The sequence below is a fragment of the Magnetococcus sp. PR-3 genome (assembly GCF_036689865.1).
Lineage (GTDB): Bacteria > Pseudomonadota > Magnetococcia > Magnetococcales > Magnetococcaceae > Magnetococcus.
The window spans coordinates 1-112,763 of record NZ_JBAHUQ010000019.1 but is presented as its reverse complement, the minus strand read 5'-3'; the positions used below and the strand labels follow the sequence as shown (position 1 = coordinate 112,763).

86 protein-coding genes, 5 tRNA genes and 1 other RNA gene are annotated in these 112,763 nt (G+C 50.5%); 47 read left to right on the top strand and 45 right to left on the bottom strand.

From position 1 onward, the window contains the following. Nucleotides 1-2,214: 2,214 nt before the first annotated feature. The 3 genes from V5T57_RS12315 to V5T57_RS12305 are packed head-to-tail and all read right to left on the bottom strand — an operon-like array spanning nucleotide 2,215 to nucleotide 8,277. A complete protein-coding gene (locus V5T57_RS12315) occupies nucleotides 2,215-3,582 on the bottom strand; it encodes an HlyD family type I secretion periplasmic adaptor subunit (protein ID WP_332891518.1) in 1,368 nt (455 codons plus the stop codon). A gap of 1 nt (nucleotide 3,583) precedes the next feature. Beyond that, nucleotides 3,584-5,728 (bottom strand): peptidase domain-containing ABC transporter, encoded by a 2,145-nt coding sequence (locus tag V5T57_RS12310; RefSeq protein WP_332891517.1) that lies wholly within the window; start codon nucleotides 5,726-5,728, stop codon nucleotides 3,584-3,586. After that, on the bottom strand, nucleotides 5,725-8,277 hold the full coding sequence (locus tag V5T57_RS12305; RefSeq protein ID WP_332891516.1) for a peptidase domain-containing ABC transporter: 2,553 nt from the start codon (nucleotides 8,275-8,277) through the stop codon (nucleotides 5,725-5,727). Before V5T57_RS12305 ends, V5T57_RS12310 begins: the two co-directional genes overlap by 4 nt. Nucleotides 8,278-8,734: 457 nt before the next feature. On the opposite strand from V5T57_RS12305, the gene V5T57_RS12300 reads away from it, so the two are divergent. After that, nucleotides 8,735-11,119: a DEAD/DEAH box helicase gene (locus tag V5T57_RS12300; RefSeq protein ID WP_442918206.1), complete on the top strand. Its 2,385-nt coding sequence runs from the start codon at nucleotides 8,735-8,737 to the stop codon at nucleotides 11,117-11,119. 203 nt (nucleotides 11,120-11,322) lie between these two features. Continuing rightward, entirely contained in the window at nucleotides 11,323-11,646 is a 324-nt protein-coding gene (locus tag V5T57_RS12295) for a hypothetical protein (protein WP_332891514.1), read from the top strand. A 776-nt stretch (nucleotides 11,647-12,422) separates the two neighbouring features. Here the strand turns inward: V5T57_RS12295 and V5T57_RS12290 are convergent. Continuing rightward, nucleotides 12,423-14,099: a TolC family protein gene (locus V5T57_RS12290; RefSeq protein WP_332891513.1), complete on the bottom strand. Its 1,677-nt coding sequence runs from the start codon at nucleotides 14,097-14,099 to the stop codon at nucleotides 12,423-12,425. Nucleotides 14,100-14,629: 530 nt separating this feature from the next. On the opposite strand from V5T57_RS12290, the gene V5T57_RS12285 reads away from it, so the two are divergent. The 3 genes from V5T57_RS12285 to V5T57_RS12275 all read left to right on the top strand — a co-directional run bounded on the left by V5T57_RS12285 (nucleotide 14,630) and on the right by V5T57_RS12275 (nucleotide 18,848). Beyond that, entirely contained in the window at nucleotides 14,630-15,169 is a 540-nt protein-coding gene (locus V5T57_RS12285) for a DUF924 family protein (protein WP_332891512.1), read from the top strand. A gap of 104 nt (nucleotides 15,170-15,273) precedes the next feature. Beyond that, on the top strand, nucleotides 15,274-16,131 hold the full coding sequence (gene phnD / locus V5T57_RS12280; protein WP_332891511.1) for a phosphate/phosphite/phosphonate ABC transporter substrate-binding protein: 858 nt from the start codon (nucleotides 15,274-15,276) through the stop codon (nucleotides 16,129-16,131). Then, nucleotides 16,131-18,848, top strand: coding sequence for a diguanylate cyclase (locus V5T57_RS12275; RefSeq protein WP_332891510.1), 2,718 nt, complete (start codon nucleotides 16,131-16,133; stop codon nucleotides 18,846-18,848). The genes phnD and V5T57_RS12275 overlap by 1 nt, the downstream gene beginning before the upstream one ends. 15 nt (nucleotides 18,849-18,863) lie before the next feature. On the opposite strand, the gene V5T57_RS12270 is transcribed toward V5T57_RS12275, so the two are convergent. Continuing rightward, the gene (locus V5T57_RS12270; protein WP_332891509.1) at nucleotides 18,864-20,423 is read right to left on the bottom strand and encodes a PAS domain S-box protein; all 1,560 of its coding nucleotides are present in this window, start codon (nucleotides 20,421-20,423) and stop codon (nucleotides 18,864-18,866) included. A gap of 225 nt (nucleotides 20,424-20,648) precedes the next feature. On the opposite strand from V5T57_RS12270, the gene V5T57_RS12265 reads away from it, so the two are divergent. Next, nucleotides 20,649-21,299: a bacteriohemerythrin gene (locus tag V5T57_RS12265; RefSeq protein WP_332891508.1), complete on the top strand. Its 651-nt coding sequence runs from the start codon at nucleotides 20,649-20,651 to the stop codon at nucleotides 21,297-21,299. Here V5T57_RS12265 and V5T57_RS12260 read toward each other — a convergent pair. Together V5T57_RS12260 and hemC are read right to left on the bottom strand one after the other, a co-directional pair. Further along, the gene (locus V5T57_RS12260) at nucleotides 21,296-22,075 is read right to left on the bottom strand and encodes a uroporphyrinogen-III synthase (RefSeq protein ID WP_332891507.1); all 780 of its coding nucleotides are present in this window, start codon (nucleotides 22,073-22,075) and stop codon (nucleotides 21,296-21,298) included. The genes V5T57_RS12265 and V5T57_RS12260 overlap by 4 nt on opposite strands. Nucleotides 22,076-22,137: 62 nt before the next feature. After that, entirely contained in the window at nucleotides 22,138-23,082 is a 945-nt protein-coding gene (gene hemC, locus V5T57_RS12255; protein ID WP_332891506.1) for a hydroxymethylbilane synthase, read from the bottom strand. Between the two features lie 265 nt (nucleotides 23,083-23,347). Here hemC and V5T57_RS12250 point away from each other — a divergent pair, with 265 nt between their 5' ends. From V5T57_RS12250 to V5T57_RS12235, 4 genes are all read left to right on the top strand, one after another. Continuing rightward, nucleotides 23,348-24,373, top strand: coding sequence for an NAD(P)H-dependent glycerol-3-phosphate dehydrogenase (locus V5T57_RS12250; protein WP_332891505.1), 1,026 nt, complete (start codon nucleotides 23,348-23,350; stop codon nucleotides 24,371-24,373). Between the two features lie 360 nt (nucleotides 24,374-24,733). Further along, entirely contained in the window at nucleotides 24,734-25,762 is a 1,029-nt protein-coding gene (locus tag V5T57_RS12245) for a Fe(3+) ABC transporter substrate-binding protein (RefSeq protein WP_332891504.1), read from the top strand. 151 nt (nucleotides 25,763-25,913) lie between these two features. After that, nucleotides 25,914-27,581, top strand: a complete 1,668-nt coding sequence (locus V5T57_RS12240; RefSeq protein WP_332891503.1) for an ABC transporter permease — start codon at nucleotides 25,914-25,916, stop codon at nucleotides 27,579-27,581. A 9-nt stretch (nucleotides 27,582-27,590) separates the two neighbouring features. Beyond that, a complete protein-coding gene (locus tag V5T57_RS12235; RefSeq protein ID WP_332891502.1) occupies nucleotides 27,591-28,634 on the top strand; it encodes an ABC transporter ATP-binding protein in 1,044 nt (347 codons plus the stop codon). Here V5T57_RS12235 and V5T57_RS12230 read toward each other — a convergent pair. The 21 genes from V5T57_RS12230 to rnpB form a co-directional block, all read right to left on the bottom strand. Beyond that, the gene (locus tag V5T57_RS12230; protein WP_332891501.1) at nucleotides 28,631-28,867 is read right to left on the bottom strand and encodes a hypothetical protein; all 237 of its coding nucleotides are present in this window, start codon (nucleotides 28,865-28,867) and stop codon (nucleotides 28,631-28,633) included. The two genes, V5T57_RS12235 and V5T57_RS12230, sit on opposite strands and share 4 nt — an antisense overlap. 140 nt (nucleotides 28,868-29,007) lie before the next feature. Next, nucleotides 29,008-30,405 carry a sigma-54-dependent transcriptional regulator gene (locus V5T57_RS12225; RefSeq protein ID WP_332891500.1) on the bottom strand — a complete coding sequence of 466 codons (1,398 nt, stop codon included), beginning with the start codon at nucleotides 30,403-30,405 and terminating at the stop codon, nucleotides 29,008-29,010. Further along, nucleotides 30,402-32,672 carry a sensor histidine kinase gene (locus V5T57_RS12220; protein ID WP_332891499.1) on the bottom strand — a complete coding sequence of 757 codons (2,271 nt, stop codon included), beginning with the start codon at nucleotides 32,670-32,672 and terminating at the stop codon, nucleotides 30,402-30,404. Before V5T57_RS12220 ends, V5T57_RS12225 begins: the two co-directional genes overlap by 4 nt. Next, nucleotides 32,669-33,322: a DUF4390 domain-containing protein gene (locus V5T57_RS12215; protein ID WP_332891498.1), complete on the bottom strand. Its 654-nt coding sequence runs from the start codon at nucleotides 33,320-33,322 to the stop codon at nucleotides 32,669-32,671. The genes V5T57_RS12220 and V5T57_RS12215 overlap by 4 nt, the downstream gene beginning before the upstream one ends. Before the next feature lie 16 nt (nucleotides 33,323-33,338). After that, complete coding sequence (gene lpxC, locus V5T57_RS12210) at nucleotides 33,339-34,274, bottom strand: UDP-3-O-acyl-N-acetylglucosamine deacetylase (RefSeq protein WP_332891497.1); 936 nt, start codon at nucleotides 34,272-34,274, stop codon at nucleotides 33,339-33,341. A 471-nt stretch (nucleotides 34,275-34,745) separates the two neighbouring features. Continuing rightward, on the bottom strand, nucleotides 34,746-36,017 hold the full coding sequence (gene ftsZ, locus V5T57_RS12205) for a cell division protein FtsZ (protein ID WP_332891496.1): 1,272 nt from the start codon (nucleotides 36,015-36,017) through the stop codon (nucleotides 34,746-34,748). Nucleotides 36,018-36,091: 74 nt separating this feature from the next. Further along, nucleotides 36,092-37,330, bottom strand: a complete 1,239-nt coding sequence (ftsA, locus tag V5T57_RS12200; protein WP_332891495.1) for a cell division protein FtsA — start codon at nucleotides 37,328-37,330, stop codon at nucleotides 36,092-36,094. Nucleotides 37,331-37,432: 102 nt separating this feature from the next. Beyond that, entirely contained in the window at nucleotides 37,433-38,131 is a 699-nt protein-coding gene (locus V5T57_RS12195; protein WP_332891494.1) for a cell division protein FtsQ/DivIB, read from the bottom strand. A 64-nt stretch (nucleotides 38,132-38,195) separates the two neighbouring features. Further along, nucleotides 38,196-39,128, bottom strand: coding sequence for a D-alanine--D-alanine ligase family protein (locus V5T57_RS12190; protein ID WP_332891493.1), 933 nt, complete (start codon nucleotides 39,126-39,128; stop codon nucleotides 38,196-38,198). A 163-nt stretch (nucleotides 39,129-39,291) separates the two neighbouring features. Continuing rightward, nucleotides 39,292-40,224, bottom strand: a complete 933-nt coding sequence (murB, locus tag V5T57_RS12185; protein ID WP_332891521.1) for a UDP-N-acetylmuramate dehydrogenase — start codon at nucleotides 40,222-40,224, stop codon at nucleotides 39,292-39,294. A gap of 164 nt (nucleotides 40,225-40,388) precedes the next feature. Continuing rightward, nucleotides 40,389-41,816, bottom strand: coding sequence for a UDP-N-acetylmuramate--L-alanine ligase (murC, locus tag V5T57_RS12180; RefSeq protein WP_332891492.1), 1,428 nt, complete (start codon nucleotides 41,814-41,816; stop codon nucleotides 40,389-40,391). A 79-nt stretch (nucleotides 41,817-41,895) separates the two neighbouring features. Then, on the bottom strand, nucleotides 41,896-42,996 hold the full coding sequence (gene murG, locus V5T57_RS12175) for an undecaprenyldiphospho-muramoylpentapeptide beta-N-acetylglucosaminyltransferase (protein ID WP_332891491.1): 1,101 nt from the start codon (nucleotides 42,994-42,996) through the stop codon (nucleotides 41,896-41,898). 1 nt (nucleotide 42,997) lies between these two features. Then, nucleotides 42,998-44,125 carry a putative lipid II flippase FtsW gene (ftsW, locus tag V5T57_RS12170; RefSeq protein ID WP_332891490.1) on the bottom strand — a complete coding sequence of 376 codons (1,128 nt, stop codon included), beginning with the start codon at nucleotides 44,123-44,125 and terminating at the stop codon, nucleotides 42,998-43,000. Nucleotides 44,126-44,192: 67 nt separating this feature from the next. Continuing rightward, on the bottom strand, nucleotides 44,193-45,557 hold the full coding sequence (murD, locus tag V5T57_RS12165; protein ID WP_332891489.1) for a UDP-N-acetylmuramoyl-L-alanine--D-glutamate ligase: 1,365 nt from the start codon (nucleotides 45,555-45,557) through the stop codon (nucleotides 44,193-44,195). Continuing rightward, complete coding sequence (gene mraY, locus V5T57_RS12160) at nucleotides 45,558-46,646, bottom strand: phospho-N-acetylmuramoyl-pentapeptide-transferase (RefSeq protein ID WP_332891488.1); 1,089 nt, start codon at nucleotides 46,644-46,646, stop codon at nucleotides 45,558-45,560. 34 nt (nucleotides 46,647-46,680) lie between these two features. Then, complete coding sequence (locus V5T57_RS12155) at nucleotides 46,681-48,075, bottom strand: UDP-N-acetylmuramoyl-tripeptide--D-alanyl-D-alanine ligase (RefSeq protein WP_332891487.1); 1,395 nt, start codon at nucleotides 48,073-48,075, stop codon at nucleotides 46,681-46,683. Continuing rightward, on the bottom strand, nucleotides 48,072-49,559 hold the full coding sequence (locus V5T57_RS12150) for a UDP-N-acetylmuramoyl-L-alanyl-D-glutamate--2,6-diaminopimelate ligase (protein ID WP_332891486.1): 1,488 nt from the start codon (nucleotides 49,557-49,559) through the stop codon (nucleotides 48,072-48,074). Before V5T57_RS12150 ends, V5T57_RS12155 begins: the two co-directional genes overlap by 4 nt. A gap of 4 nt (nucleotides 49,560-49,563) precedes the next feature. Then, nucleotides 49,564-51,612 carry a peptidoglycan D,D-transpeptidase FtsI family protein gene (locus V5T57_RS12145; RefSeq protein WP_332891485.1) on the bottom strand — a complete coding sequence of 683 codons (2,049 nt, stop codon included), beginning with the start codon at nucleotides 51,610-51,612 and terminating at the stop codon, nucleotides 49,564-49,566. Continuing rightward, nucleotides 51,609-51,881, bottom strand: a complete 273-nt coding sequence (gene ftsL / locus V5T57_RS12140; protein ID WP_332891484.1) for a cell division protein FtsL — start codon at nucleotides 51,879-51,881, stop codon at nucleotides 51,609-51,611. Before ftsL ends, V5T57_RS12145 begins: the two co-directional genes overlap by 4 nt. A gap of 30 nt (nucleotides 51,882-51,911) precedes the next feature. Beyond that, on the bottom strand, nucleotides 51,912-52,853 hold the full coding sequence (gene rsmH, locus V5T57_RS12135) for a 16S rRNA (cytosine(1402)-N(4))-methyltransferase RsmH (RefSeq protein ID WP_332891483.1): 942 nt from the start codon (nucleotides 52,851-52,853) through the stop codon (nucleotides 51,912-51,914). An 85-nt stretch (nucleotides 52,854-52,938) separates the two neighbouring features. Then, an RNA gene (gene rnpB, locus V5T57_RS12130) (RNase P RNA component class A) lies at nucleotides 52,939-53,303 on the bottom strand. Between the two features lie 464 nt (nucleotides 53,304-53,767). Here rnpB and V5T57_RS12125 point away from each other — a divergent pair. After that, on the top strand, nucleotides 53,768-53,956 hold the full coding sequence (locus V5T57_RS12125; protein WP_332891482.1) for a zinc ribbon domain-containing protein: 189 nt from the start codon (nucleotides 53,768-53,770) through the stop codon (nucleotides 53,954-53,956). A gap of 142 nt (nucleotides 53,957-54,098) precedes the next feature. Here the strand turns inward: V5T57_RS12125 and V5T57_RS12120 are convergent, their stop codons facing one another. From V5T57_RS12120 to V5T57_RS12110, 3 genes are all read right to left on the bottom strand, one after another. Next, complete coding sequence (locus tag V5T57_RS12120) at nucleotides 54,099-56,078, bottom strand: 7TM diverse intracellular signaling domain-containing protein (protein WP_332891481.1); 1,980 nt, start codon at nucleotides 56,076-56,078, stop codon at nucleotides 54,099-54,101. A 1-nt stretch (nucleotide 56,079) separates the two neighbouring features. Continuing rightward, nucleotides 56,080-58,125: a 7TM diverse intracellular signaling domain-containing protein gene (locus tag V5T57_RS12115; RefSeq protein ID WP_332891480.1), complete on the bottom strand. Its 2,046-nt coding sequence runs from the start codon at nucleotides 58,123-58,125 to the stop codon at nucleotides 56,080-56,082. Between the two features lie 245 nt (nucleotides 58,126-58,370). After that, on the bottom strand, nucleotides 58,371-58,586 hold the full coding sequence (locus V5T57_RS12110) for a hypothetical protein (RefSeq protein WP_332891479.1): 216 nt from the start codon (nucleotides 58,584-58,586) through the stop codon (nucleotides 58,371-58,373). A 214-nt stretch (nucleotides 58,587-58,800) separates the two neighbouring features. On the opposite strand from V5T57_RS12110, the gene V5T57_RS12105 reads away from it, so the two are divergent. Then, on the top strand, nucleotides 58,801-60,231 hold the full coding sequence (locus V5T57_RS12105) for an aminotransferase-like domain-containing protein (RefSeq protein ID WP_332891478.1): 1,431 nt from the start codon (nucleotides 58,801-58,803) through the stop codon (nucleotides 60,229-60,231). A gap of 162 nt (nucleotides 60,232-60,393) precedes the next feature. Here the strand turns inward: V5T57_RS12105 and V5T57_RS12100 are convergent, their stop codons facing one another. After that, nucleotides 60,394-61,302 carry a LysR family transcriptional regulator gene (locus tag V5T57_RS12100; protein WP_332891477.1) on the bottom strand — a complete coding sequence of 303 codons (909 nt, stop codon included), beginning with the start codon at nucleotides 61,300-61,302 and terminating at the stop codon, nucleotides 60,394-60,396. 195 nt (nucleotides 61,303-61,497) lie between these two features. Here V5T57_RS12100 and V5T57_RS12095 point away from each other — a divergent pair, with 195 nt between their 5' ends. The 5 genes from V5T57_RS12095 (at nucleotide 61,498) to galE (ending at nucleotide 67,020) form a co-directional block, all read left to right on the top strand. After that, nucleotides 61,498-62,058: a cytochrome b gene (locus V5T57_RS12095; protein WP_332891476.1), complete on the top strand. Its 561-nt coding sequence runs from the start codon at nucleotides 61,498-61,500 to the stop codon at nucleotides 62,056-62,058. Between the two features lie 37 nt (nucleotides 62,059-62,095). Then, nucleotides 62,096-62,671, top strand: coding sequence for a YceI family protein (locus V5T57_RS12090; RefSeq protein WP_332891475.1), 576 nt, complete (start codon nucleotides 62,096-62,098; stop codon nucleotides 62,669-62,671). 1,107 nt (nucleotides 62,672-63,778) lie between these two features. Continuing rightward, nucleotides 63,779-64,831: an HD-GYP domain-containing protein gene (locus V5T57_RS12085; protein WP_332891474.1), complete on the top strand. Its 1,053-nt coding sequence runs from the start codon at nucleotides 63,779-63,781 to the stop codon at nucleotides 64,829-64,831. A 119-nt stretch (nucleotides 64,832-64,950) separates the two neighbouring features. Then, a complete protein-coding gene (locus tag V5T57_RS12080) occupies nucleotides 64,951-65,250 on the top strand; it encodes an STAS domain-containing protein (protein ID WP_332891473.1) in 300 nt (99 codons plus the stop codon). Between the two features lie 756 nt (nucleotides 65,251-66,006). Continuing rightward, entirely contained in the window at nucleotides 66,007-67,020 is a 1,014-nt protein-coding gene (galE, locus tag V5T57_RS12075) for a UDP-glucose 4-epimerase GalE (RefSeq protein ID WP_332891472.1), read from the top strand. A 542-nt stretch (nucleotides 67,021-67,562) separates the two neighbouring features. On the opposite strand, the gene V5T57_RS12070 is transcribed toward galE, so the two are convergent. The 4 genes from V5T57_RS12070 to V5T57_RS12055 form a co-directional block, all read right to left on the bottom strand. Next, entirely contained in the window at nucleotides 67,563-68,093 is a 531-nt protein-coding gene (locus V5T57_RS12070; protein ID WP_332891471.1) for a putative iron-sulfur cluster-binding metallochaperone, read from the bottom strand. Nucleotides 68,094-68,156: 63 nt separating this feature from the next. Continuing rightward, entirely contained in the window at nucleotides 68,157-68,480 is a 324-nt protein-coding gene (locus V5T57_RS12065; protein WP_332891470.1) for an ArsR/SmtB family transcription factor, read from the bottom strand. A 440-nt stretch (nucleotides 68,481-68,920) separates the two neighbouring features. Beyond that, nucleotides 68,921-70,525, bottom strand: coding sequence for an ArnT family glycosyltransferase (locus tag V5T57_RS12060; protein WP_332891469.1), 1,605 nt, complete (start codon nucleotides 70,523-70,525; stop codon nucleotides 68,921-68,923). A 222-nt stretch (nucleotides 70,526-70,747) separates the two neighbouring features. Continuing rightward, nucleotides 70,748-71,452, bottom strand: a complete 705-nt coding sequence (locus V5T57_RS12055) for a class I SAM-dependent methyltransferase (RefSeq protein WP_332891468.1) — start codon at nucleotides 71,450-71,452, stop codon at nucleotides 70,748-70,750. Between the two features lie 1,135 nt (nucleotides 71,453-72,587). Between V5T57_RS12055 and V5T57_RS12050 the strand changes: the two genes are divergently transcribed. Next, nucleotides 72,588-73,388, top strand: coding sequence for a class I SAM-dependent methyltransferase (locus V5T57_RS12050; protein ID WP_332891467.1), 801 nt, complete (start codon nucleotides 72,588-72,590; stop codon nucleotides 73,386-73,388). A 169-nt stretch (nucleotides 73,389-73,557) separates the two neighbouring features. On the opposite strand, the gene V5T57_RS12045 is transcribed toward V5T57_RS12050, so the two are convergent. Further along, nucleotides 73,558-74,721, bottom strand: a complete 1,164-nt coding sequence (locus V5T57_RS12045; protein ID WP_332891466.1) for a hypothetical protein — start codon at nucleotides 74,719-74,721, stop codon at nucleotides 73,558-73,560. 1,257 nt (nucleotides 74,722-75,978) lie between these two features. On the opposite strand from V5T57_RS12045, the gene V5T57_RS12040 reads away from it, so the two are divergent. From V5T57_RS12040 to V5T57_RS12030, 3 genes are all read left to right on the top strand, one after another. Further along, nucleotides 75,979-77,061, top strand: coding sequence for an N-acetyltransferase DgcN family protein (locus V5T57_RS12040; RefSeq protein ID WP_332891520.1), 1,083 nt, complete (start codon nucleotides 75,979-75,981; stop codon nucleotides 77,059-77,061). Then, nucleotides 77,058-78,116 (top strand): alanine/ornithine racemase family PLP-dependent enzyme, encoded by a 1,059-nt coding sequence (locus tag V5T57_RS12035; protein WP_332891465.1) that lies wholly within the window; start codon nucleotides 77,058-77,060, stop codon nucleotides 78,114-78,116. Before V5T57_RS12040 ends, V5T57_RS12035 begins: the two co-directional genes overlap by 4 nt. A gap of 151 nt (nucleotides 78,117-78,267) precedes the next feature. Then, the gene (locus V5T57_RS12030) at nucleotides 78,268-79,344 is read left to right on the top strand and encodes a PAS domain-containing sensor histidine kinase (RefSeq protein WP_332891464.1); all 1,077 of its coding nucleotides are present in this window, start codon (nucleotides 78,268-78,270) and stop codon (nucleotides 79,342-79,344) included. Between the two features lie 79 nt (nucleotides 79,345-79,423). On the opposite strand, the gene V5T57_RS12025 is transcribed toward V5T57_RS12030, so the two are convergent. The 5 genes from V5T57_RS12025 to V5T57_RS12005 form a co-directional block, all read right to left on the bottom strand. Continuing rightward, entirely contained in the window at nucleotides 79,424-79,726 is a 303-nt protein-coding gene (locus V5T57_RS12025) for a Fic family protein (protein ID WP_332891463.1), read from the bottom strand. A 328-nt stretch (nucleotides 79,727-80,054) separates the two neighbouring features. Beyond that, a tRNA-Ile gene (locus V5T57_RS12020) sits at nucleotides 80,055-80,130 on the bottom strand. Nucleotides 80,131-80,478: 348 nt separating this feature from the next. Beyond that, on the bottom strand, nucleotides 80,479-82,542 hold the full coding sequence (gene rpoD / locus V5T57_RS12015; protein WP_332891462.1) for an RNA polymerase sigma factor RpoD: 2,064 nt from the start codon (nucleotides 82,540-82,542) through the stop codon (nucleotides 80,479-80,481). 57 nt (nucleotides 82,543-82,599) lie between these two features. Continuing rightward, nucleotides 82,600-84,540, bottom strand: a complete 1,941-nt coding sequence (dnaG, locus tag V5T57_RS12010) for a DNA primase (protein WP_332891461.1) — start codon at nucleotides 84,538-84,540, stop codon at nucleotides 82,600-82,602. Between the two features lie 8 nt (nucleotides 84,541-84,548). Next, entirely contained in the window at nucleotides 84,549-84,992 is a 444-nt protein-coding gene (locus tag V5T57_RS12005; RefSeq protein WP_332891460.1) for a GatB/YqeY domain-containing protein, read from the bottom strand. Between the two features lie 525 nt (nucleotides 84,993-85,517). Here V5T57_RS12005 and V5T57_RS12000 point away from each other — a divergent pair. The 4 genes from V5T57_RS12000 to V5T57_RS11985 all read left to right on the top strand — a co-directional run bounded on the left by V5T57_RS12000 (nucleotide 85,518) and on the right by V5T57_RS11985 (nucleotide 91,044). Then, the gene (locus V5T57_RS12000) at nucleotides 85,518-86,153 is read left to right on the top strand and encodes a Rieske 2Fe-2S domain-containing protein (RefSeq protein ID WP_332891459.1); all 636 of its coding nucleotides are present in this window, start codon (nucleotides 85,518-85,520) and stop codon (nucleotides 86,151-86,153) included. Between the two features lie 318 nt (nucleotides 86,154-86,471). Next, nucleotides 86,472-87,656, top strand: a complete 1,185-nt coding sequence (locus V5T57_RS11995) for an outer membrane beta-barrel protein (RefSeq protein ID WP_332891458.1) — start codon at nucleotides 86,472-86,474, stop codon at nucleotides 87,654-87,656. A gap of 196 nt (nucleotides 87,657-87,852) precedes the next feature. After that, nucleotides 87,853-88,392: a polysaccharide biosynthesis/export family protein gene (locus V5T57_RS11990; protein WP_332891457.1), complete on the top strand. Its 540-nt coding sequence runs from the start codon at nucleotides 87,853-87,855 to the stop codon at nucleotides 88,390-88,392. 273 nt (nucleotides 88,393-88,665) lie between these two features. Beyond that, nucleotides 88,666-91,044 (top strand): FecR domain-containing protein, encoded by a 2,379-nt coding sequence (locus V5T57_RS11985; protein WP_332891456.1) that lies wholly within the window; start codon nucleotides 88,666-88,668, stop codon nucleotides 91,042-91,044. 396 nt (nucleotides 91,045-91,440) lie between these two features. Here V5T57_RS11985 and V5T57_RS11980 read toward each other — a convergent pair whose 3' ends face one another. Beyond that, nucleotides 91,441-91,914: a transposase gene (locus V5T57_RS11980; protein WP_332891455.1), complete on the bottom strand. Its 474-nt coding sequence runs from the start codon at nucleotides 91,912-91,914 to the stop codon at nucleotides 91,441-91,443. A gap of 375 nt (nucleotides 91,915-92,289) precedes the next feature. Between V5T57_RS11980 and V5T57_RS11975 the strand changes: the two genes are divergently transcribed. After that, a complete protein-coding gene (locus V5T57_RS11975; RefSeq protein WP_332891454.1) occupies nucleotides 92,290-93,273 on the top strand; it encodes a malate dehydrogenase in 984 nt (327 codons plus the stop codon). A 156-nt stretch (nucleotides 93,274-93,429) separates the two neighbouring features. After that, nucleotides 93,430-94,620: a cofactor-independent phosphoglycerate mutase gene (locus tag V5T57_RS11970; protein ID WP_332891453.1), complete on the top strand. Its 1,191-nt coding sequence runs from the start codon at nucleotides 93,430-93,432 to the stop codon at nucleotides 94,618-94,620. A 150-nt stretch (nucleotides 94,621-94,770) separates the two neighbouring features. Here the strand turns inward: V5T57_RS11970 and rpmB are convergent, their stop codons facing one another. Then, on the bottom strand, nucleotides 94,771-95,058 hold the full coding sequence (rpmB, locus tag V5T57_RS11965) for a 50S ribosomal protein L28 (protein ID WP_332891452.1): 288 nt from the start codon (nucleotides 95,056-95,058) through the stop codon (nucleotides 94,771-94,773). Nucleotides 95,059-95,256: 198 nt separating this feature from the next. On the opposite strand from rpmB, the gene V5T57_RS11960 reads away from it, so the two are divergent. The 9 genes from V5T57_RS11960 to ychF all read left to right on the top strand — a co-directional run bounded on the left by V5T57_RS11960 (nucleotide 95,257) and on the right by ychF (nucleotide 103,380). Beyond that, nucleotides 95,257-95,475, top strand: coding sequence for a hypothetical protein (locus tag V5T57_RS11960; protein WP_332891451.1), 219 nt, complete (start codon nucleotides 95,257-95,259; stop codon nucleotides 95,473-95,475). Nucleotides 95,476-95,764: 289 nt separating this feature from the next. Next, nucleotides 95,765-97,459, top strand: coding sequence for a tetratricopeptide repeat protein (locus V5T57_RS11955; protein ID WP_332891450.1), 1,695 nt, complete (start codon nucleotides 95,765-95,767; stop codon nucleotides 97,457-97,459). A gap of 88 nt (nucleotides 97,460-97,547) precedes the next feature. Beyond that, complete coding sequence (locus V5T57_RS11950; RefSeq protein ID WP_332891449.1) at nucleotides 97,548-98,306, top strand: hypothetical protein; 759 nt, start codon at nucleotides 97,548-97,550, stop codon at nucleotides 98,304-98,306. Nucleotides 98,307-98,309: 3 nt separating this feature from the next. Beyond that, a complete protein-coding gene (locus V5T57_RS11945) occupies nucleotides 98,310-99,194 on the top strand; it encodes a 4-(cytidine 5'-diphospho)-2-C-methyl-D-erythritol kinase (RefSeq protein ID WP_332891448.1) in 885 nt (294 codons plus the stop codon). A gap of 101 nt (nucleotides 99,195-99,295) precedes the next feature. Then, nucleotides 99,296-99,370 (top strand) — tRNA-Gln (locus V5T57_RS11940). 112 nt (nucleotides 99,371-99,482) lie between these two features. Continuing rightward, entirely contained in the window at nucleotides 99,483-100,430 is a 948-nt protein-coding gene (locus tag V5T57_RS11935) for a ribose-phosphate pyrophosphokinase (protein ID WP_332891446.1), read from the top strand. 115 nt (nucleotides 100,431-100,545) lie between these two features. Beyond that, nucleotides 100,546-101,157, top strand: a complete 612-nt coding sequence (locus V5T57_RS11930; RefSeq protein WP_332891445.1) for a 50S ribosomal protein L25/general stress protein Ctc — start codon at nucleotides 100,546-100,548, stop codon at nucleotides 101,155-101,157. A gap of 87 nt (nucleotides 101,158-101,244) precedes the next feature. Beyond that, nucleotides 101,245-101,958, top strand: a complete 714-nt coding sequence (pth, locus tag V5T57_RS11925) for an aminoacyl-tRNA hydrolase (RefSeq protein ID WP_332891444.1) — start codon at nucleotides 101,245-101,247, stop codon at nucleotides 101,956-101,958. Nucleotides 101,959-102,270: 312 nt separating this feature from the next. Further along, on the top strand, nucleotides 102,271-103,380 hold the full coding sequence (gene ychF, locus V5T57_RS11920; RefSeq protein ID WP_332891519.1) for a redox-regulated ATPase YchF: 1,110 nt from the start codon (nucleotides 102,271-102,273) through the stop codon (nucleotides 103,378-103,380). A 66-nt stretch (nucleotides 103,381-103,446) separates the two neighbouring features. On the opposite strand, the gene V5T57_RS11915 is transcribed toward ychF, so the two are convergent. After that, nucleotides 103,447-104,412, bottom strand: coding sequence for a homoserine kinase (locus V5T57_RS11915; RefSeq protein ID WP_332891443.1), 966 nt, complete (start codon nucleotides 104,410-104,412; stop codon nucleotides 103,447-103,449). A gap of 264 nt (nucleotides 104,413-104,676) precedes the next feature. Between V5T57_RS11915 and V5T57_RS11910 the strand changes: the two genes are divergently transcribed. From V5T57_RS11910 to V5T57_RS11860, 11 genes are all read left to right on the top strand, one after another. Beyond that, nucleotides 104,677-105,306, top strand: coding sequence for a UbiX family flavin prenyltransferase (locus tag V5T57_RS11910; protein WP_332891442.1), 630 nt, complete (start codon nucleotides 104,677-104,679; stop codon nucleotides 105,304-105,306). A gap of 135 nt (nucleotides 105,307-105,441) precedes the next feature. Continuing rightward, entirely contained in the window at nucleotides 105,442-106,446 is a 1,005-nt protein-coding gene (gene ubiU, locus V5T57_RS11905; RefSeq protein WP_332891441.1) for a ubiquinone anaerobic biosynthesis protein UbiU, read from the top strand. After that, complete coding sequence (locus V5T57_RS11900) at nucleotides 106,446-107,375, top strand: U32 family peptidase (protein ID WP_332891440.1); 930 nt, start codon at nucleotides 106,446-106,448, stop codon at nucleotides 107,373-107,375. Before ubiU ends, V5T57_RS11900 begins: the two co-directional genes overlap by 1 nt. A 20-nt stretch (nucleotides 107,376-107,395) precedes the next feature. Beyond that, nucleotides 107,396-107,662, top strand: coding sequence for an accessory factor UbiK family protein (locus V5T57_RS11895; RefSeq protein ID WP_332891439.1), 267 nt, complete (start codon nucleotides 107,396-107,398; stop codon nucleotides 107,660-107,662). A gap of 178 nt (nucleotides 107,663-107,840) precedes the next feature. Next, the gene (locus V5T57_RS11890; RefSeq protein ID WP_332891438.1) at nucleotides 107,841-109,271 is read left to right on the top strand and encodes an aldehyde dehydrogenase family protein; all 1,431 of its coding nucleotides are present in this window, start codon (nucleotides 107,841-107,843) and stop codon (nucleotides 109,269-109,271) included. Between the two features lie 329 nt (nucleotides 109,272-109,600). Continuing rightward, nucleotides 109,601-111,136 (top strand): YifB family Mg chelatase-like AAA ATPase, encoded by a 1,536-nt coding sequence (locus tag V5T57_RS11885; protein ID WP_332891437.1) that lies wholly within the window; start codon nucleotides 109,601-109,603, stop codon nucleotides 111,134-111,136. 129 nt (nucleotides 111,137-111,265) lie between these two features. Further along, on the top strand, nucleotides 111,266-111,817 hold the full coding sequence (locus V5T57_RS11880) for a helix-turn-helix domain-containing protein (protein ID WP_332891436.1): 552 nt from the start codon (nucleotides 111,266-111,268) through the stop codon (nucleotides 111,815-111,817). A gap of 222 nt (nucleotides 111,818-112,039) precedes the next feature. Next, nucleotides 112,040-112,124, top strand: a tRNA-Tyr gene (locus V5T57_RS11875). A gap of 16 nt (nucleotides 112,125-112,140) precedes the next feature. Continuing rightward, nucleotides 112,141-112,214: transfer RNA gene (locus V5T57_RS11870), tRNA-Gly, on the top strand. 88 nt (nucleotides 112,215-112,302) lie between these two features. Next, nucleotides 112,303-112,377 (top strand) — tRNA-Thr (locus V5T57_RS11865). A 62-nt stretch (nucleotides 112,378-112,439) separates the two neighbouring features. After that, nucleotides 112,440-112,763 (top strand): GTP-binding protein (locus V5T57_RS11860; protein ID WP_332891435.1); only part of this gene is annotated, 324 nt, incomplete at its 3' end.

Genomic DNA, 112,763 nt, shown 5'->3' with positions numbered 1-112,763 from the left:
TCAATGGTGGCGCTGCCATCAGAGACCTCAATGGCAGTAAAGACAGGTTCGCCGTTCTCTACACCGGTTTGCATCTGCAGGGTGGTGCCTTCTGGCAGATCTGTCAGTACCACGCTGGTGACATTCTCTGAACCATCCAGATCGGTCAGGTTGAATGCAGATTGAACATCAATCCAGCTATCTTCCGCACCAGAGGCTGAACCTTCGGTAAAGACCACCTCATCGGCCACACCGTGTACATCGACATTCACTTCAGCGGTGATGGTATTGCTCAACCCAGAGGCGGTCTCGGTGGTGGTGGCGGTGATGTCTAGGGTGAAGTCATCATTAGAGTCATCAGGGGGGGTGAGGATGACATCGTTGGCAAAATCACCATTGATGGTCCAGGTGCCGTCCTCATTATCAATAATGGGATGGGGCTCATCAGGATTTTCCTGCTTAAAGGTGTCGGCTGAATCCGATTGAAGGCTCGCGCCATCGGGTACATTACCAATGGTCACGGTCAGTTGCTCGCCGCTATCACTTTGGGTGATATCCAGGTTTAGAGCAATGCCGGAGTCTTCATCACCGGAAACATCTTCAGCACCGATGGAGATACCGTCGGCCAGAGGTGTGTCATCAACGGGCGTCTCTTCATCCTCCTCTTCTTCCTCTTCCTCGGTCTCCTCTTCTTCCTCTTCNGAGGCTGAACCTTCGGTAAAGACCACCTCATCGGCCACACCGTGTACATCGACATTCACTTCAGCGGTGATGGTATTGCTCAACCCAGAGGCGGTCTCGGTGGTGGTGGCGGTGATGTCTAGGGTGAAGTCATCATTAGAGTCATCAGGGGGGGTGAGGATGACATCGTTGGCAAAATCACCATTGATGGTCCAGGTGCCGTCCTCATTATCAATAATGGGATGGGGCTCATCAGGATTTTCCTGCTTAAAGGTGTCGGCTGAATCCGATTGAAGGCTCGCGCCATCGGGTACATTACCAATGGTCACGGTCAGTTGCTCGCCGCTATCACTTTGGGTGATATCCAGGTTTAGAGCAATGCCGGAGTCTTCATCACCGGAAACATCTTCAGCACCGATGGAGATACCGTCGGCCAGAGGTGTGTCATCAACGGGCGTCTCTTCATCCTCCTCTTCTTCCTCTTCCTCGGTCTCCTCTTCTTCCTCTTCCTCGGTCTCTTCTACAACGGCGGCTGTTTCCGCTGTAGCTGGGCCAGGATCTGCCGTGGTGGGGGTCGGCAGATCGGTATCAGGGGCAGCGGCTTCAGCGGGGTCGGCTTCGCTATCGACGGTCTCGGTCTCGGGCAGGTTGAACTGCAACCCGGCCTGGGATTCAACACCAGCAACAGGGGGTTCAATGGAGAAATCATCTCCATTACTGTCCTCTTCACCGGCCTCTTCAGACTCACCTTGGGTCGGAGCTTCGTTGTCGGAGGACTCTACCTCAGACCCGCCTGTCTCTACCGCGCCTATTTCGGAATCTTCTGTGATGGCTTCGTCGGGCATAATCCGGCTGCCCATTTGGATGGCCGACATGCCTTGAAGATCTTCCGCTTGGTTGCGGTTACCATCCTGGCCTTGTTGCTGTTCGGCAGAAAGGTCAACATTGTCATCATTCTGGAGGACGGTCATGTCATCCAGATTCTGTCGCGCCTCTTCGCCGTCATCAGCAGCTTCTTGTACCTTGGGAGTTTCGTTGCCAGTATCTTCAGCCATGATTCCATCTCCTGCCGTATGAAGAAAAACGCCCACCAGCGTTTTAATCTTATGAGTTTGCCAGTTTCCGTAAACGTTGGACCGTCTGTCAGAGCCCTTCGTTCGCGCACGGAAATGGCTTCGGATAAACTCCGACACCATCATCATACCAAGGTATTAGTCTTCTGGCAGTAAAAATGGGCAGGATTAGTGAAGGGTGAAGATGAGTAAAAACAAAGCCATACGATTATTAAACTGCATTTTCATAGAAAATATATTAATGGATTATAAGTGAAATTTATGACTAGTACTTTTTTGAACGTGCTGATGGGACTTTATGTGATATTTCTGCAAGAAGTCTCTAGAGTAATGAATAATAACGAGATTATTCGAGAATATGTGGATCTTTTAGGAAGAAAATGATCGTAAAAAAAAGGGGTGTATCTTAAAAGAAAAAATATGATCGTAAAAAAAAGAGGACCGTACGGTCCTCTTTTTTGCGTGTATTGATCATGCGCTATTAACGTTCGCGGAAGGAGTCGTTAACCGACGCATAGATGGGCTTGAGTAGATACTCCATCAAGGTCTTGGATCCGGTGTGGATACTGGCTTCTACCGTCATGCCGGGTAAAAGAAGGTTCTGCGTGGCATCACCACCCACATAGTTTTGTTGAAGTTGAATGGTGCCACGGTAATAGGGGTCGCCACCATCTTCATCCGTAAAGGTTGCGGGAGAAATGGCCACCAATTCGCCATCAATACCACCATAACGGGCGTAGTCATAGGTGCTGACCTTAACCGTGACCTGTTGCCCAACCTCAACATGGCCAATATCGACGGTGGTGATTTTAACCTCAACCTTTTTGGTGTCTTCAATGGGGACGATTTCTGCGATATCACCACCAGGACCTAAAACACCACCAATACCATTCACCTTCATCTCTTTAACCACACCATCCACCGGTGAGCGCACGGTTAAGCGGGCGAGACGATCTTTAAGGCGGGGCAGGGAAGCTCTGATCTGTACCAGTTCTGAATAGGCGCCATCCAGTTCACGCATGGCATCTTGAAAAAAGCTGTCTTCTGTCTCTCTAAGGTTCTGATGTTTCTCTTCCAGTTCAAGCTTGGTAACCTCAACATCCCCTTCGGTTTCTACCAAGTCAGCCCTAGTGTTCTCTCGTGATTGTAGAGCTTTAACCGTATCTAGACGCTTCATCAACTTACGTTCAGTTAAGGGGATGCGAACCGCAATCTCCTCATCATAGTATTTGACTTGGTTTCTGTAAGCCGCCGCTTGATTAATCAACTTTTTAAGCTTCATCTCTTTTTGCTTAACCTGGGTGATGATGACTTCACGTTGGCTGGCTAAAGAGGTGCGTTGGGTATCTAAAAAGTCGATGGCTTCAGCAATGAGAGGGTTAAACAGTGGGCGTTCAATCCCCGCAAGGTCCATAGGTTCACTGTTGAGTAGAGCCCGCTTTTGTGAAACTTGCAGTGCCAGCACAGCTTCACGGGTATGCATTTGATTATACTCTGCAACAACGTCTTCAGACTCCATGCGGGCAAGGGCTTGACCTTTTTTTACCCGCTCACCTTCAATCGCTAGGACCTCCCCAACGATACCACCTTCCAGGTGCTGAGCAAATTGAATGGAGTCTGATGGCGCCACTTCACCCGTGGTATGGGCAACCTCATCCATGTTGGCGAAGTTGGCCCAGATAAAGAACACCAAAATGGCGCCGGTAATGGCCAGTGAGGCATACTTGAGTAAGCGGGATAGGCCAGCCTCTTCCAACACCACCGATTGCGCCAAAAGGCGCTCCTGGCGTTTGCCGGTTGGAATTTTTTTGACCTCTTCTTCTTGGGTCTCTTTATTCTCGGCGTTCATCTTAAATCAACCCTTTAGGCAGGCGGGCTTCCACCTCTTCGGCGGGGCCAGCGAGCTGCAGATAGCCGCGTTCCAAATAGAGAAGTTGGTCAGCGAGCCTGCGGTGTCTGGGACTGTGGGTAACGATGAAAATGGTCGATTTTCCCTTGAGTTCCTTAACAACATTTTGGAAAGCATCATCGGCATCCCAGTCCAAAGCGTTGGCAGGTTCATCAAACAAGATGACAGGGGCTTGTTTCAAGTAGGCACGAGCCAGTGAAATCTTTTGAATAAAACCTGAAGAAAGTTGGGCTGAGCGGGAGTCACCAATCCGAGTCCACCACCCTTTGGGCATGGCTTCAATCTCTTCTAACACGGTTGCTTTGCTACAGGCCTCTTCCAACTCTTCTTGAGATGCTGTCGGATGAGCCAGGCGCAAGTTCTGTGCAATAGTACCGTGGAAAAGGTTAACGGTTTGGGGAACGTAGGCAATGGCCTGACGTAGCTCAATGGCGTCTAGCTGACGGGTATCACGTCCATCAATAAAAATACCACCAGCTTGGGGGCTGTAGATGCCTGCAATCAGTTTAACCAGTGTAGATTTACCCGACCCATTACCACCGACCACCACAATGCACTCACCCGCTTTGGCCTCAAAGGTCACACCAACCAATGCTGGGTCTGCCTCCTGACTGTAGCGGATGGAGACCCGTGAGAAGGTAACATCACCTTTGAACTGGGCAATTTTTTTGATGGGGGCGTGGGGCTCTCGCTCAGGTTTAACATTCATCAGGTTGTTAACCTGGGCGACAGAAGAGCGGATGGCCTCCAGTCGTGTCATAGCTGTAAATAGTGCTTGCATGGGGGTTAAAACCCGCCATACCAGAACCATACAGGCAACCAGGGCACCCACCGTCATGTCGCCACTTAAGACCCGCAATACGCCCCATGCAATGGTACCCAGGCCAGAACCCACAATAAAAGCCTGACCCAGTGACTGCACCACCGCATTGATAAACGCGGTCTTGAAGTTCGATTGGGCCGTTTTAGCGGAGAGTTCCCGGAAGCGGTCCAGCCAAATATCTTCAGCTCGGCAGTATTTAATGGCCCGCATAGAGTTGAGGGCTTCTACAATAAAAGACTGCTTTTGTGAGCTCCAACGACGGGCGGTTGCCCCCGAGTTATTGACCAGCGGGGTCATGGTTATCCACAGCAATACAAACAGCACCATGGTGACCATGGGCACAAACGCTAAGGGGCCTGCTAGCGAGGCAATGACCAATAAGAAAACAGCGGTAAATGGAAGCTCTAAAAAGACGATAACCAAGGCGCCGGTGAAGAATTCACGGATCGATTCAAAGTCGCGAATGCGGGCAACCTGGGAGCCAATGGTGGCGCGCTCTGTATAAGCTGGCAGCAGGTATAGAATGCGTTGGAAAACGGCATTACCAATAATGTTATCCAAACGTGCGCCGACATAGCCCAGCATCGTGGCGCGCATGTTTCTGAAAAACCAATCAAAAAAGAGTGCTGCTAATGCCCCAGCCAGCAAAAAGGCCAAGGTGGTCATAGACTCTGACCCCACCACCCTGTCATAAACTTGCATCACATAAAGTGGTGTCACCACTTGGAGCAGGGTGATCACAAAGGTGATGGCCAAAATATAGTAGGAGAACGTTCTAAAACGTTCCATGACCATGCGGAACCAGCCCAATCGGGCCTGAGTCTGCTGAACCTCCTCCACATCCATAGGCTGAAAGAAGAAGGCTCGGCCTTTAACGTCGGTTTTTGTCCAATCCTCAAAACGTTGGTCTACTTCACCGTCATAGACATCGAAAGTCCCATCCTCATTGCGGCCCATGACAACAAAGGCACCCCGTTTATCCGGGACGTAGAGAAAAGGATAGAGACGTTCATCCACCTCATCCATCGGCATGCGAATATCTTCACTGCGATAGTTAAGGTGGGCCATCATATTTCGGAAACCGGTCAGGTCCAGTGTTTCCACAAAGTGCGGCAGAGATTCCGCTACGTGGCGCATGTCACCACGCCAGTTCAATGCCGATAGAAGTGGGATCATGCAGGCACCAAAGTCCGATGCCTGCGCAAATTCTGCCAGAATACCGGTAACTTTGGGGATTTCTAGGGCTTTGATCTCAACACTCATGCATCACCCCCACTCCCGTCCTGGCTCGCTTTTTTTCGGCGGGCATTGGGCTTGCGGACACCTTGCTGCTGTGTGCTTCCAGCCTTTTGTCCTCGCTTTGGACGGCGAAGGGTGGCGGGCTGATCTGGTAGTGTATCCGTCAACTGAGCTTGAGTTGAACCGGGTTTACCATGAGTGCTTCCCGCTTTTCCTTGACCATCTTTACGACGGCGACGATTGGGTCTGCGGCGTCCACCACCGCCACCTGGACGATCGGGTCCCCCGTCATCATCCGGACGGGTAGGGCGATGTCCATGCGGGTGCTTGGTCTTAGCGAGAGTGGTGGTTTCGCCTTCCGACTCCTGCTGTGCATTTTCCTGGCGTGCACGGCGCATAGCAGCTTGGCGCATGGCGGCCTGTTTCATGGCATCCAAGCGTTTGAGCTCAGCTTCTGCTTCCCGTTTTTCCTTATTCTCAGCTTCAGCTTTACGACGTTTTAATAACTCCGCACGAGCTCTTTCTTTGGCTTCTTTTTCGGCACGTGCCCGAGCTCTGGCCTCGGCACGGCGTTTCATATCCGCTTGTGCTGCTTTGGCAACGGCATCGACGGCAGGAGAGCCCGAGGGTGGGGTTGGTGCTTTGGGCGCCGCTGGTGCCGCAGGTTTAGGCGCTGCCGGTGCCGCAGGTTTAGGCGCTGCCGGTGCCGCAGGTTTAGGCACTGCCGGTGCCGCAGGTTTAGGCGCTGCCGGTGCCGCAGGTTTAGGTGCTGCCGGTGCCGCAGGTTTAGGTGCTGCCGGTGCTGCCGGTGCTGCCGGTGCTGCCGGTGCTGCCGGTGCTGTACCTGAGGGTGCGGGGGCCGGTGCACCACCACCTGGCGCGCCACCACGAGGGGGCGGTGGAGGGGCGAGGGTTAAGGTGCCCTCTTTCAGGTCATACACACGATCAGCAATTTTGTATAGTGAGGGGCGCACGGTCACCAAAATCATGGTGGCATCGCCGCGCATGCCCTCAAGGGTGGATTTCAGCTGTTCATCACCAGCACCATCAATGGCAGCATTTGCCTCATCAAAGAGAATGAGTTTAGGCTTTTCCAGTAGTGCGCGGGCAATGCAGATCCGTTGACGAATTCCTTTAGGAAGAGATTCCTTGGATCCATCATCAATCTGCGTTTCAATCCCTTTGGGCATGCTGGAGATGACCTCTTCCAGCTGCATTAACTCCACCACTTCCAGAGCAGCATCATAAAGCTCTTCTCGGAACATGGTGATATTTTCCAGCAAAGTGCCTTGGAACAGAACACCGGACTGGGGCAGGTAGGATACTTTGTCCCGCATGGATTTAGGGTCATAAATGCGGATCGGGACATCGTCCAGATAGACTTCACCTTCCGAGGCCCGCAGGGCACCCATCATGAGCCATAGCAGGGAGGTTTTTCCACTACCGTTATCCCCACGTACGGCAATGATCTCACCCGGTTCCACCACCAAATTAAGGTCATGTAAAATTGGTGGATGGTCGGGATCAAACTGGTAGCTAACATTTTTTAGCTCCAGCTTGCCTTGGATCTCTGGGCACTCCTCCATGTTGTCATGGATTTCAGGCTCTAACTGAAAAATTTCCTGCATGCGCTCTTTGGCAAGGCGGATGGTTTGCCAGCGTGCCCAAATGCCTACGGCCTGTTGTAGGGGGCCCATGGCACGGCCTGAGAGCATGGTACAGGCGGCCAAGCCACCAATGGTGAGTTGATGGTCAATAACCAAAGTAGAGCCAACCGCGGCAATCATAATGGTGTTGAGCTGGGCGTAGAAGCTACCAAGACCCTGGGCGCTGTTACTCTCCAAAACCACCTGTTTGGCATTGTTGGCGCAGCCCTCTTGCAAACGCTCGTAGCGGCGCAACATCTGGGCTTCCATGGCCATGCCTTTAACAGAGTGCATGCCGGTGAGCACTTCAATGATAAAGTTTAGGCGACGTTCATCAGCGACCGAGCGCTGTTTAACCGCTTTTTTCAGTTTGTCACCGACCCAACCTGCAGCCACAACAAACATAATGAAGGTAATGATGGTGACAAACACCATCCAGCTACCGATGTGCCAGATAAAAAAGAGAAAGATCGGAACAAACAGCAGATCCAAATAGACCTGCATAGCTTGACCGGCATAGAAGTCCTTGATGGTACCAAGTCCCTCCATACGTTCCAGGTGTTCACCTGATCCTGCTTTTTCAAAGCTGGCCAAATTGGTGTAGAGCATACGCTCCAGGGCTAAATAGTTAGAGCGGTGCTCAAAGCGGGCTCCAACCCAGCCACCAATATAGGTACGGATGGTTTTCAGTGTGCTTTCAATAACAACAGCACCAATAACCAGCAGAATAAGCATCTGCAAGGTGCTGTGCGCTTCATTCGGCAAAATGCGGTCATACACCTGCAAAAGCGTCAAAGGAAGGGCAAGCCCTAACAGATTGATGACGACACTAAGCAGCAGAATATAACGAACGACCCCCTTCATGATGGTGAAGGGCGTGAGCGTATCGGGCCAATCTTCTTTGTGAAAGAAGGTCTGAACGTTCATCGTATTTCGTTAAACCACTATTTAAACGTGCCTGTGAAACATCTGTTTACCCCTTGAATCCAGATGAAGGGGTGACCCTGAATTATGGTGGAAACCACCTTGAATGCCCACCAAAAAGTATTAGTTAAATGGTCCCTTCTTACAAAAAATAGGAAACCACATGGAATAATAGCAAATTATATGCCTGGATTTGTGTGTAAAAAAGACTTATGCGCAATGAACCGCATATCAGGGTGTGAAATGTTGCATTTTGTCTCTTTATTGCTGAAATCAAAGTATGTATTAAATTTGGTGTGATTGTGCGTATCCTGCAAAAGTATACCGTGGTTCATGGGATGCTGCGGCTATACAAAAGCAGAAAGATCCCCCTAAACTATGGGGGTAGGACCTCCTCCTTTCTATTTAAGTCTTATGGAGTATGCCCGCTGTGAAATCCAACCCTCGCCCCCATCCTGGTATGGCGCCAACCATCCCCTCGGCTGACCGGGGTGGCGTGCATGAGCTGATTGCGCGCCTTAGAAAAGGTTATGGACAGCGGATTACTGGAGAAGTGCAAGTTCCAGCTAAGGAGGCTGTGTATGCCCCTTTTCCTGAGGCTTTGGATGGGGAGATCGTGCGTGCTCTGCAGGGACGAGGGGTTGAGCAACTTTACAGTCATCAGCGGGCAAGTTGGGATGCGGTGGCCGCAGGAGAGCATGTGGTGGTGGTAACACCAACCGCATCGGGCAAAACACTCTGTTATAATTTGCCGGTTTTGCAAGCAGCTCGGCAAAAAAAGTCCAAAGCACTCTACCTATTCCCCACCAAGGCGTTGGCCCAAGATCAGTTGGCTGAGCTGCATGAGCTGAACCGTCAGCAGGCGTTAGGGGTTAAGGTCTTTACTTTTGATGGTGATACGCCTGCCGATGCCCGTAAAGCGGTGCGGACCAAAGGGGATATTGTGATCTCCAACCCCGATATGCTGCATCAAGGGGTGTTGCCTCACCATACAAAATGGGCGCAGTTTTTTGAAAATTTAGCCTACATTGTTATTGATGAGACCCATACCTACCGGGGGGTGTTTGGCTCTCATATGGCCAATGTCTTACGCAGGCTTAAGCGGATCTGTGCCTTTTATCGGGTAAAGCCTCAATTTATTCTGTGCAGTGCCACCATCGCCAACCCTAAGGCGTTGGCGGAACGGTTGTTAGAAGAGCCGGTTACGGCCATTACGGAGAGTGGGGCACCTGCCGGGGAAAAAACCATCATGTTGTGGAACCCCCCGGTGGTGAATGAAGATTTGGGTATTCGTGCGTCAGCCCGTTCTCAGAGCACCCAGCTGGCCCATATGGCGGTAGATCATGGCGTGAAATCCATTGTATTTACCCGTACCCGTCTCATGGTTGAGGTGATCACTAAATATTTAAAAGATATTTTTGATAAAGATCCTCGCCGACCCGAGCGTATCGCCGCCTACCGGGGGGGGTACCTGCCCACGGAACGCCGTAGCGTAGAGCGTAAGCTGCGGGAGGGGGATGTGAACTGTGTCGTGGCGACTTCGGCCCTGGAGTTGGGTGTGGATATTGGAGATTTAGACTGCTGCGTGTTGAATGGATACCCAGGGTCTATTGCCGCAACCTGGCAGCGTTTAGGGCGTGCTGGGCGGCGTAACCAAGCTGCTTTGGGGGTGCTTGTGGGGGCCAGTGATGCCTTGGATCAATTTATTGTCCGTCATCCCGATTTTTTTGCAGAGGCCTCGCCTGAACAAGCCCGTATAGCACCAGATCAGTTGTTGATTTTATTGGATCATGTGCGGTGTGCTGCATTTGAACTACCTTTTAAAGATGGCGAGGTGTTTGGTGGCGAGGCTCTGGTAGAGCTGCTCGGTTATCTGCAAGAGGAAGGGGTGCTCCACCATGAAGGCAACCAGTGGCATTGGAATGATGATAGCTATCCAGCCAATGCGGTGAGTTTACGCTCGGTTTCCGATGGTAACTTTGTGGTTATAGATATAACCGATGGTGGACAGAGGGTGGTGGCGGAGGTGGATTACAGTGCGGCCCCGATGACCCTGTATGAAAATGCCATATATATGATCCAGGCAACGCCCTACCAAGTTGAACGTCTGGATTGGGATGGACGTAAAGCCTTTGTTAAAAAGACCAAGGCCGATTATTACACCGATGCCATCGATTATACCAAACTGAAAATTCTTGATCAGTTTGAGGGGGAACAGGGGCAGGCGGCAGAAAAGGGGCATGGTGAAGTTCATTTGGTCCGGCGGGTGGCTGGATTTAAAAAGATTCGTTATTACACCCATGAAAATGTGGGGTTTGGACATATCCATTTACCGGATTCTGAGATGCATACCACCTCGTTATGGTGGCGCATACAGGCGAATGCCTTGGAGCAGGCCTTTCAAGATCGCTGGCAAGCGCTGAGTGGTTTTTTGGGTGCTTCATACGCACTGCATACGGTCGCAGCCGTACGTATTATGGCGGAGCGGGGTGATTTGGGGCGTGCGGTGGGGGATGGCCAGGCTGGCTGGTCAGCAACCCAGGACCCCAACCGTCGTGGTGCTTTGCGAGATGCCGATGGGCAGCCCCTTAAACCAGAAAATTTAACGGGCAACTTTGAACCAACCCTGTTTTTGTATGATAGCTATCCAGGTGGTATTGGTTTTACGGAGCCCCTTTATGGTTTGGCTGAACAGATTGTGCAGGATGCCTTGGCACTGGTGCAGCGCTGTGACTGTAAACAGGGCTGCCCAAGCTGTGTGGGGGCGGTGTTGGCTGCGGAAGAGGAGGGGGGTGCCAGTCCCCGCTCTGCCGCTTTAACGGTTCTGCGCTTACTCTCAGCGTAACGACACGTGGGTTGGTCTAAAGGGGATTTTCCTTGATCTCAACCATAAAATGCGTATATTTACACCCATTACTACGTATTAATACGTAGTAATGGGTGTGGGGTGTGCGGTGCCTGGGCGGGTACGGTTGGCCCTGTTAGAGGTAAACGTACGCTGTGCATAGAGGACAGAGCGGCCGTTGTCAGACGATCATGGAGGTCGTCATGTCTAAAATCTGCATGAAAGAAGCATCCATTATTCGTTTGATGCGCCACGCTTTGTATGAACTCTCTTTGGAGGCCGCAGGTCGTTCTTCCTGTTTAGATATCCTGCATACATTAAACGCACAATTGCCTGATACCAGTTGTACTCAAAATCTGGTGGAGCAGAAGTGTGAAGTATGCACCTTTCCAGACTGTGTCGTGACGCAGGAGCTCATGGCTGTACAAAGGGCACTTTCAGAGGCCTGTAGTGCCAAGGATGCGGAACGGGTCTTTTATATCAACCGTCTCTATGGTTATCAGCGATATACCCAAAGAACAGCTTAAGCGTGTAAACAGAGCCGCAGCGCTAGCCACAGCGACCCCACATCAGATTACCCAAACAGATGACAGTCCTCTATGCGGGCACCTCTTCAAGGTTAAACTGAGGCGGCGCTTGCCTTGGAAGAACGCATCACATGTTGATTCAGCATGCTGGGTAAAGAGAGGGGTGTCTTGTCTTTAACAGATCATGATGCGGGTATAAACATGGGTAGGGGTGGGATCATCCAGGCTGGGCATGCCTTTTTCAAAAAGCGGGTAGGGTGGCTGTTGGAAGATGCTGCGGTGTTATGAGCTGGGTTGGTCTGCCCAGGCAACATGTTCTGTCTATTCTATACAGATTGCGCCAGCTATAAAACATGATGCGGTAGCCTGAGCGTACCGGTCTGTACAGGGTGTAAGCGGTGCGCGCCTGTTGACTGTTTCTTCTACAAACATTGGTTTCCACCGTTTTAGCCTACGTTACAGCGTTACCATGCGGCACTTCTGGTGTGGCTTAGCCGTGAGGTGGTGGCCATGTTTGTCGTTCACTTTGAGCGATGGGATCTTCTGTTCGTGAATTCTGGTGTACACCGTGCCACTCCCCCCCCCTCAGTTAAAGCTGGTGATCCCCCTGCATAAGGGTTGAGTCGGGAGCTGTGTTCAGCGACTTGACCACACCATGGTTGGGCTATGCCCCGTAAGGTCTTTACCTGCTCTCTTTTAGCCGACATCTTCTCGGAACAGGGGTGAGCCTGTTCCAAGATGTGTCATGGCTGAAAAGGTGTGTATGAAAGGTCCTCTCAGGGGATGGCTGTGCCATCAAAAACGCTTGATGTAGACGGCCCGTGTAAAAAGGCGTTTGGATCAATCACAACAGCTTGCCCAGCTGTTGTTCGTGCTGCTTTGGGGATAGGGGAGCGGCGGATGGGTACCTTGATTTGTGCGGGTGGCCGGGCGGCAACCATACGTTGTTGGCTGGCTAAACGGTGCAGGTTATAGCGTCCAGCTCGGTGCCCCTGATCAATGAAGGCCGCTAAGCGGTTTTCATGAGTGATGGCCTGTTCCCAGTTTTTCGGCAGTAAATCTACCCCCAGTGAGCGGTAAATGCGTCCCATGCTTGCTTGAGACTGGGTAAAGGTTCGTCCCAATCGGTGGGCAGATGTGACGGTCTGTGCGCGGGAAATCAGCTCTTCATAGCTACTGAGTTTATAGCTTTTACGCTGTACCGTTAAATGGTTGGCCATGCGTTGCATAACCTGATGGATCTGTTGGGTGACATCATAATCTGCTGTGGCAGCTAAAAAGCCGTCTAGCGACATATGAAGTTGCGCCAATATGGTTACCGCGCGTGTGAGATGTTGGGCATCAGCCAGTTCACGCTCCATTTGAGCGATGGTGATCGGGTGGCCATCATGCCCCCAGGTCAGCATGTTCCAGGATAAGTTCAAGCCAGCATCTAACCAGGAATTATTGATCAAATAGCGGTTGCTATCGTGGTGGCCTCCTGCCGTCAACTGAATGCCCGGCAGCATCTTAACCATGGCTTTACGCACTTCCAGGTTATTGATGCGTTGGCGGTAATCATCTTCCCGTAGCTCTGGGCGGTTGGCCAGGGCAAAGGCCTCTAACACCTCAGCGGGTAAGCGGACAACAGAACCATCTAAAAACTCACCATTGTGAATGCGGGTTTGATAAGGCGTGCCGGGTGCCAAGTGCATAAGGTTGGCCAGTGCCAGTTTGGCTCGAGCCAGCTCATTATGGCTGGCATTTAACTGTTCTAAATGGTCCAACAGTGCCCGTTGTTTTTTTAATAGCTGTACTGGCGGGGCTTCACCTTGGCGTTCGGCCTGTTGCAACAAAAGTAGCTGTTGATTAAGGGCTTGAATGGTGCTGGTGACATGGGGCAACAGACGGTCGGCCAGCACGGCATTCCAGTAGGCTTCACGAACCTCTTCTAAAAGGTTCTGTACCGCTTTACGACGTTGTTGACGTTTAATGAATAGCGTATTGGCCTGCTGTTTGGTCTCTAAATAGCTCAGGCCAAAGTCCAAAGCATTCCATGCCAGGGTAATATCCCCCTGGAAGGTGGATTTTTCACGAGATATGGATGCCGCAGAGGCCCCTTCATTGTAGCTTGAAGGATCATTATCTCGGCTGTTATAGCCTGCATCAAGCAATAGCTGAGGTAGCATGGCCTGCCGGGTTAGCGCTTTTTGCTGTAGAGCCAAAGATGTCTCGTAGGCTTGAATACGCAGCGCTTGGTTGGCTTGTACAGCCTTGGCCATCGCCCCATAGAGCGTGACGGAGGTGGGGCGGTGATCTCTTTGTGCTTGGACAAACTTATGGTCTGAACGTGCCCTTTGAGCGATCTCCTGAGGATTGAGATCTTTGGTCTGGCTGCTGCAACCAACCATTAAAAGCAGCAGCCCGATTAGGACCAGTAGGGGGCGGTTCCATGTTTTTTGTCGGCGCATCATCGGCCTTTACCTCTTAAAAAGGGGGCAATCGAGGACCTTTATACTGCCCTTAGGTAACAGGCAGGCTGGGCCCAAAGATAAAAGCGCAAACTCCACGCCAACTGTCCTTCTTGTGGTAAGGTGTTGAAGGTTAATGGGTAAACGTGTTGTTTGGCGGTAGATTGTCTGTAAGGTAAGGGAGGTTTTTTCCGATAAACCAGGCAAGATGCTTGTGTTCGCACCCTTTTTTCCCAGCAAATAGGGTCGTGTCGCTACAGAAGCTATGAACATGAAGATTTTAAGTCAGTAGCTCAATTAAGGGTTCCGCGCTTAATCCGGTAAGAAGGGGCCTGCAGCAGCAACGATACCGCACCCCGATGCAACGAAGTAGCTCGGTGCATCGGGATATCATTCTCTCTTTTTTGCTTAGGGTGCCCCGTTTCAGTCAAAACAGGGGGGAATAAGTGGGGGATTGCAAAGGGGCGGTGCAACCCTGGCGGCTGTTAGGGCTCTAAAACTCATTACAGACCAGATAGCAGATGGAGAGGGTTATGCGAGCTGAGGATATACTTACCTTTTGGTTTGAAACGCTAAAGCCTGTAGATTGGTTCCGAAAATCAGAGCCGTTGGATCAACAGATTGTGACAGACTTTATGCCCGCTCATGAGCAACTGGTAGCAGGGGAGCTCGTGGCTTGGCGGGATCAACCTGCAGGGTGGTTGGCACAAATTATTCTACTGGATCAGTTTTCTCGAAATATGTTTCGAGGTTCGCCGCAATCCTTTGCTTACGATGCCCTTGCGCTTTTTTTGGCTCAGCAAGCCATTCATGAGGGGATTGCGGATAGCTTCCCCCATGCGCAGCGTACATTTATCTATATGCCTTATATGCATAGTGAGTCTTTACTTATACAAAAACAGGGCCTTATTCTATTTGCTACGGTTGAAAATCCTCGTACTTTCTCATTTGCCCAGCAGCATCATGATATCATTGCACGCTTTGGTCGTTTCCCTCACCGTAATGCGCTTTTAGGGCGGGCAAGTAGTGCTGAAGAACAGGCATTTCTTCAGCAGCCGGGATCATCATTTTAATAATATCGATCTATGGACCTTTGGAAGATAAAAAAAGAGTGCTGAAACAACAGGATATTTGGTGTAGAGTGTCATAATTCGCATGTTTATGTAATGAGGCTATCATGACCAAGTTCTGGAAACCTGCTGTTTATGCTGTGCTGCTAATGTTCCTGGTTTCACCCGTGCATGCGCAGGATCCAAAAACTCTGACATTAGGCTTTATGCCTTATCTCAGCGCCAAAAATCTTTTAGAAAAGTATACCCCCCTGGCACGCTATCTTGGTGAGCAGTTGGGCCAGCCTGTCCGACTGGAGATTGCTCGTAACTACCAAGAGCATATTGAACGTACAGGTAGGGATGAACTGGATATTGCTTTTTTAGGGGGTAGCCCCTATGTCACCATTGGCGATACCTATGGCAAAAAGCCATTGTTAGCCCGTTACGCCTTTGAGGGCAGTCCCTATTTTAGAGCGGTAATCTTTACAGCCAATAACAGTGATATCTCCAGTTTAAAGCAGCTTAAGGGTAAGAAGGTGGCCTTCGGTAATATTAACTCCACCCTAAGTACCCAGGTGCCTTTGTATATGATGATGCAACGTGGGGTTGGGTTAGCACAGCTTGGTTTGCATAAACATTTGCGTAATCATGAAAATGTTCTCCACGGTGTGCAGTTTGGGGTGTTTGATGCTGGTGCGGTGGCTGAGGAGGTGTTCCGTGAACATATGCACCTAGATATCCGTCTACTGGCACACTCCCCCATGCTCTCCACCCATGTTTTTGTCGCCCGTTCAACCATGTCTAAGGGGTTGCAACAGCGTATACGGGATGCTCTGCAAACCTTGCATACCACTGAAAAAGGTGGAGAGGTGCTAAAAAGCATCAACCGTAAACTGTCGGCTTTTGTTCCTGTTAAGGATACGGATTATGATTTGCACCGTAAAATTCTTGATCAGGTTCTTCCTGCCCTTAAAGAACCCTGATGCGCGCCTCCTTTAATACCAAACAGCGCTCATTATTCAGCACCATTATTTTGGTGTTGTCCCTGGTTGTGGGGTCGTTTTCCTATTTTATTTATCAAGAGCAAAAAGACCATCTGAGTGAAAATGAGCTTCAGCGGGTTCAATCTGAGTTGGAGTTGATTGGAGATTTTCTGACCGATGCCATGCTGCGCCATGATTATGTGGAAGCCACCCAGCTTCTGGACCGTTGGCACCAAAAACACCCGGATATCTCATTGCTAAAGGCCCATTTTCTCAATGGCCGTCAACTCTATAAACAACAGCATAGTACCCATGATGCCAATGCCCTTATGGGTGAGAAAAAAGTTCTGTTTGATGAAAATGGGTTGATCTTGCAGCTGGCCTACCACCGCCAAAGTATGTTGGGGGCTCTGGCAGCGCTGCAACAACGGTTGATGGTGTTCTCTATTTTAATGGTGCTGTTGACGGGTTCAATCCTGTGGTATGTGCTGTTCCGTTGGACGTTAAAGCCCATGGAAAAAGAGATTTCACGGCGTACCCAGGATCTTCAAAACTCTATCTCCTTTACCGACAGTATCCTTAACGCCAGTGATACCCAAATGGTGATCCTGGATGAAGAAGGCTGTATTGTGAAGGCCAATAAGGCGTGGAAGCAGAACCAATTTCAAAATGATCACGCCCCGCCTGACACCTACCTGGACAAAAGCTATTTCCAATATTGTCAAAGTACCCTGGCTGGTGAACAGTGTGAAGAAAAGGCCGAGACCGGTATTCGGCAAGTTCTTTTAGGAGAGCGCGAGAGTTTTGTCTTTGATTATGAGTGCGCCAACCTAAAAGCGCGTCGCTGGTACAACATGCGGGTGCACCGTGTGCAGTGGCCTGGAGCGATTCGGGTTGTGATTAGCCATGAGAACATTACCAATATCAAGTTGGTACAAGAGGCTCTTGAGGCGAACCGTGTACAGATGGAGATTTTAAATCGCCACTATCGGGTGCTTAGTCAGTGCCAAATGGTGATCTCCCAATCAACCGAAGAGCAAGCTCTGTTGGATCAGGTGTGTAAGATCATTACCGAGCAGGGGGGCTATGCTTTGGCCTGGGTCGGTATGGCAGACCGAGGCATTGAAAAAAAAGTACGACCCGTTGCCTATCAAGGGTTCCAAAAGGCTTATATGGATCGCCTGGAAGTCTATTGGGATGACTCCGCATTGGGGCGTGGCCCCGTGGGTAGTGCCATCCGTGAGAACCGCCCGGTCATTATTGAAGATACCTCGACAGATCCCCGCTTTAAACCCTGGCAAGATCAAGCCAAAACACAGCAGTTTGTGACCTGTGCTGCATTTCCTCTATGTGGAAAAGAGGGATGTTTTGGTGCCCTGACTGTCTATTCGCAGGATATGGGGGCCTTTGCGGCCGAAGAGGCTTCTCTGCTCTCTGAGCTTGCGGCGAACCTATCACTGGGCATAAAAAATCTGCGGGGACAAACCTACTGGGATCGAACCCGGCATGCGTTGGAAGAGAGCGAGCAGCGCTTGAGCAAAGTGGTGGAGTCATCCCCCGTTCCCATGCTCATGCGGGATGTGAACGGTATTAGTATCAATGCGGCTTTTAGTGAAGTGTTTGGTTATACCAGTGAAGATTTGCAAAGTGAGGCGCACTGGTGGAACTTGGCCGCACCTGAGCCAGAGATGTTGGAGGGGTTGTTAAAAGTTTGGAACAGTGATGGTTCAGATCCTTCTATTTATGAGAAGGTGCATGAGAGCCGAATCCGCTGCCGGGGTGGGCGTTTACGGGATGTTCAGTTTGGGCTACGCCATGTTGGGGATATCACCTTGATGACCCTGTCGGATATTACCCCCATTCGGCACCATGAACGGGAGCTCTCCAGGTTGTTGGACACCTTGGATGAGAATGTGCTGATCACGCGTACAGATTTAGAGGGTAACATCGTCTATGTCTCTTCTGCGTTCAGCCGTATCTGCGGCTATACCAAACATGAGCTGCTTGGGCAGAACCACAGTATTTTACGCCATACTTCAATGAGCGCCTCAGCCTATGACACGTTGTGGGATACCATCCAGTCTGGACAACAGTGGCAGGGTGAACTGCTAAACCGGCGTAAAAATGGGGAGTCCTTCTGGGTGAAGGTGCGGATTTTCCCTTGGTATGATGATGAGGGGGCTATGCTGGGCTATGCCTCGATCCGAGAGGATATCACCGACCGTAAAAATGTTGAGCGTCTCTCGATCACCGATAAACTGACGCAGTTGTACAACCGTCTTAAATTGGATGAAGTGCTGAAGGAGGAGGTCGCCCGTTGTTTCCGCTATAAAGGGCAGCTTTCCATTATTCTTATGGATCTGGATCACTTTAAATCGGTTAACGATACCCATGGCCATCAGGTTGGGGATGCCGTGTTGGTGGATATTGGTGGGATCTTACGAGATCAGGTGCGCCGCAACGATGTGGTGGGGCGTTGGGGGGGCGAGGAGTTTATGGTGATCTCCCCGGAAACAGGTGATGCTGGGGTGCTGGCCTTGGCAGAAAAACTGCGCAGTGCGATTGAAGCGTATGAGTTTCCTGTTGTGGGGCATAAAACCGCCAGCTTTGGCGTGGCGGTGTACGACCTGGGTGAAAAAGAGAAAAGTCTTGTTGCGCGCGCTGATGCCGCACTCTACACCGCCAAAACCCAAGGGCGCAACTTGGTGGTTATGTAGGTCTGTCGGGTACCGTTAGGCTGTTTGTGGTGTGTTGGCTTCGCGGCTGTAGTGGTTGATAATATGGATAAGCTGTACCTTGGTAATGGGTTTGGTAAAGTGGGCATCGCACCCTGAGCTCAGGCTGTTTTGGGCATCCTCTTCCAAGGCGTTGGCGGTGAGTGCAACAATGGGGGTGGCAGGGTGTTTTTGCTCCTCTTCCCACTGTCTAATCTGCCGGGTGGCTTCATATCCATCCATGATAGGCATTTGAATATCCATCAAGATCAGGTCAAAGCGTTTCTGTTTAACCATTTCCAAGGCCTGTTTGCCATGGTAAGTGACGGTTAGGTCATGGCCCAAGGGGGTCAGATAAGCTTTGACCAGACGTATATTCTCCTCAGCATCTTCGGCTAATAAAATGGTGCGGGTCGGTAGCTCTTCAAGGGGTATCGTGGTGGTCGGTTGTTTTTCTTCCGAGGGAAGGGGGGACAGGGGGAGTGTTAAGGTAAATCGACTGCCTTGACCAGGTTGGCTCTCCACCAAAATATGGCCCTGCATCTGTTGCACCAACCGCTGTACAATCGCCAAACCCATACCCGCGCCACCTTGCTGACGAGTAAAAGAACCATCCACTTGATGAAAAGGGTGGAAAATCGCTTGCTGTTCCGCACTGTCAATACCAATACCGCTATCTTGAATAATCAACTCCACACCTTGATAAGGTGCCGGAGCCAGAAAGACCTCAACCTTCCCCTGGTGGGTGAACTTGACGGCATTATCCAGTAAAGCGTGTACCATACGACCAACCTTGGAGGCATCGGCCAAGACACGGTGTGGGGTAGTGGGGGCAACGTTCAGTGTAAAACAGAGCCCTTTTTCTTTCATGGCTGGTTTATGGCGATCGGTTATTTCATGGATAAGCTCGTGTAAATGACAGGGCTGTTCAAGGTCTTGATAGCCCGTCATGCCGGCGAGGGTCAGCATATCATCCACAATCGCCAATAAACCTTTACTGGCTTGGCGTGCGCTATGGAGATAATCCTGGCTTAAGGGGTCTAGGGGTTCTTCAAGCATCAGCTCATGCATGCCCATAATGGCATTAATGGGGGTACGAATTTCATGGCTCATCATGGCGAGGAACTCACGCTTGGCCCGCACGGCTACTTCAGCTTGTTGCTTGGCAATTAACAGTTGATCCTCGCGCTGTTTGCGCTGGGTAATGTCACGGATTAGGGCTGTGAAGGTGGTGTGCCCATCCTGCTCAAAAACACTTAAACTGATCTCAATGGGAAAACGACTGCCGTCCTTATGCATGGCCGTGACTTCTCGACCTGTATTGGACATGCGTTGATCTTTATGATTTAGAAAACGGCTGATGAATTGCTGATGATGGAGGCTGTCGGGCATGGGCATGAGAATATTAACATTCTGTCCCATAATGGCCTCACGAGGCCAACCAAACATCTGCTCGGCTGCAAGGTTGAGATAGGTGATTTCTCCCTCGGCATTGGCACTGATAATGGCATCTTTGGCGTGCTCAAGAATTTTGGTTAGATGTTGTGGGCTTAATGTGCTTTGTTGGTCCATAGCCATGCGTTTCTCATTTTTATAGAGGTATTTAAGCCTTAGCCCCGTTTGGGGTGACTTTTGCCGGAATGGTGGGTTAATTCCCATCATGGAGGGTGAACCCATAGAAATGCTGGGCTAATTCCACTATGAATACATGAACATTAACAAGTAAGTTCTTGCTAAGGCAAGATTTTTCGGTGTAGTTTTATAGGTCATCTTTGGCAGGTTTTTCATAGGTTGCAGGGGGGGATGGTGGAGAACGACGACTGGTTTGAGCCCTATCGTATCGGTGTGCCCATGATTGATGCCGATCACTATAGTCTGTTTCTTGAAGTACGAAAATTTGGGAAGGAGATGCGTGTTGGGCTAAGTCACCAACAGTTGGAAGAGGCGCTCTCTTTTCTTTATACCTATGTAGGCACCCACTTTGTCCGTGAAGAGCAGTTAATGCGGGAGAAAAACTATCCGCATTTTCTCGAACATAAGACACTGCATCATGAACTGAAAAAGGTGGTGTTTGCCGTTCAGAAAGTTTTTCAGACCAACCCGGATCTGGTGGATTGTGACAAGCTGCATACATTCCTTAATGAGTGGCTGCAAGAGCATATTCTTAAGGTGGATGTGGCCCTGGCAAGTTATATGAGTGGGGATGTGACCGGGTTACAGCAGGGGGCTGAGGCCCAAATGCATGTCACGCTGTCATCCGATCAACCCTTGGTGGAAGTTACGGTAAAGGTACCCAAGGATAAACTGCAGGTGATCGAACGTTGCGCCTATGTATTGCAACATGCCACACCGGAAGCACAAGATTTAGAAGAGTTGGCCACTTCAGCCACTGGGATGAGTATGGAAGAGGCTATGCAGCTGGCGGCCGATGTATTAAACAACAAGGATGATTAGAAGGTTGGACGGTCCCAGTAGTCCGCCAGTGCCGTAAGCAGATGTTCGGCTGTCGCTTGTTGAGGAATCACTTGGGCGGCAAAACCCAAAGCCGCCATTTTCTCACCTGTAACAGGGCTTAATGCCCCCAATACCATGTTATCTGGCATAATCGCCTGTTGCATCATCAGCTCAAAGAAGGTGGTGGCGGTGCGGCTGCTAAAAAAGAGTGCGGCATCCACACGCTCTTCCCTTAATAATTTCAAAGCTTGGTCACTTAACCGTTGAGCGGGTACAGCCTCATAGGCTGCAACCGTGGTAATGTGGTGCCCCTCTTCTGCCAGTCCATCGATGAGGGTCTCACGACCAATGGCAGCACGGGGAAATAGAAAGCGGCGTTGAGCGCCCTGCCACTCATTAATCGCTTGTGCCAATGCTTCGCCATCAAAACGGCTGTTGGGTTGGGTAACCTGAAGGCCCCCTTCACGCAGGAGGGTGGCGGTTTTAGGACCAACGGAATAACAGGGGGGGGTGTGGGAAACCACCTGTTCTTGGATGGCCAGCTCTTCAAGGTAGGCACGGGCACCATTGGCGCTGGTAATGAGCACACCGTCAAACTGATCTAAGCTTTGAATGGCATTTTGAAAAGGGCGGGGATCTTCAGCAGGCTGTATGCTCAACATCGGGCTAATTAGTGGTGTGCCACCTGCACGGCGAATGAGTGACGCTGTGGTGTCCGCTTCAGGCTGCGGGCGGGTGACCAGAATAATGCGATCTTTTAGAGCAGTAGGATGCATTGTTCTTCTCTGGCTAGAGATAGAAAAAAGGCGCTGAATGGATATTCAGCGCCTTGATTACATCAGATAACAGCATCGCGGTTATAGACCGCTTGTAAAATTTCCCGGCCACCTTGGCTGAGTAGCTTCTCTGCCAGTGCCACCCCCATGGTTTGCGCCTCTGCGGTGGGGCCTGAGATCTCTTCTTGCAGAACTTTGGTGCCTTCCACTTCGGCCACCAACCCCCGTAGGGTTAAGGTGTCGCCATCCAGTGTGGCAAAACCTGCAATGGGAACTTGGCACCCCCCCTCCAGTTTGGTCAGGAAGGCTCGTTCAGCGGTCACGCGGGCCTGGGTCTCCGGGTGATCCAGCGGCGCAAGCAGATCGATGATACGCGTATCCCCAATCCGATGCTCAATGCCAACGGCACCTTGGCCAACGGCGGGTAGCATCTGCTCAGGCTCCAGATATTGAACCACATGCTCGGTCACTTTCAGGCGTTTGACCCCCGCAGCCGCTAGAATAATGGCATCAAAATTACCATCCACCAGCTTCTGAATACGGGTACCGACATTGCCCCGCAGCCAGTCTAATTTTAAATCGGGACGGTCGGCCTTGATCTGACTTTGACGGCGTAGTGATGAGGAGCCAACCAGCGCACCCTGGGGTAGGTCGGCAATGCTCTTATAGTTCAGGGAGAGAACAGCGTCGCGGGGGTCTTCTCGCTCCAGAATGGGGCCAAGCATCAGACCTTCAGGGAACTCAGCCGGTACATCCTTCATGGAGTGCACCGCCAAATCTACTCGGCCATCAAGCATGGCTTCTTCAAGCTCTTTAACAAACAAACCCTTACCGCCCACTTTGGCCAGTGGTACGTCTAGGATCTTGTCCCCTTTGGTCTTAATACGAACCAGCTCCACGATAATGCCGGGGTGGTGACTTTCCAGTTGGGACTTTACCCACTCCGCCTGCCATACCGCCAAGGCGCTGGCACGGGTACCGATACGAACCAATTGTGCGTCACTCAAGGTGCTTACTCCTCAGAAATCTATATGTGTACAAAGTGAGCATTGTGCCGTTAAAGCGCGGTGATGTCCATAACCGGTTTGTGGTTTATGGGGAAACCTTAGCCGGTAAGGGGGGCGTATATGGAGCTATGGGTTGGACGGGCTGAGTTTTTGTCGATGAAGTTCCAGGTGACTCTTCGGTTTCTTCATCTCAGGGCATGGGCTATGATGGGGCGCGTTTTCCCACACGTCGTGACAGTCAACTGTAAGAATAGGAGAAAAGCCGATGTCTGAGCAGATGCAAAAACAGCCCGCTGTGGCGGTGATTGGTGCAGGCTCATGGGGTACGGCTTTGGCCAGTTTGTTGGCGGGGAAGCTGGATCAGGTCACCCTGTGGGCGCGAGAGCCTGAAATTGTTGCTGGCATTAATCAGACGCACCATAACCCGATTTATGTTTCAGATCTCACGCTTCCCAACAATTTGGTGGCACAGGGTAATCTGGCCCATGTGGCAGCCAACCATGATGTCTTGGTTATGGTGGTACCCACACAATTTTGCCGTGGGGTGTTGGCCCAGCTAAAACCACATGTCAAGCCTGACGTGACCTTTGTTTCAGCCACCAAAGGGGTAGAAACAGCGAACTTGGCACTTATTTCTGAAATTTTTGAACAGATTTTTGATGCGGCTATTGCCAAGCGTACCTGTTATCTCTCGGGTCCTTCCTTTGCACGGGAGGTCATTGCGGGTCAGCCAGTGGCTGTCTCTATGGCAGGTATGGACCAGACCGCTTTGGAAGCGATGCAGGGGCTGTTTTTTTTCCCCCATTTTCGAACCTACAGTACAGATGATGTGGTGGGGGTCGAGCTGGGTGGTGCGTTAAAAAATATTATCGCCATTGCCGCAGGTATTAGTGATGGATTGGGGTATGGGGCAGGGGCCCGTGCAGCATTGATTACCCGTGGTTTGGCTGAGATCGCCCGTTTGGGGCGGGTGTATGGCGCCAAACAGGAGACCTTTGCAGGGCTGTCCGGCATGGGGGATCTGTTAATGACCGCTTCTTCCACCCTCTCACGTAACTACACCACGGGCCATCGCCTGGGCCAAGGGGAGAGTCTGGATGTTATTCGAGATAGCTCCAAAGAGGTCGCTGAAGGTGTAAAAACCACCGAGAGCACCTGGCAGTTGGCCCAGCAACATGGGGTGGAAATGCCCATTACTCAAGCGGTACATGCGATCTTGTTTGAAGATATTCCCCCCCATGTGGTGGTGACCAAACTTTTGAATCGGGATATGAAAACAGAGTCTGCTTAAGCCGTTGCCTTTACAGGGCAAGACTATGATGTGTTTAACATGGGGGCGGCTGAACCATGTATCTGGCGAAGCCTCGAAGGGGTAAAAGGGGCGTGTCATACACGCAAAGAGTGGCCTGAAGATACAGGTACGAAACCCATAATACCTAGGAGGGGGGGGAGGGGTGAGTCCTTGGTGCTTTTTGATGTCCTTACCCAAGCACCAGAAGGTGAGCCGTTAAAGGAAGAGTGACCATGAACTCTAGGGACGTATGCAGACGATGGATTTTAAATATGAATCGTTCTCATTTTTATGTTGCAAATGCGAACACTTCATATTAACTTCCTTGCTCAGATTTTGTCTGCTACCAGGAGTGCATCCATGTTACCCGTGAAACGTTTGGCCTTAACCGCTGTTGCGGCTTTTTCTCTAATCCAGCCCATGGCGGCTCAGGCTTCCGGTGAAGTAAACCTTTACTCTGCCCGTAAAGAAAAACTGATCAAGCCTCTGCTGGATCGTTTTACCCATGAGACGGGTATTACCGTCAATTTGGTTACGGGTAAGGCTGATGCACTGCTCAAGCGTTTAAAAAGTGAAGGTCGCAACTCTCCTGCGGATGTGCTGATCACTACCGATGCTGGGCGTCTGCACCGAGCAAAAGCGGCAGGGGTAACCCAGGCTTTTGATTCAGCCAAGTTAAAAAAGGTGGTACCTGAGGCCTACCGTGACCAAGGTGATCATTGGTACGGCTTAAGCTTGCGTGCGCGCCCCATTATGTATGTAAAAGGTCGGGTTAACCCTGCGGAGCTTTCCTCTTATGAAGGCTTGGCCGATGCTAAATGGAAGGGACGTATCTGCATTCGTTCTTCCAGCAACATCTATAATCAATCCCTCATCGCCTCTATGGTGGCGGCGGATGGTATTGAAAAGGTAGAGGCTTGGGCCAAAGCATTGGTAGGTAACTTTGCACGTCCCCCCAAAGGTGGTGATCGTGACCAGATCAAGGGTGCTGTGGCAGGCCAGTGTGATGTGGCGGTTGCCAACACCTACTACTTGGCGGGTATGTTGACCGGTAAGGATGCCAAGCAGAAAGCTATTGCAGAGAAAATGGTCGTCTTCTGGCCCAACCAAGATGGCCGGGGTGCCCACGTGAATGTATCTGGCGCCGCATTGACCAGCGCCTCTAAAAATAAAGCCAATGGGATCAAGTTGATCGAATTTTTGGCTTCTAAAAAATCTCAGCACTGGTATGCCGAGAAAAATGGTGAATTCCCTGTACGTCATGATGTCGCAGAGAGTGCCACCCTGCACGGCTGGGGTAAGTTTAAGGCCGATACCCTTAACTTAAGCAAGTTGGGTGAGTTAAACCCCGATGCGGTAAAGTTGATGGATCGTGCTGGCTGGAAATAAGCAATAACGCTAGGGGTAGCGTTTGGGGCCGGGTACCCTGCAGAGGGTATCCGGCTTACCTGTTTTAAGTGATGGGCTCTTCTGTAATATTAACGGGCTGCTCGGGAAGATAAATCGGGATCTGTATCTTATTTGTTAAAGGGATTTCTCCATGCCCCCAAGTGCTAAGCTTGCAACGGTTACCTCAGGTTTAAATGGCTGGTCCATTAGTACATCCAGTATTGCGGTGCTGCTGGCACTCCCTGTTCTTGTGGTAACGGGCTATCTGTTTATTCCGGCGGGTGAAGTTTGGACACATCTGGTTGATACTGTTTTAAAAGACTATGTTGAGAACTCCCTGCTGCTTATGTTGGGTGTTGCCATTGGGACCTTAATTCTGGGGGTGGGCACAGCCTGGTTGGCCTCTATGTGTCAATTCCCCGGCCGTAATATCTTTGAGTGGGCTCTGTTGTTACCGCTGGCCATGCCCGCCTATATCATTGCCTATACCTATACAGGTGTGTTGGATTTTAGTGGCCCCATTCAAACCTTCATCCGGGAGTTGACCGGCCTGGGCTACCGGGAGTACTGGTTTCCTGAGGTCCGCTCCTTAGAAGGTGCGGCCATTATGCTGACACTGGTGCTCTACCCCTATGTCTATCTACTGACCCGCGCGACTTTTCTTAACCAATCTCTCTGTGTCATGGATGTCAGCCGTACACTGGGCAACGGTCCGTGGCGTACTTTCTTTACCGTGGCGCTGCCGTTGGCTCGACCGGCCATTGTTGCGGGTCTCTCCCTCGCGCTTATGGAAACCTTAGCGGACTATGGGACCGTTCAATATTTTGGGGTCAACACCTTTACCACTGGTATTTTTAGAACCTGGTATGGTCTGGACAGCGCACCAGCGGCGGCCCAGCTTTCAGCTGTATTGCTGCTTTTTGTCTTCACTTTGATCCTTTTGGAAAGACACAGCCGTAAACGTAACCGTTATCACCAAACCAGCCAGCGTCATCAAGATCTCCGGCGAATAAACCTGCAGGGGTGGGCCAAGTGGGGGGCTTTGCTCTTTTGTGGTGGGGCGGTACTTTTAGGCTTTTTGTTGCCGGCGGGTCAGTTGGCTGTTTGGGCCTTTACGGTCGCTGAAGATCCTTTTGAAGGGCCTTTTCTTGAGTTAATTGTGAATACGCTCATGTTGGGTGGGGTGGCCTCTCTTTTAGCGCTGCTTTTGGCACTGTTTTTAGGCTATGGGCAGCGTTTAAACCGGAAAAGTCGTTTGATCGGTTTTATGGTGCGGTTGGCAGGAATGGGGTATGCCGTGCCAGGTACGGTGATCGCGGTGGGGGTGATTATTCCCTTTGCCTGGTTGGATAATACTGTAGATAGCTGGATGCGTGATCAGTTTGACCTTTCAACGGGGCTATTGCTTAGCGGTACGTTGGTCGCTTTGGTTTTTGCCTACATGGTTCGGTTTCTTGCGGTTTCCTTACAAACGGTTGAGACCGGTCTGGGGAGAATAAAACCCAGTTTGGATGAAGCTGCCCGCTCCTTGGGCTATGGGTCTGGTGCTATTTTGGGGCAGGTACATTTGCCGATCCTTAAAGGATCTCTGCTTACCGCGCTATTGTTGGTCTTTGTGGATGTGCTTAAAGAGCTACCAGCAACTTTGATTTTGCGTCCGTTCAACTTTAATACCCTGGCGGTAAGGGCCTATGAGTTGGCATCTGATGAGCGGTTGGCCGATGCGGCTCCAGCCTCCTTGGCCATTGTGGCAGTGGGGATTATTCCCGTTGTTCTGCTTAGTCTCTCCATTACAAAATCCCGACATAGCAAGTCGTAGAGGTCTCCCATGGAAGAACAGTTACAGGTTATCAATGCGGCGGTAAGTTATGGTGAAGATCCGGTGGTGCATGGGGTGAATTTCACCTTAAAACCGGGTCATATCGGCTGTCTGCTTGGGCCTAGTGGTTGCGGGAAAACCTCCTTGCTACGGGCCATTGCTGGCTTTGAGCCGCTCTCTCAAGGGGAGATTCGTCTACGGGGGGGGGTAGTCTCTCAGCCTGGTCAAACAACCCCGCCTGAAAAACGCCGGGTAGGGATGGTCTTTCAGGATTTTGCGCTCTTCCCACACTTAAATGTAGAACAGAATATTGGCTTTGGGCTAAGGCACCTAAGCCGCAAGGAAAAAAATGAAAGGGTCAGGACGCTCTTAGCGTTGGTGGAGTTGACCGAGCATGGTAAACATCACCCCCATCAACTCTCAGGTGGGCAGCAACAGCGTGTGGCTTTAGCCCGTGCCATTGCGCCCAAGCCTGAAATTTTATTGTTGGATGAACCCTTCTCCAGTATGGATACCGAGTTGCGCGAGCAGCTGGCCAGGGATATTCGCCGGGTGCTTAAGGAGGATGGTGTAACCGCTATTTTGGTTACCCATGATCAGCATGAGGCCTTCACCATGGCGGATGAAATTGGTGTGCTGGGGGAGGGGACCCTACGGCAGTGGGATAGCGCCTACGGGCTATACCACCGCCCACATGATCCTATGGTGGCAGACTTTATTGGCCAAGGTGTGATGTTACCGGGGGTGGTGCAGGGGCGTGAAGGAATTAAAACCTCTTTGGGTTTGATCACCGGTCCCGTTCAGGAGCATTTTACCGACGGATCAGCGGTGCAGATACTTATTCGGCCAGATGATCTGATTCATGATGATCATAGTAGCATGCAGTTGCCGGTCGTGGAGCGTGCCTTCCGTGGCTCTAACTATCTCTACACCTTAAAAACCCCTGCAGATGAGCGGGTTCTATGTATGGTGCAGAGCAGCCATGATCATGCCATTGGGGATGCCATCGGCGTTTACCTGGATGTGGCGCATCTGGCGCTGTTTGAAGGCTAAATGGCTGACTTCTCTGGGGGGGCCACACTCAGTGGTTCTGCTGCCGTGGCTTCATGCATGACCAGGCGTAACAGTCCTTGCGCCGCTTTACCGTGCAGGGCATGGGTAAAGTTTTTGCTTTCCAGCGCTTCCAACTCGGCCAATGACATGCGGGCCAAGCTTGGACTATGCGGCGGCTCAATCATGCCGTGCCAATCGAGTATGGCTAAGGTATCCGTCAATAAATCAGACATGGTGCTTCTCCCATAAAAGGGGGTTCCCTCATGGGTTCTATCTCAAAGGCCATGCCAAGCTAATAAAATCCTGCGTTTAAAATGTAAAAAAGGCACCTGTAAGGTGCCTTTTTTTGTCGATATAGACACTGGGTTGGTGGTTAGGTTGTAATGCCCAATGTCTTGAGTTTGCGGTGGAAAGCTGTTCTCTGCATGCCTACAGCTTCTGCTGTTCGAGAAATATTACCTTCATGCGCTTTAAGCTTGGCTTCCAGATAGAGGATCTCAAACTGCTCTCGGGCTTCCCTTAGGTTCTCACTGGCCATAAGCTCGGCAATGGGGCCGGTCTCTGGGCAGTTTTTACCGGTTTCCCGTTGGGGGGCTACAAAGCGTGGCAGATCATCTGCCCCAATTTCAGGTTGGGGGGCCATAATGGCAAGGCGCTCGACTAGGTTACGCAATTCCCGTACATTACCCGGCCAACGATACGCTGTAAGTAGGTCGATAGCCTCTTTCGTAAAGGTGCGGTCGTGGGAACCCATCCCTGCTTGGCTGTGTAGAAAGTGCCGGACCAGATCTGGAATATCTTCGGTACGATCACGTAGAGGGGGGACATCCAGGGGTACAACATTTAGACGATAAAACAGGTCTTCCCTAAAGCGACCTTCCGCCATCTCTTTACTCAGATCCCGGTTGGTTGCGGCAATAACCCGTACATCAACCTGAATCATTGGACCACCGCCCACCCGCTCAAAACGCTGTTCCTGGAGCAGGCGTAGAATACGCGCTTGAGCTGGCAGCGACATATCACCAATCTCATCCAAAAACAGTGTGCCTTGGTGACCCTCCTCCAACAAACCTCGTCGGTCACCATCACTGCTGCTACCCCCTTGGCCAAAAAGGGCGGTCTCAATACGCTCATCAGGTATGGTGGCCGAGTTTACGCCAATAAAAGGACCATTTGCACGTCTGGATAAGGCGTGAATACGGCGGGCAACAACCTCCTTGCCTGATCCAATTTCACCGTTTATTAATACCCAGCCCTCAGTGGGGGCCACACGCTGGATCTGTCCTTCCAGCCGTTGCATGGCTTTGGAGCTGCCTACCAGTTCATCTACATGGTCCATGCGTGCCTGTAAAGCACGGTTTTGCCGGCGTAGACCCAGCTCCCGAATGGCCCGATCTAGAAGTAACAAGACCCGGTCCAACGAGAGTGGTTTTTCTAGAAAGTCGTAAGCACCCAGGCGGGTTGCTTGCACCGCGGTATCAATGGTGCCATGGCCTGACATCATAATAACCGGTGCTTCACGGTTGTGACTGGGAAGATCAACCGATTTGGCGCCCTCCATATCTTTGATACAGCGCAGGGCCTCAATCCCATCCATGCCTTCCATCCAAATATCAAGCATGATGGCCGAAACCGGTGTTTCAGCCAGCGTGGTTAAGGCTTCTTCAGCGCTGGATGCCTCAAAGACGGTATAGGATTCATCTTCAAGAATCCCCCGCAAAGAGGTGCGGATAGAGGGTTCATCATCAACAATTAGTACGGTATGACTCATGATGGTATCGCGTTTATGTTCTCTTCTTGGCCACCATGTTCAGGCACCAGGAGTTGTTTAGGGCCCGATAGGGGCAGCATGAATTCTACTAAGGCACCGCCATTTGGGGCATCTTTTACCCACAGGCGACCGCCATGGTCTTCAATAATCTTTTTGACGATGGCCAGCCCAAGACCAGTTCCCTTTTTCTTGGTGGTAAAATAGGGTTCAAAAATTCGGTCTTGGCTCTCTGGCGGAATACCTGGGCCATTATCTTCCACCTGAATGTAGACCCCTCGTCCATTTTCTGCGACAAAAGCTCGGATAACAAGAAGATCTGATAGCGACAGGCTGCTTTCTAGTGCGCGGTCATCCTCCATAGCGGCAACGGCATTGGAGACCAAGTTGGTAACCACCTGCTTGACCTGTGCTCGGTCAAACGGAAAAGCCGGTATGGTGTCATCCACATCAATGTCAACCACCAGATCCTTAAACTCGGCATCATGCAGGGTCATGACCTCACGCAAGGTGTCGGGTAGGGAGTCTTTTTTCATATCCGGGCGGGGTAAACGGGCAAAGGTGGAGAACTCATCCACCAATACTTTAAGCTCTTCTACCTGCTGAATGATCGATTCGGTCCCCTCATCCAGAACCTTCCAATCGGCCAAGTCATTCAGTTCAGGTTTTAAATAGCGTCGACGCATACGTTGAGCCCAGAGTTGGATAGGCGTCAGCGGGTTTTTGATCTCATGGGCAATACGTCGGGCAACATCGCTCCAGGCCCTGGAGCGTTGCGCATGCACCACTGAGGTTAGGTCATCAAAGGTGGCAATAAAACCTGGTCCGGCCCGATCAGGTAGGGTTAAACGGGCCAACAGTGTACGGGGGCGATCATTCACATTCATCATGATCTGTACCGATAGCTCACTCATCCCCCCTTCACCACTGTTCTCTTCCAAAGTCATGGCGGTCTCCAGCAAGCTGGAAATAGGGTTAAGCACGGGCTCTGGCATGACCTGTTCAAAATGTTCCCCAACACTTTTGGTTGGTTCCACCCCTAATAGAGACCCTGCCGCAGGGTTCATCAGTGAAATCGCGCCATCCCGGTCAACACTGATCACGCCTGAGCTGATGTTGCCCACCACGGCGGCCATAAACCGACGTCGATCTTCCAGAAGATTATTACTGGCTTGTAGAGCCTGTTGGTTCTCAGCCAGACGTTGGGTCATGGCATTAAATGAGGCCATAAGAGTCGCCAACTCATCATCCCCAGTTACGGGTAGGTTGACCGACAGGTCCCCATCGGCCACTTGGCGTGTGCCCACCACCAGTTCAGTAATGGGTTCAGTAATGGTCTCTGAGATACGAAAACCAGACCAAACAGCCGCTAAAACCAGAAGCAGCGTGATCAAAATTAAGGTGATGGTATGGCTACCGCGTAGCAGACCGTGAGATGCCCCTAATTTATTATAATCCACATAGGTGGATTCAATGGTCTCCATATGGTTAAGCACCTGACCATCGATATAGCGTCCTGTGACCAAGAATAGATCAGGACCAATGCGTATATAGGCCCGAACAATGTTACCGGTATCATTGGTGTGCATGAGGGCACGGGTTGAGTTTTCTGCAATCACCGTTAAATCGGGCGTAGGGTCTTGGGGAAGTTCTCCCGCACGGGAGACATGGGTGCCATCGCCCCGGATTAATGCAATCTCATCCAGTTGCCTAGCCTGACGTTCAACTTCCAACGCTGCAGAACTTGCTTCAGCACCCTGTAAAGAGAAGGTTGAGCTGATAATACGGTTACGAATCATATCCTCAGCATCGTGCCCAACAGAGCGTTGATTCTCACGATAAAGTGCCCGTGAGACCGCCAATGATTTTTCCAGCGCTTGTGAGACCTGATCTGAAAACCAGCTATCGACCCCTTTATTCAACAGCTCAACCGACAATAAGGTAATCACCAGTGTTGGGAACAGCGACAGCGCAACAAACAGCGTAACCATACGGGTTCTTAGCTGTGACCCCGCCATACGCCGTCTACGATCCAGCCACAGCTTGGAGAGGTTACGAATAACCAAAAAACCCAACGTTAAAACCAGGAACAGGTTAACGTAGAGCAAAATCAGAAAGACCGCGCTGTAATCACCACCGCCATCAACGGTGGCACTGCCGTAGAGCCCCCGCCCGACGACCACCGAGGTGACCACAACCCCCAGTAGTAGAATTGTTAACATCCAGCGACTGAAAGGCGAAGCTGAGTTTTTTCCCCGACGCTCGTTCATTGCAGCTGGTACTCCGCCGTTTTGTCATAGGTTAAAGGTTCCCAGAAGGTCAGCATGCGGAAGAGCACCCGAAACATGCGTGAAACCCCCTGGCGATGACGTTCAAACTGACTATGCAAAATAAAATCGGCAAACTGATCAGGTTTGGCCACCACCAAAAGACCATCCAATGTTTTGGATTGAGCCAAAGGTACATAACGGGGTTGGCTTAAAAAATTCAACGCTTCAGAGGGTTCCTGGGTATAGCTTATGGCCTCTTCCGTTAGATCTTCCATCTCATAGCGTTCTGTAATGAGATGAAGTTTAACGCGCCGTTGAATTTGAGCTGCCGCAAACTCATAGTTAGGAAGCCAGCGATTATGCTTAATGAGTGTAAAACGGTAGCTTACCAGAACTGGTTGGCCCGTATTTAGGCGTTCTTTAAGGGTGTTTTTATAGGCTTTGCTCAGTTTGGCCCGGGCGTAGAGCGTATCCCCACGCACCACAGCTTCAACCGACTCTAGCACCGGTATCTGCTCTTCAATGGGCCGGTCTGCACACGCGGTAAGCCAAAAGAGAGGTAGAAACAGCAGTAGTAGTAGGCTGCCCCGAAAGAAAAGAGGACGATACAGTTGTATCGTCCTCTTCCAAATGCGTAGTTGCCAAGCCATGGCAAATCGATCCATCTTAGCTGGTTGCCGTAGCAGGTCGGGCCAGCATGCTGTGGGCAGGCTCCGCCGCTACCACACGGGCCGTTGCTGAGCTGGGGTCACCTTCTACCAGTTCCCAAGCATGGGTCTGGGCCAGCAGAGCCTTTAACAGCAGATTATTCAGTGCATGACCAGAGCGTTCCCCAACAAACTTACCAATAATAGGGGTCCCCAGTAAGTAGAGGTCACCAAGGGCATCCATTAACTTATGGCGGGCAAACTCATCTTCATACCGTAGCCCATCTTCGTTAATAATTTGATAATCACCAATGGCAATGGCGTTATCTAAGGATGCTCCTTTGGCCAATCCATTAGCCTGAAGATATTCTACTTCTTTAACAAAACCAAAGGTGCGGGCCCGGCTGACTTCTTTAACGAAGGCCGTTTCATTGAGGCTAATTCCAACCTTTTGACGCTTGAGTACAGGGTGGTCATAGTCCAGAAGAAAGCTTAAATGAAAGCCCTCACCCGGTTCAAAGCGGGCAATTTTATCGCCATCTTTGACCGTAATGGTCTCTTTGATGCGGATACGCCGTTTGGGTGCTTGTTGGTCAACAATCCCTGCACACTCCAGCAAAAAGACAAAGGGTGCAGCGCTGCCATCCATAATGGGGACTTCTGGTCCATCAATATCGACATAGGCGTTGTCCACACCCATACCGGCAAAGGCAGCCAAAAGATGTTCAATGGTTGAGATACTCACACCATCTTTATTCGCGATGGTGGTGCACAGGCGGGTATCCTTGACGTTCTCGACATGGGCAGGCACCAAAGCACCTTCCAGATCGGTACGACGAAACACGATGCCCGTGCTCTCAGGGGCGGGGCTTAGCGACAGGTAAGCCTTCTGCCCACTATGCATGCCAATACCTGTGCAGCGAACCGTGTTCTTCAATGTTCGTTGATAATGCATGGATAACTCCTCATGGAATAAGCCCTGCCGAAACATGCTTACCCCGTTTGCTCTCATCCGCTTTTTTATTCGCCATAGCGCTCAAAAAAGTCGCATCGGCATAGAATACTACGGACGGCTGCTTATAAGAAAGCAAAAGAGCAAGAATTATGCACAAAAACAGTAGTGAGAAGAAAATAAACGCGGATTTGGGTCTGTTGGCGGGTGTTCAAGGGGGGGCGGCGCCTTCCTTGGCGACCCCGCGAAGGTTTCCCTTCGCTTTAATTGGCAATCCTGCCAACTTCCTTGGATCCAAAACAGCTTCCCTGGGGAAGGTCTTGGATCGATCCCATGAGATTAGGGGCCATCCCTGGCCAAGGCTCAACCAAAGTTGAACCGTCCTTAACTGAAATAACGATATGTGACCCAGCTCACTACCATTCGACTTGGTTAGGCCATGACCCATGCAGGCCATGGCCTAACCACAGATCCTCAGTCCATTTGACGACGCAGGAAGGTTGGGACATCAAAGTCCTCATGCCCACCATGCATAGCGTCCATATTACGACGTTGACGGGACTGGCGCTCTTGGCGCATTTGACGAATGTAGTTTAGGTCTTGAACGTTGGTGTTTGGTACCGCTTCAGCAACAGGCTGTTGCATGGGTTGCTGAACAGGTTGCTCTTGCATCGGTTGCTGCATCATAGGGGCTGCAGGCTGCTGTTGCATGGGTTGTTGTTGAATCGGCTGGCTAGCAATGGCCTCTGTGCTGGCCATCTCTTGTGTTGGGAACGCCATTTGTTCAGCTTGCCCAATACCTGTTGCCACAACCGTTACACGGACACTATCTTCCAACTGCTCATTCAACGTGGTGCCAAATACAATGTTGGCATCTTCATGAGCCATGTCACGTACAACCATAACAGCCTCATCCACTTCTTGCAGCGTGAGGTTGTAACCACCAGTGATGTTAACCAAGACGCCACGGGCACCGTGAATGGATGCATCGTCCAGCAAGGGGCTGGAAATGGCATTGTTAATGGCTTCCATCGCACGACCTTCACCGGTAGCTTCAGCAGCACCCATCATGGCTTGGCCCATCTCTTCCATAACCGTGCAGACATCAGCAAAGTCAACATTGATATGGCCAGGGTGGGTGATCAGATCGGTGATACCACGTACAGCTTGGTGCAGTACATCATCAGCTTTACGGAAGGCGTCTAAAATGGTGGTGTTCTTTCCAACCGCAGCCATCAGCTTTTGGTTGGGAATGGTAATCACAGTGTCTACTTGATCACGTAGCTCTTCCAGACCCTCTTCAGCTTGGCGCATACGGCGCTTGCCTTCAAAGTGGAAAGGCTTGGTGACCACGGCGACGGTCAGAATGCCCAGCTCTTTAGAAATGCGGGCAATAATAGGGGCTGCGCCTGTGCCGGTGCCGCCGCCCATGCCGGCCGTAATAAACACCATATCAGCCCCTTCAATGGACTGACGCAGGCGTTCTTCGGTCTCCATAGCGGCATGCTTGCCTACTTCAGGCTTAGCGCCAGCTCCGAGACCACGGGTGATGTCTTCTCCGATTTGGATGCGTGTTGGAGCCAGGCTTTTGGTCAAGGCTTGGGAGTCTGTGTTGGCTACAATAAATTCAACCCCTTCAAGATGGGACTGAATCATATTATTGACTGCATTACCACCACCACCACCAACACCTACAACTTTGATGCGGGCTTCCAGTTCATCCGTGTGTGCAAACTCGATTGTCATTATTACCCCCTTGGTATTGCGCGTTTATCCGCGTCTATTTTGGGTTTGTTATGGTTATTATTTTGGTTGGTGCATCAAAAGATATCACCAAACCAGGAACGCATGCGTGAAACCACAGATCGGCTGCCACCGACATCATCCTGTGCGAACCGCATGGTAGACTCTTGCCCAAATCGATTGGCATACAGGACCAAACCTGTTGCCGTTGCAAAGCTGGGGTTAGCGATCACATCCGTCAAGCCACCAACCCCTTGGGGTAGTCCTCTACGAACAGGCTTGTTAAAGATCTCCTCAGCCAGCTCCACCATTCCTTCGGTGTTGGAAGCGCCGCCTGTCAACACAATACCTGCGGCAATCTGTTCTTCAAATCCGGAGCGCGCAATTTCACGCTGCACCAGGGTAAACAGCTCCTCGACACGGGGTTCGATAATCTCTGCCAAGATATGTCGACCCAATGAGCGGGGGGGGCGTTCACCAATGCTTGGAACTTCAATGGTCTCGTCAGGGCCCACCAAAGAGGATAGGGCACAACCAAACTTACGCTTAAGCTGTTCGGCCTCACGCGTCGGTGTACGCAGACCAACCGCAATATCGTTGGTCATGTGGTCACCACCAATCGCCAGTACGGCTGTGTGCTTGATATGACCATCGGCATAGATCGCAATATCTGCCGTACCACCACCAATATCCAACAAGCAGCAACCCAGCTCTTTTTCATCATCGGTCAAGCAGGCTTCTGCAGAAGCGAGCTGTTCCAAAATGATATCACCAACATCCAAGCCACAACGGTTGGCACATTTTACAATATTTTGAGCCGATGCCACTGCACCGGTGACCAAATGCACCCGAGCCTCTAAACGCACACCCGCCATGCCAAGTGGGTCTTTAATGCCCTCTTGGGCATCCAACACAAACTCTTGTGGAATGACATGAAGAATTTCACGATCCATAGGAATGGATTGGGCCCGCGCAGCATCCAGTACACGCTGGATATCTGTAGCATGGACTTCATTATCTTTTGTCGCAACAACCCCTTCCGAGTTATTGCTGGCGATATGTGCACCGGCGATACCCGCATAGACCATGCGGATCTCAACACCGGCCATCATCTCAGCTTCTTCCACCGCCATGCGGATGCTCTCCACGGTGGAATCGATATCGATCACCACACCTTTGCGAAGACCCCGCGAAGGGTGGGTGCCAAGGCCGATAATATCCAGACGGCCATCGGGTTGCACATCTGCGACAATGCAGCAGATTTTTGTGGTACCGATATCCAGTCCGATAATCAGGTTTTGGTCATGCTTGGCCATAATACCTTAGCCCGGTTTTGCCGTCGTTAACTGCGTTCTGTTGATGTCTGAAGTGTCTGTTAAGACCAAACAACAACCCTGTTTACTGCCTCATTTGACCAGTTAGGTCTGAGGTTTAACTACTGCCCGCCCGGTGACCCGAAGGTCAATCTGACGAATGCTGCGTTTTAAAATACTGTAGCGGTCCTGCAGTACTTTGAGCTTTGCGAGCTCTTCATCCATACGGGCCGAGTGCAACAACTTTACGCCCTTACGGGTGTAAAGTACCCAACGCCCACCCGGCAAACCCACCGCTTCAGAGAGTCGCTGATAGATCCACTGATTACGCTGTAAACGTTCCACCAGCCAGCGAATCAAAATCGGCTTTTCCGACTCTGGTGCATAATCCACGGTCACAACAGGCAGTGGCATAGGATCACCAATGGTCAACGGTTTGATGCGTTCACCCCGTTGATCCACCAGATAGAGTTGCTCCCCTTTTTTGGTCATGCATAAAGGAGTTTTCTCTTCCAGCTCAATAACCACCATGCCAGGGAAAATACGCTCAACACGCGCATTTCGTACCCATGGATAGGCCAGCAGCTGCTTACGCAGTTGTTTGGGGTGAACCGTCAGCAGATTAACAGGCTGATCCAACCCTAAATCTTTTATGAGTTGAGCGACATCGGTGTGCTTGTTGCCAAGAACACGGACATCCTCCAGGGGAAAGCGTCCAGGTGCATGCAGGGTCTGCCAACCCCAACCGAACCCGACAAGGAGAAGTACTGCCAGTAACGCTCCCTTGATTTTTTTTGGGTTCATACAGTGTGACCCAATCTTTTTTAACCGTACGTAAGGTCATTACGCAACGGATGTTGCCAGATTTTTATTTTAAATGCGCACCGTGGAGCATGCGCTCTGCTAGTTGAGGAACCTCAAGACCCGCTGCCCGGGCTGCTTTGGGTGCCAAACTGTTCTCTGTCATGCCAGGGATGGTGTTTAACTCTAACAACCACGGTGTTCCCTCAGCATCCAGGATGAAATCCGCCCGTACGAGCCCGCGACAGCCGGTGATATAGTAGGCAGCTAAGCCCATTTTCACAACCGTCTCTGTGGTCTCTTCATCCAGATTAGGGGCAGGGACCAAATAATCGGTCATACCTGCGGTATACTTACTTTTAAAGTCGTAAAAGCCCTGTTTAGGCACAATCTCAATGATGGGAAAAGCTTCACCATCTAAGATCGTCAAGGTTAACTCACGTCCCTCAATGGCGCGTTCAACCATGCACCGGCGAGAGACGGTGAGTGCTTTCGCGACACCGCGAATGAGATCATCTTTACTTTCAGTCCGGCTAATGCCAACGCTGGAGCCTGAATCAAGCGGCTTAACAAAAGCCGTGCCGGGGAAATCGCCCAGGAAATTGTCGACCAGTTCGTCGGCTTCTTCATGGTCACCGGCCAGCTCAACCCAGGCGGGTGTTGGTAAACCTTCGCTATGAAACAGGCGCTTTGTCAGCCCTTTATCCATGCAGATGGCCGAAGCTGTCACGTTTGGACCGGTATAGGGAATGCCCATGAGTTCCAGCAAACCTTGAACGGTGCCATCTTCCCCCATCGGACCGTGCAGGGCCAATACGGCCACTTCAATACCTTCGGTCTCAAGGACGCGGGCCAGGTCACGACCGACATCAATGGCAACAACATCATATTCGAGGGAGGCCAAGGCATCATAAAGGGTCTGGCCGCTCTTTAGGCTTACTTCGCGCTCATCGGAAAGGCCACCGTAGAGCACACCAATTTTTTTAAGTTTCCAATCCATGGTGTCTCTCAGCGCTTTCCAAAATGGGGTGTGCCAACGTCAAATGCCCGCTTGATGGCAGCCTGTTGGCCGCAGCGGGTATCGCACGTGCTTAATGTAGATGTGGAGTGCGTGCTCAACAATTCTACTCTTGCCAAAGGTGGACAAACCCAAAAAAACAGACTCATCCCTCGGTCTCTTTGTAGAAACCATCTGGTCTGAGAATGCCGATTTCCAGTGTCATTTTGACACCAGATTGCTGCGCCACCCGGGTTCTGGCCAGCTCAATTAGTTCCTCCATGTGCGTGGAGGAGGCTGCGCCCAGGTTGACGAAAAAGTTGCTGTGCTTTTCGGAAATTTGCGCATCACCAATACGGTGGCCGCGCAGTCCCGCTGCATTAATCAGCTTCCAGGCCGCTTCCCCAGGAGGGTTGCGGAAAATGCTGCCAGCTGAGGGATACCTCAACGGCTGTGCCTGGGTCCGTTTTTGGTTGTTGGCCCGCATCTGCGCCTTAATGGTCTCTTCATTGCCCTGGGTTAACTGAAACCGGGCAGAGATGAAAACCCATCCTGTGGGTAGGTCGCAATGGCGGTATGCCAAACCAAGTTCTTGACTATTTCGTGTGTGCAGATTGCCATCCGCATCCATCAGTTGTGCATCAAGCAGAACGCTTTTGATGTCTCCACCATAGGCTCCTGCATTCATGCGTAGCGCACCGCCGATAGAGCCAGGTATACCCGCCATAAAGGCGAGACCTGATAACCCGTTCTTTCGCGCCACATGGGCGGTTTTACGGGTAGGGGCTCCAGCACCGACACGCAAGATACCGCCATGGGTATCCTGATGTTCAACTTCGATGGCATTGAGGGTATGGGTCAAATCGACCACCACGCCATGAAACCCGCAATCATCCACCAGGAGGTTGCTTCCCCCTCCAAGAATGAACCGAGGAAGGTCCCTCGGCCAGGTGCGGTAGAGCCGGCTTAGTTCACCTGGACCACTCGGTCGCACGAGCCATCGTGCGTTGCCTCCGATTTTTAGTGTGGTCATAGGTGCCAGCGGCACTTCTTCCAGCGTGGCTATGTTAAGGTCGGAAAAGGGCCCGTGACTTCCCATCATCCGTTTGCCACCTCGCTTGATACTTTAAACCAAAACAACCCCTGCTCGAAGGGGGATTAGTGCTCTAGACTGTTTTTTTTTGTAACAAGCGGAAAAGATAGCCATTAAAATAACATTCACATCAGTGAATATGCGTTATGAATGGTCGCTATTTCTGAGACTTACTCACTTGCTTGTTTTTTCCAACCATCCGCAAAGGCGTGTGCACGTCGGCTGATATCGCCAGCTCCTAAAAAGACGACGACATCATTCGGTTGGAGTTTTCCTTCTAAATCCAACCCCCAACGCTCATCATCCGCCAGTAGGGCGACATCCCCTTCTGTGTGTCGACGTATGCCCACAACAAGCACCATGGCCCCCTGTTCACCGAGGGGTCCTTCAGGGGGCTGCTCTCCCGCACGAAAAATTTCATCCACCAAGATCAGATCGGCATTTTTGAAACAGCGGAAAAATTCATGCATATGATCCAAAACACGGCTGTAACGGTGGGGTTGAAAGACGGCAACAACCCGCTTGTCTGGATACCCTTTACGCACCGCCTCCATGGTTGCTTCAATCTCTACCGGATGGTGGGCGTAGTCGTCAATAATGGTGATGGTGGATTCTTGATGGAGCAAGTCAAAGCGACGTTGCACACCGCCAAAGCGTGAGAGAGCTTGAGCGCATCGATCCCAGGGGACTTCCAGCTCCATGGCGACCGCCAGTGCCGCCAGTGTATTGGAGACATTATGACAGCCCGGCATGTTGAGGGTGATGATGCCTAAACTGTGACTCTGAACGCCGTCTGGATGGTGGCGGTCATGGCGAATGACTTCAAAGTGGGTGGCAATGCCCTCTTGCCGGATATTAACAGCTTGCAGATCTACTTGGTCGGTCAGACCATAGCTGATAATGCGTTTGTCCAACATCTCTTCCGCCAGTAGGTTGACCTCAGGGTGGTCACCGCACAAGACGGCCAACCCATAAAAGGGAATTTTGGCGACAAATTCGCGGAACGCATCCCTTACGGCATCAAAGGTGCCGTAGTGGCTCATATGCTCCGGGTCCATATTGGTCACAACCGCAATGGTCGGTGAGAGTTTCAAAAAAGAGCCATCACTCTCATCAGCTTCAGTCACCAAAAAAGCGCCCTGACCTAAGCGGGCATTGCTCCCTAGCGATTTTACAATACCACCGTTCACTACGGTGGGGTCCATATCTGCACTATCCAAGAGGGTGGCGACAAGAGAGGTGGTGGTGGTTTTGCCATGGGTGCCCGCGATGGCGATGCCATATTTTAAACGCATCAGCTCAGCCAGCATCTCCGCACGGGGAACAATGGGAATGCGTTGTGCCCGCGCGGCCACTACCTCGGGGTTGTCAGCTTTAACGGCGGATGAGGTCACAACGGCATCCGCGCCCTCAATGGCATCTGCCGTATGACCCTGTTGGATCACCGCACCTTGGTTGCGCAAACGCACAACATTGGCGTTCTCGGACAGGTCAGAGCCGCTGACTCGGTAGCCCAGGTTCAGCAAAACTTCGGCAATCCCGCTCATGCCGATGCCACCAATGCCCACAAAGTGGATATGTTGAATCTTGGGATACACCGATCTTCCCCCCCCAGCAAAAGGGTGCCCTGGTAGGGAACCCGCTGCAGACTGTATACACAGTCCGTTATACATATAATCAGATCATGGTCTCTAACAGATCAGCAATGGTGCGATCTGCTTCAGTCCTGGCCTGGCGTCGGGCATTGTTGCCCGTCGTTTTCAGTTGTGAAGGTTCCATGATCAAGGATGTGATAAACGCCTGTAGCCATGGGACATCCAGTTTTTCTTGACGACGTAACCACCCCGCTTGGTGATTGCTCAGTGCAGCGGCATTGGCGGCTTGATGATCATCCGCCGCATGTGGGTAGGGCACCATAATCGCTGGGCGACCCGTTGCCGCAAGTTCAGCCACCGAGGTTGCGCCACTGCGGCAGATAACTAAATCAGCCTGAGCATAGGCCGATGCCATATCTTCAATAAAAGGCGAGGCAACGGCTTGAATGCCCATCGTAGCGTAACGGCTTTGCAAGGCTTGGGGGTCTTCCCCTCGCACCTGCTGGGTGACCTCAATGGGCGCACCATTTTCTGCCAACGGCGAGAGCGCTTCAGGAACCATTTCCGAAAAAATGGAAGCACCTTGGCTCCCCCCAAACACCAAAATACGAAAAGGGCGTTCTGTACTAAACGTTTTGGGGATGACCAGGTCAGGCACCTGGGTTAAGCTCTGGCGCACAGGGTTACCTGTAAAGGCGCAGGATTTTCCCTCAAACTGTTCGCAGACACCTTCAAAGCTCACCATTACCTTGCCGGCCAGGCGGCTCAATAGGCGGTTGGTCAACCCTGCGCGGGCATTTTGTTCATGCAGAGCCATGGGAATACCCAACAGCTTGGCTGCCATCATCGCGGGCGCAGAGGCGTAACCCCCAACCCCGAGCACGACGTGAGGATTGTAGCGTTTAAGAATGGTTCTGGCTTGCCATATGGCGGGGAGTAAACCCAAAACCGTCAGCAGTTTGTGGCTTAGACCTTTGCCCTTAAGTTGGCCAACCGTCAGGCTGTCTAGCGTATAACCTGCCTCGGGAACCAGGCGATTTTCCAAGCCTTTTGTGCCCCCAATAAAATGGACTGACCCAGGCCCATGTCTCTCCTGCCATTGTGCAGCCACCGCCAGTGCAGGGAACAGATGCCCCCCTGTGCCACCACCCGTAATCAGCAGACGTTTTGCCGTATCAGTCATGCTATACCGCCGCAGGTGAACGGTTGGGGTCTTTAGGTAGGGTGCGCGAGAAAGCGAGCAGCAGTCCAATGGCGCCTAGAGTAATAATCATGGAAGAACCTCCATAACTGACCATGGGGAGCGTCAAACCTTTAGGGGGTAGCAACCCCATAACCACTCCCATATTGGCCAAACTTTGAGAGCCAATCAACATGCCCAGGCCCGCGGCCGATAGCGAGACAAAACGAACCTCACTGTTACGGGCGATCCGAAAGGCCCGCCAGACCAGTAGAGCAAAGAGTGCAATGATCAGTAGTACCGCAGCCAAGCCGAGCTCTTCGCCAATAACCGCAAAAATAAAGTCAGTGTGAGACTCTGGCAAGTAAAACTGTTTTTGCTGGCCTTCGCCCAAGCCGGTACCACCCAGGCCTCCGTTACCAAAGGCGAGTAGCGATTGCACCAACTGAAAATCGGTTCCCAGAGGATCGTCCCACGGGTCTAAAAATGACATAACCCGTTTTAGGCGATAAGGGGCCATCATGACACCAATCGCTGCAGCAGGCAGTGTGGTGGCCAGCATGGTCAAAATCCAACCAATGCGAATACCGGCCACAAAGATCATGCCCAGCATAACCGCACCCACGGTCAGGGTGGCGCCAAAGTCGGGCTCCGCCATCAGCAAAGTCGCAGCGATGGAGAAGAGTGCAATGAGTGGCAGCAGGCCGCCCTTGATGCGGTTGACCCGTTCAGGGTCTGCCGTAAGGAGGTGGGCAACGTAGAGAACCATGGCTACTTTAAAAGGCTCGGATGGCTGCACATTGATAAAGCCCAGGTCCAGCCAGCGCTGTGCGCCACCACCTGCACGACCAATACCGGGTATAAGGACCAAAACCAAGAGTAGCAGGCAGATCCAAAAGCCAATACGGCCCAGGGTACGGATGGTCTCTAGCGGCATACGGGCTAACGTCACCATAAGGACTAAGCCGATACCCGCATAGATCATATTGCGGATGGCAAAGTGTGTGGGATCGCCATAGAGGCGTAGCGACATGGGGGATGAGGCGGAAAAAACCATCACCAGCCCGGTCGTCACTAAAATCATTGCAATAACGGCAATGAGAAGATCATAGGGTTGATTGCGTAAATCCATGATGCAAACCCGTTAACAACGTGCTTCCGTGCACTTTTTTTGGAGGGATGAGGCGTCGCGTCTTCGGCTATGTTAAGGACGTCAATGCCTCAACCGCTTGGCAAAATCGTCTACCACGATCCTCGAAATTGCGGAACATGTCAAAGGATGCACATGCCGGAGAGAGTAAAACTGTCTCTCCACGATGGGCCAACCTCTGTGCTGTCGTCACCGCATCTTCCATGGAACCGGCCCGATGAATAGGGGTATCCCCTTCAAAAAGTGCGGCCATTTCTTCCGTCGCATCCCCAATTAAGATCAGATGACGGGCATGTTTTTTAAGCAGTGGTTTTAGCGGTGCAAAATTGGTCTGTTTGGCTTTACCACCCGCAATAAGCACCACGCCACCTGGAAAAGAGGCTAAAGCCTCCATCACAGCGCCAACATTTGTGCCTTTGGAATCATTAATATAGGCAATGCCGTCTAGTTCGCGTACCCATGCCATGCGGTGCTCTAAACCAGGAAACTGGGTAAGTACGTGACGGATATCCTCATGGCACGCACCAGCCTCCAGCGCAATGGCTGCTGCCGCAGCGGCATTGGCATGGTTGCAGCGGCCATAAATACGCATCTCTTCTAAGGCAATAATGGGCTGGGGGGCCTCAGTCATCTGTCGGTGATCCCATAACTGCCCATCGTGCACATACACACCGCCAGCGACGGCTTTTTTTACCGAGAAGGGAATAACCCTGGGTGCCGAAGGGTGGCCTAAAATATCCCGGATAGGGTCCAGCGCTGGATCATCCGCATTGATAACGGCTCGATCTCGCTGGGTTTGGCGTTGAAAAATACGTGCTTTGGCCCGTAGGTAGCCTTGCAGCCCATCGTAACGGTCTAAATGATCGTCAGAAAGATTCAATAAAGCCGCGACGCGGGGCTGGAACCCTTCAATGCTCTCCAGTTGAAAAGAGGAGAGTTCCAGGACGTAACGCTCAACCGAAGGGGCCCAAAGAGAGAGCGCGGCCTGCCCCAAATTACCACCGGTACGTGTGAGCCCAGCTAGACGATCCAGCATTAAGCCCACCAGGGTGGTGACGGTAGATTTACCGTTTGTACCGGTAATGCCGACAAACTCAGCATGTTCGCTTTGTCGAAACAGCAGCTCAATATCATTAATGACAGGAACACCGGCCTGAATGGCCTCCTGTATCGCTGGATGAGCGCGGGGAACACCTGGAGAGAGGTAGATCTCTTTACACTGGGCCAGGGTAGGGCCATGCAAGGGTTCAAAACGGCTGGTGACCTGTGGCTGTTCAGCCAAGATCGCGTCGCGCCCCGCAGCGGCTCCTTCATCCCAGGCCAAAATGGCAAGGTTCTGACGGGCCAAAAACGCAACCGTCGCCATGCCGCTGCCACCCAAACCGATGACGCAGCGTGAAGGTAAGGCGCTCATTTAACGTACCTTCAGGGTGGCCAAACCAATAAGGGCCAGAATAATAGAGATAATCCAAAAGCGCACAATGATCTTAGGCTCTGCCCACCCTTTTAGCTCAAAGTGGTGATGCAGCGGGGCCATGCGAAAAACCCGCTTGCCGATAAGCTTAAAAGAGGCCACCTGAATAATGACCGATAAGGTTTCAATTACAAAAACCCCACCAATAATGGCCAGTACAATTTCATGTTGTGTCATGAGGGCCACGCTACCTAAAGCGGCGCCCAGTGCCAGTGCACCGACATCCCCCATAAAGACTTGGGCGGGATAGGTGTTGAACCAGAGAAAGCCCAATGCTGCACCCACCATGGCTCCACAGAAAATAGCCAGTTCGCTGGCCCCAGGAATAAAAGGAATCCCCAGGTAGTTGGCAAAGTTGTAGTGGCCTGCGGCATGGGAAATAAGTGCAAAAGCGGCGGCTGTAAACATGGCGGGGCCAATGGCCAGGCCATCCAGGCCATCGGTTAAATTGACAGCATTACCACACCCCACCACCACAATCACGGCAAAGGGAACGAACCACATGCCCAGGTCAATGACCAGATCTTTAAAGAGAGGGAAGGCGAGTTTGCCAAAAACTTCTGGATTTACATGAAGTTTTAGTGCTAAGGCAATGCCAACAACAATCAATGTTTGAAGGATAAAACGGGTGCGCCCTGGCACCCCTTTGGGATTTCTATGGATCAGTTTAACCGCATCATCCCAAAAGCCAATGGCACCAAAACCAAAGGTGGCCAGTAGCGTAAGCCACACATAGGGGTTGGTTAACTTGGCCCATAACAGGGTAGCAACCAAAACAGCAATTAAGATAAGCGTGCCACCCATGGTGGGGGTGCCTGCTTTTTCAATAATATGCCGTTCGGGGCCATCTTGTCGGATGGGCTGACCCGTGCTTTGTAAGGATTGCAGCTTACGAATAAGCCATGGTCCTAGCATAAAAGAGATCAGCAAGGCGGTAAGAATCGCCATGATGGTGCGAAAGGTGACGTACTGAAACAGGTTGAAGACGGTCCATGTCTCATGCAGAGGGTAGAGCAGATGATAAAACATGCTTTAGCCAACCTGTTCTATTCAAAGGTATCTATTAAGATTTTAGGGTGTCAACTACGCGCTCCATGCGCATACCGCGGGAACCTTTGATCAGCACCGCATCCCCTTCGCCCACACATTGTGCCAGATCATCGGCCAATGCCACAGGGTCGGTGTTGTGAAAAACGCGTATCCCTGGTGCTTTTTCCAACTCTTGCTTTAGAGCGTGCATCTGGGGGCCAGCCAAAAAAACCCGCTGAACATCATGGGCCACCAAATCTTCAGCCAAACCCGCATGGAGTTGTTCGGTGCTCTGTCCCAGCTCTAGCATATCGCCCAGTACCGCAAGGCGATGATCTTTTGGTGCCATTTGGGCCAGAGCTTCAATGGCTGCTTTAACGGCCCCAGCATTGGCGTTGTAGGTGTCGTTAAGAATACGACAGCCATGCCTGCCTTTAAGCACATTACCGCGGCCTGATTGCAGTTTAAAACCGTTAAGGCCTGCAGCCATATCGGCCATTTCAACGCCAGAGGCATAGGCTGCAGCGCAGGCTGCTACGGCATTTTGCCAAAGGTAGGCGCCAAAGCCGGGCAGGGTAACCTCAAACTGTTGCCGGTTGGGCAGTGTGATCAGGCTCTGCATGCCAGTATCACGCAGTGTCGGGGGCGTAAAGGTGATATCGGCACCGCTGTTGTCGATGCCAAAGGTCAAGATCGTGCAGGAAGCTTTGGAGCGTAGCGTGGAAAAATGCTCATCCCCGATGGGGAGAATGGCCGTGCCATGATTTGGCAGCGCTTCGATCAGCTCCCCTTTGGCGTGGGCAATGGCAACCAGTGCGCTCTGTAGTGTTCCATCTCCAAACCCTTCCACATGCGCAGGCATAATGTTGGTGACGATACCAACCTGCGGCTGAGCGATTTGGGCTAAGTGGGTGATCTCATCGGCGGCACTCATTCCCATCTCAATCACAAGGTGGGTGCGATCCTGGGCGGTGTTGAGCAGGGTTAACGGCACGCCAATGTGGTTGTTTAAGTTGCCGCGGGTGATGCCGGTCCGATAACGGTGGCTAAGAATGAGCCCCAGCATCTCTTTGACGGTGGTTTTCCCCGATGAGCCGGTTATGCCTACTGTATGGGCGTTCAGTTGTTGCCGCCAAGCTTTGGCCAGCTGTGTCATGGCCGTCAGGGTATCTGGGACTTCCCAGGCTGGGATCGGTAGAGGGTGTTCTGGTAGTTGACTGCAGATAATCCCCGAAGCTCCCGCAGAAACAGCCTGATTTAAAAAGAGGTTTGCATTAAAATTAGGCCCTGAGAGCGCCACAAATAGAGCGCCAGATTGGAGGGTTCGGGTATCACTAGACAGGCTGTGAAATCCCACCGGAAGGGCGCCATCGGTGGCATCCAGACGTCTGGCTTGTAACGTACCTTCCAGCAGAGCCGTTGTGATCAATGGCTATGCTCCTGACGCATAGCGGCGCGACCTTTAAGCGCCTGACGGGCCATCTGTGAATCATTAAAGGGGCTTGCACCATTGGGGCCTACTTGGGTCTGTTCATGCCCTTTTCCTGCAATGACAACGGTATCGCCATCTTGAGCGTTGACGATGGCGTATGTGATGGCATCGCCGCGATCTTCCATCTCTTGTACATTGCGGTTTCGGCAGCCCCGCATAATTTGACGACGGATCTCGGCAGGATCTTCACTGCGTGGGTTGTCGTCCGTCACAATGGGAAAGTGTGAAAGGCGCCCTGCGCACTCCCCCATATGTGGGCGTTTTCCCTGATCCTTATCACCACCGCAACCAAACACAACCCATAGTTTGCCACGGGTCAGGGGGCGAAGGCTGGAAAGTAAACGGTCCAGCGCGTCGGGTGTATGGGCAAAGTCGACAAGAACCGAAAAGGCCTGCCCTTCTTGAATATGCTCTACCCGGCCTGTTACAGACTGGAAGCGGTTTAATCCTTCAGCAACAGTTTCCAGGTTTAAACCGATGCCCAGACAGGCCGCAGCGGCGGCCAATGCGTTGTCGAGATTAAAGCGGCCAGGGATTTTTAGGTCGACTGGTGCAGCGTTGTTTTTCTGCTGAATAATAAACTTGGTGCCATTAATGGCCGCTTGAATCTGTTTGGCATACACACCTTGGCGGGCAACCCGACCATAATTTTGTACCGCGACCCCTTGCTCCCGACAGATGGCATTGAGTGCCTGCGCGTGTGCGTCAGAAGCGGGTAGTAGAGCCAGTTTGGGGTGGTGTTCACGGAACAGCTTGGCCTTGGCCTGAAAATAGGCGCCCATATCACCATGGTAGTCCAGGTGGTCTCGACTGAGGTTGGTAAAGAGCGCAACCTCAGGCTCAATGCCAGCCAGACGATGTTGATCAAGGGCGTGAGATGAAGCCTCCATGACCAGCCATTCACACCCCTGTGAGACCATTTCAGCCAAAAGGCTGTAGAGCGTAATGGCATCTGGTGTGGTGTGGGTGGTTGGTTGCATCTGGCCATTAATATCAATACCAATGGTGTTCACCAGCCCTACTTTAGCGCCACTGTGACGTAAAATGGTGGTACACATGGCTGCGACCGTGCTTTTGCCATTGGTGCCGGTTATGGCAATGGCTTTAAGCTTTTTTTGGGGGTACCCATAAAAGGCCGATGCTAGATAGGCCAAAATGCGTCTGGGGTCTGGATGGATCAGTTGAGGGATGTCAGGAGAGAGGTTGGTGGTGCCATCATGTAAAATGGCTGAAGCACCTAACTCCAGGGCTTGATCAATATAGTTCCGTCCATCCGCCTGACTGCCTGTTATAGCGGCAAACAGGGTGCCGGGTTCGCAGGTACGGGAGTCATTGCTCAACTGAACAATGGAGGTTTGTGCCTCCCCTGTCATGTTGAGTTGCTCAATTTCCGAGGTGAGGCTTGCCAAAGTATGGGTCATATATTTATTGCAGCTTGAGGCGAATTTGCCCCTGCTCCACCTCTTCCACCAGTTGAACCTTGCCGGATCCTGAGACCAGTGGAATGGTCTCCTTACGTGTAAAGACCTGCAGCGCATTGGCTAAGCTGGTGTTCTTCACGTCACTGGGATCTTTGGTGTCACGACCGGGTTTGAAAACATACCCATCAATGGGCGGTAGTTTCATCTTTTTGCGTTCTTTGTCGGCTTCGGGCAGTACGGCTAACAAGGGTAGAACCTCTTCTGCAATCTCTTGAAAGACGGGAGCTGCAACCTGGCCACCGTAGTAGCGCTTGCCCTGAGGCTCATCAATACTCACATAGATAACCAACTGGGGGGTTTGAGCAGGAACAAAGCCCACAAATGAGGAGAAGTAGCGGCGGTCATACCCTTGGTTTTTAGGGCCTGCCTTACGGGCGGTGCCTGTTTTACCTGCCACTGTGTAGCCCTCAACCGCTGCTTTGGGGGCGGTGCCGTTGGGGTCGACAACCCCTTTGAGGATGGTACGCATCATTTTGGAGGTCGACGCGTTGATCACCCGCTCTGGCTTGGAGGGTTCGGCCAGTAGTGGATGCCCTTTAACCACCTGACGTGCCACCAAACGAGGGGGGTAGAGCAAGCCACCATTGACCACAGAAGCGGCTGCCGTTGCCAGCTGTAGGGGGGTGGCCGTAATGCCATACCCGTATGAACGGCTGGCAAGACCCACCTTGCGATACTGACTGACGTCGGGAATGCGCCCTCGTGCTTCATAGGGGAGTTCCACGCCGGTCCCTGAGCCAAAGCCAAACCGTTGTAGATAGGCTTCTTGAGCTTCCAGTCCTGTCATTAGACCAATTTTAGCCGCACCAATGTTTGAGCTTTTTTGTAGGACTTGAGCCACGGTTAAAATTTTATGGCGCTTAAAGTCCCGTACGGTACGGTCGGCCACCCGAAAACGACCATTCTCGGCATTAATCAAACGGTCTGGGGTGATGATGTTTTTATCCAGCGCCGCAGCAACCGTAAAGATTTTAAACGTTGAACCCGGTTCATACGTATCCATAATCGCCCGGTTACGGCGTTGGTGATCTTGGCTGTGGCGTAAATTGTTGGGGTTATAGCTGGGCTGGTTGACCAGAGCCAGAATTTCCCCATTGTTGGGGTTCATCACCACCACTGTGCCGGCTTTGGCGTTGGTGCTGCGTACCGATTTTAACAGTGCGCGGTAGGCGATATACTGAATGTTGGCATCAATGGTCAGCACCAAATCTGTCCCGGGCTTGGCTCTCTCTAGTGAGGTGCCTCCAGGCATAACACGGCCTAGACGATCACGGACAATCAGGCGGGTGCCAGCCTTGCCTTTAAGGTGATCGTCAAAGGCTCCCTCCATGCCCTCTTTGCCTTTTCCCTCAAAATTGGTGTAACCCACGACGTGTGCCGTGACCTCACCCATGGGGTAAACCCGTTTGGATTCCGGCAGGAAAAAGACCTCATCCAAATCCATTTTGCTGATTTTGAGGGCCTCTTTAGGGGGGATCTGTCGTTTGATGACAGGGAAGGTGCCAGGTTTGGCTTTGCGTAATTTTTTGGTCAACTTCTCTTTAGACATGCCCAGGTGCTGGTGCAGCATGTTGGCCAGGTGGTCAACATCCTGTATACGGCTGGCATCCACAGATAGGGTCTTCATGGGCAGGCTGATGCCCAATGTTCGCCCATGGCGGTCTAAAATTAACCCACGGTTGGCGGGTACCGGAATACGCCTTTCGTGCTGCTGTTCGGCCATGGCACGCAGCTCTGGACCTTGCAGGATGAACAGGTCTACCGCACGAACAGCCAAGATGACAAAGGCCAGTAAAAAAAGGCCAATGATTAGATCTAGGCGATTTTTAGGCAAGCTGAGTAGCAATTCACTGCCGCGTCCCTGGCCTTTCCAAGACATCCCTGTGCGGGCGCTGTTCTCTCCCTCAGCCTGTTTATTATTGGCAGAGAGAAATCCCAAGAGACCTTTTTGGCCCGTGCGGCGGCGATTGGTGTTTTTAGGGCTTCGGTTCATGGCTTGATCACTCGCCATTGATCGGGGCGGGGGGGGCGCATGTTCAGCTTCTCACGGGCGTCCCGTTCCACATCGTTCAGGTTATTGCGGTATACCCACTCCATCTGCAGGGCATTCTCTTCATCAAGCAGATGCAGATAGTTTTTTTCCGCTGTTCGTAGCTCCCGGTGCACCGACTGCATGCCGTTGCGGGAGGAGACGATCGCGACGCCGGAGATGATTAAAACCATCGCCAAAACCGTATTGAGAATCCAACCAGTGATTTTCATCAATCGCAGCTCCGTAAGCGATTGTCGGGGTTAAGCGCGTTTTTGTGCCACACGCAACTTGGCACTGCGGGCACGAGCGTTCTGTTCAATTTCCGCGTCAGACGGCAGCATCGGTTTATTATTAATCAGTTTCAGTGTTGCCTTAGGGCGATGTGCCTCAGCAATGGGTAAACCACGTAAAACAGGATCTTCTGGCGGTTTGGCGCCATCCTTAAAGAGCCGCTTAACAATGCGGTCCTCTAAAGAATGAAAACTGATCACAGCCAAACGTCCACCAGGTTTGACCCGTGTAATTAAATCCTTTAGGGCCTGTTCCAGCTGTTTGAGCTCTTCATTCACAGCAATACGCAGGCCCTGAAAAACGCGGGTTGCCGGATGAATGCGGCTGTAACCGGGTGTCATGCGGGCTATGCGTTCTGCCAGATCCAAGGTGGTTTTAAAGGGCTGCTCCTGGCGAACTTTGACCACCATACGGGCAATACGGCGTGAATGACGCTCTTCCCCATAATGGTAGAAGATATCCGCTAATGCTTCAGCATCCAAGGTATTGAGAAGATCAGCAGCGGTTGGCCCGTCTGAATCACCATCCATACGCATGTCCAGGGGACCTGCTTTGGCAAATGAAAAACCGCGTTCGGCTTGGTCCAGTTGGTGGGATGAAACGCCCAAATCCAACATAGCACCGTCCAGTTGTTCAACCTCAAGCTGGTCTAGAACCTCATGAACCTGGGCAAAAGGAGATTTAACCAGTGTAAGACGGCCTGCCATCTCATCTACCAAGGTTTGACCATTGTTGATGGCATCAGGGTCTCGATCAAGGGCAATAACCCGGCCTGTTGGTTGGCTCTGTTGCAATAGAAGGCGGGTGTGGCCACCGCCACCAAAGGTGCCATCCAAATAGCAGCCACCATCAACAGGCGCCAGGGCCTCGACGGTTTCATGCAGTAGCACTGTGGTGTGTTGAAAAGACATGCAGCCATCCATGGCAAACGGTGTGCCTGGGTTAAAGCAGGCAAGTGTTTAGTAAATAGAGTATACGGTGTGAAATCAATTAAAGGGCCGAAGCGGGTCTGTAAGCCGGGTTTTGTCCCACACCCTGTTCCCAATAGGGGTGACGGTAATCATTCATCTAGGGCCTCTGTTGCCAAAGGTCTCAAGCAGCCTACCCGGGATGTCAAGCATCCCCTATTTGGCCTTGCTCCAGGTGGGGTTTACCATGCCATGGTTGTTACCAACACACGCGGTGCGCTCTTACCGCACCCTTTCACCCTTACCGGCAGATACAATCCTGGCCGGCGGTCTACTCTCTGTGGCACTGTCCCTGGGGTTGCCCCCGCCGGGTGTTACCCGGCACCTTTTTACGGAGCCCGGACTTTCCTCCCGTGTTTCCGAAGAAACACCGGCGATTACCCAACCCGCATTCGGAGGCAACGCTCACACGTTACCTTCTACTATTATGGCACAGCAGTAGGTGGTATGCCATGTATGGTGATTTGCGCATGTACCCTGCTGGTAACCCCGTTACACCGATGGCGTGGTTAAGGTGCAAAAGAGAGGCGGAGGCTTTGTAAACGATGGATTGTTTTATAAACCCAAATTCTTGTGTGCAATCTCCTTGCCTTTGGGGGCTGAATGCTTAAAATGGGTGGCATTATTAGGAATGTTGAGACCTGAACCTGTTTTGAGGAGTGCTGCGCATGAATCTTTCTCCTGGATCGATTATTGTACTGGCCAGTGTGGCTGGGGTCGTTCTGGTCACCATCGGCCTGTTTGTTTACATCTTCACCCGTTCAGATAAGTAAGGTTCAGGGTGTAGTGAGTAAAAAGGGCGTGCCTATGCACGCCCTTTTTTCATGTCTAAAATCAGTTGGTAAGGCGGTTGAATCATGTCATGGATGACGGTCCAGTGTCCCACCTGTTGGGAAGAGATTGAAGTGCCTGTTGATGTGGAGATCGAAGGGCAGGTTACCCTTGTCGAGGATTGTCATGTCTGCTGTCGGCCAATGGTTTTGACGGTGACGGTGGATGAAGAGCAGTGCCCCATGATCTTGGAAGTCAGCCCTGAAGCGGATTAGCTGGTACGTGCTTAGGTTGGATAAGGTAAAGGCACAGCCCACGTTCAAAGTGCTACGTTTGGCAGGAGCCTATTGGAGCAACGGGATACACAAACTACCCGTTAAATAGGTTGAACATGCTCAGTGGGTTTGACGGTGGGGTTTATGGTGAGGGGGCGGGAAAGTGGAGAATAAACTGGCTGCCTTGGCCTAAGCGACTCTTGACTGAAATGGAGCCGTTATGACGCTCCATAATACGTTTGCAGTAGGCAAGACCAATGCCGGATCCCTCCTGTTGATCAACATCCTTACTGCGTTGGAACATCCCAAAAATATGCTCAAGTTGGTCAGGCGCAATACCGAGTCCATTATCGATGATGGTTATGGTGATCTCTGCTTCGGTCTGTTCCGTTTGGACCTCTACGCGGGGGGTGATATCTGGCCGCTGATATTTGATGGCGTTGGAAAGTAGATTTTGTAGAACCTGAACCATCAAGGCTTCATCCCCTTTAACCTGGGGTAAATGCCCATATAGAATGGTTGCGCCACGCAACTCAATTAATCCATGAATGTTCGCTTGAGCTTGCTGTAACACCCCATGCATATCCACCTTTTCAAACTTCAGCGTCTGCTGATCAAGCTTGGCCAATGTGAAGACATGGCTCACCATATCTGTCATACGGTTTACACCACTGTTTATACGTTCCAGGTAGCTACGCTCTGTGGCATTAAACGTGGTGGAGGTTTGATGTTGTAAGGCCTTTGTGGTTTGTGCAATACGCTGCAAGGGTTCGGTTAAATCCTGTGAGATGATATGGGCAAACTGACGAAGGTCTTGATTAGCTTGTGTTAATGCAAGTTCTTGTTTTTCTAGGCATCGAGTGCGCTGAGATACCTTTTCTTCCAGTTCAATCTGATTATTCAGTAAAAGTGTTTGGTAGTTGTCGTACGCCACCTTTTTTTGTTTGAAGGTAATGGAAATACGGTCCGCTAGGGCAAAAGCCAGCAGGACCATCTCCGTCAGGTGGGCGAAGCGAACCATATGCAAGGTGATGAGGTTGGTGGGAAGCCAGCCCATAAAACGGCCGATTAAGATGCCCACCCCAAGCGACCAGACAAACCAGCCAAGAATATAAAATCGGGCCTCTGAGTAGCCTTTTTTCCAGATCCAAAGACCGATAAAGGGATAGCTCAACGACATGAACGAAGAGTAGAGAACAGCGCGGGTCCCAATCATGCGGTAACCCATTAAGGTCGCTATAAAACAAGCAAAATCAAAAATAATTAAAAGCAATAACCAGCGGTCAATCCAAGGGGCCACTTTTCGGGTATTCAAAAAAGAGCGGCTAAACTGTGAAGCAAGAAGTAAAGAGATCAGACCCGCAAGTAGAGGGGCGTCGTTGTGTAATTGGGGGGCGAAGGAGCGTAAATCCAGTAGGGGGAGCCCCGCATGAAAAATAAAGGTGATGCATATGGCTAATACATAAGCCGTGTACCAGCCGTAAGCGTGTTCCCGGCTGGCAATATAGAGGACCAAGTTGTAAAAAACCATAATCAGCATCCCCCCTAGCATAAAACCGAGCAGGGGCCAGATTTTGTTCTGAAAAATCTGAAAATGGTTTTCGTCCCACAGCAGGGTCGTAATATCTAAAATGCCGCCTTTGTCATGACTGACCCGTATGAGCAGATCTTGTTGCTGAAAAGGTTGGGTATTAAGTGTTAGCGCAAGGTCGCTACTTAATAGGGGGCGATCATAAGGGGCTATTAAATCACCGGTATCGTGTTGACCAACCAGCTTGCCCTGTTCGAACTGATAGAGCATAACCCGGTCTGTTAAAGGGTGTAGCAGGTGAATCACCCACTGAATGGCCCGTTTATGAGGGTTGCGGACGGGCAAGTGCAGCCATAATGCCCCCTTGCTTGGACCTACTTTGAGTGCACCAGGGGTAACGGTTCGTTGAAAGCGTTTTTGTTGAAGATATTGGTAGGCCTGCTGAGGAGAGAGCGCCTTGTTTACATCGTGGTACACGCTGGTAGCTTGAAGAGGTAACACCCCATCCATCTGCTCGTTTAGTGAAAAAGGGGTCGCTGCGGCCAAAGAGGGCAACAGTATACAGATCAGGCATAAAAGTACTCTGTACATGTTATGCCCCCTGATCCTGGTTGGTGGTATTTTGAAGGGGTGCTTGAGCAAGGGTTATATGGATCAGTGTGCCTGTATCTGGATCGCTGTCAATACGCAGGCTGCCATGGTGTTTCTCTACAATACGGTGGCATTGCAGTAACTCCATATAGGTGCGTTGTTGGGGCTCTTCAGGGGGCGTGTTGGTCAGTGATGACAATGAGCCGGTCAGTTCTGGGGGAAAACCGGCCCCATTATCTGCAAGTGTCAGGAGAAGTTGCTCACCCTTGGTATAGGCATGGATACGAATGCTCAGGGGGTGATGAGGAATGGCTCGGCGCAGCGTGGTTGCGAGCAAAAGTTGAATGAGCTGGCGCAGCAGATCGACATCTCCCCTCACAGCGGGAAGATTACTCCAAATAAAGGATGCCTTGGTCTTATTAAGGGCGTGCTCTAACAGGGCCGCGCTCTCTACACATACCTGCTCCAAATCGACCTTCTTAAGGCGTATGGGCTCAGCATCCATACGTGACATGGCTAAAATTTGCGTAATGAGTGTCGAGATCTGTTTCACCACATGCAGAATACTCTGCATATGGGTGGTCTCACGTTTATGGGTGTGTGGTTTGCTGCTCTCCATCAGCAACTCTGAAAAACCTGCGATGGTATTGAGTGGCGCTTTTAAATCATGAGAAACCACATGAGCAAAGTTGCGCAAGTCCTCATTAGATTGGGTCAGTTCTCGGCTCTGTTGCTCTAAGGATAGAGTGCGCTGTTTGACCAACTGCTCAAGTCGTTTGTTGCTATGGCTTAATAGTGCTTGGCTTTGGGCATCATGAGCCTCTTTCTGTTTACGTGTTTGATGCATACGATCCATTAACGCAAACGCCAGTAGAATCATCTCCAAAACTTGAGCAATGCCCGGTGCGGACAGGGTGAAAGAGCTATAGGGGATCAGCCCTAGTAGACGAGCAAATAGGATAAAAACACCGATACTCCAGATGATCCATGCCAATGCATAAAAACGGACCTCTTTATGACCTTGCAGCCAAATACGTATGGCGATAATGGCAAAAAATGCAGAGATGCCCGAACATACACTCACCAGTAACAGGCCTGTGGAACGATCCCCCATGATAAGTGCCAAAATGGGCGCTGTGCATAAAAGCATATAGGCTTTTAAGCCCCAATCAATGTTGGGTGCTTTGTGCTTGGTGTCTAGAAAACTCCGGTTAAATTGAGCTGCGCATATAAGGGTCAGTGCACCCATGATTAAGGGGACGGCATCCGCCCAAGCAGGATGCTCCCCCCAAAAAAGCAGATAGCCTAAGTTGGATCGGTTCAAATAGCCGATAATCGCAAAACCTAGATAGCCGCTGTACCACAAATAGGCGTGCTCTGAAGAGGCAATGGCTAAGACCAAGTTATAAAAAAACATAATGGTCAACATGCCAATGAGGGTGCCATGAAAAAGATAGCGCTCTTCCAGCCAAATCTGGTAATAGGGCGCTGTCCAGGCTTTTACATTGCCAATAAGGGTGCCGCCTTGCGTAAAAGCCAGTCTTAAAAGGATGATCTCCTGACTGTTGGCTGGGGTGGTCAGTGGAAATAAATTTTCATGACTTGGAATGCTTCGTAGGAGAGGAGATGTGCGATCTCCCAAGCGCTGGTGGGTGAGAATCTCCTCATCCCGCACTTGGTAGAGGTCAATTATATCGGTGTGGCTATGGCTTGGGTTAACCACCCACTGAATGGCGTGAGGGGTTGGGTTATGTACAGGCAGAGCAAGCCAAAGCGCCGCACGGGAGATCCCAAAATTTAGGTGGAGTGGGCTTGTGGCGTGTTGAAATTTGCCTTTTTGCAGCTGTGAAAAAGCGGTTTGGGCATCCAGCAGACGGTCTTGATCTAGAAAAGTTTGTGTAAAAGAGGTGAGTGTCAGGCCATCCATCTTGGTCTTTAAAAGTAAACTATCCGCCCAGGTGTTGCTCGGCATATAGGGCAAGATTAGGGCGATAAGCCCTATAAACCAAAAGGAAAATTCTCTTGCAGAGTGGTGGTTTTGACCCATACTGCATGTGCTCCAAAAGGCCCTGTTTTCCAGCGTAAAGTACAAGCAGAATTATAGCCTGCTTATGGAATATCAGACGGAAATGCCAGTGCAGATGGTAGCGGAAATTGGGTCAGAAATAAAATTAATCTATCATGGTGAATCATGTCATGGGTAAGAGGAATGCCGTGCTCGGCACAATTTTTATGCGACTGTTATCATTATAACGGTCACTTATGCATGAGAAGGCCAGCTTTCTACACAGATCAGCCCAGCTGGTTTAATAGGGTGCTAAACCCCGCCGCCAAGCCTAACAGCCATATCAGTTTTAGGCTGGCTAACGTCATATTTAACCATGACCTTGCCAATGGAGGGTGCCGACCATCGACTTCAAAGGGAAGGCTGGACTCTGGGCGTAACAGTTCACCCCCAATGGTGAATAGGCGGGTGATCAATTTGGATGGTATGGATGTATCAGCCATGATCGCACTCCTGTTGCATGGTGTGCCTTTATCATGATGGATTTTCTATATCCATAACAGATACACAAAATGATAAAATAATGCAGTACAGAGCGGCCTGTTTAATGGGTCTATCCCTTTGGCTTGTACTTGGTTTGCCTATCATGGCTTTATAACACAAGCTTTTATCTGTTATAGAGTACAGATGGGCTTTTTTTTATAGGGTACAGATATCATGGGTATCAGAGTCGCCCGTTATCAGCAGTTGGCCGATCAATTACAGATGGGTATTGAGCAGGGTACCTATGCCCCTGGGGATCGCCTGCCCTCTGTGCGTACGTTGCAACGGCGTTTAAACCTCAGTGTAACGACCATCTCCAGTGCCTATGCTGAGCTGGAAAAAAGAGGGCTGGCTGAAGCAAAGCCCCGTTCCGGATATTTTGCCCGTAGTCCCTTGCAACAACCTGAGCCACACCCCAACGCTGTAGATATGGAGCCTGTTAAGGTCTCCCAAGGTCCCATGGCGCGTGCGGTGGAATCCGCTGCGATGAGTGATGCCTTGGTCCCATTGGCGGGGGCTATTTTGGATGATGGTTTATTGCCTTTGGAGGATATTCGGCGGGCTGTGCGTACGGTCATGCGTGAAGATGCCACCTCTGCCATGGCCTATGGGCCTGTAGCAGGGAGTATGAAACTGAGGCGTGCACTGGCACAACAGCCATGGGGTTTTCCGCAACCACCAGGGGTGGGTGAGATTTTACTGACCCAAGGAGGGATGGAAGCCATCAGTCTGACCCTACGGGCCATTACAAGGCCAGGAGATGCGGTGGTAGTGGAATCCCCCAGTTTTTATGGCTTTTTGCAGATGATTGAAAAGCTGGGGCTCTATGCGATGGAGGTTAATACAGATCCCCAAACAGGCATGCAGCCCGATGATCTGGCGCAGGCTTTGGAGGACCCCAGGGTACGGGCCGTTCTCTCTATTCCGACTTTTCATAACCCCATGGGTGCGACCATTCCGGAAGAGAATCGTCAAGCGATTGTCGAGCTGATAACCCAGCATCAAGTCCCACTCATTGAAGATAATATTTATGGTGATCTTCACTATGGGTCTACACATCCAACCCCTATGAAAGCATGGGACAAAGAGGGGTGGGTTATTTATGTTTCCTCTTTTTCTAAAGTTCTGGGGCCAGGGTTAAGGGTTGGGTTGTGTATACCAGGTCCTCGTTATTATCAAAAAATTACAAGCCTTAAAATGGCCACGACCCTGACCTCATCTCCGCTGACGCAACTGACGGTTGCTCAGCTGTTAAACAATGGTGCCTACAGTCGTCAGGTCCGGCATTTACGTAAAAAACTGTCATCCAATGTTCAACGTTTTCGTCATGGTGTCGCCAGTTATTTTCCGCAGGAGACACGCATGACGCAGCCCAAAGGTGGCTTTACCTTATGGGTCGAGCTGCCTGAAAAGGTGGATGGTGTGGCGCTTTATGAGCAGGCTTTTTCTGAAGGTATTGCTATTGTCCCCGGTGCTGTATGTTCCCCTTCAGGGCGGTATCGTAACTGTATTCGTCTGAGTGCTGGCACACTTTGGAGCCGCCGGGTTGAGAAGGCGATTATACGGTTGGGTGAAATGTGCCTGCAGCAGATGCAAGAGAGCTGACCGGCTCAGTATCCACTTACGATCGGTTTTTTAAGGGATATCATCCGTTGTATGTCGGTGCGTGATGCTGAGGGCTCTGTTTTCTCTTCTCTTTTCCTTGTTCGTTGTCTTGATGAAACATGGATCAAGACAACGAACGGTTTGTCATGGGTTCCTATTGGCTTAGTCCCATGGACGATTCTGTCGCCAACGTTGATGAAGAAAATCTATAAAACTTCGTACCCGCCGCGTCATGTTTCGGTTGGGGGGGAATACAGCATGAATTCCCCCTTGTGAAAAATGGTAGTGGGGTAAAATGGGTTTGAGCCTTCCCTGTTTAACATCATCACCCAACATGAAAGAGGGTAGGGCGACAATGCCCAACCCTTGGCAAGCTGCTTGGCGCAATATATCCCCATTGTTGGCTTTTAAACGGCCTTTTACCTTAATGCGGTGGGTGGTCCCCTGTGCATCTTTAAGGTGCCATACGCCAATGGGAGCACGGTTAACGGCCGTATAGAGTAAGCAGTGATGGTGGCTTAGATCTGAAGGTTCTTCAGGCGCTTGGTGTGTGGCTAAGTAGGAAGGGGCTGCGTAGAAGCCTAATTTTAATGGGGCAAGTTTGCGGACCATTAATGAAGTGTCTTCGAGCTGCCCTATGCGAATGGCAAGATCAAATCCTTCTGCAATAAGGTCGATATAGCGCTCGTTCAGCTCCAATTCAATCTCCATATTGGGGTGGAGCTGTAAGTAGTCACCAACCGCTGCTGTTAAATGATGCTGGCTAAAGGAGAGTGGTGCTGCAATACGCAGCATCCCTGCTATTTCCCCTTTTTTTTGGCCAACGGTATGATCAGCTTCTTCTAAATCTGCGAGGAGTTGCCGGCTGTGCAGGAGGTAGAGCTCGCCCTCATGGCTTAAGTTAAGCTGGCGGGTGGTGCGATGGAACAGTTTGACCCCTAAATGTGCTTCTAATGCAGAGATATGTTTGCTTACAGCCCCTGGGGTTAACCCCAGTTTGCGGGCTGCACGGCTAAAACCTTGTAGATCAGCGACCTGGACAAAGGCGCGCATACATTGAATTTGATCCATGATGATTTGTTCCAGTGTGGAAATAAACAATCTTCAAATCTCTATATTATCATTAAATATGAAAAGGTTTAAAGTTTTCTACATCCACCGTGTGGTGTCAGGTGTCTCCTAGGAATTTATTCGTATGGGTGCAATCTAACGCCTATAACCATCTGCCGGTGTGATCTGTTTATATCTCGGTAGGGAGTGTTAGTGATGTTCCATCAAGCCCACAACGGCTATACCCGTTTTGCACGCCTTCTACATTGGCTTATGGCACTGCTATTGGTGAGCATGTTGGCCTTAGGTTGGTATATGACGGGGTTGTCCTATTATGACCCTGACTATCGCTGGACGGTCGCCCTTCATAAAAGTGCCGGTGCGGTGTTCTTTCTGCTTGCCTTGCTACGCATGATTTACCGTCTGCGTTCAGCCCCGATCCCCCCTCATAAACACCATGCTCGTTGGGAACAGCGCTTAGCGCATGGGGTCCACTTGGGCTTCTATGGCTTGTTTTTTTTATTGCCGATCACAGGGTATCTCATCTCTACAGCGGATGGTCACCCTGTGGTGTTGTTTGAAACCCTAAAAATACCCGCGCTCATGACGCTACCCGGCCAAGCAGATGTCGCAGGGTGGTTGCATAACGGTTTGGGTGTGCTCCTGGTTGTGTGGGTTGCTCTGCATGTTGGGGGGGCTTTAAAGCACCACTTTATCGATAAGGATACGACACTTTGGCGGATGTTGTGGCATCGTAAAGTGACGGATAAATCTTAAATATATCAGAAACTAATCTCGTTATAAGGAGTGGACCATGAAAGCTCGTTTGATCAAGGTGGCGACCGTCACATCCTTCTTGTTGGCAGCCTTGCCTAACCCATTAAAAGCGGCTGAGTTCCAAATTGATCCAAGCCATAGCTTTGTGGAGTTTTCCATTAAGCATTTGGGCTACAGTGTGCTTAAAGGGCGTTTTAATACCCTTTCAGGCAGCTTTTCATATGATGAAAAAAGCCCAAATGCATCTAAAATTTCTGTGAAAGTGGAGACAGGGAGTATTGATTCTAACCATGCTGAGCGTGACAAGCACTTGCGAGGCACTGACTTTTTAAGTGTTGGTTCTTTTCCTGTCGCACGTTTTGTTTCAACGGCCATTCAAGAGAAGGATGGGGTGGCAAAAGTTGATGGTCAATTAACACTGCATGGGGTTACGCGACCCGTCAGTTTTGATGCCAAATTAATTGGGGCTGGATCAGACCCTTGGGGGGGGTACCGCCGGGGTTATGAAGGGGCTCTCACCATCACCCGCAGTGATTATGGTATGGATTATAATTTGGGACCGGCATCAACCTCTTTGACGTTAGGGCTGTTTATTGAGGGTATCCGCCAATAGAAAAGGAAAGGAGGGGCCCTTCAGAAGAGGGGCCTCTCTGATTAGATGATCTCCTGGCCGTCGTGGCGAGGTAAGAAAACGCCGCTCAGCGCCGCTCACCCTCTTTTGATAGCCCGCTGTGTACCAAGTGGCGAGGCCGTGAGGGGTTCGTTCTCTCTAAAAGCAGCTGCAACATGCTGTGTGATAGGCTTTTGTGCAGGGAACAGGCAAACTTACGATAACCGGCTCTTCTGAATGCCTTGATTTTAGTCTTAAAGGGACAGCCGACTGCTTTATCTCCTGGCTTGAGCCTGTCGATTCTTCCCCCTGTTCTATCTCTCTCTGACGCTTGTTTGGTCTGAGCCTTATTTCTGCAGAGTATGCCCATCAACAGGATTCTAAGCATGGGCTTTAAAGCTCATGCTTAGAATGCCTGCCTGTTTAAACACAGCTCTTTGTCTGGCTTTGGGTTTAAACGGGCCTGTTGTGGCTCAGTGCCTGTATGCGCACCTCCCCCCACTTCGAAGCATACCGCTCCGTGAGTCCCCATGGTTTAGCTGGTTTTCTCATAACAGATCCGCAGTCGTCTTGAAGGTTAAGCGCTTAGGGCCATGGCCTCTCCATGGTCATCGTTAACGCAAGGTTCACTCTTTTTAAATGATCTCTATGGTGTTATGCGGAAAGTAAATGGTGCTGTGGGATCTGTTCAGCATGGTGTTCCGACGCGGTATGCCTTGTATGAATACATAGATGGTCGCTTCTGTGTCGATCCATAAAGTTTGTCGGTTCTTTATGGCGATGCTGTAAAGCCAAGGCTTTGAAGGCTTCGTTGTATGCTGCTCCTCAAAGCTTTTTGATCGTGGGGTGGTTCAAACAGAGAAGTGGCAGGTTGATAGATAGACATACTGTTAGTTTTGGGAGGTGGTGTGAAATTTATGCTAGATGTTGCAAAAGAGTGCCGTTCATTGAGTAGTTGTGAGAGAGAGATGGTGAGATAAAATGAGAAGGGATGTGATTGTGTCAGGATTTTCCCTGTAAATGTCATTTTTAAGACTTGGATCTCTATCTTTTTCCCTTAAAATGGTGCCTGCAAAAGTTGATGGTTTTCTCTGAGATAAAGGTTGCGGCATGTCCCATAAAGAAGATGAAATGGCATTTTTGGCGTCCCAGCTTGAGGATTTAGGTGAAGGTGGGGGGCCTCAGTGGGGCGAGGATCCTCAAGGTTGGGTTGACGAAACAGCTCAAGCGTTGGAGTTGATGTCGGCAACAGAGCATGAATTAGCTGCGCTGTTTGAATCGGTATCTGATGGAGAGCCGATCCAACCCGCAAAGCTGGATCTGACCGTTAACCGTATGAGTGAGTCTTTAGCCGCTGATCCCAATGCTCTTTTAGGGCTTTCCATGTTGCGTCAGTATGATCAAGAAGGGTTTGATCATTCGATCAATGTTTCCATTTATTTAATGACCCTTGGTCGTGCGCTTGGTTTGGATGATGAGAGTATCAATGGCTTGGGGTTAGCCGGTTTGTTGCATGACATTGGCAAAGCCAAACTCCCACAGTCGCTGATTCAAAAACGGATGCCTCTGACCCCAGAGGAGCGTCAGGTTATTGATAGCCATGTCTCCCATACCATTAAAATGTTGCAGGATATGGATCATCTTCACCCTGCGGCATTGAGAGTGGCCATGGAGCATCATGAACGACTGGATGGAAGCGGATACCCTCGGGGTTTAAAAGAGGGGCAGATCTCATTGGAAGGTCGAATGGGTGCCGTGTGTGATTGCTTTGATGCCATGACATCAAACCGGAGCTATCGTAAAAAACTAGAAGGTAAGACTGTGCTAAAGGATTTGATGGAACGGGCACGATCTTTACAGTTGGATGGTAAAGTTGTTGAGAGTTTTGTACGTGCAGTGGGTATCTATCCTCTAGGTACCATTGTTCGCTTGGCAGATACGCGGGTTGGTGTTGTGATCCGCTCCAATGCATCCAGTCTATTGCACCCCACCCTACGGATTGTGGCCAAAGGGGGGGAGAATAGCGCTGTGGATCCATACCTTCTGGATTTGGCGCGGAACTCTGATGCAGCATCGCAACGGATTGTCGGAACAGAAAGCCCCTCTATGACCCGTATTAACCCAACTGTGTTTATGCCCGGTTCTGATCTTTATGCCCTATAGATTAGCTGTCCGTAAATGTCACGCTGCCTTGGGTCTGGTCTGGATTACTGCTAAACTCAGGGTGTGCTCATACGAGCATTAAATGGAATTTTATGTGTTGGGTGGGGAAGGGGCGTAATGTGTCTGTTTTAGTAGAGAAAAAAGGGGAAGTCGTCACCATTAAAGTACAGGGCGAGTTTAACTTTCATGCGCATGATGACTTTCGAAAAGCATACGAAAGCCAGCCTAAAGGGTGTAGCTATCGTATCGATCTGAGCCGGGTTGAGCATTTAGACAGTTCAGCATTTGGTATGTTGTTGATGTTAAGAGAAAAAGCGGGTGGTGAAAAGCATAGTGTTACGTTGGTCCGACCCACTGCGGATGTACGTAAACTCTTGGAAGTTGTGCGTTTTGATGGTCAGTTTCAAATTGAGTCTTAATACCGTTCGTTGATGGGCCCCTGACAGTAGCCCCCTTTTTTGAGTTGGGGGCCTGACCTCCCTTCGGCCTCCTCTTCTTTTAACCTGCCCTTGTCGTGTTAGGTTAAAGAAGGGGGCAAACATAGACTCTATCAGGTTCAGAGCACGATAGAGTATGCACTTTCAGCGCCCTTATTTTAGATCCCATAGTGTGTTTCCCGTTGCCAATAGACCATGTTTTACGACCTCTTCACGCTGCGTGTTCTGCAGGTTTCATACAATAAGTTGGCTGTTTTTTCTTAGTTGTCCCCTTTCTTGATCATCGGATCGAACGCTGATTCTGTTTCAACTGTGGAGTGGAAGGGGCCTGTTGTCATTTAGAGCCTGCCCGATTGGATGTAAAGAGGATGGGTGCTGATTATCTTACCCTTTCTCATCTGGTTCTTACGGCATGCAGGGTTCCTTCTTGAGCTTGCTGTCCTGTGTTTTTTACCTCTATGTACATGATGAGATTAAACCAAGCGCAAAAATGGCCGGCATGGTGTGACACTACACACGTTGATTTTGAATGGTGGCATCTTCATGGTGAACCAAGGTGTATGGCACAAAATAACCTTTATAGGGCATGGTTTGTGCTTCAAGTTTAGTGCGCACATAACGAGTGAAGCATGATTGAGCGCGGCTCTATCGCACTAAGCTCCTAAACAGGGGTTCCGCGGCATGCTCGTTGTGGTGTGGAGAGTCGCTTATTCAGATTATTAGGTGTCGAGGTGAGGTATGCGTACAGTACTGGTAACCGGTGGGGCAGGTTACATAGGTAGCCATGTCTGTAAAGTCTTGGCCGCAAATGGGTATACGCCGATCACCTATGATAATTTTAGTGAAGGACATTTGTGGGCTGTCCGCTGGGGACCGTGGGTCAATGGTGAGCTGTCAGATAAAGAGAAGCTCAAGCAGGTTTTTAATCACTTTAACCCCGTTGCGGTTATCCATCTTGCAGGGCGGGCCTATGTGGCAGAATCGGTATTAGACCCTGCGCTCTACTACCGTAACAATATACTGCCAGCCGTTGTTCTGTTAGAGGAGATGCGTCAACAAGGGTGTTCACATTTGGTCTTTTCCAGTACCTGTGCCACCTATGGTGAACCTCTACAGATGCCGATTACCGAAGCCATGGCACAAGAGCCCATCAATCCTTATGGTCGCTCTAAGCTGATGGTCGAATGGATGATGGCTGATTATCAAAGCTATGGGATCCAAACCGTTCCTTTACGCTATTTTAATGTGGCTGGTGCGGACCCTGAAGGTGACATTGGTGAGCAGCATGATCCAGAACCCCATATTATTCCAAAGTTATTAGAGGCAGCCCGCACCGGTGGGACATTTACCATTTTTGGTGACGATTATGATACCCAGGATGGCACCTGTGTTCGAGACTATATTCATGTCTCGGATCTGGCTCAAGCGCATCTTCTAGCCTTGCAGTACCTTCTGCAAGGGGGGGAGGGTACGCCCTTTAATTTAGGTAACGGGCAAGGCTTCTCTGTACGGCAAATGATTGAAGCAGCCCAGCAAGTCACCGGCAAACCGATACAGGTAAAAATAGGGGATAGACGTCCGGGAGATCCTGCAACCCTGGTTGGTAGTGCCCAAAAAGCCGCCCAAGGTTTAGGGTGGAAAGCCGCCCATGGTGATCTGCCTATGATCTTGAAAACAGCATGGGACTGGATGAACCGCGCACAAGATCCCGCCGTGACACAGACCTATCAAGAACATCCATTTAATCATTAAAATGTCGCGTTATGCTCACGCTTTTCGTGGTGCAATCTGTGTATCCCGTTAAGTGCTCTTCTCCTTGGGTGATGAAGCTCAGCCTTTAACATGACCTGTCTAGATAGATGACAAGACCGTTATGAGTATGTATTTTAAGCTAATTATGGTCCTTAAAAATCTCACTGAAGGGGTGGCACTCTCCCTGTCGTGGGGCCTTCGTGGGTTTGATCTCTCTTATATCTGGTCATTGAACACTTTCTGAGCCCTACCTCTTTGCTGGATTGGCCACTGTCGGATGCCCGGTGCTTTACTCCTGCGGGTCATGCAGTCAGCCGCGTGCTTTAGTTGCAGCACGCGCAAGGGGTATGTTTCGTGGTTGAAAGTTTGTACCCTGGCCTCTGAGATAAAACGACTCGGTTCTATGATTTAATCAGCGGATGTTAAGGGTTTGCTTGCTCAATTGATTTTTTCTATTTAGCTGTCTATGCAAACCAAAAGCTGTGCCTCATGGGGTGCAATGCCTCTTCTAGCCGGTAGGTTTGTTCCAAAGTGGCTATGGATTATGAGCCACATCCACAACCTGACGAGGGTGTGCTTTGAGACTCTGGATGAATACCCTGTTGCGCCAACCACTGTTTAATGTCTTGAAGACAGCAGCCTCCACGAGGGTTTAGCTTCTCACACTGACATCCATGTTTTTTCATGCGTTCTTGGATCATGGCGATCACATCCGTCGTTCCTTGCTGTGCAAGCTCTTTAAGAGCGTCCTCTTTTAGCACCTTAAAGCAATAGCATAAGGGTGTTTTAGGATGGTCATCTTTGATCGTTACACGGTTAATGAGCTGATCTTGGGTAAACACGCTTTCTGAAAGTGCATCGTAATAGACCACAGGGCAGCTGGGGCTTTCGCAGAAGTGGTAGTGGCCATGCTCGTTAACATGTGAACGAAACTCTGCTTTGAGTGTGTGTTTAGGGGTTAAGGGTTTGACCACTGAGCCAAGATTTTTGCACGTGGGACAAGGGGGCTTGGTCGGGTTGCAAAGGTTGATGTCATGCTCTTCATGGGATTGTGGTTGGGAACAGCAAGTCATGAGGTGCTCCTTAATGATATTAAAGTTCGAGAATATTCGAACTGTTAGGGTAAAAAAATACGCTTAGGATTTGCATTGTTCAAAAAACAGTGCCAACTCTTCTGTGGTTTCTCGGTTAACCCAGCACTCAACATTTTTACCGTTACGTCGCATATGGATTAAACCCGAACGGTGAAGCTCTTTTAAGTGATGGGATATGGTGGATGGTGCCAAACCGATATTATGGCTTAGCTCTCCAACACATTGGGTCATGGCTTCATCGGAGCAGCTCTGTCCGGGTTGGCAAGATGCCGCGAGCTTTAAAAACAGTTGCAACCGGTGGGGGTTGGATAACGCTTTAAAACGCTCGGCAGTCTGATCCAGATTGTTTTCTCTAAAGTTCGACATGTTTCGAATTATAGTATGGAGCGTAAAGGGTGTCAATAGACTTGACGCCTAACGAAGCTATGTCTGGCGTGTTTGGTCACAGGATGTGGTCTTCAATCTTATGATTCGGGGGGGGCAGGGTTAGGAGGCTCTGCGGTGTCATGTCAGGCTTGAAGGGTGTCCATATTATCTCTTCCAGCGATCAACCACACCCACTGTTATGGGCGTCTTAGGTTGATGCATCGTGACATTCTTGGGTCTGTTTCGAGGTGCAGGTTGCCTGCGTAGATATGATTATCTCATGGGGGTTGAGAGATAAGAAGGAGGGGGGCACCCCCCCCATATCATGACAAATATGCAACTGTTCTGAGCCTACGCATCGCGGTATAGATGTCTAAATGCTGCTGCCTAGGCCAGGAGAGTGATGGTGTGTTGATGATGCATATTTAGGCGTGGTGGCATCACATCTGGCTGGGTGTTTCAGGCCGACATGCTTGCTCATAGAGTGCCATCCCCTCACGTTTTTCAAGAAGACGCCAGCGGCTTTTAGGGGGGGTTAAGGCTTCTTCTGGTAGGGGGTCTTTATAGGCTTTATGCAGGCTGGTCATTAATATTTCATTACGTAATAACCAGCGCTTTTGTGGCACGCACTGGTGAATATCCGTCACCTCATCCCATTTTTTTACAACAACAACAGGGTGTTGATCAAAACCCAGATAGAAGTTGATCAGCTGCTTGCTGCGTCGGTCCGTCACGATCTCAACCGTTTGCTTTTGTGGTTTGATCTTGTCTGCCGTTAGCTGTTTGAAGCCATGATAATAGGCTGGGTGGGCAATGGAGCCAGATTGCAGATTAAAGAAGGGGATAAAGGCCCAGATAACGACCATTATTGTGCTTATTTGCCAGGGTTTTAGCCCTTGGCTCTGCACTGAACGTCTGGCTTGAACCCACTGCCATACCATGAGCAACAATGGAATACTCAAGGCGCCAGTCGCAAAAAACAGATCCCGTTTATTAAGCTCCATCTGCGCCAGTAATAAAAACATCAGGCCAGAAACCAAGGGTACGCTTATAACCAGTAGGCCAATCCATCTGCCACAGGGTTCGGTTCTGCTCTTAATCATGTGGGTCCAGCTCCACACCCCCATCAGAATAAAATAGGGCAGTGCAGGGAGCATCATCCGTGCATAGACAGGTAAGGGTTCATAGTTAGAGAGTGATGTGGAGCCAAACCAGTAGAACAGTAAGTAGGAAATTCCGGCACCAAACCAGAACAACCATGGGCCCTGTCTAAGGTTTTTTAAGAAAAACAAGGCGCCAAGTGCTGGCCAACATATGATCAATACCAGTCCTAACCCTGTATGGGAGAGGATGCTCATAACCGGTTCAATGGTAAAACGGTTGATTAAACCTTCTGTGCTGTATGTGACATAGCTACTGTCTTGCAACACTTCACTAATGCCTTGAAAGCGGAAAAGTGGGTTGCCTGTCGCCACGGCATATGCCGCTAAATAGATGAATAAAAGAGTGACTCCTGTTGTGATGAAAGCGCGCCAAAAGAGACCGTGCTGGCGTTTTCGAAGATCGTAAAACATCACAATCAATAGAAAAGGTATGATGCCGATCACCGTCAGTTTGACGGTAAAGGCCCAGAACAGAGCGGCACCGGCAATGATGGCCCATCTTCGTGCATGGGTTGCGTTGCGGCCAAAATGGATGCTGGCTACACCAAGGAGATAGCCTGCACTAAGCACGCTATCTGCGCTTAAATAGCTGACCTCTCCCAGTTGTAGGGGGTTAAAGGCTAAAAGCATGGCGGCAATGAGCCCCGCATGAACCGAAGCAAAGCTAACGACCACCGCATAGAGTACGGTGATAGAAAGAAGTGAGGTTATAACGGGGAGTAGAATGGTGCTCCAGGGTGTGACCTCAAAAATTTGGTAAAAAAGTGCTGTGGGAAAAAGTAGCCCAAGACGGTTACTGAAATGATGGGGGGCAGGGGTGTATTGGCCTGAAGCAATCTGGTGAGCTATCTGTGCATATCCCATGTCATCACTGCCTGACATGGATGGCTCCAACCCTATGATCAATAGAAGGTGAGCGGTAAGGATGAACAATAGCCCAAGCCAGCCGATCCGAGCATATGGCTGGGATGATAAAGATCCAGGTGAGGGGGTGTTCATGTCTCATTACTCCATATCATCAACAGCTCTTGATCTCGCTACTCTGAGATAACCCATGCTGATAGCTTGGTTTGATGTAGAGGTTGCAGCGCTGTGAAAGTAAGATTATTTACGCGCAATCAATAACAGGTTTTTGCCAATAGGCATGGGTAGATGGTATTGCAATGGCCCCATCCAGCTTATGACCCCTTGATCATAGATTTTCGCCATCGACTCGCTGATCTCTGTTTTTTTCCCCAGGGTATGCAAAAGATACCATGGAAGAATACCCGTTGGATCGAACCAGCGAACCTGTTCCATGTGAAAGCCTGCAATTTGAACTTTGTTGACCAGATCGTGTTTTGAATAGCGCCGGTAATGACCAAATTTACGATCCAAATCACTAAACAGACTCTGTAGTGCAGGGACAAAAATTAACAATGCCCCACCAGGCTTCAGTTGCGCGTACAGATGCTGCAAAATTTTGATATCATCCTGAATATGTTCAAGTACATTGATCATCACCACGCTGTCAATTTTGGCTGGTGCTGTGGCAATGTAGGTTTCAATGGTTGTGGCGTGGATGGTTACAGAATCCAACGCACCCACATGCTCAGCAAGCCGTTTGGCCTGTTTGGCGTCAGGCTCAATAAGTGAGAGGTGATCGCTCAGAGGCAGTAGATAGTCGCTATAGACGCCGATACCGGCACCCACCTCTAAAACATGACCATGAATATGGGGTGCAAAAAAGCGCATGATCGCTTGCTGATAGTGAATGGTGCCACTTAACGTTTCAAGCTCATTACTCTCATAATCAAACGCTTGCTGCATGGCTTTTTTACCTCATTTTGCACTGTCTATCGAACAAAGATGGTGGCCTGACCTGTGCTCTTTTGACGCAAGGTTAGGGTATCTGACCCATGAAAGAAAGAGGGGTTCGTCTATCTATACAGATATCAGCAATGCTTGGTCTATCTTATGGTTAAAAAAAGCTTGATTCAGACACCCTGATCCTAGCAAATACCCATCAGTACCACACCTTTCTGGTTGTTATGGGGCACAGACCAAGCCGTGTGTGACAGGGGTTGGTCTATGGCCCGGATCGCTCAACCAGTGTGGGTATCGTGTTCCTAGGATGATTGCCCAGGAAGATTGAGAAGGCTAAACCATGCCCTGTTGAGCATCTGTATCCTGAGTGTATTCAGAGGTTGCTTAGAGGATGGCGCGGCTCAAAGTAGAGCATCGAGAACCGACCTGAACTTCACTTAAAACGAGGATTGAATACGGTAAGTAGAGCTCTCTTCTTCTGTTGTATCGCATACACTCTTGCTACGCTCAGAACTCTCCCCCTTCTTTGTCAGCGTAATCGATGAGGTCTTAGGGGGAGGCGTGTCTGAGGATCGCTCTTGCTGGTGTGTGGAAACGCTTTTTTACTCGGCGTAAGAGTCATGGCTTGTACTGGTATGGTTGCTCTGAGCCCATGCCACAAATGGTTTATGCCTAACCCTCTGCGCCTATTTTCCTAAGATGTCAGGCTGGCCAGTTCTCTCGTTACTCTTAATGATGTGTGGGGAGATCAGTGTTTTTCACCTGTATGATAGAATGGAGTGATGAGTGGTTGATCTCGCAACGTTCGTTCTTGGTACGCTTCGATGCGTCCTTACTCGGTTCAGGTAAGTCTGGGGCTTTTCTTAGGTGGGTGTGGTGTCGGCTCTCGGCTTTAAGCCAGGTTGACTGTTTGTGTAAGTGAAAGAGATGTCGAGAGGTTGCACGCATACGTTAAGCATGATGTTTCTGCTGTTCGTAAAGGGGGGTGAGTGGGGCCCGCCCTTGGTATTCAAAAGCTGTCATGAGATCCGCCTTCAGCGTGGAGCACCGAATACACTTCCCTTGTTTAAGCTTGGGGGGTGGCGTGCTTTTTGCGTTGATCCATGGGGTGAATCCGTCCTGATACTGGAGATGCTTAATGCTGCCTAGCTTGTTGCGCTCAAGAGCCGTAAAGAAAATAGTTGGCCCGATCTATTATAGGGTTAAGTGGCCTGGACAAGCGGCTTTTTCATGCCCGATTTGTGGCTATCACGGGCCGTTTGGTCCGTTGCATCTGGAACATTATTCAAGGCCAAATGAAATTTGCCCGGTTTGTTTAAGTATGCAACGGGCACGCTTTCAAAGTTTGGTTATTAATAAGTTACTTGATCAATCCTCCTCTAGTGGTGTGGTTGTACACTATGCGCCCGAAAAGCAGATTGAAAAACTGCTAAGAGAAAAAGCAGCAAACTATATCAAGACAGATTATTGCGAAGGTAACGTCCAATTTTTTTCTGATATGTGTAAGATTCCTTTGCGGGATAAATCGGTCGATTTGTTGTTTGCCTCGCATGTTTTGGAACATATTCAAGATGACCAATTGGCTTTGAATGAGGTTAAACGTGTTTTGAAAGATGATGGGGCCGCTATCTTACCTGTTCCCATTGTGTCTGAAACAACCGTTGAGTATGGGGCACCCAATCCGCTGGAATATGGTCATGTGCGGGCCCCTGGTCTTGATTATTATGACAAGTTAAAAGCAGTTTTTAGCCGTGTTGAGTTGATCTCATCCAGTGACTATCCCGCAAAATATCAACTGTCATCTACGAAGATCGAAGTGTTTACCCGACCAAAGTGGCGCCCAAACGGCCACCCATGTCGGGGGATAAGCATGAAGATTATATTCCAATCTGCTTCCCTTAAAATATCTGAGTACCCATATCTGGTGCGATGCACTTGATGCTAAGGCTGTGTCGAAGAAGGATTACTGTACCCGGCTAGGTACCCCTTATTTCTGTAGGTCGGTTCATGGATGTTGTTTGGGTGGCTGATTTCCAGCCACTCAACCCGCACCATGGCGTGCTTGAAAATGATGTTTAGAGGTGGGGTGGATAGATATCTTATATCGATCACTTGTTTACAATGGCTTTAAGTAGGTCGGCATCCCGGTAGAGCCTGTCCCATTGCATAATTGGTGTTAGAATAAGGAGGTGGTAGAGGTTAGGGATCTTACTTCTTTTTAACAGGTATAACAGTTTAACCTTTTGCTGGATCCAGCAACGGAAAGCATGGTCGGAACCTCGTTCCGTTTGATGCCTCAAATAGGATGGAAAACTCTCCCTGAATGAGGTGTAGAGCCAGCTATACGGGCTATCTTCCCCGCATAAAATATCTTCCATCTGTGGTTGGCTGTAGCCCTCATGATAGAACGCTAACATCTCATCTTTTATGTGCATTAAGGCATCGGGTTCAAGCTGTGGATAGCTGTCTCGAATGATCCAGTTTAGGCCATGGCTATATTCATGTTTGAGCGTGTGTTCTCTTGCCATTTCATCCTTATCATTTAAAGCGGTTGTATTGAGCAATATGAGATAGATCCAAGGGCATTTAATGCTTTTGCTTTTGGGCTCTACCCGTTTCATGATGGCGATCGTACGGGGATCCAAAGTCTCAATAACTGAGAAAAAATCATCAGGATGATCGAGAGAAAGTACCAGCATTCCATTGTAAACGCTCAGGTGTGGTCTTTCGCGATAATCATGGGCCTGCCCCCCAAAAAGATCCACCAATAGGCGTCGTTCCATGCCTTGATAAATATCTAAAATATGAAGGATCTCTTCATTATCTGAATAAAGGCCATAAAGAATTCTCAGAATTTCATATTTCTGCGGGGAAGAGAATTGTCCAGGGTCCGGTACCACCTCAGCCAGTAATGGCCCAAAAGAGATCCGTTCCTGATTCTTATGGCATTGATTAAGAATTCGAGTCGCTCGCACAATGGTGCTAGATAGGCGTAAAAGCTGGGTGTAATAGGCGCGTTTAAAGAGGCGTAGTTTGGCCCGTGAAGGCTTCTTAGAGATCTGTTTGATCTCATGCAACGTGTCATAACGTCCCGGTGCGATAAAGTCCAAAATAGAGGCGCTGGTATAATCGGCTAGGCCCAAAACCCACTCTCGCTCTTGTTGGCTTAAGTGGGCTGCATTCAACCCTGCCGCCTGTTTTGGAGAGGGTGTAAAACCTGGATAGGTTGCTGTCTGCTCAGCTGGTTGTTGACGTTTAAACAGATGTTTCAATGAAAAAGGCACCATAAAGCCCCATCGTGGTCGGCCATGACACAGCAACAATCGCATAATCATGATTATAATGGGCTTTGGTGTGATGGTGAGATGTTTTTTGAGTAGGTGCTCAATACAGATTGTTTAACATGGACTTATGAGTGCTATTTGCCTGACCGGTTTCTCATGCCTCTATTGACTCTGGACTGAGAGGGGTTGGTTGTCTCAGTGAAGGCCACAGTGGGATTTTTGTCATAAGGGGAGGGCGTTACTTGTTCCATGCCCAAGGGCTGTTATGTGGAAGAAGTGCTAAAAAATCGATGTGTATTGTCTCTGTCGAAATGAGACGTTCACAAAAGAAAAAAGCCAACGTTTCCATTGGTTTCTTGGATCTCCCCGGATGGGGTTGGATCAGAATTTGGTGGGCCTAAATCCGGATTCACATGGAAGTTCTCTGTATGTCCGGACAAGTGGCGAGCGAGCATCCATCAAACTGCGTACTTGTGTTGCCAATAGCTTCCTAATCGTGGAATTCAGTTCCCAAAAACGGATTCAGATTGCCCCTGGCACGCATGGCACGGATAGAAACTTTGCGTGCCATCTGGAATTCCAAATAAAATCAACATCACAACTCTTGCGTGCCATCCTTGGGTGTGGCACGCATCAAACCGGACCCAAGAACAAATCCCCTCCCAAATCATTCCTCACGGATGGAGTTTTTGGGAGGCACAACAGCCCAGTCACATCCTCATCTGTTCCACAAATCCGTATGGAATCATCGGGGAGCCGACATGGATTCCGTCCTGTGCGCTTGCTATTTTATATAGAATAATTGTTTTGACATTCCTCCCCAGACAGAGGATGGTTAGTCAAATTGAGCAAGTAGCCTCCAGTAGCTTGATATTGAAATCTGAAGAGGTTCAGCGCTAGGTGTTATCTTGGCTCATGTAAAACCTAAATTATTTTCCCCTCGTGTTCGTCTCCTCATGAATTAGTCCGGCCTTTAATCTGGCAGCCATGCCAGATATTGCCATCTTCAATTCAATCGACATCGCTAGAAGCCATCTTCCTTAGCGGGGACTGCTCGTTGACATTCGGCTAATACCGGCCGGAATGATCTTGTCGCCTCCTCTGAGTTTCACTCAAGGAACGACAATGCCAAAAAACCACTTTTCCCTCTCCTCCGATGCATTGGCTGATCGGCGTGACGGTATGTCTGATCGTGCTACCGTGATATCGAAGTAGCTCACCTTACATGCTGCTACCAAAGAGCAAATTCCCAGCGCCATCATCTACTGTGAAGCCAACTTTGGCGGCATCGATGGGAAAACGGCCAACGGCCTAGTCCGCCATTCAGAACGATACAAAATTCTCTCGGTTATTGATAGCAAACAGGCCGGGTGTGATGCAGGCTTGATCCTAGACGGCAAGCAGAACGGGATTCCCATTTTCAGGGACCTCACCGAGGCATTGGAACATGCTGGTAAAACGCCAGATTTCTTCATTTACGGAATGGCTCCAGCTAGCGGACTGCTGTCGCTGCAGGAACGCGATATCATCCTCAAGGCCATTCGCCTTAAAATGAACATCATCAACGGCCTGCATGAGTTTTTGAGTGACGACCCGGAATTTTCGGCTGCGGCAGAGATCAACCAGGTGAGCATTCGCGACGTTCGTAAACCCCGTGAGCGGAAGGAACTGCGAACCTTCAATGGCAGCATTGCCCAGGTCACCTGCCCACGTATTGCCGTACTCGGCACCGACTGTGCTATTGGCAAGCGCACCACATCGACCATTTTGACACAGGCACTCAACGAACTCGGCATTAAAACCATCTTGATCGGTACCGGTCAGACCAGCTTGATCCAGGGGGCTCGCTACGGCGTGGCCCTTGATGCCATTCCGTCACAGTTTTGCGCAGGTGAGTTAGAGTCCACCATTGTCGAAGCGTTTGAGAATGAGAACCCCGATCTCATCATCATTGAGGGACAAGGCGCGTTGAGCCATCCCGCCTATTCCACCTCATCCTTCATCCTGAGGGGAAGTTGCCCTGACGGCGTTATCTTGCAACACGCGCCAGGACGCTCCCACCGTTGTGATTTCGAACAGATGATCATGCCGTCGCCCGCCTCGGAGATTCATCTTATTCAGAGCTTCTCAGACACCAAGGTCATCGGCCTGACCATTAACCATGAGGGGATGAGCAACGCAGATGTCGACGCGGCCATCGCTCGATATGAAAATAGCTTGAGCATAATCGCCACCGATCCCCTGACCCGACCAGCTCAGCGCTTGGTGGAGATGGTCCTTACGGCATTTCCCAAGCTTGAGAGAAGCCTCGTCACAGCCTCCCAATGACCGCGCCACGGATAGAGTTCGATCTTCATAAAATCCACCACAATGCCCGTATTTTGGTTAAACGGCTTGCCCCAAAGGGCATCTCGGTAACAGGGGTCACCAAAGCCACCTTGGGTTCACCCGAGATCGCTGGAGCTATGCTCCGGGCAGGGGTTCGGACTCTTGGCGATTCTCGCATCCACAATATTGAGACAATGCGTGATGCATCGATAATAACCTCGATGATGCTCTTGCGGTCCCCCATGATCAGCGAGGCAAGCCAAGTGGTGCGCCATGCCGATTTGAGCTGCAATACCGAAATTTCAGTCATTAAAGCGCTCTCCATAGCCGCTCTTAAGGCGCGGAAAACACATGAAATTATATTGATGGTTGAGTTGGGCGATTTACGTGAAGGCATCATGCCCGATGCGTTACTGAATACAGTGGAAGAAGCACAACGACTCCCAAACATAATAATAAAAGGGATTGGAGCAAATCTCGCTTGCCGATGTGGCGTGACGCCGGATTGCAGGAACATGGCTGAGCTATCCGACCTTGCCGACACCATTGAGGCGTCCTTGGGTATGACCCTTGAAATGGTGTCGGGGGGAAACTCGGCCAACCTTCAATGGGCGCTCAGTGGGGTCGAAACGAGACGAATCAATGACCTTCGTTTGGGCGAATCGATCTTGCTGGGACTGGAAACGCTCCATCGTCAACCGATTAGCGGGCTTTACACAGATGCCATCACGGTCACCGGTGAGGTCATCGAGTCAAAAATAAAACCATCGCAGCCCTGGGGAAAGATCGCGCAAACGGCCTTTGGAGAAACAGAAACTATCGGAGATCGGGGGCTCATCTCTCAGAGCCTTCTTGCCATGGGGCGTCAAGAGGTCGATCCAGATGGCCTACGGCCTCCTCCAGGGGTAAAAATCCTGGGAGCTAGCAGCGACCACCTGATTTTGGAGGTTGCTCACCATGAGCATCCGGTTGGCTCCGAGGTCAGTTTTCAACCCAACTACAGTACAATTCTCTATGCGATGACCTCACCATTTGTCATGAAATGTTATCATTGATGAAGACTCAAATGGATCGAGTGTTCCGGCTGATCGTTGGGGATGAGACCCCGGATCATACGACCATTGCGCAGTTTCGGCGCAAACTGTTTCGCCAATGTCCACAGCAGGATTGGTTTTGAAGGCAATTCCGTCAGAGCGGAGGTTCGTAGTGAGTCGCTTGGAAGATCCCAGTTCAGAGAGATTACTGGAATACGCAGAGGCTGTTGTGGAGACGTTGCGGGAGCCACTTCTGGTGCTGGATGGGTCCCTCAAGATAATAATGGCAAGCCGTAGCTTCTACCGTACTTTCCATGTGAGTCCTGTGGATACAGAAGGGCGTCAGATCTATGAGGTTGGAAACGGTCAGTGGAACATTCCCAAATTACGGGAATTATTAGAGTCAATCATTCCTGGAAATACAACAATCGAAAACTTTGAAGTCGAACATAGCTTTCCTGTTATCGGCCAGAGGACGATGCTGCTTAATGCACGGAAGATTGAAAGATTGGGCGACTTTCCCCCGAGTTTCCTGTTGGCCATTGAGGACATCACAATACGCCGCCTTGCTGAAAAAGCTCTGATCGAGCAAGCAAAGTTGCATGAGATCGTGGAGCATATGACGAGACATGATCTCAAAGGCCCCTTGACTACGATCATCGGTTTCCCGGAAGTGCTCTTAGAAGATGAAAATTTAACTGATAGCCAGAGGAAAATGATCCTCCACATTCAGAAATCTGGCTATCGTATGCTTGAGCAGATCAATCGCTCACTGGATCTATATCGAATGGAGCAGGGCATCTACAGCCCAAATTTCCAAATCGTGAGTCCACTATCCGTACTACAGCAGATAACGCAAGAATTTGAATCGACAACTCGCCATAGAAGAGTCTCTATACTTATCGAGGGAGATCAGAGTTTATCAATCCTAGCCGAGGAGCTATTGGTATTCACACTGTTTTCCAATCTTTTGAAAAATGCTGTGGAAGCTAGCCCTGCTGGCTCCCAGGTAACAATAAACCTGTCAAGAAAACAAAGTGTAGCCGAGGTACGCGTTCACAATTATGGATATCTTTCTGAGAATACCCTTGCCCGATTTTTCGATAAGCTGGTCACTTCGGATAAAGTTGGGGGAACTGGATTGGGAACTTACTCGGCCCGGCTTATAACCGAGGCTCTTGGGGGAACGATTGCAGTCGAGATTCCAGCAGCCAATGAGGTGTTGGTTACAGTTAATTTCCCCATTTGATTGCGATGTGTCAAATGAGTGGAGCCAGAAGGCAAAGAGGAGTTGCCAGTACCATTTTCGAGTTGCCCGGCGCTCTGCTTCAATGGCTTGCCGATCTGTTCCGTTGAACATGGTAACCGGCCAAACGACCTTTTCGCCCATCTGAAACGATAGCTCCATGCGCTACCAATACCGTAATCTCACGACTCGCGGTTCGGATGGAGATCCCCTGCTCAGTTGCCAGCTCCTGCCGGGTGATGCGGCCATGCTTTTGCGTGAGAGCAACCGCCTGCTCCTGACGCTCAGTGAGCTGGGGCATTTCACCTGCGGCATTGGGTTCTGCCAAGGTGAACGTCGGCTGGCCGAAAACCATGGCCCGCGACACTTCTCCCGCAGCCACCATACGGCTTCTTGTGGAAATATTGATCCGAGATCAACCAAGTACATTTTGGAATTCGCCAGATTAGCTTTTTCTGTTAATAGTTGGTTTTGTGAATAAATAGTGAGTCCGGTTTTGCTGGACTCACCGGGCCTGAATCCGACTTTAACAGAGAATATTGCCAAAGAGAGAACCAATCAGCGAAGAATCCGTGAGGCGGGTCCGGGAGACAGGCCTTGAGCACACCGGCAGAATATCATGCTAAATATTTGTTTAATTGTAGAATCAGGCAATAAAAAAACCGCCTCAAAAGGCGGTTCTTCAGCCGGGAGTATTTCCCCGGAAAGGGTAATGGTGGGCCCACCAGGATTCGAACCTGGGACCGACCGGTTATGAGCCGGCGGCTCTGACCGCTGAGCTATGGGCCCTTTGTCAGCTAATGACCATGTGAGCGGCAAATCTTAATATAAAGTCTCCCCACAGGCAACGTGCAATCTCTATGGGTTCCTTGTGCTTCCTTCTGCGCCCACGGTAGAAAGCTTCCCTTAACAGCATGGTGAATCGGCCTGACAATCATCCTTGACCATTGACGTGTTGTATCACCAGGGCAGGGGGGCAACGCAACGATGTTGGCGGAGCTTGGCGTGTTGTGTCGATGGCTCTAGAGGGGGGCAGGAGATGGTGTACTTGGCGCCACGTTGTATCGGGCGTTGAGACGGTGTGGCAGGGGTATAAAGAGAAAGGCACCGCCCAGAAGAGGGACGGTGCCTTTTTTCTTAAGACTCTAGGAAGCTTCTAAGCTTACGGGAGCGGGTAGGATGGCGTAACTTACGCAGCGCTTTAGCCTCAATCTGGCGAATACGCTCACGGGTTACATTAAACTGCTTACCTACCTCTTCCAGGGTGTGATCGGTGGGCAGACCAATACCAAACCGCATGCGTAAGACATGCTCTTCGCGGCTGGTTAGGGTCTGCAGAACACGCCCTGTGGTGTCACGCAAATTAGACATAATCGCATGCTCAGATGGGGAAAGCATGGACTTGTCTTCGATGAAGTCACCGAGGTGAGAATCTTCTTCATCACCAACAGGTGTTTCCAGCGAGATGGGTTCTTTGGCAATTTTAAGAACCTTACGAACCTTCTCTAAGCTCATGCTCATACGCTCAGCAATCTCTTCTGGCGTAGGTTCACGACCCATCTCTTGAACCATCTGTCGGCTGGTGCGAACCAGTTTATTGATGGTTTCAATCATATGCACCGGAATACGAATGGTGCGTGCTTGGTCAGCAATAGAGCGTGTAATGGCCTGGCGAATCCACCATGTTGCGTAGGTGGAGAATTTATATCCGCGACGCCACTCAAACTTATCCACAGCTTTCATCAGGCCAATGTTGCCTTCCTGAATAAGATCCAGGAACTGAAGTCCACGATTGGTGTACTTCTTGGCAATGGAAATGACCAAACGTAAGTTGGCCTCAACCATCTCTTTTTTGGCCTGATTGGCTCGGCGCTCACCGTCCAAAAGTTTCTTGTTACATTTTTTCAGGTCAGAAACTTTTTGGCATGCTTCTTCTTCGATGCTGCGAATGACCGACTGTGCTTCACGAATGGTGTCCGCATGCTCATAGAGACGCTTCCAAGGTGCACTTCGTGTTTTCGCAAAGCCATCAATCCAGGCAGGGTCACTTTCATTGCCTGAGAACTGCTGAACAAACTCTGGCTTTTTAACGTTGCACTGGGTGACCACCACCAGAATCTTCTGTTCCTGGGCACGTACAGCAGCAACATAGCTTTTTATGCGCTCAACCAAACGGTCACGCTGTTTGGGGGAGAACTTAATGGATGCAACAATTTCCACAATACGTGATTTGTGGGCATTGTATTCAGCCAACAGCTTTTTGCACTCAGCCCCAGTGGGGTTTTTCTGCAGAGCTTCAGTCAAAGGATCACGCAGATCCGTGAGTACTTCATTCTCACGGGTGATCTCATCAAAGGTCGCCAACGTTGCTTCATAGAGCTCGCGGAACTGTTCATTTTCCGCTTCGCGTTCTGCAGCGATCTCCTCTTCAGTTTTGACCGGAGGGGGGGCTTCTTCAACAACGACGACAGGTGCGGCTTCCTCACCCTCTTGGGTGCTGGCTTCCTCACCTTTTTCCTGGTCTGTCTCAGAGCCCTCTGTGGCCTCCGCTTCTTCACCAAGTTCTGTCGTGGCCTCTGTCTCTTCTTCTTCAGCACCCTCTTCTTGGGGTGTGGAGATGTCCAGGACTTCACGTAATGATACTTCACCCGCACGTAAGCGTTCTGCCAGCGTCATCACTTCATTGAAGGTAGATGGGGCATCGCAAATGGTCGCGATAACCTCATTACAGCCTTCTTCGATACGCTTGGCGATGGCGATCTCACCTTCTCGGGTGAGCAACTCCACCGAACCCATTTCACGTAAATACATACGTACAGGGTCATCTGTCTTACCTAGATCAATATCCTCGATGGCCCCATCGCTACGGCCGCTCTCTTCACTGTCCTCGCTATCATCATCGTCACTCTCAGCATCAAAATCGGAGATGGCGATAGGCTCCTCGGCGATATCTTCATCTAGGTTATCGAGATTGCCGATACGGGCATTAGAGGTGCTCTTTGTTTGAGCTGTCTCTTCGTTCTCGTCATTAACCAGATTGATACCCATGTTGTCGAGGAGACCGACAACATCTTCCATATCCTCTGCAGAGTTCATGTCGTTGGGAAGCACATCGTTGACCTCATCATAGGTCAAGAAGCCCCGCTCTTTACCGCGGGCGATGAGCTTTTTCATGTCTTCGCGCTTGTTATCCTCGGCCATGTTACCTTTTCCGTCCATTACACGGTGTTTGCCGATCGTCAGCGTTAGATACCCAATCTAACGCTGCTTAAGCCGTGCTCTCTCTTCCAATAGAAAGTTCAGTCGTTGGAGGTCTTTATCAATGGTATCCCGATCGTTTTGACGAATACGGGCTTTGGCCTCTACGATTTCTTCTTCCAATTGTCGTGATTGCACAGCCTTTAACGCACCTTCAAACTCCCTGACGGGATCATCCAAAGGTGTTTCTTCTTCTCTCAAAATACGCTTAGCCAGTAAGACAGACTGTCTATCGCTTAGCTGATCGATAGGAAAGACGTCTGTGTGGTCCAACTCGACTAAGTCAGGTGCTACACTCAACAGTTCGGTCAATAATTGATAAAGTTGAGAGCTTTTCAACTTTGCTTTATCTAATTCTTCGAGATTTTCTTGTAAAAGAACCGGTGATCGAAGTGCTGATGCAATCAATACCTGTTCAAAATCTCGACCTTTGGTCTCACCACCTAGACGTAACGTTGAGACCTCTTGTTCCAGGGTTGGTGCCCCGGTTTTTTGCCAAGCCTGTTTTTTCTTAAAAGCAGGTTGCCAGCTTCTTTTTTCAGGGGCGCCTTGTGTTGGGGCGGGCGCGGACCTTGGTGGTGGTGTCCAGGGGGGCTGGGAGGGGGAGGTTTGCCAGGGCGCTGTCGGCGCTTGCATCTGGTTTGGTGCGACCCCTTGCAGCAGTTGTTCTCCCCTTAACCCGCCAAGTTTGTCCCCTAAATCATCTGCATACAGTTGGCGCAGCACTGGATCGGCCACACTGGAAATTAAGGGGCGTATGCGGTGTGCGGCAGCTGCGCGTCCCTCGGGTGTATAGAGATCCAGTTGTTTCCCCATTACCTTATGGATCAGTTGCATGGGGCTGATGGCGCGTTTGGCGCGTTCTTTAAACTTAGCAACCCCCTCTTTTTGTACCAGAGAGTCGGGGTCCTCCCCGTCTGGTAGAAAAAGAAACTGCATATGTCGGTCGGCCTGTAAGCCGTTTAGGCCGCGCTCTAAAGCCCGCCACGCGGCACGGCGTCCAGCGGTATCACCATCAAAACAGAAGATCAGCCGATTGGTGCGTTGCCATAATCGCTTTAAATGCTGATCGGTAACCGCTGTTCCCAGGGTAGCCACGGTACCGGAAAAGCCATATTCTGCCAGCATAACCGCATCCATATAGCCTTCAACCACCAGTGCCATTTCACCTCTGCTCCAGCGCTCTTGCGCATGGCTGAGGGCATAGAGCACATCGCTTTTATTGTACAGCGCAGTCTCTGGTGAGTTGATGTACTTCGGTTTCTCATCGGTTAAAACACGGCCACCAAAAGCGATACACCGGCCACGACTGTCAAGAATGGGAAAAATAACCCGGTTTCGAAAGCGGTCGTAAACGGTGCCATCATCTTTTTTGATCAATAGCCCAGCATCCAGCATGATCTCAACAGCCGCATCCCCCCCGCCAAAAAAATCAAGCAGGTTGCGCCATCCTGGCGGTGCAAAGCCCAGTTCATAGCTGGATATGGTCTCTGCCGTTAAACCGCGACGATGTAAATATTCTCGGGCCATGCGCCCGTTTGGGGCTTTAAGCTGGCCTTGGAAAAAACGCTTAGTCTCTTCCAGCAGGCTGCGTAGCTTGCCCCTTTTATCCCGAGCCTGAGCCTGGGCGGGTGTTTCTTTGCTTCTTTCAGGAAGCGGTAGCCCGCTTTGTGCCGCCAACTCCCGAATCGCCTCTTCAAAGGGCATGCCCCGCGTTTGCTGTAGAAACTTAATGGCGTCTCCACTGGCTCCGCACCCAAAGCATTTGTAGTAACCCTTCTCCTGGTTAACATTGAAAGAAGGGGTCTTCTCCTGATGAAAAGGGCAGAGCCCAAGCCAGTTTCGGCCTCTCTTTTTTAGAGGGAGCTGGCGCTCTACAACATCAATAATATCCACCCGCTCCTTGAGTTGATCAAGGTAGCTGTCTGGGAAATAAGCCACGACTGGGATTAACCCAGACGACCCTTAACCATGGCAGATAACTTGCCAAAATCGGCCCGGTCATCACTGTTCTTTTTTAACCACCCCATCACAGCCCCCATTTTTTTAATAGAGTCTGCACCTGTTGTGGTCATGGCTTGCTCAACCAAAGCTTGCATCTCATCATCACTGAGTGGCTCAGGTAGAAAAGCTTCCAGTATGGTGACCTCTGCTTCTTCCTTGGCAGCGGCTTCTTCTCGCCCACCGTCACGCATGGCTGTGGCTGAATCCCGCCGCTGCTTTATCTGGCTACGAATCACCCGGATAGCATCTGTATCGGTAACATCCCCTTTGCCGGCTTTCTCTTCATTGAGTAATGCCGCTTTGAGCATGCGAAGGGCAGAGAGGGTTTCGCTGTCCTTATTACGCATCGCCTCTTTCATGCGTTGGCCGAGTTGCGTTTGAATGCTCATTGGGGTGTTTCCTTGTCACGCGATTAACATTTCACACCATGACATTAAAGGGGGATTACATGATGCTCATGTAGCCCTGACTGGGTGAAACTAGATTTCTAGATGGTTTCGTGCGATAAAGCTGGTCTTGAGTTCCGGCTGCCCGGTATGGGTGCGGGTTCCCTGGTCGGATGCTCGGTTCCGTGTGGAGCGTCAGTGGTTGGGGTGCAATCCTGCGAGCCCAAGGTTGAAGACCTGATCTCATCACCAAAAAAATTTGGTGCCTTCTTTAAAATGACAAAGATGGGTAGAGCGCAGGTCGGAAGATTTTGTCGAGCATGACGGTGTTTGTCAAGTGTTAGATTGAGTGAAATTCAAAAAATACGTTGACAGCGTATAAAGGTCAGTGCTGTGGCGTATCTTGAATAGGTTCTGGAGCGTGGTTGACCCTTAGGGGTAACCATTGGATGAAATGAGGGGCTGTCTGGTTTGGTGTGCGTGATGTGCGCGCGTTACGCACACCTGGATTCCCGTTGGAGAGATACTATGTCGAAAGCGTTACGCTATTTGGCGGCTGCACGTCCAGCTGCTGCAACCAGTTTGTTAACATTCTATAAAGAGAGTGTACAAGCTCTAGATGATAAAACACGTTGTTTAATCCAAATCGTGACTAAAGTAACGGTAGGGACTGAGCGTGGATTGCGGCAATATGCACCAAAAGCTTTAAAGGCTGGTGCAACTAAAGAAGAAATTCTTGATGCCGTCTTGATGGCTTTCCCGGCTGCAGGGTTAAATAAGGTGTTGGATGCCATTCAGGTCCTGCGTGACTTGGATCTGGTGCCAGAAGTTGAAGGGGACCAAGAGCAGGAGCAGCCTGATGACGTGTTGGGGCAGGTTGATGAGTTCCCGTTAGAGAAGATGTCCTGTGTGGCTTATGGTGAGGGTAACTTAATTGTTTACCGTGATGGCGATGAGAGTGTCAAAGTTTGGCAGAGTCGTTGTCCGCATGCCAAAACCTCGCTATGTAAAGGGGTTGATCATGGGCAAAAAGTTGAGTGCCGTGTTCATAATTGGGTGTTTGATCTAACCACGGGGGCTTGTACCGATCCCGATCCAGCCGATAAACCAGGGTTGGTTGCCGTACCCGTATCAATCGAGAATGGTGTGGTGCGGGTGGCATAGTGCTTTTTTGCTGATTTGTAAGTGTTTGTAAAAAGGGGTGGCTTTATGCCGCCCCTTTTTTTATGGGGAAAGGTGAATGATTTGGGCAGGTTGTTGCATTTAGGTTTTACGTATGATTTTGAATGTTTTTTGAAAGAGGTTTGTTAAGTGGCCTAAGTGTTGCATTGATGTTTAGCGCGCTGAAAAATGTGCCAGAAGATAAATGGAAGTGACCGCTGTCGTGAGGTCTTGAAGTACCATTCTGCGACAGCTCATTTATCCGAGTATTAATAATCCGGGCAGTGATTGCCCATTACCCGTGAAGGGCTAACCAAACAGATGCAATCCGCGCTTAGACATAGCACCGGACAGCGCTACACAGCAGGGGTCACGTTATTCTTGTTCCTGCTTGTGTGGAGTATTCTGGGTGATCTGCGTGCAGAACGTGGAGCGCGAGGCATTCCTGTTGGTATCTTCAGGGTTACCCCTAAGTTGACAGCTGCTTACAGCTTTGAGGACAATCTTCTAAAAACAAAAGATGATAAGGTTAGTGACTCTGTCGTTACATTGACGCCTGTCGTTGTGGTTAAAACCCACTGGCGAAAGCTGGCTGTAACATTGACTGCTACGTCAAACATTGCCCGCCATCTCAAGCGGGAAATGGAAAACTATGCAGACAAAAATGTGGCGGTAGAGCTGGAAATGAAGCCTACGAAGCGCCTGAAGTTGAACGTGCAAGGTTTTATTGCATCCAATCACTCATCACGTGGTGCGCCTGATACGGGTGGTCAATCGACCTCCGAACCTCCCTCCACCTATACAACGTTTGGGGGCAAGGCCATTGCAGCCTATACCTTGAACAAGTACCGTGGTCAGGTCACCTTGTCTCATGATGTAGATACTCAGAAAGATGTCGGCCGTTATTGGCAGGGGATTGAGTTTAAGCTGATGCATGCTCTGGGTAATAAGACGAATGTATCAGTGAATGTCGGCATGAACCGTCATGTTTATGATGATGCAGCACTGCTGCGTGATGGTTCAGAGTATAAGTATGGTGTGGGTTTGGCTCTGAGCCCCAAAGCACAAATTTCTGGTAATATCCAGGTTGGTCAAACCTTTAAGACACTGGACGATAATGGTGCTTTAGATGCTTCAGCCATGACGCTTAGCAGTTCATTAACCTGGAAACCTGCCAAGCGCACTAATGTTACGTTGAATACCTCTCGTGGCTTTAATGAAGGTGGGACCACTGGTGACTACTTTATTAACACCGATGCCTCACTTTCTGTGCGACATTCTCTCCGAAGTTTCCTCTCAGTTAATGGGAGCCTGGGCTTGTCTCGTTCAGAGCATAGTATCGATCAAGAAGATGATACGTGGACTTTGTCGAGTGGCTTTGCCTATCAGTTCCCGAAATGGGTGAGCTTGAATGGGAGCTACACTTTTACGGATAAGCAGTCTAGTGCAGAGAGTAGTTCCTATAACAGTAATCAGTTCATGTTCTCCCTCGCTGGTGGTCTATAAGCATTCTGGATGACATGCTTTTACCTCTATCTGTTTGCTTAGAGCTTAGATATCCGGTAAAACAGGCATTCGTATAGAAAAACGTCAAGAGTCCGACGGTCTTGTTTTGTCATGTAGGTAGGTGTTGTTGAGAGCTTTTGCCGGGTAGACTTGCAAAAAGGCTCTGTGCATGATGAATGGGGAGGAGAGCGTAAAGATGAAAAAGAAGCTTCTACTGATTCTCTGTGCAACGGTATGGATGCTTGCCTCGCACACCTTGCAAGCTTCAGAGCTTCGTACAAGTTACCGTTTGGGCCCAGGGGATAAAATTCAGATCAGTGTCAATGGTGAAGATGATCTGAGTATTAAGACTCAAGTTGCGCCTGATGGTAAAATCTCCTGGAATTTTATTGGCGATGTCCAGGTGGCAGGTTTAAGCATACAGGCGTTGGAAAAGCGTCTTTATAATATTTTGATTGATGGCTTTCTTAAAAGGCCGATCGTCTCTGTAACCATCCTGAATTACCGTACACTGTTTGTGAATGGAGAAGTGGGTTCTTCAGGGGGATACCCCTACCGTCCTGGCTTAACGGTGCGTAAAGTTGTGACCCTGGCAGGGGGGTTTACAGACCGGGCGGATGAAAGCCGTATGACGGTGATCCGTGGTTCAGATAAGACGCATACGGAGCAACCTATTGGTTTGGATGATCCTGTTTTCCCAGATGATATTATCACCGTTCCAGAAGGTTTTTGGTGATATTCAGTAGGATGGTTTTTAATAGAAAGAGGGGACATCAGTCCCCTCTTTTTGTTTATGGTAAAGTGTGCATGAGTCAGGAAAATGGCATACCTATCACGCCCTTTGTGCGGTATGCTTAAGAGGTTGCTGTGCGAAAAACGGCAACCGAAGCTCCTGTTTATGTCACTCCATTTAGGGGGGTTGCATCTTGCTTATGGGTGCAGACGCTCTGAAAAGTTGACTTGAGTTAGAAATTTGATGGATTAATCAGCCTGCTGTATGGGGGAAGTGATGGGTATACACCGCGTAACTCGGCCATTATTAGGCTTTTTCCTGTTGCTTTTTTTAACGGTACAGATCGCCGAAGCTGCGCCTGTTCATGTGGGGCGTATGGCCCGCACAGTTAAAACAGTGCAGGTTTTTGAAGATGGCCAAACCAAAAAAATTCGGTTTGGTGCCAAGTTATATGCCAACCAAACTGTCCGAACCGGTCCTGGAGCTAAAGCGGTTATTCGTTTTAGAGATGGTTCTTCATTGACCCTTGGGCCTGATGGTGAGTTGGAGCTTCAAAAATATGCTTTTAACCCTGTTGAAAGTCATGTTTCTAAACAGGTGAAAGTTAAACGAGGTGCCTTTCGCTACCTTTCTGGGTTTAAGGTGAAAAACCAAGATGTGAAACTCCATACACCTGTGGCATCCATGGGGGTCCGGGGTTCTGTTTTGGAAGGTGTGGTGGCGGAAGATACGCCAGATTTTGCCTTTTTGTCTGATGGCGCAGGGTATATTAGAAATGCTAAGGGCAACCAAACCCTAGCTGGTGGGCAGGCCAGTGCTGGCCTGCAAGGTAAAGGTCCCATGCCCCCCACCCAAATGCCTGTTGAGGTTACAGCCAACATGGTTCAAGAGATCCAGGCCCAGTTAGGGACGGGTGTGGATGATCTTAAAGAAAACTTTACCCAGGCGATGTTAGAAGAGGATGCACGGGCCAGCCGTTTGCCGCTGTATCGTCAGCTCGGTTTATCTGTTCCCAATAAAAAACAGCCAGATGTACCCTTGGCACCGGCGGCTCCTGCGGACCGTCGATCTAACCTGATGCAGCAATTGAAAAGCCTGGCCCAGTCAGGTGGTCATGCTTGGGATCAAGTTTTGGCGAAGAAATTTATCTTCTCTTTGATCTCTTCAGCCCATGCCCAGGGTGTGGGGCAAGCGATGACTATGTTGCGTCAAGCCGCTTCTCTGGGGTTGATGTCACCTCGCCCTGTGGGGGCCCCGCTTAGTGCGGCGCAGCAAGCGTTTGTTACCCAAGTGCAACAGGCAAACCCTCAAGCTGCTCAAGTCCTTGCGCAGAGTGTCGCGACCCAAAAGCAGTCACAGCAAAGCAACCAGTCTCAATCCACCAATAATGTTGTGCGGTCTACAACGGCGACCTCTAACAACCAGAGTGAAGTCAGTAAGATGGTGGGCAATGCCGTGCAGGCAGCAGGGGCCACTGACCTGACCATTGCCAAGGCCTTAGCTCAGGTGATTGTACAAAGTGCGCTCTCTGTTGAAGGTAAAACCAATAATGCGGCCACAGCGACAGATTTGGCGTCCGTGGCGTCTAAAGCCTTTCCCGCTGTGGCTGGAGATGTCGCCTCTGCGGCTGTAACCGCGTTGCCTGCGGCACAACAGGATGCGGCTTCATCCCAGGTGGCCGCCGCAGCTGCCGTAGCTGCACCAGAATCCGCAGCGGCTGTTGCCGGTGAGGTGGCTCGTGTCTCTGGCGCTGGTAGTGCTGCGCAAGTTGCAGCCTCGGTTGCCCAGGCTGCTGGCCCAGCCCAAGCCGCAGCCGTTGCCGCAGAAGTTACGCGGGTCTCTGGCGCAGGTTCTGCGGCAGAAGTTGCGGCCTCTGTGGCTAAAGTTTCAAATACGCGTGCAGCAGAAATTGCAGCGGCTGTGGTTAACCAGGCCAAAGATCAGGGCGCGGGGGTGGCGGCCGCTGTCACACAGGCTGCAGGTCCACAAGCTGCAGCGACGGTAGCCTCCTCAGTTTCTAACGTGGTTGGGGGCGATGCTGTGCCAGGTATTGCCGCCTCAGTCGCCGCGGTTGCGCCGAACCAATCTGGTGCGATTGTCGGTGCTGTCGCTCAACAGGCGGCCGCTGAGAATAATTTGGCCAGTTTGGTTGGTGCTGTCACCCAGACCTCTCAAACCAATGCGGTGGATATTGCGGTGAGGGCGGCTCGTGCAGCAGGTCCAAATAATACCCAGTCAATAGGGGCTATTATCGCCGGATCTGGGAGTATTTCAGAACAAAATCGTGCCGTTGTCATTAGAGCTCTGGGGACTTCCACAGGTCGATCTCTTGAAGCCTTGAGAAATGCCGCTGCTACTGCGCGTACACTGGTAGGCGCTCGGCTCCGTACTGCGTTGATCCGATCCCGTTTAGCTGTGAATTCCTCGCGGACTGTTGTGACTCGGACATCCAGAATCTCTACTCTTGTGGCGACGCGTGCAGTTCGGGATCTTGCCGGGGCGCAAAGATCCCTTGCTAAAACGCTTGCAGTCGTCGATCAGAAGGGTGTGCCAATCACGCAGGAGAAAACAATAGAGAAGGTGATAGAAAAAATTGAATTTATTGAAGAGGAAAAAAAAGTTATCACCATTGAGAAAAATGCTAGCGGTAGTTAACTCCGGGTGACGGTTTTCTTGTCGGTCTGTCTGGTGAAAAGGGAGAAGCATTGGCTTCTCCCTTTTTTATGGATTTGTCACCCGCAAGTTTCCTCAAGCATATCTAACGTGAGCGCTCTTTCAAAGGTTTGTGTGGGTCTTTGCAGGTGTTGTTGGTCGAGCTTCACAGTAAAACTGAGGATTGAGCTTTGGTGTGGTGGAGCGGGTGTTCGTGTACGTCTGATGGATGAACCTGATATCGGTGTGGGGGCTTGGTCGCTAGGGCGTGGTTGCGTTGTGGGTAAGGCGTCGTGGCTTGTGCCGTTTAAAATCCCTTGTTCAAATCTTTAGGGTGTAGGTGGCTCTCATGTCTTTCGTTCGCCTAGGCCGAACGGGTGCAGAATAAAGAGGTGGCCCTTAAGGCACAGCTGATCCCTCATCATCAAGCAAAGAGAGCTTCTGATCTTGATAGTGCAGGATGCTGCAAGCTTCACCAGCCTGGATGATACGCATAATCGCCATTTCCAAGGTTTCTTGGCCAAAGCGTTTACGCCAGTGGGGGAGGGCGCTGCGTTCTAGTGGGGGGGTGGTATCAAAAAAAGCCATGCCGCATAGATATTGCCAGCTGGGTTCTTGGCACCACTGGCTAACCAAGCGCTCTTCAGATAGATCAAACAGCCGCTGTAAAAAATGAAAGCCCACCATCATGCGAATACTTTTACCGGGGCGTCCACGTCTGGCATAGCCGTGCTGAAATTGTTTTTCAATACTTGGCCAGGGGATCTCATCGGCCAGAATCACCAGGGGGTGATGGGGATCAATCTCTTCTTCAATACGTGGTGTGAAGAGATTCCATTGTAGACCCTCACTCGGATCATTTTTTCTGAGCATTAGATAACTCCTTTCCATCCTTGGAAATTCCTATGCTACCCCAATGTTCTTAGATAGGCCACCCCTGTTGTTATTGATATGACTGATGGGGTGATGTGATGAAAAGAATATTAGTGGACATTGTATTTTATATGCACAAAGGATGGATGTGAATTTCTGGAATGGGGGGTATGCATGATCTAAACCTTGTTCCCTAAGGCTTTTTTGGTGTAATAAAGATTTTCAGGATGACCTCATAATTCCAATTTGTGCGGTGTTATGGTATGGTGGATCATTGATATCCATATCAAATCCTGTATATTGTTCAGCAAAAAGCCGGTCATCACTGTGGTGAATGTTCCGGCACGCATTCACATCTTTTTGGAGATTGTCATAATGGCAGATCCCATTCGCGTAGCGGTCACTGGTGCCGCTGGTCAAATCGCCTACTCACTGTTGTTCCGTATCGCTTCGGGTCAGGTCTTTGGCGCAGATCGTCAAGTTGAATTAAGCTTGCTAGAAATTCCTCAAGCCATGGGTGCCCTGGAAGGGGTGATCATGGAGCTGCACGATTGTGCATTCCCAACCTTGGGTAAAGTTGAGGCTTTTGACGACCCTGCCAAAGCGTTTGATGGTGTGAACTGGTGCTTGATGGTCGGTTCCCGTCCTCGTGGCCCTGGTATGGAACGTGGCGACCTGATCAAAATTAATGGTCCTATCTTTGTGAGCCAAGGCCAAGGTCTGAACAAGGCTGCGGACGATGTGCGGGCTGTGGTGGTGGGTAACCCCTGCAACACCAACTGTATGATCGCTGCGCATAACAGTGATGTTCCCAGTGATCGTTTTTCCGCCATGATGCGCCTTGATCAAAACCGCGCCATGCACTTGCTGGCTGAAAAGGCGGGTGTTGAAGTTAAAGAGGTTAGCAATATGGTTATTTGGGGTAACCACTCCAATAATCAGGTGCCTGACTTTGAATATGCACAAATTGGTGGTAAGCCTGTGCCAGAGGTTATTACAGACAAAGCATGGCTTGAGAATGAGTTTATGCCCATTGTTCAAAACCGTGGTGCGGCCATCATTAAAGCACGTGGTGCTTCCAGCGCGGCCTCAGCAGCCAATGCTGCGATTGATCATGTCAAAGCCTTGATCAACCCCACCCCTGCGGGCGAGAGCTTCTGTAATGCAGTTATGGCCAATGGTGCCTATGGTGTGGACGACGGCTTGATCGCTGGTTTGCCTTTGACCTCTAAAGGTGACGGTAATTGGGATGTGGTTGAGAATGTACCCATGAGCCCCTTCATCAAAGCTAAATTTGACAATGTTCTTGATGAACTGCGTCGTGAGCGTGAGATGGTTAAGGATCTGCTTCCTGGCTAAAGCACGTTGCGGGCTTTCTACTGGTCCGTAAATATGAAATAATGAACGCGCCGCTGGTTGCTCCTGTCATAAGGAGTATACTGCGGCGCGTTTTTTTATGGGCTGTATGGTAACGACATGGTGGCTAGCCCACCTTATCTTTATATAGGTGTCCGCATGAAGTATGTGGTGTTTCTTGGTGATGGTATGAGTGATGATCCCATTGCCGCTTTAGATGGCCAAACCCCTTTAATGGTGGCCAAAACCCCCAATTTAGATCGTATGGTTAAAGAGGGGGTTGGTGGCTGGAGTCGTAACACACCGGATGGCTTTGAGCCCGGTAGTGATGTGGCCAACCTTGGGGTCTTAGGGTATGACGTAAGAGAGAGTTACAGCGGGCGCTCTCCCCTGGAAGCCGCTGCTATGGGGGTTGAGCTGCGTGATGGTGATGTGGCCTTCCGCTGTAATATGGTCTCTTTGTCCAGTGATTATCGCATCATGGCTGATTTTTCAGCGGGGCATATTACCAGTGAAGAGGCTGCTGAACTCATTAAAACTCTGGATGAAAAGTTGGGTAGTTCAGCGTTTGAGTTCCACCCTGGTGTCAGCTATCGGCATCTGTTGGTGTGGCGGGGTGGGCGGGTAGACCTAAAGTGCCGCCCCCCTCATGATATCTCTGATAAGGAAATCGCCGATCATCTACCTTCTGGGCCGGATGCGGACCCCATCCGCGCTTTGATGATGGATTCCCGTGAGATTCTTGCGGATCACCCCGTCAATAAAAAGCGCGAGGCGGAAGGTAAGGCTCCAGCCAATAGTATATGGTTGTGGGGGCACGGCTACCGCCCGCAGTTGGCACATTTTAAAGATCGCTTTGGTAAAAGTGGTGCCATGATTACGGCTGTGGATCTTATGCGCGGTATCGCCAACTGTATCGATTTTGAAAATATTGTGGTGCCTGGTGCAACGGGTTGGATCGATACCGACTATGTGGGAAAAGCCAACGCCTGTATGGATGCCCTAAAGCGGCATGATCTGGTCTTTGTGCATGTCGAGTCTCCGGATGAGTCTGGCCATGCGGGCCGTATGGATTATAAAATCCAGGCGATTGAAGACTTTGACGCCAAAATTGTTGGGCCTGTACTGACCTATCTTGAAGCTCAAGGGGCCTACCGGGCCGTGGCTTTGCCAGATCATCCCACACCTGTGGATACCAAGACCCATAATATGAACCCTGTTCCCTTTGCGATGTGTGGGACGGGCATTAAGCCGGATGAGAATAGGGCCTATGATGAGAACCTGCTGGAAAAAGGTAGTGTCTCTTATGATCCGGGTATTGATATGATGGCTGATATGCTCCGTTCGTAATACGCATAAAAAGCTGGCCCTTAAGTGTTAGGGTCGGTTTTTTTATGCCAAGCTTGCACGGATAAAAAAAGCCCTTGGGCATATACCCAAGGGCTTTTAAATACAGCAGTCGCGCCGTTAAAACGCCACTCCCCTAAGGGAGGGTCAAGCTTAGGCAGCGATTTTACGCTCGCGGATCTGACGGGCCACCTTACGCATGGAAGGGGTCAGTTCAGAAGGCAAGGTCTTGAGCAGGTAGTTGTCCAAACCACCCGCATTGTCCACAGAGCGCAGGGCGCTGGTGGAAATGGTGACTTTGACAGACTGACCTAGAGCCATGCTCCAAAGTGCTTTGGTCTGAATGTTAGGCATCCACTTCCGACGGGTTTTGCGTTGGGAGTGGGAGACTTTGTTACCAGCTTGGGGGGCTTTGCCACCCAGAGTTTTTTTACGTGCCACGGCGCGGCTCCTTCTATGTGTCGACTTGATCAAGTCAAGATTCATCCTTATCAGGAAGCGCGAAATTATATATAAAGGAAGGGTGCATGACAAGCACGGAATGTGGCAAAGAGGTATCAAAACAGTGAAATGGCCAAAAAAAATGGCCAAACACTGGGGTGTAGCCGCAATGCCCAACGGCATAAAAGGAAAGATGCGATGTCAGAAGTGCCTAAAAAGAAGAGTGTTTCTCAGTTGATGGCGCAATATCCTGGATTGGAGGATGCTTTGGCAAAGCGAGGGATCGAATGTGCCTGCTGTCTTGCATCCCAGGTGGATACCTTGAGTGATGTGGTGCGTATGTACAACATTAACGCTCAAGATTTGCTGCAAGAGGTAGATGGATTAAGTGCTGAAGAGGCTGGTTTGCCGCTCTAAAAAAAAGAAAATAAGCCTTAAGAGCCGGGAATTGCCGTAAAAAAGGGCCTTTGACGCAACGTTTTTTGGGTCCGAATGACTAAAAAAGAGAGAGAGTAGATTAAGGGTTTGCAAAAAATGGTCGAAACAGAGAAGGAGGGCCAATGGAAAAGAGCCTACTTCTCATGGATGAAACCGGTGTGTGGTTTAATCGCCACAGCACCAACAGACCCTGCGATTGGTACATACCGTGAAAAAACATCGGTTGAAAACGATTAGTGCAATCAGTTCCCTGGTAGTGTTGGGACTGGTGGGATGCACCTGGGCTGTGGAAGGGGGTCTCTCCCAGTCTGATGCCGCAGGCGCACCCGACAAGATAAAAAAAGCCGTACATTACTATACCCCAGAAGAGCGTTTGGCGAATATGACGGCCAGTTACAGCTTTTTGGTGGGGCATATGATGCTGCGTGACCATAATTGGAAAGGGGCTGAAACAGCCTTTACCAGTGTGGTGGATAGTGACCCGACCGCGTTAGAGTCGCGTGTGATGGTGGCCCGTCTGGCCATGCAACGCAGTGATTTCAAAAAAGCGCTGATCCATGCCCGCAAGGTTGTTGATCAAGCCCCCAATCATGAACTGGCCCGAAGCACCCTGGCGCGTATTCTACGCGCACTTAAACGCTATCCTGAAGCTGTTGTGCAGTATGAGTCGATCCTAAAGCAGGATGCTAACAAGAGTGGTGTACGGCTGGTTTTAGCACAACTGCTGGGGCGGGTAGGGCGTGCAGCAGAGTCGTCCGCTGTGGTTGAAGAGCTCTTTGCCCACCCTCTTATGGGGTGGCGGGCAGAGCTGGCCGTTGGGCGTGCTTGGTTACACCAAAAAGATCTAAACCAGGCCCTTGTTTCATTTACACGTGCCCGTGATCTGGCCCCAGAACAGCTGGAGCCCACGTTGGCATTGGGCTCTGTGCTACAAGATCTGAAAAAGAGTCAAGAAGCAGAGACCATTTACCGGGCCTATCTTGAGGAGCACCCTGGCAGTCAAGTGGTGCATACCCGTCTTGGTCGCTTGCTGTTAAATGTGGATGACCGAGAGGGGGCTCTGGCGGTTTTTACCAATCTTCAAAAATTGGCGCCAAGCAGTGTGCAGGCTCACCTGAGTAGTGCCTTTATACTGCTCTCTCAAGAGCGCTTTGAAGAAGCCTTGGAGGCCTTGCGCCTTGCCGAGGTGCAGCAGCCGGATAACCCGAGCATTCGCTACTATCTGGGGCAGGCGTTGGAGTCTCTTAAGCGGGATGACGAGGCCGTTATTGAGTATGCAAAGGTGCAGCCCGGCCAAACGTTCTATCCAGAATCACAGATTCGTGTGGCTTATCTGCAATCGGATCTAGGCCGTGAGATGGAAGGGGTGCAGATTGTTGAAAATCTGCACAAGTCCCATCCTAAGCGTGTGGATGTAATGTTGGCGCTTAATTTTCTGCAGCTGCAGACAGATCAGTATGAAAAAGTGATCGTGACAACCCGCGCAGGGTTGTTGTTGGATCCCGATGAGTCCCGTTTTCTCTTCAACCGAGCCATGGCCTACGACAAACTGGGGCGGTGGAAGGCTGCTGAAGCCGACTTGGAAGCCTATATCAAGGTTAATCCCAACGATGCCCACGCCCTCAACTATCTGGGGTATACCTGGGCAGACCGGAATGAAAACTTGGAGGACTCCCTTCGGCTGCTGAAGAAGGCGGCCAAACTGGCACCGGGTGATGGCTTTATTACCGATAGCCTGGGTTGGGTGTTGTTCCGTATGAATCGCTTGGATGAGTCGGTTCACACCATGCGGGAGGCCGTGCGCCTACAGCCGGATGATGCTACCATCGTGGAACATCTTGGGGATGTGCTCAAAGCTGTCGGACGCAATAAAGAAGCCGCCAACTTTTGGAAAAAATCCCTGAAGATCAATCCGGATAACGACAAACTCAAGGAGAAGTTACGCCATTTGAAGCTGCCTTGATGGGGCGAGCATGGCGGTAACGCCAGGGTTACTCATGTTGAAAAAGTTGGTTGTGCCTTTGGGCGGGATCCCGTTGTGGATCCCGCTTTTGTCTATCATGCTTGGGTTAAGTGGCTGTGCCTCCAAGCCTTCAACGCTTTTAGAGAGCGAAAGTCTGCGGTGGCACGCGTTTGATCAAGCGCGTAATTGGCAGATTCGCCTCAGAAATTCGGTACGTGGTCCCTGGCGGGTTGATGGGGTGATGCGTATGGAAAATGCCACAGAAGGACGCAGCAGCCGAGTGCGTATCCAAGGGGATGGCCTGCAGCGTATGCGTTTGCAAGCCTATGGGCCTTTCCGGCAATTGGCGATGGAGGTGTGGGTGAGTGCGCTGTGGCTGGAGCGGGTGTTGCCTGACCGGCTTGAAGTGGAGCGGGTGCCTGCTAACCGCGATGGTATGGCCCACTTTACAGGCTTAGAAATTCCCCCTCAACATCTTGTCCGCATGCTGTTGGGGTTGACCTCCTTAGAGAGTCATTGGAGCTGGCAGAAGATTGATGGAAATTACTGGCTGCAGGGTAAAGGCAGTGACCGGATCCGAATTGCCCCAGAGGATGGGCGCCCCCTTGAACGCTGGGGTATGGTGCGTCCTGGTTTACCCTTCCATGTGCGTTACCAGTGGGATGATGATGCGCAGCCGCGTCAACATTTGACCCCTGACCGTATCGAAGTAAGGGTGGGTGAGAGTAGTCGCTTAAGCTTGTCGGCTAAACGTTGGCGCTTGGGTGGTAAGCCGGGTCCCGTATCTTGGCGTGTTGCCTACCCCAAAACAGTCTTTAAAGAGTTTTGGCCGCTTAAGCAGGAGTAAAGCATGTCCCCTACGGTTGTTTATGAGGCCCCTGCTAAGCTGAACCTGACGTTACGTGTGGTGGGGCGTCGGGCCGATGGTTATCATTTGTTAGAGACCGTTATGGTCTATTTTCCGCTGTATGATCTGCTTACCTTTGAGCTTTTGGACCATGATCGCATCGAACTTACATGCACACCGGCCGTGACCGCAGAGATGTCTGAAAATCTGGTCTATCAGGCTGCACAGCTTTTAAAAACGCGGTATGGGGTCAGGCAAGGGGTGCGTATTCATGTGCAGAAGCATATTCCCCATGGGGCAGGGCTGGGTGGGGGGTCTTCAGATTGTGCAACCACTCTGTTGGCCTTGAACCAGCTGTGGCAGTTGGGGGTAGACAACCCCACATTACGTGACATTGGGGTTGGTCTAGGTGCGGATGTGCCTATTTTCCTTTTTCAGCAGGCCGCTTTAGCGGAGGGCATTGGTGAGCAACTCACGCCCATCAAAAGTTTACCAGACTGGCATGTGGTGATTGTAAACCCAGGTTTAGAGCTCTCTACGGTTGAGGTGTTCAAGGCCCACGCGGCCCATGTGCAAGGGGTCTATTCGACCCCTGGTGCTGCCCAGCAGTGGGCCCAGCAGGGTATTGAGCGGGTTGAGCAGCTTGAAAATGATCTGCAGACGGTGGCCATGGCACTTTGTCCGGAAGTCGGGACCGTGTTGGATGCTTTGACAGGGGTTGGGGCCAGTGGCGTATGTATGTCGGGTAGTGGTGCGACCTGTTTTGGGGTGTTTGACAGTAAGGTGAAGGCGCTTGAGGCTCAAAAGAATCTTCAAGACAAATATGCCCAGTGGGTTGTAATTGAAGGTGGAATTCAAGTTGAACACGTTCTTTACGGTCGGGTTTAACAAGAAAATGTGAGTCATTTTCAAAAAGAAGATTGCATTTGTGTGACAGAGCGATATAATGACGTCCGTTTCCAAAATGGAAAGCTTAGAAACGTATTTGATGGGTCGTCGCCAAGCGGTAAGGCACCGGATTTTGATTCCGGCATTCCCAGGTTCGAATCCTGGCGACCCAGCCATTTAAGACAGGAGTGTCACCGGTATACTGGGGCACTCTTTTCTTTTTCTGGGCGGTAGCTGTTCGGTTGGGTACTGAACAGTATTTCCAGCTTCCTCTTCCGGTGAGTTCTCATGAGCCTCCATCAGAAAATGCGTATTTTCTCTGGCACTTCCAATCCTGAGTTGGCAGAACGTATCTCCGACTATCTGGGTACGACCTTAGGGGAGGTGACCGTTCGTCGTTTCTCTGATGGTGAAATCTTTGTCCAGATTGATGAGAATGTTCGTGGTCGGGATGTCTTTATCGTGCAACCGACATCCGCCCCAACCAATGCCAATTTGATGGAGCTGTTGATCATGGTGGATGCTCTCCGCCGTGCATCAGCTGGGCACATCACGGCAGTGATCCCTTATTACGGCTATGCACGTCAAGATCGTAAAGAGGCTGGGCGTACACCCATCACCGCCAAATTGGTTGCGGACTTGTTGGAAGCCGCTGGTGTTGAGCGCACGCTGACGCTGGATCTTCACGCAGGTCAGATCCAAGGCTTCTTTAATATGCCGGTGGACAACCTGTACGCTTCTCCTGTTTTGCTGGAGGCTATCCGCAATAAAGGCTTGGCGGATGTGGTTGTGGTCTCGCCAGATGTGGGTGGTGTGGTCCGTGCCCGTGGCTATGCCAAACGCTTAAATGTGGAACTGGCCATTATCGATAAACGGCGCCCTGCACCGAACGTGGCTGAGATTCACCACATCATTGGTGACATTGAAGGCAAAGATTGTCTAATTGTGGATGATATGGTGGATACCGCCGGTACCATGTGTGCGGCGGCCAATGCGTTGTTGGCCCAAGGTGCAAACTCGGTTCATGCTGCTTGTACCCACGGTGTACTATCTGGGCCAGCCATTGAGCGTATTGAGAAATCAGCCATCAGCAACTTTATGATTACCGATACCATCCGCCTCTCAGAGCGTGGACGGGAGTGTGACAAGATTGAAGTGCACACGGTGGCTAATCTGCTGGGTGAAGCAATTCGACGTATCTCGGATGCCGAATCGGTCAGCTCTCTATTTGTTTAATCTCAGCATCACACGATGCTGTTTGTGGGTTTTATCAAGGGCTTTTCGACACCCCTGGAGGTCGACTGTCGCGTGATAAAACGATGTACCATTTTGAAGAATAAGGAAAAGAACAATGGCAAAATTTGATACCGTGACGCGTGAAGGGCTCGGCAAGGGGGTGGCCCGTAAGCTGCGTCAACAGGGCCGTATTCCTGCTGTGCTTTATGGAGCTGGCAAAGAGAACGTGAACCTGGATATGGAACTGAACTCGTTCAGTGTGTCCATCGCCGGTTTAGGTGCAACCCTGTTCATTACCCCCCATGAGCTGAGCATTGACGGCAACGTTGAGAAGGTTCTGGTCCGTGGTATTCAGCGTCACCCTGTGACCGATATGCCTGAGCATGTTGACTTCCTGCGTCTGGATGCCGACAAGCTGATCATGGTTCGTGTACCTGTGCATGTGGTTAATGAGATTGATGCACCTGGCCTGAAGCGTGGTGGTATCATCCAGATCGTTCGTCACGAGCTGGAAATTCAGTGTAAAGCCGGTAACATTCCTACCCAGATTCAGGTGGACTGCTCTGCACTGGATATCGGTAGATCGGTACACATTGATGATATCGATCTGCCTGAGGGTTCCAGAGTCTTCACCGATGTTAACTTCACCGTGGTTGCGATGGTGGGTGTTAAAGGTGAAGAAGTTGCTTCAGAAGATGATGCCGAAGAAGAGAGTGAAGAGGCCTAATCTCTTTATCTGTTCGACGGTTGAAGTGATCAAAGGGGCGGGGGGCGTATTTGCGCTCCCCGTTCTGCTGTTTGGGGAGGTATGGTCATGGCCATCCTATTGGTTGGTTTGGGCAACCCTGGTGATAAATACCGTGATACCCGGCATAATTTGGGCTGGGATGCCATAGATATTATCCGTGATGATTATCCGTTAAGCTCAGCCAGCTCCCGCTTTAAGGGGCGGTTTGGTTCTGGGGTTGTGAATGGCGAGAAGGTCTATTGGCTCATGCCGGAAACCTACATGAACCTTTCGGGTGAATCGGTGGGCGAGGCTGCGCGGTATTATAATATTGAACCTGCCCAGGTTGTTGTCTTCCACGATGATATGGATCTTGCCTTGGGTAAGATTAAAATGAAGGTGGGGGGCGGCCATGGCGGGCACAATGGCTTAAAGTCAATCCAGCAGCATCTTGGAACGGCAGACTTTGTGCGGATTCGCTTGGGTATCGGACGTCCGCCCGCCAAGTGGGACCCGGCTAAATATGTGCTGGCCCACTTTACCAAAGAGGAACGGGATGGTGTTATGCCTGTTCTACAGGCGTTGTCGCGGCACTGTTTGGCCTCTTTTCAAGCGGGCAATCTGCCAGATGCGATGAACCGTCTGGCTCGAGCCATCAACCCTGCGCATCCGCCCAAAGAGAAAAAGAAAAAGCCCGTAAAGCCCGAAGGGGATGAGGCTACAAAAGAGCTGGCCACACCTAAAAAAGAGCTTTCAGCACTGGCTCAGGCTTTTGAAAAAGCCAAGGATGGGGTTGAGTAATCTATTTTGGTGAGGGGGTGCCTCGCTTGGATGGTTGTGGTGTTGACCACGTCTAATCCGTCTACCTATATCACCATAGGGGCTATGCGTGCCCTGGTTTGAACCGAATGGGCGGTCGGTATCACCGCCATGGCTAAGTCACGGTTAAGCGGCTTAGACCACGCCGTGTCAGCAGGTACGCTGTTGGCACCTAGAACCGCTCTGGCTGATGGAGATCTTCTACCAGAGGTTCTAGATCGTGGAGAGAAAACTATTCTCTCAAACACCCTTAAATCTTCTCACTCGTTCACTGTACGAGATAAGGATATTAACATGGCTCTGCAATGCGGCATCGTCGGTCTACCCAACGTTGGTAAATCCACCACCTTCAACGCGCTCACTGCTGCTGGAGCCGAATCGGCCAACTATCCGTTTTGCACCATTGAGCCCAATGTTGGGGTGGTGGTTATTCCTGACCCTCGTTTGGATGCTCTGGCAAAGATTGTAAACCCCCAAAAAGTACTGCCCACCACCATGGAGTTTTTGGATATTGCTGGCTTGGTGGAAGGGGCCAGTAAAGGGGAGGGGCTGGGTAACCAGTTTTTAGGTCACATCCGCCAAGTGGATGCGATTGTGCATTTGGTCCGCTGTTTTGAAGATGATGATATCACCCATGTGGCCGACTCGATCGATCCGCTTAGGGATATTGAGATTATTGATACCGAGCTGATTTTGGCAGATATGACCACGGCTGAAAAACGTTATGCCACGGTCATTAAAAAAGCCAAAAGTGGTGAAAAAGAGGCCAAAATTCAAGCCGCTGCACTTGAAAAAGTGATGGCGGGCTTTAATGATGGCAAAGCCATGCGTAGCTTGGATTTAAGCAAAGAAGAGCAAGCCACCCTGGCAGAGCTCTTCTTCCTAACCAATAAGCCGGTGCTTTACCTTTGCAATGTCTCTGAAGATCTGGTGGCCGATGCTCAGACAGCGGGTCAGCACCCTTTGGTGGATAGGGTGCGTGAGCATGCGCAAGATGAAGCTGCGGAAGTGGTGGCGCTGTGTGGATCCATTGAAGCTGAAATTGCTGAGCTTGAGGGTGAAGAAAAGTCGGCATTTTTGGAGGACCTGGGGCTGGAAGAGTCAGGCTTAGATCGTTTGATCCGTGGTGCTTACAAACTCTTAGGGTTGCAAACCTATTTTACAGCAGGGGTTAAAGAGGTGCGGGCCTGGACTGTGAAAAATGGGGCGACTGCACCAGAGGCGGCTGGAGTGATTCACACCGACTTCCAAAAAGGTTTTATCCGTGCGGAAGTGACCAGTTATGATGACTTTATCAGCTGTAATGGTGAAGCTGGGGCCAAAGAAAAAGGCAAATTGCGTTTGGAAGGTAAAGAGTACCGGGTGTCGGATGGGGATGTGATGCATTTCCGCTTTAATGTTTAATAATCTGATGTTCACACAAAAAAACCCGCCAGTCAGGCGGGTTTTTTTGTGGATGCTTTAAGCGATTTACTCACGCCCTAAGGAGCGGATGAGTTTGGGATTTTCATCCAACCAGCGTAAACGTCGGAGAAAAGGCTCAGGATCTTTGCGAGTGACCTGATCTCCTGGACGGGGAAAATGAAAATCTCGCATGCGGGTTAAGGTAAAGCGTAGGGCTGCCGCACGCATGGCCATCGGTAGTATTGCCAACTCTTCAGGATCAATAGGGCGTGCTTCTGCATAACCACGCCAGACCTCTTTGAGCATCTTAGGCAGAGGTTCGCCGGTTTCATCAAAGCCCCAAGCACAGAGCGTGATCGCCAGATCATAAATCCAGGGAAGGGTGCAGGCATAATGAAAATCAATGGCGCCGGTCAGTACTTCACCATCAAAAAGTGTGTTATCTGGAAAAAGATCGGCATGACCAATACCCATAGGCAGCGTTTTATGGCAAAATAGAACCGTTTCACTCTCATTTAAGGTTTTTTGTAGGAGCGTTTGTATCTCCTGATCTTGTGTCAGTAGAGGCGTGAGCTGACTTAAAATCGCGCCCCATTCCGGTGGGCCTAAGGGGTTTTGTCGTGGATAATCAAAACTCTGAGCGCTATGGTGCAGTCGTGCTAATAAGCGGCCTACCTGCCAAGCTTGTCCGGGTGTCGGGGCTTCAGGTGAAGAGCCATCCAAAAAGCTGACCAGGGTGGTGGGGAGTGCTTTGAGGGTGTGCAGAATTTGGCCGTTGTGATCGGCAATGGGTAAAGGGCAGGGCAGGCCACGTTCCCGGCAGTGCGCCAATAAAGCTAACATCCAAGGAAGGTAGTCACTCTGGCCGCTCTCTACCAAGGTAAGAATGTAGATGCCTCGGCTGGTAGTAAGACGGTAGTTGGTGTTGACGACCCCTTCACTGATGCCTTCCAGGTTTAAAGGGTCACCAATATCATGGCGTGCCAAAAATGGGGTGAGTTCCGCCAGATCAATGGTGGTGTATACCGACATGCTAAATCCCCCCTGATAAAGGTATTTCTAGACGCCTTTGTTGTTTTTTGAAGTTTGGCGTCTTATGGTCATTCAGGTATGACATGAAGGACCAAAACTGTCATGGCATTTTCATGGGATTTCCGTTCGATCCCTACCCGCAGCTTAGGGTAAACTGAAGGTGTGTTTAAACCTAAAAAATCGACCTTAGCTAAGGAAAAGGTGAACTGACACCCAGCCTGAAAGGTCTTTAAGCAGTAGGGTAACCCATTTGAGGAGGTTAGCATGTCCAGTGCCCATGTTCATGAAAAACCGAAATATCCGGTTCTTGTTGCTCTGACAGGTGCCTCTGGTGCCATCTATGGTTTGCGTTTGATTGAACGGTTGCTTGCCGAAGGGCAGCGGGTCAATGTGGTTATTACCCGTGCCGCTCAGGATGTGATTACTCATGAGGTTGGGTTGGAGCTTAGAGAGGAAAATGCCGATCTTCAAGCTCGGTTGGATGCTCACTTTCCCAATGCGGGTGGCCGACTGAAATATTTGCGGCGTGATGATTGGTTTTGCCCTGAGGTATCCGGTTCTTCAGGTAACCGCCCCATGGTGATCTGCCCTTGCTCTATGGGAACCTTGGCCGCGATTGCCAACGGTTTATCGGATAATGTCATTGAGCGGGCCGCCGATGTGGCATTAAAAGAGCGACGTAAACTCATTTTGGTACCCCGTGAGACGCCTCTGTCGGAAATTCATCTGGAAAACATGCTCAAGCTTACCCGTATGGGGGCGGTGATGATGCCCGCCATGCCTGGCTTTTACCATGGCGTTCAGAGTGTGGATGATATGGTGGATTTTATAGTGGCGCGTATTATGGATCATCTTGGTGTGCCCATGCGCCAGACCCCCCGTTGGGGCGGTTAAAAACTTTTTGGGCGTGGGGTTGGGGATGGTTTGTTACCATTGTTTCCAATCCGCCTTTGGTGTCGTGCCTGTAGCTGTCGTACACTTGCGCGGCGACGAGTAACAACTGTTTGGTTAATCAGCTGTCGAGGTATCATGGACAGAGTCGAAGTTCTTGCACCGGCTGGTAATCTTCCTTCGCTTAAAGCGGCGGTAGATGCTGGAGCCGATGCCGTTTATTTTGGTTTTCGCAACGCAACCAATGCGCGAAACTTTGAAGGCCTTAACTTCAGTGAAGAAGAGGCCATTGAAGGTATTGAGTATTGTGATAAGCGCGGTGCTAAAGCCAATGTGGTGCTTAATACCTACCCTCAGATCGAAAACCCCAGAGAGTGGTATGAGACGGTGGATATGGCGGCCAAGCATGGCGCTAATGCACTGATTGTTGCCAATATGGCGCTGCTCAAGTATGCCCATGAGACCTACCCAGACTTGGCTTTGCATCTGTCGGTACAGGCCTCAGCCAGTAATTATGAAGCCGTCAATTTCTATAAAAAGCACTTTGATATCAAGCGGGTTATCTTACCCCGTGTGCTCACTGTGCCGGAAATTGTCGCCTTGAAAGAAAAGACAGATGTGGAGCTTGAGGTCTTTGCTTTTGGTGGTTTGTGTGTCATGGCCGAAGGGCGTTGTTATCTCTCCTCTTATGTGACGGGTGTCTCACCCAACATTGAGGGGGTCTGCTCACCGGCTAGGCATGTGCAGTTTGAAAATCAAGGCGATAAGCTGCAAACCCGACTCAATGATGTGCTCATTGCTGAGTATGATGAAGGGGAGGAGGCAGCCTATCCGACCATTTGCAAAGGGCGCTTTGAAGCCAACGACCAGATCTACCATGTGATGGAAGAGCCAAGCTCTCTTAATATCCTGGAGATGTTGCCTGAGGTGATTGAAGCAGGTGTGGCCAGCTTAAAAATTGAAGGCCGGCAGCGCACCAAATCCTATGTTTCGACGGTGACTAAAACCATGCGTCAAGCGGTGGATGCCTATTACGCCAATCCGGATCGTTTCCGGGCCAAGGGCAGTTGGCTGCGTACACTTAACCAAACCTCAGAGGGCGCTACCCATACCCTGGGTACCTATCAGGAGAACTGGCAGTAATGAAACTCTCCATTGGACCGGTGCTGTTTGATTGGGGCAAAAACGGCTTCCGCGATTTTTATAAAAAGATGGCCTTTGAAACCGAGGCCGATATTCTCTACATCGGTGAGGTGGTCTGCTCCAAGCGCTACAACCTTACCCCAGATGAAATGGTGAAATTGGCTGAAGAGTTAAAATCTTCAGGCAAAGAGTTGGTCTTCTCAACCTTGGGTTTGGTGATGAACGAGCCTGAGCAACAGGCTCTGCGGGATATTGTCGCGGCATGTAAGGATCTGGGTATCCGCTACGAGGCCAACGATATGGCGGCCTTCTATGTAGGGGAAGGGCAACCTGCGGTGGCGGGGCCACACATCACCACCTATAATCCAGAATCGGCCGATTTTCTCACCACCATTGGTGTGGACCGTATTGTCATGCCTGTGGAACTCTCCATGGATACCGTTGCGATGATGATTCGCAAAAGTAGTGTTCCTGCTGAGTATGAGCTGTTTGCTTACGGTAAAATTCCACTGACTTTCTCGGCCCGCTGTTATACCTCTCGTGCGTATAACCTGCCAAAATCCAACTGTCAGTATAAGTGTGGTGATTTTGCCGATGGTATGGTGATGCGTACCCAGGAAGGCAAGCCTCTGTTGACGGTAAATGGTATTCAAACCATGTCGGATAAAGTATTCAACGTGGTCGATGAGATGGATGCCATGGCAAGTGGGGGGGTTGATATCGCCCGTTTATCTCCGCAAAGTAAAAACATGGTGGAAGTTGTGGCATTGTGGAAACAGGCCTCAGAGGGTAAGATCTCTGGCCAAGAAGCCCGGACCAAATTGATTGACATGAATAACGGTCAGGATTTCTGTAATGGTTATTTCCACGGTCGGGCGGGTCTCGATTTTGTAGATGCCAGTATGGTGCAGTCTGAACAGTTGGCTTGATCGGCTCCAGGAGAGAGACTATGCAGTTGGATAACGCTTTTATTGATCGTATTGCTCAAAACGTTTTGGGTGTGGTCTCTTCGGTTGGGGAAACCCGTGAGGAGATGATCCGCAAAGTGCGTGAAGTGGTACGTGAGGGCGTAGAGCATTTTGATCTGGTTACCCGTGATGAGTTTGAAGTGGCACGGAAGATGGCCGCCAATGCCCGTATTCAGCTTGATGCCTTGGAAGCGCGGGTAGAAGAGCTGGAAAAAAAACTAAATAGTGAAAGCTCAGACGAGTCTTAACGCTCTGATAAAACTCAAGAGCTTTTAATCTTGATCGAAAGCGCCCGGTTTTTTTAGCCGGGCGCTTTTTTGTGGGAATGACAGGCATTTGTCAGATGTCTATAATGCATGCATGGTTTTAGGGCGGTGTCCCTTACAGAAATCTGGATGTTGATTGGGCAAGGATAGGAGAGGTTCCATGAGAAAAGCCTACGTGGCTGGTCAGTGGCTTGAGACCGATAAAACACTGGATGTCATCAATCCCTATAACAATGAAGTGGTGGATCGTGTCGCTCAGTGTGGCCCCAATGAAATCGATCGTGCTCTAGATGCCGCGGTGGATGCATTGGAAGAAACCAGCCGTATGCAGCCATACGAGCGGGCGGCGTGTCTGGCAAAAATTCGAGATGGTATTGAGGCACGTGCCGATGAATTCGCCAGGGTACTGAGTCAGGAAAATGGTAAGACGCTTCCTGAGTCCAAGTTGGAAGTTGCCCGTGCTGTGGCCACCTTTGACATTGCGGTGGGTGAAGCTACGCGGATCTATGGGGAATCCTACGATCTGGGCATTAATGCCATGGGGGCCGGGCGTCGTGCCATGGTGCGTAAGTATCCCATTGGCGTCGTCTCAGCCATTGCCCCTTTTAATTTTCCGATGAATCTAGCGGTTCATAAAATTGCCCCCGCTTTGGCGGTTGGCTGCCCCGTTGTTTTAAAACCAGCTTCCATGACCCCCATCACAGCACTGATGATGGCTGAGGTGATTGAACAATCGGGCTGGCCGCTGAAAGCTTTTTCTGTGGTGCCGTGTAACCGTGCGGCAGGTCAGATGTTGGTGGAGGATGAGCGCATCAAATTGCTCTCGTTTACGGGCTCACCCGAGGTGGGTTGGAAAATGAAAGCAGAAGCGGGCAAGAAAAAAGTGGTGCTGGAGCTGGGGGGTAATGCTGGGCTGATCATTGATCATAATATTAAGGATTGGGACCATCTCATCCAACGTTCTGTCCTGGGGGCATTTTATCAATGCGGTCAGGTGTGTATCTCTGTGCAGCGTATTTTTGTGCATCAGGATGTCATGGGTGAATTCCGTGCACGCTTTAAAAAGGCAGCAGAAGCGTTGGTTTCTGGCGATCCCTTAGATGCCGCAACAACGTTAGGTCCTGTGATTGACCGTGCCAATGTTGAGCGTCTGCAAGAGTGGGTTAAGGAGGCCTTGGACCAAGGTGCTGAGCTGGTTTCGGGCAACACGGTTGCTGCAGTTGGGGCGGGTAACTCTATGTCCGCAACCATCTTGGAGGAGGTCGATCAGGGGTGTCGCGTCAATGCCGATGAAGCTTTTGGCCCTGTTGTGACCTTAACCCCCGTGCAGAGTATGGAAGAGGCTTTTCACCTGGTGAACAACTCTCGCTTTGGTCTGCAATGTGGCCTGTTTACACAGGACTTTGATACGGTGATTAAGGCGTTGGATGAGTTGGAGGTTGGCGGCATTATTCATAACGATGTCCCCAGTTTCCGGGTCGACAATATGCCCTATGGTGGTGTGAAGGACTCTGGGCTTGGGCGTGAAGGGGTTAAATACGCGATGGAAGATATGTTAGAGCCCCGTGTTCTGGTCTATAACGCGGGTTAGTTGTCGCGTTGGGACTTAAGTATAAAGGCCACTCCCACAAGGGGTGGCCTTTTTTATGGTCCGGCTGAACATGACCGGTGGTGAAGCAAGCGCATCACATTTTTCTGGGTATGTGATACGTTGGGTGTTTATTTCATGTTGGGTGAATCGTTCTGTGGGTGTCGCGGATGCGTAGGGGTGGGCAGCTTGTAAGCACAAGGGTCATGGTGTGACTCTGTTGGGATATCCGTAACTGTGTCAATCTCTGTGGTTCATTTTAGTATTTGTTGATTATTAAGGATCATTACCGTGTTTATTCCATTTTGTCTTCAATATGCCTTAGGCCAATCATGTTAGCGCGGGTACATAGCATCGCCTTAGAAGGGGTGTCTGCCCGGCCTGTTGAGGTAGAGGTGGACCTCTCTAATGGTTTGCCTTCCTTAAATATGGTGGGTTTGCCTGAAGGCGCTGTGCGTGAAGCCAAAGATCGCGTGCGTGCGGCGTTAAAAAATGGTGGTTGGCAGATCCCCGCCAAGCGCATCACCATTAACTTGGCCCCCGCAAATTTGCCCAAAAGTGGTTCGCTGTACGATCTGCCCATGGCTATGGGGTTGCTGGCCTCGATGGGAGGGGTGGATGGGGAAGCACTCAAACAGACTCTGTTGTTGGGAGAGCTTGCGCTGGATGGGCGGGTTAAACCGGTTCCGGGTTGTATGCCTGCAGCCCTTCTCGCCAGAGAGGCAGGTTATACACAGCTAATTGTACCTGCTGATAATGCGCAAGAGGCAGCGCTTGTGCTGGGGGTTACTGTTATTCCGGTGGAAAATCTGGCCCAGTTGGTTGCCCATCTTCGGGGAGAGCAGCCGCTTTCTGCCTATTACGTGGAACAAGACCCGTTGTCCGATGTACGCCATGAGCAGGCATCCATTGATTTTTCAGAAATTAAAGGTCAGGCGCATGCCAAACGGGCATTAGAAATTGTGGCGGCTGGCGGTCACAATATCTTAATGAGTGGTCCGCCTGGATCTGGTAAGTCCATGCTTGCGCGGGCCTTGATCTCCATATTGCCGCCATTGACGGTTGATGAAATGTTGGAGGTCTCTGCGGTCTATTCGGTATCAGGTCGCTTAGATCCCAATCAACCTTGGGTGGCGCATCGTCCTTTTCGGTCCCCCCATCACACGGCTTCATCGGTAGCGCTGGTTGGTGGAGGGGGGAACCCTAAGCCAGGAGAGGTGAGTTTAGCGCATCACGGTGTTCTGTTTTTGGATGAGTTGCCGGAGTATAAGCGAAATGTGCTAGAGGCGCTAAGAGAGCCTCTGGAGACAGGGGATGTCACCATTTCACGGGCTAGCCGTTCTGCGCACTTTCCTGCGCGTTTCCAGTTGGTCTGTGCGTGTAATCCCTGTCCGTGTGGCCACCTCGGGGATGGTCAAAACCGGTGTGCCTGTCGACCGGATGAAATTCAACGCTATCAAGGGCGGCTGTCTGGTCCGTTGTTGGATCGAATTGATCTACACTTGGAGGTGCCGGCAGTGGATTGGGAGACGCTTACAGAAGGGGAGGGGGGGGAAGGGTCGGATCTGGTCCGTCGTCGTGTGCTGGGGGCGCGTCAGCTTCAGTTAACGCGCAATGGGGCGGGAAATATCAATGCGGTTTTAACCGGTAGGCAGCTGGAATTCTTGGCGCCTCTGGATGAAGCGTGCCGGATGTTACTCTCCAATGCCGCGAAGCGCTTGGGTTTCTCAGCCCGTGCTTACCATCGTATTCAACGTCTGGCCAGGACCATTGCCGATCTTGAAGGTGAAAAACAGATCCTCCCTCAGCACTTGGCGGAGGCCATTCAATATCGGGTGACCATGAAAGATCGTGCCGCCAATCGGTAAATAATGAGGTGTATTGGCGCTAAGTTTCGGTGCTTTCAGGATGTTTTAGCTGTACCTTAGCTGTTAAAAGTGATATATCAACAAAATTGTTTCTATATCAACTTGTCTTAGGTCTAGGACGCAGTTTTCATGGTCAGTAATCTAGCCGGCATGCGCATTCGTCAATTACGTTCGCAACGTAAGCTTACCCAGCAAGCTTTGGCTGATATGGCAGAGATTCCTCGTGCCACTTTGGCCACGGTTGAAAAAGACGACGCAAATCCTTCTCTTGCTGTGGTGTATAAAATTGCCAGTGCGTTGGGTATGAGTATTGATCAGCTCCTGGTTACGGAAGAGGAGCGCATTCAAGTTGTGCCTGCACAGGAGATGCGTTGGATCGAGTCAGCGGACGGTCGTTATCGAGCTGTGGTGGTCTCTCCAGGTAATGCACTGCACTTTTTTCAGCAGATATTCGTTCTGCAGCCAGGGGCGCAGTATGAAGGACGGCCTCATCCACCGGGTAGTGAAGAGTACCTTCATATCCTTGAGGGTGAATTAGAGCTTGAGTTGGCTGGTGAGTGTAAAAAATTGGTCCCTGGAGATAGTGGTCGGTTTGGTGGAAATGTCTTTCATATGTACCGTAACCCAGGAAAGCAACCCGTGCGTTGTCTGGTTACTATATTAGAAGCCCCTGGAAAATAGGTTCTTTTTCAATTCTTTTCATTTTTTTCAAAAAAGCTTCATTTCATGCTTTGCATCCACAGCCTGTAGTGCTAACATCCTCCGACTTCCGCAACACAGTGTAGCGATAAGCCGGGTTGTTTTGCCGCAACATGGGGTGCGTCGCTGATAAAGTAAAAATTCTTTTGGATTTTTCTTGACACTGAGAAGTAGATAGAGGTATACATTTCGCCTCTACCAAATGGAGGGGTTCCCGAGTGGTCAAAGGGAGCAGACTGTAAATCTGCCGGCTCAGCCTTCGAAGGTTCAAATCCTTCCCCCTCCACCATTTTTTCTCTTGTTGCGCGGGAGTAGTTCAATGGTAGAACGTCAGCCTTCCAAGCTGATCATGGGGGTTCGATTCCCCTCTCCCGCTCCAACAGGGTGCTTTACTGGTTTGGTTAGTAACGTACTTTAAAGAGAGTGGACCCGTTTTGTTTTTTTCGTTTGTCGCAGGCGTCTCTTGCGCCCACGTAGCTCAGGGGTAGAGCACTTCCTTGGTAAGGAAGAGGTCACCGGTTCAATCCCGGTCGTGGGCTCCATTTTATAGAAGACACATACGCCTTCGGCTCAATGTACCAGCTTAAATTCCGGAGTATTCGGCATGGCTAAGGAAAAGTTTGAACGTACTAAGCCCCACGTCAACATCGGCACAATCGGCCACGTTGACCACGGTAAGACTACGCTGACTGCTGCGATCACTAAGGTGATGGCGGATGCAGGTCGCGCCGAGTTTCAGGCGTATGATCAGATTGATGGTGCCCCAGAAGAGCGCGAGCGTGGGATCACCATCGCAACAGCCCACGTTGAGTATGAGACAGAGAATCGTCACTACGCTCACGTTGACTGCCCTGGTCACGCTGACTATGTCAAGAACATGATCACCGGTGCCGCCCAGATGGACGGTGGTATCCTGGTTGTGAGTGCA

What these genes read in the sequence shown, in the direction of transcription:
- V5T57_RS12125 (WP_332891482.1), top strand. Translation starts at nt 53,768, where the DNA reads ATGTCATGGATGACGGTCCAGTGTCCCACCTGTTGGGAAGAGATTGAA.
- mraY (WP_332891488.1), bottom strand. Translation starts at nt 46,646, where the DNA reads ATGTTTTATCATCTGCTCTACCCTCTGCATGAGACATGGACCGTCTTC.
- V5T57_RS12265 (WP_332891508.1), top strand. Translation starts at nt 20,649, where the DNA reads ATGGTGGAGAACGACGACTGGTTTGAGCCCTATCGTATCGGTGTGCCC.
- phnD (WP_332891511.1), top strand. Translation starts at nt 15,274, where the DNA reads ATGACCAAGTTCTGGAAACCTGCTGTTTATGCTGTGCTGCTAATGTTC.
- V5T57_RS11930 (WP_332891445.1), top strand. Translation starts at nt 100,546, where the DNA reads ATGGCAAAATTTGATACCGTGACGCGTGAAGGGCTCGGCAAGGGGGTG.
- V5T57_RS12275 (WP_332891510.1), top strand. Translation starts at nt 16,131, where the DNA reads ATGCGCGCCTCCTTTAATACCAAACAGCGCTCATTATTCAGCACCATT.
- ftsW (WP_332891490.1), bottom strand. Translation starts at nt 44,125, where the DNA reads ATGGATTTACGCAATCAACCCTATGATCTTCTCATTGCCGTTATTGCA.
- V5T57_RS12235 (WP_332891502.1), top strand. Translation starts at nt 27,591, where the DNA reads ATGGAAGAACAGTTACAGGTTATCAATGCGGCGGTAAGTTATGGTGAA.
- pth (WP_332891444.1), top strand. Translation starts at nt 101,245, where the DNA reads ATGGCCATCCTATTGGTTGGTTTGGGCAACCCTGGTGATAAATACCGT.
- rsmH (WP_332891483.1), bottom strand. Translation starts at nt 52,853, where the DNA reads ATGTCTTTTCAACACACCACAGTGCTACTGCATGAAACCGTCGAGGCC.
- V5T57_RS12195 (WP_332891494.1), bottom strand. Translation starts at nt 38,131, where the DNA reads ATGAACCCAAAAAAAATCAAGGGAGCGTTACTGGCAGTACTTCTCCTT.
- V5T57_RS12055 (WP_332891468.1), bottom strand. Translation starts at nt 71,452, where the DNA reads ATGCAGCAAGCGTTTGATTATGAGAGTAATGAGCTTGAAACGTTAAGT.
- galE (WP_332891472.1), top strand. Translation starts at nt 66,007, where the DNA reads ATGCGTACAGTACTGGTAACCGGTGGGGCAGGTTACATAGGTAGCCAT.
- ftsL (WP_332891484.1), bottom strand. Translation starts at nt 51,881, where the DNA reads ATGAAAATCACTGGTTGGATTCTCAATACGGTTTTGGCGATGGTTTTA.
- V5T57_RS12095 (WP_332891476.1), top strand. Translation starts at nt 61,498, where the DNA reads ATGTTCCATCAAGCCCACAACGGCTATACCCGTTTTGCACGCCTTCTA.
- V5T57_RS12295 (WP_332891514.1), top strand. Translation starts at nt 11,323, where the DNA reads ATGTCTAAAATCTGCATGAAAGAAGCATCCATTATTCGTTTGATGCGC.
- V5T57_RS11900 (WP_332891440.1), top strand. Translation starts at nt 106,446, where the DNA reads ATGAAACTCTCCATTGGACCGGTGCTGTTTGATTGGGGCAAAAACGGC.
- V5T57_RS12250 (WP_332891505.1), top strand. Translation starts at nt 23,348, where the DNA reads ATGTCTGAGCAGATGCAAAAACAGCCCGCTGTGGCGGTGATTGGTGCA.
- V5T57_RS12000 (WP_332891459.1), top strand. Translation starts at nt 85,518, where the DNA reads ATGTCGAAAGCGTTACGCTATTTGGCGGCTGCACGTCCAGCTGCTGCA.
- V5T57_RS12150 (WP_332891486.1), bottom strand. Translation starts at nt 49,559, where the DNA reads ATGACCCATACTTTGGCAAGCCTCACCTCGGAAATTGAGCAACTCAAC.
- V5T57_RS11975 (WP_332891454.1), top strand. Translation starts at nt 92,290, where the DNA reads ATGGCAGATCCCATTCGCGTAGCGGTCACTGGTGCCGCTGGTCAAATC.
- V5T57_RS11910 (WP_332891442.1), top strand. Translation starts at nt 104,677, where the DNA reads ATGTCCAGTGCCCATGTTCATGAAAAACCGAAATATCCGGTTCTTGTT.
- V5T57_RS12300 (WP_442918206.1), top strand. Translation starts at nt 8,735, where the DNA reads ATGGCGCCAACCATCCCCTCGGCTGACCGGGGTGGCGTGCATGAGCTG.
- V5T57_RS12145 (WP_332891485.1), bottom strand. Translation starts at nt 51,612, where the DNA reads ATGAACCGAAGCCCTAAAAACACCAATCGCCGCCGCACGGGCCAAAAA.
- V5T57_RS12090 (WP_332891475.1), top strand. Translation starts at nt 62,096, where the DNA reads ATGAAAGCTCGTTTGATCAAGGTGGCGACCGTCACATCCTTCTTGTTG.
- lpxC (WP_332891497.1), bottom strand. Translation starts at nt 34,274, where the DNA reads ATGCATTATCAACGAACATTGAAGAACACGGTTCGCTGCACAGGTATT.
- V5T57_RS12050 (WP_332891467.1), top strand. Translation starts at nt 72,588, where the DNA reads ATGCTGCCTAGCTTGTTGCGCTCAAGAGCCGTAAAGAAAATAGTTGGC.
- V5T57_RS11885 (WP_332891437.1), top strand. Translation starts at nt 109,601, where the DNA reads ATGTTAGCGCGGGTACATAGCATCGCCTTAGAAGGGGTGTCTGCCCGG.
- V5T57_RS12105 (WP_332891478.1), top strand. Translation starts at nt 58,801, where the DNA reads ATGGGTATCAGAGTCGCCCGTTATCAGCAGTTGGCCGATCAATTACAG.
- V5T57_RS12315 (WP_332891518.1), bottom strand. Translation starts at nt 3,582, where the DNA reads ATGAACGCCGAGAATAAAGAGACCCAAGAAGAAGAGGTCAAAAAAATT.
- murG (WP_332891491.1), bottom strand. Translation starts at nt 42,996, where the DNA reads ATGACTGATACGGCAAAACGTCTGCTGATTACGGGTGGTGGCACAGGG.
- V5T57_RS12240 (WP_332891503.1), top strand. Translation starts at nt 25,914, where the DNA reads ATGCCCCCAAGTGCTAAGCTTGCAACGGTTACCTCAGGTTTAAATGGC.
- V5T57_RS12215 (WP_332891498.1), bottom strand. Translation starts at nt 33,322, where the DNA reads ATGGCTTGGCAACTACGCATTTGGAAGAGGACGATACAACTGTATCGT.
- murB (WP_332891521.1), bottom strand. Translation starts at nt 40,224, where the DNA reads ATGGGAAGTCACGGGCCCTTTTCCGACCTTAACATAGCCACGCTGGAA.
- V5T57_RS12225 (WP_332891500.1), bottom strand. Translation starts at nt 30,405, where the DNA reads ATGAGTCATACCGTACTAATTGTTGATGATGAACCCTCTATCCGCACC.
- V5T57_RS11895 (WP_332891439.1), top strand. Translation starts at nt 107,396, where the DNA reads ATGCAGTTGGATAACGCTTTTATTGATCGTATTGCTCAAAACGTTTTG.
- V5T57_RS12305 (WP_332891516.1), bottom strand. Translation starts at nt 8,277, where the DNA reads ATGAACGTTCAGACCTTCTTTCACAAAGAAGATTGGCCCGATACGCTC.
- V5T57_RS11960 (WP_332891451.1), top strand. Translation starts at nt 95,257, where the DNA reads ATGTCAGAAGTGCCTAAAAAGAAGAGTGTTTCTCAGTTGATGGCGCAA.
- V5T57_RS11915 (WP_332891443.1), bottom strand. Translation starts at nt 104,412, where the DNA reads ATGTCGGTATACACCACCATTGATCTGGCGGAACTCACCCCATTTTTG.
- V5T57_RS11990 (WP_332891457.1), top strand. Translation starts at nt 87,853, where the DNA reads ATGAAAAAGAAGCTTCTACTGATTCTCTGTGCAACGGTATGGATGCTT.
- V5T57_RS12190 (WP_332891493.1), bottom strand. Translation starts at nt 39,128, where the DNA reads ATGGATTGGAAACTTAAAAAAATTGGTGTGCTCTACGGTGGCCTTTCC.
- V5T57_RS11980 (WP_332891455.1), bottom strand. Translation starts at nt 91,914, where the DNA reads ATGCTCAGAAAAAATGATCCGAGTGAGGGTCTACAATGGAATCTCTTC.
- murD (WP_332891489.1), bottom strand. Translation starts at nt 45,557, where the DNA reads ATGAGCGCCTTACCTTCACGCTGCGTCATCGGTTTGGGTGGCAGCGGC.
- V5T57_RS12245 (WP_332891504.1), top strand. Translation starts at nt 24,734, where the DNA reads ATGTTACCCGTGAAACGTTTGGCCTTAACCGCTGTTGCGGCTTTTTCT.
- V5T57_RS11995 (WP_332891458.1), top strand. Translation starts at nt 86,472, where the DNA reads ATGCAATCCGCGCTTAGACATAGCACCGGACAGCGCTACACAGCAGGG.
- V5T57_RS12220 (WP_332891499.1), bottom strand. Translation starts at nt 32,672, where the DNA reads ATGAACGAGCGTCGGGGAAAAAACTCAGCTTCGCCTTTCAGTCGCTGG.
- V5T57_RS11890 (WP_332891438.1), top strand. Translation starts at nt 107,841, where the DNA reads ATGAGAAAAGCCTACGTGGCTGGTCAGTGGCTTGAGACCGATAAAACA.
- V5T57_RS12290 (WP_332891513.1), bottom strand. Translation starts at nt 14,099, where the DNA reads ATGATGCGCCGACAAAAAACATGGAACCGCCCCCTACTGGTCCTAATC.
- V5T57_RS11935 (WP_332891446.1), top strand. Translation starts at nt 99,483, where the DNA reads ATGAGCCTCCATCAGAAAATGCGTATTTTCTCTGGCACTTCCAATCCT.
- V5T57_RS12310 (WP_332891517.1), bottom strand. Translation starts at nt 5,728, where the DNA reads ATGAGTGTTGAGATCAAAGCCCTAGAAATCCCCAAAGTTACCGGTATT.
- V5T57_RS12025 (WP_332891463.1), bottom strand. Translation starts at nt 79,726, where the DNA reads ATGGTGGCTGCGGGAGAAGTGTCGCGGGCCATGGTTTTCGGCCAGCCG.
- V5T57_RS12270 (WP_332891509.1), bottom strand. Translation starts at nt 20,423, where the DNA reads ATGGCTATGGACCAACAAAGCACATTAAGCCCACAACATCTAACCAAA.
- V5T57_RS12100 (WP_332891477.1), bottom strand. Translation starts at nt 61,302, where the DNA reads ATGGATCAAATTCAATGTATGCGCGCCTTTGTCCAGGTCGCTGATCTA.
- V5T57_RS11970 (WP_332891453.1), top strand. Translation starts at nt 93,430, where the DNA reads ATGAAGTATGTGGTGTTTCTTGGTGATGGTATGAGTGATGATCCCATT.
- ftsZ (WP_332891496.1), bottom strand. Translation starts at nt 36,017, where the DNA reads ATGACAATCGAGTTTGCACACACGGATGAACTGGAAGCCCGCATCAAA.
- V5T57_RS12085 (WP_332891474.1), top strand. Translation starts at nt 63,779, where the DNA reads ATGTCCCATAAAGAAGATGAAATGGCATTTTTGGCGTCCCAGCTTGAG.
- V5T57_RS12230 (WP_332891501.1), bottom strand. Translation starts at nt 28,867, where the DNA reads ATGTCTGATTTATTGACGGATACCTTAGCCATACTCGATTGGCACGGC.
- V5T57_RS11985 (WP_332891456.1), top strand. Translation starts at nt 88,666, where the DNA reads ATGGGTATACACCGCGTAACTCGGCCATTATTAGGCTTTTTCCTGTTG.
- V5T57_RS12110 (WP_332891479.1), bottom strand. Translation starts at nt 58,586, where the DNA reads ATGGCTGATACATCCATACCATCCAAATTGATCACCCGCCTATTCACC.
- V5T57_RS12060 (WP_332891469.1), bottom strand. Translation starts at nt 70,525, where the DNA reads ATGTCAGGCAGTGATGACATGGGATATGCACAGATAGCTCACCAGATT.
- V5T57_RS12120 (WP_332891481.1), bottom strand. Translation starts at nt 56,078, where the DNA reads ATGTACAGAGTACTTTTATGCCTGATCTGTATACTGTTGCCCTCTTTG.
- V5T57_RS11880 (WP_332891436.1), top strand. Translation starts at nt 111,266, where the DNA reads ATGGTCAGTAATCTAGCCGGCATGCGCATTCGTCAATTACGTTCGCAA.
- V5T57_RS12115 (WP_332891480.1), bottom strand. Translation starts at nt 58,125, where the DNA reads ATGGGTCAAAACCACCACTCTGCAAGAGAATTTTCCTTTTGGTTTATA.
- V5T57_RS11945 (WP_332891448.1), top strand. Translation starts at nt 98,310, where the DNA reads ATGTCCCCTACGGTTGTTTATGAGGCCCCTGCTAAGCTGAACCTGACG.
- V5T57_RS12035 (WP_332891465.1), top strand. Translation starts at nt 77,058, where the DNA reads ATGACCGCGCCACGGATAGAGTTCGATCTTCATAAAATCCACCACAAT.
- ubiU (WP_332891441.1), top strand. Translation starts at nt 105,442, where the DNA reads ATGGACAGAGTCGAAGTTCTTGCACCGGCTGGTAATCTTCCTTCGCTT.
- V5T57_RS12065 (WP_332891470.1), bottom strand. Translation starts at nt 68,480, where the DNA reads ATGTCGAACTTTAGAGAAAACAATCTGGATCAGACTGCCGAGCGTTTT.
- V5T57_RS12285 (WP_332891512.1), top strand. Translation starts at nt 14,630, where the DNA reads ATGCGAGCTGAGGATATACTTACCTTTTGGTTTGAAACGCTAAAGCCT.
- ychF (WP_332891519.1), top strand. Translation starts at nt 102,271, where the DNA reads ATGGCTCTGCAATGCGGCATCGTCGGTCTACCCAACGTTGGTAAATCC.
- V5T57_RS12005 (WP_332891460.1), bottom strand. Translation starts at nt 84,992, where the DNA reads ATGAGCATTCAAACGCAACTCGGCCAACGCATGAAAGAGGCGATGCGT.
- ftsA (WP_332891495.1), bottom strand. Translation starts at nt 37,330, where the DNA reads ATGGCCAAGCATGACCAAAACCTGATTATCGGACTGGATATCGGTACC.
- V5T57_RS12070 (WP_332891471.1), bottom strand. Translation starts at nt 68,093, where the DNA reads ATGACTTGCTGTTCCCAACCACAATCCCATGAAGAGCATGACATCAAC.
- V5T57_RS12260 (WP_332891507.1), bottom strand. Translation starts at nt 22,075, where the DNA reads ATGCATCCTACTGCTCTAAAAGATCGCATTATTCTGGTCACCCGCCCG.
- rpoD (WP_332891462.1), bottom strand. Translation starts at nt 82,542, where the DNA reads ATGGCCGAGGATAACAAGCGCGAAGACATGAAAAAGCTCATCGCCCGC.